This window comes from Vibrio tubiashii (genome assembly GCF_028551255.1).
Taxonomy (GTDB): Bacteria; Pseudomonadota; Gammaproteobacteria; order Enterobacterales; family Vibrionaceae; genus Vibrio; species Vibrio tubiashii_B.
The window spans coordinates 1378261-1493603 of record NZ_CP117030.1; the positions used below are offsets into that span (position 1 = coordinate 1378261).

At 45.1% G+C, this 115343-nt stretch carries 109 protein-coding genes and 1 pseudogene (2 of these 110 only partly in view); 48 read left to right on the top strand and 62 right to left on the bottom strand.

Going from position 1 to position 115343, the window contains the following annotated elements; all coding sequences use genetic code 11:
* The 4 genes from LYZ37_RS21705 to LYZ37_RS21720 form a co-directional block, all read right to left on the bottom strand.
* Positions 1 to 911, bottom strand: the 5' portion of a protein-coding gene (locus LYZ37_RS21705) for a porin (RefSeq protein WP_272787571.1). 139 nt of this gene lie to the left of the window's left edge; only the first 911 of its 1050 coding nucleotides appear in the window; the start codon lies at positions 909 to 911; its stop codon lies beyond the left edge, outside the window.
* Positions 912 to 1267: 356 nt separating this feature from the next.
* A complete protein-coding gene (locus tag LYZ37_RS21710) occupies positions 1268 to 3418 on the bottom strand; it encodes a TonB-dependent siderophore receptor (protein ID WP_272787572.1) in 2151 nt (716 codons plus the stop codon).
* A 139-nt stretch (positions 3419 to 3557) separates the two neighbouring features.
* The gene (locus LYZ37_RS21715; protein WP_272787573.1) at positions 3558 to 4481 is read right to left on the bottom strand and encodes an AraC family transcriptional regulator; all 924 of its coding nucleotides are present in this window, start codon (positions 4479 to 4481) and stop codon (positions 3558 to 3560) included.
* A gap of 140 nt (positions 4482 to 4621) precedes the next feature.
* Positions 4622 to 6640 carry an alkyl/aryl-sulfatase gene (locus tag LYZ37_RS21720; protein ID WP_272787574.1) on the bottom strand — a complete coding sequence of 673 codons (2019 nt, stop codon included), beginning with the start codon at positions 6638 to 6640 and terminating at the stop codon, positions 4622 to 4624.
* Between the two features lie 120 nt (positions 6641 to 6760).
* Between LYZ37_RS21720 and LYZ37_RS21725 the strand changes: the two genes are divergently transcribed.
* Positions 6761 to 7660, top strand: coding sequence for a LysR family transcriptional regulator (locus LYZ37_RS21725; protein ID WP_272787575.1), 900 nt, complete (start codon positions 6761 to 6763; stop codon positions 7658 to 7660).
* A 62-nt stretch (positions 7661 to 7722) separates the two neighbouring features.
* Here the strand turns inward: LYZ37_RS21725 and LYZ37_RS21730 are convergent, their stop codons facing one another.
* The 3 genes from LYZ37_RS21730 to LYZ37_RS21740 are packed head-to-tail and all read right to left on the bottom strand — an operon-like array spanning position 7723 to position 10061.
* Positions 7723 to 8847: a M20 family metallopeptidase gene (locus tag LYZ37_RS21730; RefSeq protein WP_272787576.1), complete on the bottom strand. Its 1125-nt coding sequence runs from the start codon at positions 8845 to 8847 to the stop codon at positions 7723 to 7725.
* Positions 8848 to 8856: 9 nt separating this feature from the next.
* Positions 8857 to 9324 carry a YjiG family protein gene (locus LYZ37_RS21735; RefSeq protein WP_069668508.1) on the bottom strand — a complete coding sequence of 156 codons (468 nt, stop codon included), beginning with the start codon at positions 9322 to 9324 and terminating at the stop codon, positions 8857 to 8859.
* Positions 9321 to 10061 (bottom strand): nucleoside recognition domain-containing protein, encoded by a 741-nt coding sequence (locus tag LYZ37_RS21740; protein WP_004745718.1) that lies wholly within the window; start codon positions 10059 to 10061, stop codon positions 9321 to 9323. Before LYZ37_RS21740 ends, LYZ37_RS21735 begins: the two co-directional genes overlap by 4 nt.
* A 322-nt stretch (positions 10062 to 10383) precedes the next feature.
* Here LYZ37_RS21740 and nhaD point away from each other — a divergent pair, with 322 nt between their 5' ends.
* On the top strand, positions 10384 to 11820 hold the full coding sequence (gene nhaD, locus LYZ37_RS21745) for a sodium:proton antiporter NhaD (RefSeq protein WP_272787577.1): 1437 nt from the start codon (positions 10384 to 10386) through the stop codon (positions 11818 to 11820).
* A gap of 1 nt (position 11821) precedes the next feature.
* On the opposite strand, the gene LYZ37_RS21750 is transcribed toward nhaD, so the two are convergent.
* The 3 genes from LYZ37_RS21750 to LYZ37_RS21760 are packed head-to-tail and all read right to left on the bottom strand — an operon-like array spanning position 11822 to position 14059.
* Positions 11822 to 12217, bottom strand: coding sequence for a hypothetical protein (locus LYZ37_RS21750; protein WP_272787578.1), 396 nt, complete (start codon positions 12215 to 12217; stop codon positions 11822 to 11824).
* A gap of 4 nt (positions 12218 to 12221) precedes the next feature.
* Positions 12222 to 12698, bottom strand: coding sequence for a methylated-DNA--[protein]-cysteine S-methyltransferase (locus tag LYZ37_RS21755; protein WP_272787579.1), 477 nt, complete (start codon positions 12696 to 12698; stop codon positions 12222 to 12224).
* Positions 12695 to 14059: a DNA-3-methyladenine glycosylase 2 family protein gene (locus tag LYZ37_RS21760; RefSeq protein ID WP_272787580.1), complete on the bottom strand. Its 1365-nt coding sequence runs from the start codon at positions 14057 to 14059 to the stop codon at positions 12695 to 12697. Before LYZ37_RS21760 ends, LYZ37_RS21755 begins: the two co-directional genes overlap by 4 nt.
* Positions 14060 to 14210: 151 nt before the next feature.
* Here LYZ37_RS21760 and LYZ37_RS21765 point away from each other — a divergent pair, with 151 nt between their 5' ends.
* Positions 14211 to 14414, top strand: coding sequence for a hypothetical protein (locus LYZ37_RS21765; RefSeq protein ID WP_171320148.1), 204 nt, complete (start codon positions 14211 to 14213; stop codon positions 14412 to 14414).
* Positions 14415 to 14647: 233 nt separating this feature from the next.
* On the top strand, positions 14648 to 15226 hold the full coding sequence (locus LYZ37_RS21770; protein ID WP_272787581.1) for an FMN-dependent NADH-azoreductase: 579 nt from the start codon (positions 14648 to 14650) through the stop codon (positions 15224 to 15226).
* A gap of 89 nt (positions 15227 to 15315) precedes the next feature.
* On the opposite strand, the gene LYZ37_RS21775 is transcribed toward LYZ37_RS21770, so the two are convergent.
* Positions 15316 to 16212 carry a LysR family transcriptional regulator gene (locus LYZ37_RS21775; protein WP_272787582.1) on the bottom strand — a complete coding sequence of 299 codons (897 nt, stop codon included), beginning with the start codon at positions 16210 to 16212 and terminating at the stop codon, positions 15316 to 15318.
* Between the two features lie 197 nt (positions 16213 to 16409).
* Here LYZ37_RS21775 and LYZ37_RS21780 point away from each other — a divergent pair, with 197 nt between their 5' ends.
* A complete protein-coding gene (locus tag LYZ37_RS21780) occupies positions 16410 to 16772 on the top strand; it encodes a DUF413 domain-containing protein (RefSeq protein ID WP_272787583.1) in 363 nt (120 codons plus the stop codon).
* Positions 16773 to 16859: 87 nt separating this feature from the next.
* Here the strand turns inward: LYZ37_RS21780 and LYZ37_RS21785 are convergent, their stop codons facing one another.
* Positions 16860 to 17693 (bottom strand): MalM family protein, encoded by an 834-nt coding sequence (locus LYZ37_RS21785; RefSeq protein WP_272787584.1) that lies wholly within the window; start codon positions 17691 to 17693, stop codon positions 16860 to 16862.
* 140 nt (positions 17694 to 17833) lie between these two features.
* Positions 17834 to 19054: a maltoporin LamB gene (lamB, locus tag LYZ37_RS21790; RefSeq protein WP_272787585.1), complete on the bottom strand. Its 1221-nt coding sequence runs from the start codon at positions 19052 to 19054 to the stop codon at positions 17834 to 17836.
* Between the two features lie 444 nt (positions 19055 to 19498).
* Between lamB and glgX the strand changes: the two genes are divergently transcribed.
* Together glgX and LYZ37_RS21800 are read left to right on the top strand one after the other, a co-directional pair.
* Positions 19499 to 21448: a glycogen debranching protein GlgX gene (glgX, locus tag LYZ37_RS21795; RefSeq protein ID WP_272787586.1), complete on the top strand. Its 1950-nt coding sequence runs from the start codon at positions 19499 to 19501 to the stop codon at positions 21446 to 21448.
* 155 nt (positions 21449 to 21603) lie between these two features.
* A complete protein-coding gene (locus tag LYZ37_RS21800; protein ID WP_272787587.1) occupies positions 21604 to 23367 on the top strand; it encodes a diguanylate cyclase domain-containing protein in 1764 nt (587 codons plus the stop codon).
* An 83-nt stretch (positions 23368 to 23450) separates the two neighbouring features.
* Here the strand turns inward: LYZ37_RS21800 and LYZ37_RS21805 are convergent, their stop codons facing one another.
* From LYZ37_RS21805 to LYZ37_RS21835, 7 genes are all read right to left on the bottom strand, one after another.
* Positions 23451 to 24521 (bottom strand): YjhT family mutarotase, encoded by a 1071-nt coding sequence (locus LYZ37_RS21805; protein WP_272787588.1) that lies wholly within the window; start codon positions 24519 to 24521, stop codon positions 23451 to 23453.
* A gap of 11 nt (positions 24522 to 24532) precedes the next feature.
* Entirely contained in the window at positions 24533 to 25687 is a 1155-nt protein-coding gene (locus tag LYZ37_RS21810; RefSeq protein ID WP_272788403.1) for an N-acetylneuraminate epimerase, read from the bottom strand.
* Positions 25688 to 25914: 227 nt separating this feature from the next.
* Positions 25915 to 26748 carry a MurR/RpiR family transcriptional regulator gene (locus tag LYZ37_RS21815; protein WP_272787589.1) on the bottom strand — a complete coding sequence of 278 codons (834 nt, stop codon included), beginning with the start codon at positions 26746 to 26748 and terminating at the stop codon, positions 25915 to 25917.
* A gap of 126 nt (positions 26749 to 26874) precedes the next feature.
* The gene (locus LYZ37_RS21820) at positions 26875 to 27771 is read right to left on the bottom strand and encodes a dihydrodipicolinate synthase family protein (RefSeq protein WP_272787590.1); all 897 of its coding nucleotides are present in this window, start codon (positions 27769 to 27771) and stop codon (positions 26875 to 26877) included.
* A gap of 27 nt (positions 27772 to 27798) precedes the next feature.
* Positions 27799 to 29082, bottom strand: coding sequence for a sialic acid TRAP transporter large permease SiaM (siaM, locus tag LYZ37_RS21825; protein ID WP_171320162.1), 1284 nt, complete (start codon positions 29080 to 29082; stop codon positions 27799 to 27801).
* 2 nt (positions 29083 to 29084) lie between these two features.
* Positions 29085 to 29594, bottom strand: a complete 510-nt coding sequence (locus LYZ37_RS21830) for a TRAP transporter small permease (RefSeq protein WP_272787591.1) — start codon at positions 29592 to 29594, stop codon at positions 29085 to 29087.
* Positions 29595 to 29661: 67 nt separating this feature from the next.
* On the bottom strand, positions 29662 to 30627 hold the full coding sequence (locus LYZ37_RS21835; RefSeq protein WP_272787592.1) for a sialic acid TRAP transporter substrate-binding protein SiaP: 966 nt from the start codon (positions 30625 to 30627) through the stop codon (positions 29662 to 29664).
* A gap of 237 nt (positions 30628 to 30864) precedes the next feature.
* Between LYZ37_RS21835 and LYZ37_RS21840 the strand changes: the two genes are divergently transcribed.
* From LYZ37_RS21840 to nagA, 3 genes are read left to right on the top strand one after another with little or no spacing between them, the layout of a single operon-like run.
* Positions 30865 to 31587 carry a putative N-acetylmannosamine-6-phosphate 2-epimerase gene (locus tag LYZ37_RS21840; protein ID WP_272787593.1) on the top strand — a complete coding sequence of 241 codons (723 nt, stop codon included), beginning with the start codon at positions 30865 to 30867 and terminating at the stop codon, positions 31585 to 31587.
* Positions 31575 to 32438 (top strand): N-acetylmannosamine kinase, encoded by an 864-nt coding sequence (locus LYZ37_RS21845; protein WP_272787594.1) that lies wholly within the window; start codon positions 31575 to 31577, stop codon positions 32436 to 32438. The genes LYZ37_RS21840 and LYZ37_RS21845 overlap by 13 nt, the downstream gene beginning before the upstream one ends.
* Positions 32439 to 32441: 3 nt before the next feature.
* Complete coding sequence (gene nagA / locus LYZ37_RS21850) at positions 32442 to 33575, top strand: N-acetylglucosamine-6-phosphate deacetylase (RefSeq protein WP_272787595.1); 1134 nt, start codon at positions 32442 to 32444, stop codon at positions 33573 to 33575.
* A 21-nt stretch (positions 33576 to 33596) separates the two neighbouring features.
* Here nagA and LYZ37_RS21855 read toward each other — a convergent pair whose 3' ends face one another.
* On the bottom strand, positions 33597 to 34721 hold the full coding sequence (locus LYZ37_RS21855) for a multidrug effflux MFS transporter (protein ID WP_272787596.1): 1125 nt from the start codon (positions 34719 to 34721) through the stop codon (positions 33597 to 33599).
* A gap of 96 nt (positions 34722 to 34817) precedes the next feature.
* Here LYZ37_RS21855 and LYZ37_RS21860 point away from each other — a divergent pair, with 96 nt between their 5' ends.
* Together LYZ37_RS21860 and LYZ37_RS21865 are read left to right on the top strand one after the other, a co-directional pair.
* A complete protein-coding gene (locus tag LYZ37_RS21860; RefSeq protein WP_272787597.1) occupies positions 34818 to 35591 on the top strand; it encodes an AraC family transcriptional regulator in 774 nt (257 codons plus the stop codon).
* 48 nt (positions 35592 to 35639) lie between these two features.
* Complete coding sequence (locus LYZ37_RS21865; protein WP_272787598.1) at positions 35640 to 36506, top strand: glycerol kinase; 867 nt, start codon at positions 35640 to 35642, stop codon at positions 36504 to 36506.
* A 21-nt stretch (positions 36507 to 36527) separates the two neighbouring features.
* Here LYZ37_RS21865 and LYZ37_RS21870 read toward each other — a convergent pair whose 3' ends face one another.
* The gene (locus LYZ37_RS21870) at positions 36528 to 37406 is read right to left on the bottom strand and encodes a LysR substrate-binding domain-containing protein (RefSeq protein WP_272787599.1); all 879 of its coding nucleotides are present in this window, start codon (positions 37404 to 37406) and stop codon (positions 36528 to 36530) included.
* A gap of 148 nt (positions 37407 to 37554) precedes the next feature.
* Here LYZ37_RS21870 and hisC point away from each other — a divergent pair, with 148 nt between their 5' ends.
* Together hisC and LYZ37_RS21880 are read left to right on the top strand one after the other, a co-directional pair.
* Positions 37555 to 38673, top strand: a complete 1119-nt coding sequence (gene hisC, locus LYZ37_RS21875) for a histidinol-phosphate transaminase (protein WP_272787600.1) — start codon at positions 37555 to 37557, stop codon at positions 38671 to 38673.
* On the top strand, positions 38657 to 39430 hold the full coding sequence (locus LYZ37_RS21880; protein WP_272787601.1) for an ABC transporter substrate-binding protein: 774 nt from the start codon (positions 38657 to 38659) through the stop codon (positions 39428 to 39430). Before hisC ends, LYZ37_RS21880 begins: the two co-directional genes overlap by 17 nt.
* 39 nt (positions 39431 to 39469) lie before the next feature.
* Here LYZ37_RS21880 and LYZ37_RS21885 read toward each other — a convergent pair whose 3' ends face one another.
* The 10 genes from LYZ37_RS21885 to LYZ37_RS21930 all read right to left on the bottom strand — a co-directional run bounded on the left by LYZ37_RS21885 (position 39470) and on the right by LYZ37_RS21930 (position 47486).
* Complete coding sequence (locus LYZ37_RS21885) at positions 39470 to 40279, bottom strand: substrate-binding periplasmic protein (protein WP_272787602.1); 810 nt, start codon at positions 40277 to 40279, stop codon at positions 39470 to 39472.
* Positions 40280 to 40440: 161 nt separating this feature from the next.
* Complete coding sequence (locus tag LYZ37_RS21890) at positions 40441 to 40869, bottom strand: YccF domain-containing protein (protein ID WP_171320175.1); 429 nt, start codon at positions 40867 to 40869, stop codon at positions 40441 to 40443.
* Between the two features lie 22 nt (positions 40870 to 40891).
* Positions 40892 to 41185 carry an antibiotic biosynthesis monooxygenase family protein gene (locus tag LYZ37_RS21895; RefSeq protein WP_171320176.1) on the bottom strand — a complete coding sequence of 98 codons (294 nt, stop codon included), beginning with the start codon at positions 41183 to 41185 and terminating at the stop codon, positions 40892 to 40894.
* A 35-nt stretch (positions 41186 to 41220) separates the two neighbouring features.
* Complete coding sequence (locus tag LYZ37_RS21900) at positions 41221 to 41949, bottom strand: sulfite exporter TauE/SafE family protein (protein ID WP_272787603.1); 729 nt, start codon at positions 41947 to 41949, stop codon at positions 41221 to 41223.
* 98 nt (positions 41950 to 42047) lie between these two features.
* Entirely contained in the window at positions 42048 to 43592 is a 1545-nt protein-coding gene (locus LYZ37_RS21905) for a cryptochrome/photolyase family protein (RefSeq protein WP_272787604.1), read from the bottom strand.
* Positions 43582 to 44853 (bottom strand): DASH family cryptochrome, encoded by a 1272-nt coding sequence (locus LYZ37_RS21910; RefSeq protein ID WP_272787605.1) that lies wholly within the window; start codon positions 44851 to 44853, stop codon positions 43582 to 43584. The genes LYZ37_RS21905 and LYZ37_RS21910 overlap by 11 nt, the downstream gene beginning before the upstream one ends.
* A 94-nt stretch (positions 44854 to 44947) precedes the next feature.
* Positions 44948 to 46159 (bottom strand): MFS transporter, encoded by a 1212-nt coding sequence (locus tag LYZ37_RS21915; protein ID WP_272787606.1) that lies wholly within the window; start codon positions 46157 to 46159, stop codon positions 44948 to 44950.
* Between the two features lie 9 nt (positions 46160 to 46168).
* Complete coding sequence (locus tag LYZ37_RS21920) at positions 46169 to 46348, bottom strand: hypothetical protein (RefSeq protein WP_272787607.1); 180 nt, start codon at positions 46346 to 46348, stop codon at positions 46169 to 46171.
* A gap of 128 nt (positions 46349 to 46476) precedes the next feature.
* The gene (locus LYZ37_RS21925; RefSeq protein ID WP_272787608.1) at positions 46477 to 47082 is read right to left on the bottom strand and encodes a glutathione S-transferase N-terminal domain-containing protein; all 606 of its coding nucleotides are present in this window, start codon (positions 47080 to 47082) and stop codon (positions 46477 to 46479) included.
* The gene (locus LYZ37_RS21930) at positions 47073 to 47486 is read right to left on the bottom strand and encodes a rhodanese-like domain-containing protein (protein ID WP_272787609.1); all 414 of its coding nucleotides are present in this window, start codon (positions 47484 to 47486) and stop codon (positions 47073 to 47075) included. Before LYZ37_RS21930 ends, LYZ37_RS21925 begins: the two co-directional genes overlap by 10 nt.
* A 133-nt stretch (positions 47487 to 47619) precedes the next feature.
* Here LYZ37_RS21930 and LYZ37_RS21935 point away from each other — a divergent pair, with 133 nt between their 5' ends.
* The 6 genes from LYZ37_RS21935 (at position 47620) to LYZ37_RS21960 (ending at position 56545) form a co-directional block, all read left to right on the top strand.
* Positions 47620 to 48561 (top strand): helix-turn-helix domain-containing protein, encoded by a 942-nt coding sequence (locus tag LYZ37_RS21935; protein WP_272787610.1) that lies wholly within the window; start codon positions 47620 to 47622, stop codon positions 48559 to 48561.
* Positions 48562 to 48677: 116 nt separating this feature from the next.
* The gene (gene norR, locus LYZ37_RS21940) at positions 48678 to 50207 is read left to right on the top strand and encodes a nitric oxide reductase transcriptional regulator NorR (protein ID WP_272787611.1); all 1530 of its coding nucleotides are present in this window, start codon (positions 48678 to 48680) and stop codon (positions 50205 to 50207) included.
* A gap of 594 nt (positions 50208 to 50801) precedes the next feature.
* A complete protein-coding gene (locus LYZ37_RS21945) occupies positions 50802 to 52091 on the top strand; it encodes a phosphatase PAP2 family protein (protein WP_272787612.1) in 1290 nt (429 codons plus the stop codon).
* Between the two features lie 20 nt (positions 52092 to 52111).
* Positions 52112 to 53413 carry a phosphatase PAP2 family protein gene (locus tag LYZ37_RS21950; protein ID WP_272787613.1) on the top strand — a complete coding sequence of 434 codons (1302 nt, stop codon included), beginning with the start codon at positions 52112 to 52114 and terminating at the stop codon, positions 53411 to 53413.
* 382 nt (positions 53414 to 53795) lie between these two features.
* Entirely contained in the window at positions 53796 to 55457 is a 1662-nt protein-coding gene (gene hcp / locus LYZ37_RS21955; protein ID WP_272787614.1) for a hydroxylamine reductase, read from the top strand.
* 56 nt (positions 55458 to 55513) lie between these two features.
* Complete coding sequence (locus LYZ37_RS21960; RefSeq protein WP_272787615.1) at positions 55514 to 56545, top strand: hybrid-cluster NAD(P)-dependent oxidoreductase; 1032 nt, start codon at positions 55514 to 55516, stop codon at positions 56543 to 56545.
* Positions 56546 to 56588: 43 nt separating this feature from the next.
* Here the strand turns inward: LYZ37_RS21960 and LYZ37_RS21965 are convergent, their stop codons facing one another.
* Entirely contained in the window at positions 56589 to 57485 is an 897-nt protein-coding gene (locus LYZ37_RS21965; protein ID WP_272787616.1) for an EamA family transporter, read from the bottom strand.
* 97 nt (positions 57486 to 57582) lie between these two features.
* Between LYZ37_RS21965 and LYZ37_RS21970 the strand changes: the two genes are divergently transcribed.
* Complete coding sequence (locus LYZ37_RS21970) at positions 57583 to 58965, top strand: aminotransferase-like domain-containing protein (RefSeq protein ID WP_272787617.1); 1383 nt, start codon at positions 57583 to 57585, stop codon at positions 58963 to 58965.
* Between the two features lie 66 nt (positions 58966 to 59031).
* Here the strand turns inward: LYZ37_RS21970 and LYZ37_RS21975 are convergent, their stop codons facing one another.
* Entirely contained in the window at positions 59032 to 60405 is a 1374-nt protein-coding gene (locus tag LYZ37_RS21975; RefSeq protein WP_004743877.1) for a YjiH family protein, read from the bottom strand.
* Between the two features lie 185 nt (positions 60406 to 60590).
* The gene (locus LYZ37_RS21980) at positions 60591 to 61493 is read right to left on the bottom strand and encodes a LysR family transcriptional regulator (RefSeq protein WP_272787618.1); all 903 of its coding nucleotides are present in this window, start codon (positions 61491 to 61493) and stop codon (positions 60591 to 60593) included.
* A 95-nt stretch (positions 61494 to 61588) separates the two neighbouring features.
* On the opposite strand from LYZ37_RS21980, the gene LYZ37_RS21985 reads away from it, so the two are divergent.
* The gene (locus tag LYZ37_RS21985) at positions 61589 to 62548 is read left to right on the top strand and encodes a nitrilase family protein (RefSeq protein WP_272787619.1); all 960 of its coding nucleotides are present in this window, start codon (positions 61589 to 61591) and stop codon (positions 62546 to 62548) included.
* Between the two features lie 36 nt (positions 62549 to 62584).
* On the opposite strand, the gene LYZ37_RS21990 is transcribed toward LYZ37_RS21985, so the two are convergent.
* Genes LYZ37_RS21990 through LYZ37_RS22005 form a run of 4 tightly spaced genes read right to left on the bottom strand, consistent with a single transcriptional unit; the run spans position 62585 to position 68673 of the window.
* Positions 62585 to 63556: a helix-turn-helix domain-containing protein gene (locus LYZ37_RS21990; protein WP_272787620.1), complete on the bottom strand. Its 972-nt coding sequence runs from the start codon at positions 63554 to 63556 to the stop codon at positions 62585 to 62587.
* The gene (locus LYZ37_RS21995; protein WP_272787621.1) at positions 63553 to 66645 is read right to left on the bottom strand and encodes an efflux RND transporter permease subunit; all 3093 of its coding nucleotides are present in this window, start codon (positions 66643 to 66645) and stop codon (positions 63553 to 63555) included. The genes LYZ37_RS21990 and LYZ37_RS21995 overlap by 4 nt, the downstream gene beginning before the upstream one ends.
* On the bottom strand, positions 66645 to 67784 hold the full coding sequence (locus LYZ37_RS22000; protein ID WP_272787622.1) for an efflux RND transporter periplasmic adaptor subunit: 1140 nt from the start codon (positions 67782 to 67784) through the stop codon (positions 66645 to 66647). Before LYZ37_RS22000 ends, LYZ37_RS21995 begins: the two co-directional genes overlap by 1 nt.
* Positions 67774 to 68673, bottom strand: a complete 900-nt coding sequence (locus tag LYZ37_RS22005; RefSeq protein WP_272787623.1) for an ABC transporter six-transmembrane domain-containing protein — start codon at positions 68671 to 68673, stop codon at positions 67774 to 67776. The genes LYZ37_RS22000 and LYZ37_RS22005 overlap by 11 nt, the downstream gene beginning before the upstream one ends.
* 182 nt (positions 68674 to 68855) lie before the next feature.
* On the opposite strand from LYZ37_RS22005, the gene LYZ37_RS22010 reads away from it, so the two are divergent.
* The 5 genes from LYZ37_RS22010 (at position 68856) to LYZ37_RS22030 (ending at position 72496) form a co-directional block, all read left to right on the top strand.
* Positions 68856 to 69395, top strand: coding sequence for a hypothetical protein (locus tag LYZ37_RS22010; protein ID WP_272787624.1), 540 nt, complete (start codon positions 68856 to 68858; stop codon positions 69393 to 69395).
* A gap of 16 nt (positions 69396 to 69411) precedes the next feature.
* Positions 69412 to 70302, top strand: a complete 891-nt coding sequence (locus tag LYZ37_RS22015) for a sterol desaturase family protein (RefSeq protein WP_272787625.1) — start codon at positions 69412 to 69414, stop codon at positions 70300 to 70302.
* Positions 70303 to 70309: 7 nt separating this feature from the next.
* The gene (locus LYZ37_RS22020) at positions 70310 to 70984 is read left to right on the top strand and encodes a response regulator transcription factor (RefSeq protein WP_272787626.1); all 675 of its coding nucleotides are present in this window, start codon (positions 70310 to 70312) and stop codon (positions 70982 to 70984) included.
* Entirely contained in the window at positions 70985 to 72280 is a 1296-nt protein-coding gene (locus LYZ37_RS22025; RefSeq protein ID WP_272787627.1) for a sensor histidine kinase, read from the top strand. It begins immediately after the preceding gene.
* Between the two features lie 63 nt (positions 72281 to 72343).
* Positions 72344 to 72496 (top strand): hypothetical protein, encoded by a 153-nt coding sequence (locus LYZ37_RS22030; RefSeq protein ID WP_004743893.1) that lies wholly within the window; start codon positions 72344 to 72346, stop codon positions 72494 to 72496.
* A gap of 121 nt (positions 72497 to 72617) precedes the next feature.
* On the opposite strand, the gene LYZ37_RS22035 is transcribed toward LYZ37_RS22030, so the two are convergent.
* From LYZ37_RS22035 to LYZ37_RS22045, 3 genes are read right to left on the bottom strand one after another with little or no spacing between them, the layout of a single operon-like run.
* Positions 72618 to 73616, bottom strand: a complete 999-nt coding sequence (locus LYZ37_RS22035; protein WP_272787628.1) for a succinylglutamate desuccinylase/aspartoacylase family protein — start codon at positions 73614 to 73616, stop codon at positions 72618 to 72620.
* 33 nt (positions 73617 to 73649) lie between these two features.
* Positions 73650 to 74078 (bottom strand): MarR family winged helix-turn-helix transcriptional regulator, encoded by a 429-nt coding sequence (locus LYZ37_RS22040; RefSeq protein WP_272787629.1) that lies wholly within the window; start codon positions 74076 to 74078, stop codon positions 73650 to 73652.
* A 14-nt stretch (positions 74079 to 74092) separates the two neighbouring features.
* Positions 74093 to 74716, bottom strand: coding sequence for a cytochrome b/b6 domain-containing protein (locus tag LYZ37_RS22045; protein ID WP_272787630.1), 624 nt, complete (start codon positions 74714 to 74716; stop codon positions 74093 to 74095).
* Between the two features lie 145 nt (positions 74717 to 74861).
* Between LYZ37_RS22045 and LYZ37_RS22050 the strand changes: the two genes are divergently transcribed.
* Positions 74862 to 75293: a c-type cytochrome gene (locus LYZ37_RS22050; RefSeq protein ID WP_272787631.1), complete on the top strand. Its 432-nt coding sequence runs from the start codon at positions 74862 to 74864 to the stop codon at positions 75291 to 75293.
* A gap of 46 nt (positions 75294 to 75339) precedes the next feature.
* Positions 75340 to 76002, top strand: a complete 663-nt coding sequence (locus tag LYZ37_RS22055) for a hypothetical protein (RefSeq protein WP_272787632.1) — start codon at positions 75340 to 75342, stop codon at positions 76000 to 76002.
* Between the two features lie 37 nt (positions 76003 to 76039).
* Here LYZ37_RS22055 and LYZ37_RS22060 read toward each other — a convergent pair whose 3' ends face one another.
* From LYZ37_RS22060 to LYZ37_RS22070, 3 genes are read right to left on the bottom strand one after another with little or no spacing between them, the layout of a single operon-like run.
* Positions 76040 to 76945, bottom strand: a complete 906-nt coding sequence (locus tag LYZ37_RS22060) for a DMT family transporter (RefSeq protein WP_004749152.1) — start codon at positions 76943 to 76945, stop codon at positions 76040 to 76042.
* A 1-nt stretch (position 76946) separates the two neighbouring features.
* A complete protein-coding gene (locus LYZ37_RS22065; RefSeq protein WP_272787633.1) occupies positions 76947 to 77690 on the bottom strand; it encodes a 2OG-Fe dioxygenase family protein in 744 nt (247 codons plus the stop codon).
* A 16-nt stretch (positions 77691 to 77706) separates the two neighbouring features.
* On the bottom strand, positions 77707 to 78918 hold the full coding sequence (locus LYZ37_RS22070) for an argininosuccinate synthase-related protein (protein WP_272787634.1): 1212 nt from the start codon (positions 78916 to 78918) through the stop codon (positions 77707 to 77709).
* A gap of 99 nt (positions 78919 to 79017) precedes the next feature.
* Here LYZ37_RS22070 and LYZ37_RS22075 point away from each other — a divergent pair, with 99 nt between their 5' ends.
* Complete coding sequence (locus LYZ37_RS22075) at positions 79018 to 79932, top strand: LysR family transcriptional regulator (protein WP_272787635.1); 915 nt, start codon at positions 79018 to 79020, stop codon at positions 79930 to 79932.
* 45 nt (positions 79933 to 79977) lie between these two features.
* On the opposite strand, the gene LYZ37_RS22080 is transcribed toward LYZ37_RS22075, so the two are convergent.
* Entirely contained in the window at positions 79978 to 80907 is a 930-nt protein-coding gene (locus tag LYZ37_RS22080) for a Gfo/Idh/MocA family protein (RefSeq protein WP_272787636.1), read from the bottom strand.
* Between the two features lie 7 nt (positions 80908 to 80914).
* Entirely contained in the window at positions 80915 to 82093 is a 1179-nt protein-coding gene (locus LYZ37_RS22085) for an MFS transporter (RefSeq protein WP_272787637.1), read from the bottom strand.
* A gap of 213 nt (positions 82094 to 82306) precedes the next feature.
* Here LYZ37_RS22085 and LYZ37_RS22090 point away from each other — a divergent pair, with 213 nt between their 5' ends.
* Positions 82307 to 82798 (top strand): GNAT family N-acetyltransferase, encoded by a 492-nt coding sequence (locus LYZ37_RS22090; protein WP_239824950.1) that lies wholly within the window; start codon positions 82307 to 82309, stop codon positions 82796 to 82798.
* A gap of 16 nt (positions 82799 to 82814) precedes the next feature.
* On the opposite strand, the gene LYZ37_RS22095 is transcribed toward LYZ37_RS22090, so the two are convergent.
* Together LYZ37_RS22095 and LYZ37_RS22100 are read right to left on the bottom strand one after the other, a co-directional pair.
* A complete protein-coding gene (locus LYZ37_RS22095; protein ID WP_272787638.1) occupies positions 82815 to 83780 on the bottom strand; it encodes an aminoglycoside phosphotransferase family protein in 966 nt (321 codons plus the stop codon).
* A gap of 2 nt (positions 83781 to 83782) precedes the next feature.
* Positions 83783 to 84064 (bottom strand): GNAT family N-acetyltransferase, encoded by a 282-nt coding sequence (locus LYZ37_RS22100; RefSeq protein WP_272787639.1) that lies wholly within the window; start codon positions 84062 to 84064, stop codon positions 83783 to 83785.
* 171 nt (positions 84065 to 84235) lie between these two features.
* On the opposite strand from LYZ37_RS22100, the gene LYZ37_RS22105 reads away from it, so the two are divergent.
* Positions 84236 to 84970, top strand: a complete 735-nt coding sequence (locus LYZ37_RS22105; protein WP_272787640.1) for a flagellar brake protein — start codon at positions 84236 to 84238, stop codon at positions 84968 to 84970.
* Between the two features lie 59 nt (positions 84971 to 85029).
* Here the strand turns inward: LYZ37_RS22105 and gltS are convergent, their stop codons facing one another.
* Complete coding sequence (gltS, locus tag LYZ37_RS22110; RefSeq protein WP_272787641.1) at positions 85030 to 86256, bottom strand: sodium/glutamate symporter; 1227 nt, start codon at positions 86254 to 86256, stop codon at positions 85030 to 85032.
* Between the two features lie 654 nt (positions 86257 to 86910).
* Here gltS and LYZ37_RS22115 point away from each other — a divergent pair.
* Positions 86911 to 87831 (top strand): DUF368 domain-containing protein, encoded by a 921-nt coding sequence (locus LYZ37_RS22115; RefSeq protein ID WP_272787642.1) that lies wholly within the window; start codon positions 86911 to 86913, stop codon positions 87829 to 87831.
* 138 nt (positions 87832 to 87969) lie between these two features.
* A complete protein-coding gene (locus LYZ37_RS22120) occupies positions 87970 to 88701 on the top strand; it encodes a siderophore ferric iron reductase (RefSeq protein ID WP_272787643.1) in 732 nt (243 codons plus the stop codon).
* Here the strand turns inward: LYZ37_RS22120 and LYZ37_RS22125 are convergent.
* Positions 88698 to 89906: an MFS transporter gene (locus tag LYZ37_RS22125; RefSeq protein ID WP_272787644.1), complete on the bottom strand. Its 1209-nt coding sequence runs from the start codon at positions 89904 to 89906 to the stop codon at positions 88698 to 88700. The genes LYZ37_RS22120 and LYZ37_RS22125 overlap by 4 nt on opposite strands.
* A 153-nt stretch (positions 89907 to 90059) precedes the next feature.
* On the opposite strand from LYZ37_RS22125, the gene LYZ37_RS22130 reads away from it, so the two are divergent.
* The 5 genes from LYZ37_RS22130 (at position 90060) to LYZ37_RS22150 (ending at position 97355) form a co-directional block, all read left to right on the top strand.
* Positions 90060 to 90827, top strand: coding sequence for an ABC transporter ATP-binding protein (locus tag LYZ37_RS22130; protein WP_272787645.1), 768 nt, complete (start codon positions 90060 to 90062; stop codon positions 90825 to 90827).
* A gap of 17 nt (positions 90828 to 90844) precedes the next feature.
* The gene (locus tag LYZ37_RS22135; RefSeq protein ID WP_272787646.1) at positions 90845 to 91738 is read left to right on the top strand and encodes an iron-siderophore ABC transporter substrate-binding protein; all 894 of its coding nucleotides are present in this window, start codon (positions 90845 to 90847) and stop codon (positions 91736 to 91738) included.
* Positions 91738 to 93735: a Fe(3+)-hydroxamate ABC transporter permease FhuB gene (fhuB, locus tag LYZ37_RS22140; RefSeq protein ID WP_272787647.1), complete on the top strand. Its 1998-nt coding sequence runs from the start codon at positions 91738 to 91740 to the stop codon at positions 93733 to 93735. Before LYZ37_RS22135 ends, fhuB begins: the two co-directional genes overlap by 1 nt.
* A 198-nt stretch (positions 93736 to 93933) precedes the next feature.
* On the top strand, positions 93934 to 94890 hold the full coding sequence (locus LYZ37_RS22145; RefSeq protein WP_272787648.1) for a GntR family transcriptional regulator: 957 nt from the start codon (positions 93934 to 93936) through the stop codon (positions 94888 to 94890).
* Positions 94891 to 95198: 308 nt separating this feature from the next.
* Positions 95199 to 97355 carry a TonB-dependent receptor gene (locus LYZ37_RS22150; protein ID WP_272787649.1) on the top strand — a complete coding sequence of 719 codons (2157 nt, stop codon included), beginning with the start codon at positions 95199 to 95201 and terminating at the stop codon, positions 97353 to 97355.
* Between the two features lie 76 nt (positions 97356 to 97431).
* Here the strand turns inward: LYZ37_RS22150 and add are convergent, their stop codons facing one another.
* The gene (gene add, locus LYZ37_RS22155; RefSeq protein WP_272787650.1) at positions 97432 to 98424 is read right to left on the bottom strand and encodes an adenosine deaminase; all 993 of its coding nucleotides are present in this window, start codon (positions 98422 to 98424) and stop codon (positions 97432 to 97434) included.
* 193 nt (positions 98425 to 98617) lie between these two features.
* Between add and LYZ37_RS22160 the strand changes: the two genes are divergently transcribed.
* Positions 98618 to 99283 carry a Crp/Fnr family transcriptional regulator gene (locus LYZ37_RS22160; protein ID WP_272787651.1) on the top strand — a complete coding sequence of 222 codons (666 nt, stop codon included), beginning with the start codon at positions 98618 to 98620 and terminating at the stop codon, positions 99281 to 99283.
* Between the two features lie 60 nt (positions 99284 to 99343).
* Here LYZ37_RS22160 and LYZ37_RS22165 read toward each other — a convergent pair whose 3' ends face one another.
* The gene (locus LYZ37_RS22165) at positions 99344 to 100321 is read right to left on the bottom strand and encodes an arginine deiminase-related protein (protein WP_272787652.1); all 978 of its coding nucleotides are present in this window, start codon (positions 100319 to 100321) and stop codon (positions 99344 to 99346) included.
* A gap of 361 nt (positions 100322 to 100682) precedes the next feature.
* Here LYZ37_RS22165 and LYZ37_RS22170 point away from each other — a divergent pair, with 361 nt between their 5' ends.
* Positions 100683 to 102512, top strand: a complete 1830-nt coding sequence (locus LYZ37_RS22170) for an ABC transporter ATP-binding protein (RefSeq protein WP_272787653.1) — start codon at positions 100683 to 100685, stop codon at positions 102510 to 102512.
* Positions 102513 to 103094: 582 nt separating this feature from the next.
* Here LYZ37_RS22170 and LYZ37_RS24365 read toward each other — a convergent pair.
* A complete protein-coding gene (locus tag LYZ37_RS24365; protein ID WP_420794634.1) occupies positions 103095 to 103358 on the bottom strand; it encodes a phage integrase in 264 nt (87 codons plus the stop codon).
* Positions 103359 to 103820: 462 nt separating this feature from the next.
* Here LYZ37_RS24365 and LYZ37_RS22175 point away from each other — a divergent pair, with 462 nt between their 5' ends.
* From LYZ37_RS22175 to LYZ37_RS22185, 3 genes and pseudogenes are all read left to right on the top strand, one after another.
* On the top strand, positions 103821 to 104009 hold the full coding sequence (locus tag LYZ37_RS22175; RefSeq protein WP_336314495.1) for an ogr/Delta-like zinc finger family protein: 189 nt from the start codon (positions 103821 to 103823) through the stop codon (positions 104007 to 104009).
* Between the two features lie 132 nt (positions 104010 to 104141).
* Entirely contained in the window at positions 104142 to 104828 is a 687-nt protein-coding gene (locus LYZ37_RS22180; protein WP_272787654.1) for a hypothetical protein, read from the top strand.
* 604 nt (positions 104829 to 105432) lie between these two features.
* A pseudogene (locus LYZ37_RS22185) lies at positions 105433 to 106719 on the top strand (IS4 family transposase).
* Positions 106720 to 106744: 25 nt separating this feature from the next.
* Here the strand turns inward: LYZ37_RS22185 and LYZ37_RS22190 are convergent.
* From LYZ37_RS22190 to catB, 5 genes are all read right to left on the bottom strand, one after another.
* Positions 106745 to 107569, bottom strand: coding sequence for an AraC family transcriptional regulator (locus LYZ37_RS22190; RefSeq protein WP_272787655.1), 825 nt, complete (start codon positions 107567 to 107569; stop codon positions 106745 to 106747).
* Between the two features lie 33 nt (positions 107570 to 107602).
* Positions 107603 to 108196 carry a LysE family translocator gene (locus LYZ37_RS22195; RefSeq protein WP_272787656.1) on the bottom strand — a complete coding sequence of 198 codons (594 nt, stop codon included), beginning with the start codon at positions 108194 to 108196 and terminating at the stop codon, positions 107603 to 107605.
* A gap of 178 nt (positions 108197 to 108374) precedes the next feature.
* A complete protein-coding gene (locus LYZ37_RS22200) occupies positions 108375 to 109223 on the bottom strand; it encodes a pirin family protein (RefSeq protein ID WP_272787657.1) in 849 nt (282 codons plus the stop codon).
* A gap of 117 nt (positions 109224 to 109340) precedes the next feature.
* Positions 109341 to 109838, bottom strand: coding sequence for a DUF2867 domain-containing protein (locus LYZ37_RS22205; protein WP_272787658.1), 498 nt, complete (start codon positions 109836 to 109838; stop codon positions 109341 to 109343).
* A 103-nt stretch (positions 109839 to 109941) separates the two neighbouring features.
* On the bottom strand, positions 109942 to 110571 hold the full coding sequence (gene catB, locus LYZ37_RS22210; protein ID WP_272787659.1) for a type B chloramphenicol O-acetyltransferase: 630 nt from the start codon (positions 110569 to 110571) through the stop codon (positions 109942 to 109944).
* A gap of 177 nt (positions 110572 to 110748) precedes the next feature.
* Here catB and LYZ37_RS22215 point away from each other — a divergent pair, with 177 nt between their 5' ends.
* The gene (locus tag LYZ37_RS22215; protein ID WP_272787660.1) at positions 110749 to 112050 is read left to right on the top strand and encodes an alpha/beta fold hydrolase; all 1302 of its coding nucleotides are present in this window, start codon (positions 110749 to 110751) and stop codon (positions 112048 to 112050) included.
* A 56-nt stretch (positions 112051 to 112106) separates the two neighbouring features.
* On the opposite strand, the gene LYZ37_RS22220 is transcribed toward LYZ37_RS22215, so the two are convergent.
* Together LYZ37_RS22220 and LYZ37_RS22225 are read right to left on the bottom strand one after the other, a co-directional pair.
* Positions 112107 to 112487 (bottom strand): VOC family protein, encoded by a 381-nt coding sequence (locus LYZ37_RS22220; protein ID WP_272787661.1) that lies wholly within the window; start codon positions 112485 to 112487, stop codon positions 112107 to 112109.
* A gap of 172 nt (positions 112488 to 112659) precedes the next feature.
* Positions 112660 to 113193 carry a dihydrofolate reductase family protein gene (locus LYZ37_RS22225; protein ID WP_272787662.1) on the bottom strand — a complete coding sequence of 178 codons (534 nt, stop codon included), beginning with the start codon at positions 113191 to 113193 and terminating at the stop codon, positions 112660 to 112662.
* Positions 113194 to 113291: 98 nt separating this feature from the next.
* Here LYZ37_RS22225 and LYZ37_RS22230 point away from each other — a divergent pair, with 98 nt between their 5' ends.
* The 3 genes from LYZ37_RS22230 to LYZ37_RS22240 all read left to right on the top strand — a co-directional run bounded on the left by LYZ37_RS22230 (position 113292) and on the right by LYZ37_RS22240 (position 115073).
* Positions 113292 to 113858 carry a TetR/AcrR family transcriptional regulator gene (locus LYZ37_RS22230; RefSeq protein ID WP_272787663.1) on the top strand — a complete coding sequence of 189 codons (567 nt, stop codon included), beginning with the start codon at positions 113292 to 113294 and terminating at the stop codon, positions 113856 to 113858.
* Positions 113859 to 113966: 108 nt separating this feature from the next.
* Entirely contained in the window at positions 113967 to 114380 is a 414-nt protein-coding gene (arfB, locus tag LYZ37_RS22235) for an alternative ribosome rescue aminoacyl-tRNA hydrolase ArfB (protein WP_272787664.1), read from the top strand.
* A 51-nt stretch (positions 114381 to 114431) separates the two neighbouring features.
* The gene (locus LYZ37_RS22240) at positions 114432 to 115073 is read left to right on the top strand and encodes an START domain-containing protein (RefSeq protein WP_272787665.1); all 642 of its coding nucleotides are present in this window, start codon (positions 114432 to 114434) and stop codon (positions 115071 to 115073) included.
* Positions 115074 to 115089: 16 nt separating this feature from the next.
* On the opposite strand, the gene LYZ37_RS22245 is transcribed toward LYZ37_RS22240, so the two are convergent.
* Positions 115090 to 115343 carry the final stretch of a hypothetical protein gene (locus LYZ37_RS22245; RefSeq protein WP_272787666.1) on the bottom strand. 403 nt of this gene lie beyond the right edge of the window, so 254 of the gene's 657 nt are visible here — the last part of the coding sequence; its start codon lies beyond the right edge, outside the window; it ends in the stop codon at positions 115090 to 115092.

Sequence of the window (115343 nt, forward strand, 5' to 3'; positions counted from 1 at the left end):
CTAAACTCTTTAGCTTTAGCCGCAGTCGATGAAGTTTTACCTTCCACTTTTTCGTAGTTTGCGCTCAAATTAAGGCCATTGCCTAACCCATATGCGAGCAAGGCTTCATACTGATTAGACTCATAGTAGCTTTTGTAGAAGTTTTTATTGTCGGCATAAACAAGCGCACCATAGATGCCATCACCGTAACTACCATATTTAAGCGATACGGCATGGGACTTCGCTTTGGTGTTATCTACATCACCGCTGTTATATACGTAACCTAATGAAGCGCCCATAGCAGAAAAAGAAACCGCCACTTGACCTCGGGCATCATACTCAGCGGTAGTTCGAGTTGTAGTCACCAATGAACCAACTAGAGCTTCCGTATCCGTAGTATCTGTATGTTTACCTTGCCACCCTAAACCAAGGCTCAAAGACATGTCTTCTGCCAATGATAGGCTATTGCGGTACGTGACCATCTTGTCACCACGCGCTGTAGCAAGATTGCCGTGATTTGAGTACAAAAAGTCATTAGCGAACGCAATTGGCATGTCCGCTACACCAGCGACATCATAGTACGGTGCCCACTGAGTACCAAACGCAATTCGCCCTGCTTGCTCGTGGCTCGCACCGATGTAACCGAGACGAGTAGTAAATGAAGTATCACCACCACCTAGGTAATTCAGTGCCCATTCACCTTTAGCATCGACTGTAATTCCGTTGCCTAGATCTTGCGTTCCCCCGACGTTTAGACGAGGCGATACCTGGTGAACTTCGACTTCTTTACTAGAGCCATATTCACCGATGCCTACATCAACATAACCACCGAGAGAAAGAGTTGAACCTTCGCTGTTGTAAATTTCTGCTGCGAAAGCGTTAGTACCACATGCTGCTGCCGCGATAGAGACGGCTAATAATTTAATGTTCATAACGTATGTCCGTATTGGGTTTAACCACGTTCGAATTAGTGCTCTAAGACTAAAAACTGCACGAACACCTAAAACGTAGTAGGTAAAACTCAAAAATGAAGTGCAACTAAGCACTTATGAACAGATAAAACTTGTCACAACGTAACTCTGAAAATTATCAATGAGCCGTAAGCATTTGTAATATTTATCATTTAAGTGAACATATAAGGCAAAAATCATTTATACGATCAAGTTCACACTTTTATAAATTCGTACGGAACTTTTCCCAAAAAATTAAAGTCCCCCAATAATTGGTTATCCAACTATTGAGGGAATTTCAATGTTTGCTGAGCAATACAGCTGAGTTATGAGTGCAATTAGAAGTCGTATTTAACGTTCAACTCTAAACTTTGCTCTGCGCCAAACCAACAGTTCGTCTTATCGAAACAGGAGTAGTACTCTTTATCAAATACGTTATTCACAACTAGGTTTGCTTGTGCGCCAGAAAGAGCCTCGCTCATGTTGCCAAGTTCATAGCCCAATGACAGATCAACCACGGTGTAAGATGGCACTTTACCTTGCGTGTTTGATGCATCCATCTGCATTTCACCCATGTAGCGAGCACCACCACCAAATCTCATTCCAGACAATACGCCTGAATAGACGTAGTAGTTCGTCCACAGAGTCGCACTGTGCTCAGGAACATAAATCGGCGTTGTTCCGACTAAGCTCTGGTCAAGCGCCTCTTTCACTTTCATATCTATGTAAGTGTATGACGCCTGAACATCCCAGTTTTCAGTTATGTCTGCACGTCCTTCTAGTTCTAAACCTTGCGAACGAACTTTACCAACTTGGATTTTATCTCTATATGTTGGGTCGGCTGGATCGGCAACGATGCTGTCATTCTTCGTAATATTGAAGTAAGAAGCAGTGAGGCTTTTCGACATGTCTGGTGACATGTACTTAATACCCACTTCAAACTGTTCGCCCGTTTGCGGTTTAAATGAATTGCCTTTGGAATCTGTGCCTGCAGCCGGCTCAAAGCTAGTCGCAAAGCTTGCAAACGGTGATACGCCGTTAGCTAACTCATACAGGGCACCAACTCGGTAAGAGAACTGATTGTGGTCAGATTGATCTTTACCGTCATAAGCTGGAAGGCTACTAACCTTATTGTCACTTGACTTAAACAAGTCATAGCGCCCCCCAGCAAGCAGTACTAGATTGTCATAGCGCATCTGATCTTGGAAGTAGAAACCCATCTGCGTATACGAGATATCATGGTTCTCTTTATATGTTTCACGAACTTGGCCACGATCAAGCAGATTGTTGTTCGGCTTGTACGCATTAAATCCGTCAAAACTTGTATTTCCAGCATAGGTTTTATAGAGAGAATCCCCTGTCAAATCTTGGTAATCGAATCCAATCAATAAGTTATGTTCCCAGTCACCGAGGTTAACAAGCCCAGACAGTTGGTTATCAATCACATAGCTTTTTGAACTTTCTTTTGTGCTGTAGAGAGTTCGCTTTAGATTCCCTGTCGAGGCATTAAAACCCGTTCCTACGTGATAAGTATTCTCTTGGTAAAGAGAGGCATCCATATAACGTGCATTCTGTAAGAATGACCATCCATTGCTAAACTCATGGTTAATTTTGTAGCCAAGCATAAACACGTCACGCTCAAACTTGCTCCAGTTCTCATCGCCCATTGACACTGATGGAGAGTGCATCTTTAACACTTCCAGTGGCATGGATGAGTTAATACCCATGGCAGGATCTTTCTGGTAGTACATGTTGAAATTAATCAATGTACGATCAGTGACTTGCCAATCTAGTGATGGCGCAAAGACATAACGCTCCTCTTCAGCGCCATCAACTTGGCTATCTTGCTTACGCGCTAGAGCAACCAATCGGTATGAAAAGTCGCTATCAGCAATCTGACCTGCTGAATCGATAGAAGCTTCGACTAGATTACGCGATCCTGTCGCTATGCCTACTGAAGTGCGATCTTCCACTTGTGGATTTTTCGCAATGATGTTCACCATCCCACCTGGTGGCATTGAACCGTAAAGCACAGATGTCGGCCCTTTAAACACTTCGATTTGCTGAATGGCAATTGGATCAATCTGAGGCTGTAGGTTCCAACCAGGTAAATAAGGTAATACCAGACCGTCGTAGTAACTCAGGTTGTTTGTATTGAAACCTCGGATAGAGAAGTTGTCATACATGGTGACTGCCGCACCTTTTTGTTCAGTGACCACACCCGGTGCGTAACGCAATGCTTGAGAGACCGATTTAACACCACGTTGTTCGAGCAACTCCCCTTCAATGACCGTTATACCTTGCGGGGTTTCTTCAGGCTCTAAAGCTGTTTTGGTTGCGGTATTACGATAAGCTTTGCCCATTACCGTAATGGTTTCGAGTTGGGTTGTGTCTTGATTTGTCTCGTCCGCTGCTAAAACTGGAAGTGAAAAGGCGGCTAGCAGCGCTAATGAAAGAGTTGAGCGCTTAAAATAGGTTGGAGTTGTCATGATTCCCTCAAATACCAATGCTTTTCTAATTAAGAATAAATATCATTTGCATTGTACAAATCTAATAAGAAGAAAGTTAACAATTTGGTGCATCTTACTCAGATTTACTCATTTAACTATCCAAGATAAGCAGACTAGCCTAAAGAGAATCAGCAATAGGAACCCAATACTCCATTTCTGCCTCGTCAGATAAATGGTCATATTGCGCAGGGTAACATTCCAGTTCAAAGCCATCGACGCCCCTGTAACCAGAGTTGGGCAACCAATGAATAACAAACCACTCTAAGGTTTTAGGCAGGTTAGCCACAGGCCCCTTATGTTTAATAACGGCATAGGTTTGGCTAGGGACAGAGAGGGTATCAAGTTGGTCTGATATCAATGAAGGTAACTGAGGATAAAGCGGCATTTCACCCAGTTCAACGCCTGCCCAGTAGTGGATATTACTGCCATCAAAGTGGCTATGGGTCACATCAATCACTCCCATAGCAGGTAAACGCTCTGAGGTGCTGCTAGCGACGGTCTCTTCTAACTTGCGCCAAAGCTGTGGGACTTTTTGTTGAAAGTCAGGGGTAATCGAAAACAAGCCATGAATTTCATCATGAATACCTTTGAGTAAAAAGCCACTCTTAGACTCAACTCTTACCTCAACAAAGCTCGCGACTAGCGCACAGTTTCTCTCGGCTGGGTTTTCTATCGGCTTACGTAGTCCTGTTCTGAGTCCTAACTTACGATAGGCCCTTGGACTCATACCGAATTTCTGTTTAAACGAGCGGCTAAAACTGATCTCTGAACTAAAACCAAGCGATAAACTAATATCAATCACACGCTCTGAGGTATCTAATAATTGCTCTGCAGCGCTACTCAACTTTAACTCTCGCACATAGCTAGCAACAGAAAGCCCTGTTTCAGCTTGAAAAACGCGTTGCAGCTGCCAGCGAGACCAACAGCTTTGTTGAGCAAGCTCATCCAAACCTAGCGGCAAGTGTAAGTGAGAATGGATGTAAGACAGCAGTTTACTGACTCGATTGAACCCATTTGAAAATCGCTCGATACTATTATCCATTGGATTCCCACCCCTTGCCTCTAGAAGAATCACGGATAGTATCAGAAATGTAAATGAGAATTAATATCCTCGAAGTATCATAACCCTATACAACAGCGCCTCGGCTGTAATGACCAAGGCGCTTTTGTTGATGTTAATCGTTACTTATTCGGCATTGGCAAAATTTCAAACATACCGTCAAAGTCATCCAAGCTGCTGGTTAGCTTTTCAACTAAAACAGTATCTCCTTTAAGCTTCGCTTTACCCGATTGAGTAAGCTCTTTTAGAGTTACCTTTCCAAGCACCATATCCGTCATATCTGTTTTGCTGATGTCTAGCATTACGTCCGTTTCTGGCAAGGTTTCAACTTGGATATTTGCCATGTTCGAGTTTGACACTTCGCCAAAATAGTATTCATTCAAATCAGGATGATGAATACCAAAGTTGAAGTCCAACTCAGCTTGTTCAGCTTTCTCTGCATTGAGCCTTACAGCAAGGAAATCTAGGAACATACCTGTTGGTGTATTAGCAATTACGTCAGGTGAAGCCAGTTTGATAGAAGGCTTGATTTCCCCTGTTCTCAGCTCTACCGCACCTTGCAAGTACGAGTTGCGCCACGCCATGGTTTCAGACTGGTAGCCTTGCTGTTCAAAACTGTCTGCCAGAGCAAAACGATACTCGATATTGCTTGGGTCACATTGGACTAAATCATTAAATAGCTGAGAGGCTTGCTGATATTGCCCTTGTTGGAAATGTTTCTGTCCTGCACTAAACAGGACATCCGCCCCCGCCGCTTCAACATAAACGCAAGATTTTTCTGTCGTTTGTAGTGGGTTGGTATTTACTGGGTTCATATCATGATAGCCAAGGTAAAGATTGACCACTGCACGCGCATTATGACTGTATGAACCGTGATAGCCGTTGGTATGCCAAGTATCAATTTGCGACTGCGGAATAATCTTTTCAATTTCACGACCTACATCGTTAATCGTCACACCATGGTTTGCTAAGCGCATGGCTTGGTTATGGATGAAACCGTAGTTGTCACGCTGTAGCGTCATGTAGTCTGAAATTTCGTTGTTCTCAGTCTCTGGGTCATTCCACACAGGTGCAGAGTGAGCGGCATGAATATTATCGACCAAGCCACTATCGACATAACGCAGCTTGAGTTCAGTGAGATATTTTGTCCAAATTAGCGCATCACGCACTTTAGCTCCGCGGAAGGTATAGATATTGTGCATCCCATCGTAAGTAAGCTCTGCAGTATTTAGTGAACGATACTCCGGAACATAGAGTACAATTTCGGCTGGCGCTTCCGCACCCGGCATGTTTATCGCGTGGAAGTCTAGACCATCAATGGTGATGACCTTTTCTCGCTCTTCTATTTCTACTGTCGGTGCAACCAAAGTGACTTCGCCACGTGAGGTGCCTAAACCTAACGCGTTGTCAACTATGCCCTGAGTATTGTTATCCAAGGTTGTGCCATATTGGTAGTTAGCGCGACGGCTCATGGCAGTACCCGCTATCACATTTTCATCAGCTAACTCTTTGATGAAGTCGTTAGGCGCATAGATTGGCGCATCTTTCACAAAATCGCCCGACTCAATAATGCCTCGTGAACCGCCAAAATGGTCCGCGTGCATGTGTGAGTAAATCATACCGGTAATCCTATGCTCTCCATTTATCTTCGGCAGATGCATTTTGGCAAATTCCCAAGAGGCCGCAGCAGCTTGCTTGGATAACAGAGGATCATGAATCACGTAACCATTGTCAGTACGATAGATCGTCATGTTAGAGAGATCGGCACCGCGAATTTGGTACACGCCATCAGTCACTTGATACAAGCCGCCCGCGGCGTAATTGAGCATACCTTGACGCCATATCGAAGGATTCACCGAAGCAGGCAACTGATCAACACTCATATCAGACATATACTCAAAACGATTCTTTAATTCACCCGCTTCGTGGGTGCCAAATTCTGCAATCAGGCCCTTTTGAGTACGTTCAAATGCGGTCACGTCTTGCCAAGGTAACTGCTTTGCTAATGCTTCATTAGCTTGCTTTGTGTGCTCTGAAGCAGGCTTTCCTTGATACGTATCTAAGCTGGCGTAATCCGCGGCCGCTGAAAATGAAACGATAAGCGCTAGTGAAATAGCAGATGGTGCAAAACGGGTAGTCATAGTGAGCCTCGTTAGGTCTTATTGTGGGTACGTGGCTACTTTATTCGGTTGACACATCACAATATATACATCAATGTTTATTTAAAACATCACAATTCACGATGTATTGGAGCACCTTAGATGCAAGAAAGCAGTATCGATCTGAATTTGTTGAAAGTGTTTATCTCTGTCTACGAGCATCGCTCAATTACCATCGCGGCAGAGGTGATGGGCTTGACTCAACCCGGTGTGAGCGGCGTGCTTAAGCGTTTGCAACAACAATTAGGCGTTCAGCTTTTTATACGTTCAGGTCGAGGTATCGCACCAACCCATCAAGCCCATGAACTCGCCCGCCAGATAGAGCCTGCACTGAATCAGATTACTAACGCAATAGAAGGGATGGAGTCATTCAGCACTGATAATTCGCGTCGCTTTGTCGTTTATACATCCGAGCCCATGATGTTAATGCTGCTGCCAAAAATCGAAGAAGACCCAACACTGGGTAAAGTGCAAATTGAACTTCACCCAACGCAATCGAATGAAGAGAAACTACTTCACAACCTAAGTCAGCAAAAGGCAGATTTGGCCATTGATTTTGCCAACTATTCGGCGCCCTCCTTTTTTTCCGAATATTTTTATACCGATGAACTGTGTGTGATTGCTCGCAAGGAGCATCCTCGAATAAAAGGGGGAGTGAGTTTAGAGCAGTTTTATAGCGAAAAGCATGTGACGCTAAAGCTGAGGCGAGAAGATGCCTACCTGGCCGATTACTTTACTGAAGAAGTAATCGCAGAGCGAAATGTCGCAGCTGAGTGTGACTCACTCGTGTCACAGATGACCATGATTTCCAACAGCAACTGCCTAGCCGCAATGGTAAGAAGCATTGCGGATCAATTTGCCGACAAATTAGATTTGCAGGTGCTTGATGCTCCATTTACTAACCTTCCGGTTAAATACCGAATGATGACGCATAACCGGATGAAGCATAGCCCCGCCAATCAATGGTTAAGAGAGAAACTTAAGTCGTACTTTGAAAGCTGAAAATAGAAAGCCCCGATATTGATATATCGGGGCTTGTTTTTATTAACTATGTAGGTAACAGATTAGTGCGCTAGCTTTTCAATCACACGCATTAAAAGCTTGATACGTAGCTCGATGGACTCTAGTAACAAGTACTCTTGGTCACTGTGGAAGCCCGCACCGATTGGGCCAAGACCATCTAGTGTTGGCACACCTAAAATCGCCGTGTTGTTCGCATCAGAACCACCACCGACTTCCTTCCAGTTGATATCAATCGATAGCTCATGCGCAGATTGTTCAACCAAAGCCATCAAAGATTCCGTTGCTGCGCTTGGTACCATGGAAGGTTTGTAGGCTTCACGCTCAAGCTCAATCTTCACACCATCAACAAATGGCGTAGTTGCCATTCCGTTGAGTCTTGTATCGACCTCATCGTATTCCGCGTTGTTCCAGAAACGGATATCAACAATCGCCTCAGCCTGCTCAGGTACAATGTTAGCGCCAGCGCCACCTGAAACAATCCCAACATTGAGTGTCGTGCCCGACTCAAAGTTAGTCATACCATTAATGGCTAAGATCCAGTTTGCCATTTCAGTGATAGCACTACGCCCCTTCTCTGGTTCATTCCCAGCGTGCGCAGCAACGCCATTAAAGCTCAGCTTGTAACGTGCCATCCCCTTACGAGCTTTGACTAAACCACCATCAGCGCGAGCCGCTTCAGCAACCAGAACATTTTTTGCTTGCTTAGCGACGGATTGAATCCACTCGACAGAATCTAATGATCCTGTCTCTTCATCTGGGTTCATACAAATACAGATAGAAAGCTTATCTAACACCGCTTGGTCAAGGTTGCGCATTGCATAAACAATATTGAGTAAGCCAGACTTCATATCTGACACGCCCGGACCATAGGCTTTGTCTTGGTCAAGGGACATCGGCCTTAGTTCTGCTGTCCCTACCGGGAACACAGTATCCATGTGGCCTACTAGCATCACGTCAATCTGCTCAGCTTGAGGCTTATTGCGAATCTCTAGACCAACGCCTGCTTTACCGCAATCAATACGCTCAACACTCCATCCCGATAGCGCTTGGAACTTAGCTTCAAACTGAGAAGCGATAAATTCAATGCCATCAAGTGTGTAAGTGCCACAGTCCACGTCGATTAAAGGACGCAGCTCTTCTAAATAGTCGTTTAAAGAGAAATTCATTGTTTACCTCTACACAAACAAGTTCATGACAAGCATTGCACCGAATGCGTTAAGTACTGAGATAGCGATCATCACAGGAATGTAGCGACCTTCAGTGCCGATAGGGCCCATGATGCGTCCCATGTATTGAACCTGAGAGCCCATCAGATAGATGGCAGGGGCAAGAATTGCAATGTGTGCGCCGTTAAGAATGCCTTGGTCAAACAGAGTGATAACCACACCTACCGCTCCCCCCATCGACATCCAAGCACCAATCAGTACTGCTGCAGCCTCTCCCGGTAGACCAAATACCGCCATAATTGGAGAGAAAATCGTACCCATCAAATCCAATGCACCAGTAATTTGTAGTGCTTTGATAATCACAAATGCCATCAATACATTAGGGACAGTCGAGGTTGTCGCAATTACCCAGCCTTTCTTAGCACCTTCAACGAAGATGTCGGTTACCATTGGCTTTTTCGCTTGTACTTCACTCATTGAGCTGTCTCCTCTTTTAGATTTTGTGCATTATCTTTGTCTTGTTTGCCTTCTTTACCTTCCGTGATGTTGAGATAAATGCGGAATAGGTTCGCGCCGATAAACTTGAAGATGAACATAATCGCTACGGCGAGACCGATAGACGAAGTCACTGCTAGAGAGCCATCAGCCATAGTTAAAGTGAAGAGTACCGCTCCCGATGAGAAGAAGTTAACGATGGTTGCACCCGCAGTAAACTGGAACATGGTGAAGACGTCCGTTTCACGCTTGGTGAGTCGCCCTTCGTCTTTAAGCTGACGGGTCATCGCTGCACCCGCGTCAGTACTTTGTAGTGAAGCGATTAACGCAAGGCCGGAGCTGCCCGGGATGCCCATTAAAGGACGTAGTAGAGGAGATAGAAGTTTACGCGCCGCATCCAGTGCGCCGTAATGCTCAAGTACGTTGATCACACCAAGTGCGAACATAACCGTTGGGATTAGCGTTAGAGCAAAGATAAAGCCATCACGCGCGCCACTACCGCCTTTACCGCGTAAAGAAGTGGTCGCGGCTTCAACGCCTTCGGCAGTCTCTTTGACATCATAAGCAACAGAACCAAACGAGCCGTTCAAGGTAGTAAAATCAAGCACCCCATACCATTCGTTAGACTTCATCAAGCCAGAGAAAAACACCACTGCGAAAGCCAAGGCAGCATAACAGCCCCATGTTACCTTTCGCTCTTTTTGAGTTGGATTAGACATAATTCACCTATGTATTCATATGTGGAACAGAACACATAGGATCATGAAGTAAAGCCCCTCGCAGTATGATGATCCGTATCAAGTAGTAATACGACTTATGTTTCCCCTTTCAATCGCGATCATATTTTGTGATTACTCGCATAAATAGCACATCAAACTACACCAATAAATCAACATTGCACATCATAAAGATTCATAATTTGTTAATTAATCGCTGACAATTCAAGCAGATCAAACCTACTTCACATACGTAAAACGCATTCGTCTTTAAAATGGATTCACAAAACATAAAACAACAATCCGCTTTCAAAGGAGTGAAAGTATGAAATTGCAGTGGTCCATTTTTGTCGCCCTTTTTTTTCTGCCCTTTTCAACATTCGCCGCATCTTCTTCTGATCAAATACTCCCTCTTACCCAGTCAACCATAGGTTATGCAGCGCTGATCATTTTCGGCATCGCTTATACCCTGGTAATGCTTGAAGAGTATCTGCAGCTTAGAAAGTCAAAACCGGTTCTACTTGCAGCAGGTATCATTTGGGCAATGATTGGGTATGTGTATTCTCAGCACGATCAAATCGAGGTTGCTAAAGCGGCGTTAGAGCATAATTTGCTTGAGTATGCAGAGCTGCTCCTGTTCTTGCTCGTCGCCATGACCTACATCAGTGCGATGGAAGAAAGACGGCTATTTGATGCCTTACAAGCTTGGATGGTGGGTAAAGGCTTTAACTTTAAAACCCTGTTTTGGCTGACCGGTATATTGGCATTTTTCATTTCACCGATTGCCGATAACCTAACCACCGCGCTACTCATGTGTGCGGTGGTGATGAAAGTGGCAGGAGACAACACCAAATTTATTAACCTTGCGTGTATCAATATTGTCATTGCAGCAAATGCCGGCGGCGCGTTTAGTCCGTTCGGTGATATTACGACTTTAATGGTTTGGCAAGCAGGCCACGTCTCGTTTGCTGAGTTTATGCCGCTGTTTGTTCCGTCAGTCGTTAACTATGTTTTGCCCGCGATTATCATGTCGATGTTTGTGCCGAACGCGAGCCCAAATGTTGTCCATCAGCATGTCGAACTCAAACGTGGTGCAAGACGGATCGTTGCCCTGTTTATCCTCACTATCGCAACCGCGGTGGCATTCCATGCTGCGCTGCACTTCCCGCCCGTAATTGGCATGATGATGGGCTTAGCCTACTTACAGTTCTTTGGTTTCTTCCTGCGCAGAACGCTCAAAGCCTCTCTACATAAGAAATCCTTGATTGCAATTGAGAATCGAGATGATATCGCACTCAAACGTTTAGGCTCTGTGGTGCCGTTCGATGTATTTCGACGCGTCTCCCATGCCGAGTGGGATACGCTACTCTTCTTCTACGGCGTCGTTATGTGTGTCGGCGGCTTAAGTTTACTTGGTTATCTAGGAATGATTTCAGAAGTGATGTACACCCAGTGGGATCCTATTTGGGCTAACGTTATGGTCGGGATTCTTTCAGCCATCGTCGATAACATTCCGGTGATGTTTGCTGTACTCACCATGGAACCTGCAATGGATATGGGTAACTGGCTACTGGTCACTTTAACCGCTGGCGTGGGTGGTAGTTTGCTGTCGATTGGCTCAGCGGCAGGTGTGGCTTTGATGGGAGCGGCGCACGGTAAGTACACCTTCTTTGGTCACTTAAAATGGATGCCGGTAATTGCGATTGGTTATGCCGCGAGTATTGCCGTTCATATGATGTTAAACGGTAGCTTATTCACCTAAATTAGTTACTTTGTGAAGGGATGAAGTCTCGTTTGCGCCAAGTAGCTGATAATTGGTACTTGGCGCAGATGCTACAAGTCAAAAGCTCCTGTTGACCATGAATGCGCATCACAATGTCTTCACGCTTTTCTTTTGAGCTATTGCGCATCTGAATCGTTAAATAGTTATCTTCCACTTCGAAAGGCTTAGTATAATCTAGCCCTTGCTCTTTGATTATGGTCACTTTAGCGTCTTTGAACTCTAGCAAGTCACCATTAAACTGATTCTCAAATACGCCAGTAAAAGAGTAGGTCTCTTGGTTGAGCATACGCTCGGTTTTTTCCTCAGAGCAACCCAACAACGCACCAAGCAACAGACCACTCACAATCAGTATCTTTGGATGCCGCTGATTATTCATCTAACTACTCCACTCTCTCCAACTTAAGAAGTTTCGCTTTGCGCTCGACTCCCCCTGCATAACCCGTTAGCTTACCGTTTTTTCCTATCACTCGATGGCATGGCACAATCACCGAAACTGGATTCTTGCCGTTGGCTAAACCCACCGCTCTGACCGCTTTGGGGTTACCGATGGCGTTAGCTAGGTCTTGATAACTCCAAGTTTCACCGTATGGAATGGTCGTCAGCGCCTTCCAGACTTGCTGCTGAAACTCGGTTCCAACTGCCGAAATAGGTAAATCAAACTCCCTTCTATCGCCAGAAAAATATTCTTCTAACTGTTTGATTGCTTTAATAAGTATAGGATCATTTTCCGACAATTGACCTAACTCTTCAGGTTGTGTCGTCTGAATTTCAAACCAAACGCCAAGCAAACCTTTCTCATTGGCTTGCAGTGTAATTGTACCTAATGGTGAAACATAGGTGGTGTAACGATTATTCATGCATGACTCCAGCAATGGAATGTTGCGTAGCTTCCCCATGGAGAAGCCGTTGCAGCCGATAACTTAGGGAACTGATTAAGGGCTTTTTTCACCACCAAATCCCCATCCAGAAAACAGTTTGGTTCAGAAGCTCCGCGTAAACGCGCGTAGTTGACCGTCCAAGGCCCGATACCTTTCAGTTCTAGCCAACGATCTAATGGTGCCTCAAATCCTTCAATCATAAAGTGTGCAAAGCGTGACAGTGTTTCTTTGCGACTTTGCGGCATGCGTAAGAAACTCAAATCAGCCGCAGCGACTTCTGAAGGCGTAGGAAAATGTGTCACACACTCAGGTTGTAAAGTATTCACTAATAAGTTCAACTGACCAATCGCGGCTTTAATCGAAACTTGCTGACCAAGAATCGCGCGAACACCTGCTTCCCAAGTACTCCAAACACCAGGAATGCGAATACCGGAGCATTTGACGAGTTGTGGTTCAATATCAGATAAGTGCTGCTCGATCTGCAATACATCACTATCGAGATCGAACATACGCCTTAATTGATTGACCAAGCTTCTCAGTAGCGACATATCATCAAGCTTAAACTCGACACGCATAATACCGGGCTTGGGGTTAGAGATCGCAAACCAGCCTGCTTGTCCTTCCAACTCAAAGTGCCTTTGATAGCCAGTATCCGTCACTGTTTCTAACCCTGATATCGCTCTCAAACGATAGAAGTCCAACATATGTTGCCAATCCAATGGACCGCGAAAAGCGAGGTCAACATGATTGGATTCTGTTTGTATCGAGCTACTTTTTCTTACTTGAGAGGGAGGCAGCTTCATGACTTGTTTAAACGCATCATTAAAACGTCGCACACTATTAAAACCACTCGCCAGAGCAACATCAGTGATCGACAAATGACTGGTATGAAGCAATTGCTTAGCAAACATGAGTTGATAATAAAGCGCATACTGCTTCGGTGACATACCAAGATACTGATTGAAAAGCTTGCGCAGATAGCGATCACTAATTCCCAATCGCTCAGACAGCTCAACCAAAGAGGCATGATGCAGCGCGCCCTGCTCTATCAGCTTAACCGCTCGTTGAAAGGTCACTTCCACCCCCTTCCACGCCCAAGAGCTTGGCGCGCTATCTGGCCTGCAACGCAAACAAGGACGATAACCAGCTTGCAATGCTTGCGCTTTATCAAAGTAATACTCTACGTTCTCTTCTTTAGGTAGATTTGCAGGACAAATAGGTCGGCAGAAGATGCCTGTCGTTTTAACTGCCACATAAAAGCGCCCATCAAACCTGCTATCGCGGGCTATTCTAGCGTTATGACAATCTTTTTGTGTCAGGGTGACAAGGCCACTTTCCATGTGCTTTTCCGATATTGTTCAAACTGTTATCTAAAGTCTAAATCTTCACACAATAATTACTAGCCATTTTCGGAACTGTATCGAATTTGCCAACTGTTTTTCTTCTTCTAAAGTTATTAATGCAGACTAAAAAATAATAAGGAAGTTGGCTATGAACCTGCACTCTTGCACTATTGTGCTCAATGACGAGCTCACTATGACGTGTGACAATGTTGAACAAACTCTCGGCATCATTGATCAACACGGACCAACCAATATTCATCGAATACTGATTGATACCTTTGATGGGAACGCGATCCAAAGCTTTCACGAGCTGAGTATTGAAGAATCAATCGAAAGTCTCATGAGTATGTGAGCTTTTATTGGCTAGGTGGATTCGCGGTTGGTTTCCACCTAATCCAAAAAATGCTGTGCAGGGAAGCGGCCAGAGATTTACTCTACTTTCCTCTACTCACTCTTATTCAAAAATTTTGAACATTACGCTCAAACTCAAGTAGTTCTTAGTAGGCCTACGTCTCCCTATACTCTTTTCATAAAGAGACAACAAGGTTTGAATGATTCGAACCTCTATAGATAAGAGACATGATTATGACCAATACACTTGTACTAAAATCCAGCATTTTGGGCTCTCACTCTCAATCAAACCAACTGATTGATTACGCACTTGAAGGTAAAACTGGCATTATTGAGCGTGACTTGGCTGCAAACCCAGTACCTGTACTGGATATGAGTGTTGCTACAGCGCTGCGTGGCGGAGACGATCTTTCGGACGAGCAACAAGCGGCACTTGCACTTTCAGATCAGTTGATTGAAGAGTTGAAAGCTGCAGACCAACTGGTTATCGCAGCTCCGATGTACAACTTTATGGTCCCGACACAGCTAAAAAACTGGTTCGATATTATCGCCCGTGCAGGTGTGACTTTCACTTATACCGAAAATGGCCCTGTGGGTTTAATCGAAAACAAGAAAGCGATTGTTGTTACCACTCGTGGTGGTCTACACAAAGACTCTCCTCGTAACTCAATCGAAAGCTACGTCACCACTATGCTTGGCTTTATTGGCATTACACAGGTTGAATTTGTCTATGCTGAGGCACTTAATATGGGCGAAGAAACTGCTCAGGCTGCTCGCGAAGACGCACTAAAACAACTTGTCAGCTTGGTTTAAGAGACTCTTTCTTTAAAAGACTTAACTCAATCCGATACTAAACGCCTCGCTAAAAGCGAGGCGTTTTTACATCTTGTTAAAGCCAAATACTATTCGTCATCTATTGGCAAATCTGCCATTTGTTGAAGGCTGTACGCCGTTACCGGATCGATAGTTTTGACTAGTTCTTCCACTTGTTTAATCGCATCAATCGATGTGCTCGCTTTACGATAGCTCAAGTAAATTGGTCGATACCAATCTTCCATGCCTTCAACCTTATGCAACTGACCAGAAGCAAGGAAAGGTTCAACTAACGAAGCAGGTAAGTAGGCACTGCCACCCTTTTCAAGAATAAAGTCCAGTGCGATACGAGCAGTTGATGTGCGTAAGTACGGTGCTGGGATCTTCGGATGACGTTCAGCGTGCTCTGAAGCGAATTTGGTTCCCCAATCTACATAGACATATTTGTCTTCAAACACCGATTCAAGGGAATCTGGTTGAGTGGACACTAAGATCAGCACCACATCGGCAACTTTTTTGCAGTTGAGTTCGTCCGCTTTGATCTGGTCAAAGGCAAACGCCATATCTAGGGTACGCTCTTGCAAACAGCGAGAAAGCACCTCGCGTCCCATAATCTCTGCCATAAAGCCATAGCCTTCGAACTCATCAGTAACCAAGCTCAAACAGTTTTGTAGATACGCATCCCAAACGCTGGGTGTGCCACCTAAAGTTAATTGCAGCGCCTTGCCACTTTCCAACGACAACTCTAATTTCGCTTGCTGTAAGGTGCTGACCATGACCTCAGCGTAACCGATCAGTCTTTCGCCCGCCGAGGTGAGTTTGATGTTGTTACGATCACGAATAAACAGCTGAGTATCAAAGTAACTCTCTAGCTGCTTAATTCGCGCGCTCACAGCCGCTTGGGTGATGTACAGGTTTTCTGCAGCCTTACCAAAGTGCCTTACTTGCGCCAGTTCTAAAAACGTTCTAAAGACTTTTACGTCCATGGGATTTCCTCTACCGACAATCTTGAAAGGTTAGCAAGAACGGTAATTTTTTATAATCTTCAAGTCACTAAAGTGTTATCTAAATTTAATAAAACTATTCGATAGTTAAGATAAAAATGTTTTGTTTTTCTTTTATGAATTTTACGCCTACTTTTCGCTCTAGTTCACCCATGTAGGTTTTTATAGAGGCTACCAAAATGTCAGACACTCAATTTCGTCATGGCAAAAAACGTTTTTACGACAACACTAAGTTTCCGCGCGGTTTCGCTAAGTCTGGCGATTTTACGCTCGCAGAAGAAGAAATCCTAACGCTTTATGGCGATACCATGCTTGGTCTTGAATCTGGAGATCTGCAACCAGAAAATGCCGAAGAGAAACACTTCGTTAAAGTATTGGTGCATCCAGGCAAAGCAAAGTCAAAGTTAGAGCGAGTATGGTTAAAGTATGTTCAGTTAGCTCGTGGTCGTAAGCGCTTCCACACACTGAACGGACGCACTAAACCAGATGCAAGTAGCGTTGAAGATTATGCTGATGACGTGAGTTTAGTCGAAGAAGATTAACGCTAAATATAAAATGCCCCCAGTAATGGTTTAACCAATTAATGGGGGCATTTCAGTATCTAGGGATTTAGTCTAAAAGCAGAGAGGTTATTTAGCGTTTACCGCCTTAATAAAGACCTCTTGCGCCCCTTCAACATTTAGTGCTTTCGCTTCATCAAGTAGGCTAAGTGCTTTGTCTAAATTATCCGACTTGACTGCACTCCTAATAGCGTTGTGATAGTAAGTTTGAGTTTCGGGTTGTACGATCTCAACCTTTGGAGCTTGTGAAGGCTTAAGAGGTGCGTTTTCAGCTGTTGAAGTACCAATAGAGAAGAGACTCACTCTATCGATTGATACCTCAATACGACCCGTTTCTGCATTTGGTATCTTAATATCTTTCACTTCTGGTAAATAATTACCGCGACCTTCTGCATCTAAGCGAGCTGGGTGGATAACATCGGTAAAGCCACCGAGTTCTGATTTATCCGTGTATACGATCAGATAAACTGACTCTAAGCCAAGAGGCGGGAAGAAATCTTTGTCAGCAACTAAGCGGTTACCTAAATTTAATCTTGGTTTAGTGTAAACAAACTCATCTCGTTCATAACTTTCTAGCACTTTACCTGTTTTATCGACAATCATCGCGCGTGGTACAAACGCTGTATCTGAGATAAAGCTAGTAATTTCAATAGAAAACTCGCCACGGTTAGCAGGAAGCTCAAACACCGCAACATGACTATCAATTTCCTTGAAATCTAAATATTGGGAATTCGCATTGATATCAACTACAGCTGAGCTAGGAAGTTTCATTACAGCAGACTGCAAATCCGCCAACGAACTGACTTTGTCAGCCTGCGCCGATTGAACATATTCTGGAGTCGGGGCAGTCTGGCAGCCTGCAAGAGCGACACAGCCGCTTAAGATGAGGGCACGTAAATACATAGTGTATCCTTTTTGTTATTTTTCTAAGAGCTTACTACACGTACTGATACAATAGCGAACTCATACTCAAAGCGCTTAGAAAAATAGCCGACATAAGTCGGCTATATAGGTACTAAACTATACGGACAGTAGTTAGTCTATTACCACCAAGCTTCAACTTGAACACCTACTACGTATTCAGAGTCTTCACCTGTACCAAATGCATCGTCATTCTCTTTATCTGTAATGTAAGAGCCGTATACACGTAGTTCAGGGCGAGCCCAGAAGCTGTCACCCATAGCCCAACCTTGAGCAATAGTCAGTTTAGTGTTACCGAAATCTTCTACAGCAAGACCGTCTTTGTTGATCTTCTCCCCAGCATTGTAACCCGCTTCAAAGATTGTGCGCATTGTTTCGTTCCACTTATACATTGGACGAACTACTAATGAATACTGCTCGGTATCGAATTTTTTACCAGTAACATTGCCTTTACTGTCTTTACCGCCGATATCAGAACCATTCATATATGCTAGCTGATGACCCATTTCCCAATTTTCGCCTAGGTTCATTACACCCCAGTTGATTAAACGGAAACCAGTCGCGTCATTGTGTGCACCAGAACGGTCATAGTAGCCACCTGAACCGAAGCCAGCCATTTGATCACCGTAGCTGTTTGTACCTAGCTGGAATACAGTTTGGTTAAAGCCGTTACTCATGCCTTGGTGAAGAATAGCAGAAACTAATACACCGTCATCCGCTTCTTCAGTCTTGTCTTTCTTCTCATTAGCAAAGTTGTAAGCCAAAGCAAGTTCTAGAGACGCGTCTTCCCAAAGACCAATGTTCGCTAGACGTACATCAGCAGTGAAGTTTGCAGCATCATCATTTTCAGTATCTTGAAGTAACGCAACAGAAAGTTTCTGATTACCTACAGAAATATTCTCAATACCACCACCAGTACCAGAAGTGTTTAGGAAGTAGAAGTCCGTGATGTGAATATCTTTACGTTGGTAGTACGTTTTACCAGCCCACATTGTTGCTTCTTTGTCTGAAGCAATCAAACCTTTTGCTTTTACAGCAAACTGAGCAATGTTTACATCACCGTCTTCCCAACCTTGCTTGCCATCACGACCAGCTGCAATCATTGACTCTATACGCCAAGTTTGCTCACCCGTTTTTAAGTCTTCTGCAAAACCAAACTCTGAGTAGTTATCGTTTTCGTTACCTAGACGACCGACACCGTTTTTATTTACTGATACATCGCTACCTGAGTTACCACTGATACCAGTACCAGCACGCATATAACCATTAAAGTCCACTGCGAAAGCAGAACCAGCTGCTAGAGTAGTTGCGACTGCGGCAGCCAATACACTTACTTTTTTCATTTTTAACTCCATTTAGGGTTTATTATTCTTGTTCCGCTCTGATTAACTTTTTCCGTAAAGGCAGAAACAGAAGTCATTAAAAAGAGAGGTAAGATGGGCAAGCCCCCCGAGACTTAACCCCATTTGCTTCAACTGCAGCAAGATTACCTAGGGAGGAGAAAAACCAACTCATCCAGATGAGAAATAGTTAGGGGGGATGAGAAAGGATGAGAATTCATACCGCACAATATTTATTTGGCTGCAATCACAGAAATTGGGTGGAGATTTAATGTTCTTAGAAAATTAATGAGAACAAAATACAACCTAGCTCACTATTTAACGCTTAATCATCATAAATCTGAAATAAAATTACATTTATAATTTTTGGGGAAGGCGCTTGACCAATCTCCTTCAAAACTATTTACTTAAGATTCAACAATAAATAATTACAGTAAAGTAGTGATCATGACGTGCTCCCGTCCATACCCTTTAGGCGCAACACCAGATAATAAAGGGTGTAACTTTTCTATATATTCTCCTAATGCTGACGAAATCCAGTTGGCGTTGTTTAATGACAATGGTGAGTTTGAAACCTACCCATTAACCAACGAATACGCCGGAATTAAGTTTACCTATATTGAAAATATCTCGGTTGGGCAACAGTACGGCTACATAGTGAATCAAGGTGATAAACCACATTTGATTTCTGATCCTTACGCCAAAGCGATAGAAAAACCGCTCCATTACTGCACGCCGTTTAATTCCGAAAAGAGTTTTCAACTGGCTAAATGTGTTGTGGTCGAAGACACATTTGACTGGCAAGGCATCGCTAAACCGAACCGCCCTCGTGAAGAGATGGTGCTTTTTGAAACTCATGTAAAAGGCGTAAGTAAGCTTAATTCTGCGGTTCCAGTTGAACAGCGTGGTGGCTATCTTGGATTAGTCAGTGACGCTATGCTTAGCTTCTACAAACAGCAGAATATCAATACGCTGCAACTGCTACCTGTCGCCGCCTGTATGCACGAACCTCATCTTCTCAAGATGGATAAGGTTAACTACTGGGGCTACAACCCATACCTGTTTATGGTTCCTGATCCGCGCTACGCCGCCAAAGATGCTGTAGTGGAATTGAAAACTGCGATTAGAGAACTGCACCGCAATGGCATCGAAGTCATCCTCGACGTGGTATACAACCATACTGCCGAAGGCGGAGCAGACGGCCCTGTCTTTAACCTCAAAGCTCTCGACAACCGCTACTATTTCAAACAAGGCGATCACTACGCTAACTTTACCGGTTGTGGTAACACGGTTGACCTTTCCTATCAGCCTGCCATGAATTTAGTCATGGACACACTAAGATACTGGGCAAATGAGTTTCAAGTTGATGGATTCCGCTTTGACTTAGCCGCGACACTTGGTCGTCATGGCGAACATTTCAGCCCAGATTCAGCAATTTTTAAAGCGGTAGCCCAAGATCCAATCCTTCGTGAAGTCAAACTGATCGCAGAACCATGGGACATTGGCCCGAATGGCTACCAAGTTGGAAACTTCCCGTTTGGATGGAATGAATGTAATGATCGACTGCGTGATATTACCCGCAGCTTCTGGCGTGGTGACCAAGGTTTCTTAAAAGAGTTTGCCACACGCATTATGGGCTCACGTGACCTCTATAGTGCAGCCAATTGGCCTTACAAGCTCACCGTTAACTACATTACCTATCACGATGGTTTTTGTATGCAGGATCTTGTGTCATACAAGCATAAGCATAATGAAGCGAACGGCGAGCAGAACCGAGATGGGCATGGTGACAACCGCTCAGACAACTACGGCGTAGAAGGCGAAACAGAAAATCCAGCCATCATTGAGCTACGAGAAAAGCAAAAACGTAACTTTATGGCGAGTTTATTGTTTGCGTTTGGTATTCCTCATATTCTTACCGCAGATGTGCTCTCTCACACCCAAAAAGGCAACAACAATGCGTATTGCCAAGACAATGAAACAAGCTGGCTAAACTGGCAGCCTTCGGAAAGCAAAACACAATTTAAGTCTTGGCTAGCAGATATGGTCGCGGCAAGACAAAAATATATGGTGCCATTTATTCGCGCATTCAGTGGCGAAAAGCGCAATGACAACCGTATATACTGGCGACGACTCGACGGTAGCTTTATGGAGCACGATGATTGGAATCGCCTTAGCTCAGTGGCATTACATTTAGGCATCGGCAAAAACGGCGAAGAGCTGTTCTATTGCATTAACCAAACTAACGCTCCTGCTCGCTTTACCATGCCTGAAAATGACAAAGCTGAGTGGACCATGATCTGTAATACAGACTCCCACGAACTACATCAAACCATTGATCACAAACAAGTCTTAGTTGCGCCCCGATCAATTGCGATCTTTTTTGCCCACAGCTAACTTCACAATAATGAGCAGTATAGTGACATACTGCTCATTTTTAACTCAGCATTTAGATATAACCTAGACTTATATTCATTGATGCGCTTGTGAAATCCATTTAATATACGCCGCAAAATAATTATAGCTTCCCCGTTATTATCAGTTGGCACATCATGGCGTTACCAAAATTTCTCCTTCGAACGCTCAGACCGTACGTAATTCTCTTAGTTATAGGGATCATCTATGCGGCTTATCATCAGTTTCAGAAATCTGAAAAAAATGCGTATTCTCAATCATTTGCAAACGTCAAAACGGCTTCGAGTCTGATTTCTTCTCAAGTTGAGGCTGCCGTCAGTAAACTCTATATATTGGATGATGCCACCTCCGTCAGTGAATTCGATACCACGGCAAAACGCATTCTGGAGCATACTCCTTCATACATAGACATCATTTCCGTCAACAGTGAAACCGGTCAGTATCGATCAAGTATACTCGCAGCCACACCTTCAGAACGAACGACACACCTCGTTTGGCACCCACTAGACCAAGTTTCCCCGCATGTTTATGTCTCCTCTATCTACGAGAAACAGCCAAGAAAGTGGGTCTTTGCGGTTAAGTTCATCCAACAAAATAGCAATGAGATTTGGATAGAATTTGACCTCAAATCTACAACCCAAAGCTTGTTAGGTCTTCGCACGCTAGACAGCGGCTATCTGTTTGTAGTTGACAACACCAATGGACGTTTAGTGTTTCATCCCACCCCACACCGTATCGGCACAAAATCAATCAGCTATCGAGCTGGGATTGATGAGAAGATTCATATTGGATCACTCTTTGGCAAGCACGAGTACTTTTACAAAGGTCATCTAAAGCTATCTGTCTTTGACGGCAACAATCCTTACAACTGGGTGTTCATTGCGGGAACAAATCGCTCAGATGTCCTTGCTGCGACGCACCAGTTCGCTTTAACCGCCATCGTGATTATTTCACTTCTGCTCCTTGCGGTTATCGTTAATTACCTAATTTATCAGCTTAATAGCCACCTTGCTGAGCTCAATACTAAGATTGAGCTGGCAGATTTCAAACACTGCTTGCGTGATATTTTAAATCGCTTTTGCCATCACAAAGGCATTCAGATTTGTTTCTATGATGCAGATTACGGGCATTTTACGACGATTGATTATCATGGAAATAGCCATATTGTTTTACACGATAGTAAACTCGCCAAGCGGTTTACCCCAAGTTCGATGAGCTATAAAGGTCGCCGTTACGCTGATCCATTAGCCAAACGCTTACAAATCAACTCGCGCCACTACACACTGCCACTCTTTGATAGAGAGAACTTAATCAGTGTCATCTATATCAAAGCGACCTTTCCTGGTTTTCATAGTGTCTTGAGAATGATCCGAGACTACTCTGAAGTCGCGTTATCTAACCTTCTGATTCATAAAAGACTTCGCAGTAAAGATGTCATGACGCACCTCGACAACAAACTCACGCTTCGCGAGCAAATGGAATCACACATCGATGGTGAGCATATTTATATGGCGATGCTGGACATAGATCATTTTAGGCGTATTAATGACCAACACGGTCACTTGTGTGGCGATCAGGTCATCATTCATACGGCAGAACTCATGAAGAAGTGCTTTCCTAAACCTAAGGCGCTCAGCCTTGCTCGTTACAGTGGCGAAGAGTTCTCGCTCCTATTTAGAGCCAACGATGAGAACGATGCCTATGAACAATGTGAGCTATTACGTTACATGGTAGAACAATCTAAAGTCGTGTTTGACGATGTTCCGGTCAAGTACTCAATCAGTATCGGGATCACCTCAATGAAAGGAAATCAGAACATGACCATAGGCCGCGCAGACAAAGCGCTCTATCAAGCCAAAGGGCTCGGTAGAAACCAGGTGGTGTTAAACACCTTTGACTAATTGAGAAAGGGAAGTGGCTGAAGTCACTTCCCTTTTTTACAGTTAATGCCTTTACCACTTTGTTGGTGGCGAACTTGGAAAAGTCACGATTGACTGCTAATCGTATAACATCGAGCTTGCGCCTCTCCTTTACTATCTTCACCTCCTAACAGATACATTGTATTGTTGTGAGAAATCGACACGCCATACGCAGCTCCATGAGGAAGCTGCATAACTTGGTGCCATGTTGTGCCATCGAATTGCCAAACTTTATTATCGTAATGCTTGGTCAACCCTTGATGGCTATACCACTGCCCTTTCTGAAAATTGTTTTGACTACCAATAAAGTAAGCGCCGCCAGCCACAATGATTTGTTTTTTGACTTGTCCTATAAAATGACCTGCCAATCCCTCATGGCTAGTATCAACATTACAAATCGAAGGGAGTAAGCGGCTTTTGGTCATATCGCCGTTGTCGAACTTAAAAACCTTGCTTTCCAAGCTACGTAAGCCCGGCTTAATCTCTCCTTCAATTAAGGTAACCGTATTGTTTTGCTGGATAATGCCAGCGCCACAATTGGCAAGATAAGGATTCTGTCCAACCTCAGACCATGTTTCATCAGCGCAATCAAATAGCCAAATAGCTTGATTCCAACCGTAATCCTGCGCCGGGCGAGACATAAACTTGGTTAAGGTTGCCTGATGTTTTTCTGGTTGCTGAACTGGGTCAATTTGTGAAATTTCAGCCACAAAACGATCAAAGGTCTCTTTACTGTAGCCGCCAAAGCAGATCAGTTTACCCATCTCGATCTGGCACATTGACGCTCCCAGTAAACCCACAGGAATATGAGTCTCGATGGATTGCCAACAGTTACGCTCAGCGTCAAAGACGTAGCTATCCTCTAAAACAATTGGCGTAGTACTGTTTTCAGGTTGGCCTGCTCCAGAAAATACATAGAGCTTGTCATCACACACTGAGAATGCCGCATCATTACGCGTAGTACCCGGAAACTCAGACGCCCTCTGCCACCCTTTTATTGGCGCATCCAAATCATAGAAAAATAGGCGCGTCCCTGCGCTCCCTAAACCGACGTAGAGTTTGTTACCAATCACTCCCCCTACGCCGTTTTTCACCCCAATTGGCAAAGGTGGAAAAGATTCAATCGCTAATGACATGCTCTGAGCCCTTAGTCCGTGACATCAACGGTTGTGCCATTCCACGCTAGCATGTAGACCTTTTTGCTAGCACTGCGATCACTTTTCTCACCCCCAGCAATGAGTACTCCTTGAGCGGTGGAATAAGAGGTCCCATAAGCCAAACCTTGTGGAAGACCATTAACTTGCTTCCACAATCCCTGTTGCTGAACATACATTTCTGGATTAAATGCTTTGCTATAGCCGTCGTGTGCAAACATTTTCCCACTCTCGAAAGCGGATTTCGCACCATGGAAGTTCGCTCCACCTGCGACAATGACCACGCCATTGCTTTCACCGGCAAAAGCACCCGCGACACCTTCTTGAACACTCCCCTCTGTAGGCGCTGGTAATGCATGCTGGCTTTGCCAAGGTTGTGCTTGACCAAATTGGTACGTTTTCACTTCAGACGTTCTGAGCCCTGGCTTTATCTCACCGCTAATCAATACAGCCTTGTCACCTTCCGCCACTAATGCGCTGCCACAATTGGGTAAATATGGCGATAAACCAAGATCGCTCCAAGTTCCCGTCTCTGGCTTATAGCTCAACACATGTCGATTCCATTTATAATCCTCTGGCTTCATCCCCATGTAATCATCAACAATCTTTTGCCATGCTTTCGGCTCAGCTTGTTTGTCAGTGGTAAGCACATCATGGAGATATTGATCAAAGTATTGTTTGTTGTACCCGCCAAAGAAAACAACTTGCTTGCCATCTGGCGAGTAAGAAGCCGCGCCGAGCAAACCAACCGGTGAGGTGGTATTGGCTTGTGCCCAAGTATTGGTTTCGAGGTTATAGCGATAGACAGTATCAAATAGAATCGGCGCAGCATCGGTCGACTTCACCTTTCCTGAACCGCCAAAGACATATATTTCATTACCGATGACCGATGCGGTTGCTCCGCTTCGCGATGGAGCGATAAATTCAGCTCTCTTTTGCCAACCTTTGTCGAGATTGCTTAGGTCAAGCATATAGAAATCTTGACCGGCTGAACCTAGGCCAACAAACACTTTATCGCCGACTTGAGCGCCGATTCCGCTTTTAATTCCTACCGGTAAATCTGGCCATTGATTCGCGCCAAACGCATTGAGACTTAACACCAGAGAAGCAGCAAGCAAAGGTGTATGAAGTCGTTTAGTTTTGTTCATCATTATTGTTATTTCCTTATTGGATGGCCGTGAACAATCACGGATTCCTATTGGCTCAGGTGGTTCTTTATCCACCTTTATTGTTTAAATTTCATACTAATTATTGATTAATGAAAAAATATTTCTTTGATCAACTTAACAATAAAAAATATTCTCACCAATAGATTAAAGAAAAGCTCACCAACTAGGCGAGCTTTAAATAAAGAATTAAATCAATGTGATAAGAACTACTTCATTAATGGAAGCACGACTTCCGCCGTTTCCATTACTGACTCAGAATACTCCGGGTAGGTATCTAGCAAGGTGTTGATTAATGCATCGACCAGCAGTAGTGCGCCAACTTTAGAAGCAAATGCACCGCCTGTTAAAGGCCCTTCTGGTCGCGCTGCAACCAAAAGCTCATCTGAAATAGCCGACAACGGACTATGACTTATGTTGGTCAAAGATACCACGGGCACACCTCGGCGATGTGCCTGTGATGCCGCGTGAATAACCTCTTTAGTGGAACCTGAACTCGACACCGAAAACCACAGATCGCCCGCATCGCTTCGGCCCGCACTCATCGCAGCCAAATGGGTATCTTCATACATAATCGCTTTTTTGCCGATTCGTACTAAACGATACGCTAAATAACGTCCGACAATACTGGATGCTCCTACCCCAACACAGCCAATAAATTGTGCCTGATGGACTAACTCGCAAATTCGCGTAAGAGACTTTCTGTCTATCAGCTTGGCAGTATCTTGGAGACTATCAACCGCGCTCTGCGCAGATATATCACAGATATCACCTGCTAACTTAGGCTGATTTTGGCTAGCCGTTTGGCTCAAATCTACCGCCAACGCCATTCGAAAGTCAGAGTAGCCTTTGTAACCCATATCACGACACAGGCGCACAACAGTCGCCTCGCTGGTTTGGGTATTACGAGCAAGATCCGTAATAGTCTGGAACTGGACGTCATGTGCATTCTCAAGCACATAATCCGCTACCAAGCGTAACTTTTTACTTAAGGGTTCGATATTAGAACGTAAACGAACCATTAGATTTTTAGGCGTACTCACTAGGGCCTCATTAGATTGGTTTGGCTAAGCTAAAAGTATCAAAGACCTACGAATATTGACACTACCTCAACACGATTTCATCGCAAAATCCTAAAAGAGGGGAGGAAGCCTCCCCTCTCTTTGGCATTATAAAGACATAAAGCCCGCGTCACGCAGTTTAGCGAGCACATCCGCTTTCTGCTTGTCACTCAGTGAGCGAATCGGTTGACGAGGATTACCCGCATCAATGCCATGCAACTGCATGGCGACTTTGCCTGCCGCTACGCCGCCATATTCAACTAAGACGCGAATAATGGCGATCACTTTATCCATTAGCGACGCAACCTCATCGTGCTTACCTTGGTTAAATGCTTCAATGATCTTCAAATACAAAGGCGCAGCATAGTTGTAAGTACTGCCAACGGCACCAATCGCTCCTACCGCCAAGCCAGCTGGGAGAAACTCATCGACACCAAAAGGAACATCGAATTTGCCTCCCGCCACTCGCACACAGCGCTGATATTCGTAGAGGTCAGCGTTATTAAATTTCGCGCCCGATAAGTTAGGAATGCGCGCTTCACCTTGAATCAGGAACTGTTCGAGATCGAGGTTTACTCCAGACATGCCAGAATGGTAGTAGTAAAAGCCCTTGGATGGAGCAGCCGCAGCCACTTGCGCGCAGTACTCAACCAGATCTTCAACACTACCCGGCTTAAAAAAGCATGGGCCAATTGCTGAGGTCGCTAAAATATCCAACGTCTCCGCGTGTTCAGTAAGGTTAATGGTATCAACAATACTCAATGCGCCTGTATGGAGAATCAAATCCAACTTACCATCGGCGGCTTTAACCCAACGTTCTGCGATCGCTTTACGCTCCTCAACACTACAGTGGATCCCTTCCCCTGTCGTCCCACATACGTAAGCGCCTTTTACGCCTTGATCAATTAACAGCTCAGCAATTTGATCAATAGCAGCAAAATTTACCTTATTGTCCGCAGTAAAAGGGGTATGAGGCGCTGCAATAAGTCCTGTCAGTTTTTTCATCTTAAATACCTTAAATATTGTTCGTTATTACTGCCCGTAACCAAGGAAAATTTCCGGTAACAGCAGCGTAAATTGAGGGAAGACAGCAACAAGTGCCAATACGATGAATAACGGTACCAAAAGTGGAATCACACCACGAGTCAACGTGTGGAATGGAATATCCCCAACACGTGAGACAACGTACAGAGCCATTCCCATTGGCGGGGTTAAAATACCGATCATCAGGTTCAGGATTGCCATGACACCGAAGTGAACAGGATCAATTCCCACCGCGCCGGCAACGGGCACCAAAAATGGAACCAACAGCAGTAGCAGAGCAAGCGACTCAATAAACGTCCCTAGGAAAAGAAGCAGTAAGTTGATAAGTAGCAACAACACGAGTGGGTTATCACTAATGGTCAAGAAGTAATCCGCTAGCATTTGTGGCAGTTGCTCACGAGCAACAATCCATCCAAATACGGTGACGCCCATTACCATTAGCGCAACCACAGCAGTGGTGTTCACTGTCTCTTTCAAAATTTCAACAAAGCCGCCGAAAGTCAGCTGTTTGTAGACCACAGTTCCTAAGAACAACGCGTACAAAGAAGAAACAACCGCCGCTTCTGTTGGAGTGAACTTACCGGAAAAGATCCCACCGATAATGATCACAGGAGTCAGCAGAGATAAAAACGCTTCTTTAAAGGATTTGAACTGATCACGACGCGATGCACGAGGCAGCGTCATGTAACCACGTTTCTTACAAATGAAGTAGCTCATTGTCATCAACGCCACACAACACAAAATGCCCGGAATTGCCCCAGCAAGGAAAAGGGCGCCGATGGATGTATTTGACACTACTCCGTAGATGACAAGAGGAACCGAAGGGGGAACTAAGGGACCAATGATACAAGAAGCAGCCGTCAAACCACCGGCAAAATCATCGTGATACTTTGCATCACGCATAGACTTAATTTCAAGTTGCCCAAGACCACCAGCATCCGCCAACGCAGAACCCGACATACCTGAGAACAGTAAGCTCGCCATAATGTTCACGTGACCTAGGCTGCCGGTAATATGGCCAACCATAGATTTTGCGAAATTAAAGATACGTTCGGTAATACCTGCGCTATTCATTAAATGCCCAGTTAAAACAAAGAACGGCACCGCAAGTAATGTAAAGTTATCAATGCCGCCCAGCATCTGCTGAGCTGCGAAGTTAATGCCTGTGCTGTTGGTTAGAACCAAAAAGACTAAAGCAACAAAAATCAGTGAAAAGCCGACTGGCATACCTGCAAACAGCAGCGCTAACCAGCCAAAAATTGAACCTGCCATAACTACCTCTCAGCCACCTGTGAATCCATCGAAGATGCCGACTTATTGCCATTGTGAAGCTGCTTCGCAATGCCCCACATTTTCTCTGCCTGTCTAAACACCATAAATACCCCACCAAGAGGCAAGCTGTAGTTCATCCAACTACTTGAGACACCTAAGGTAATCAGCTCAAAGAAAGCGGTACGCTGCACGTGTTGATAACCTAAATAGATAATTGCCATGATCGAAACTAAAACGGCCAACTCAAGCGAAAGTACCAAACATAGGCGTATCTTTTCAGGCAGTTTGTCCGAGAAAAAGGTGATATTGACGTGTGTGCTGCGCTTAATCGCAATGGCACACCCGATTAACGACATATACATAAACAGAACTCGGGCGAGTTCTTCACTCCAAAGGGAAGGATCATTCAGTAGCCAGCGGGTACCAATTTGCCAAGTCAGCACCACTAGCAGCGCCGCCATTAACGGCACAGTAATGATCTCTTCAATATTATTTATAATCTTACGTAACATCTTGAGCTCCATGGCTGGTCAAAAATGACCAGCCTGAATAGTAGAAATTAGCGTCAGCTAACTCCCCTTACATTGCTGCCAGCTTTTTAACGATAGGCTCGCCAATCTTGTCTTCAAACTCAGCGTATAGTGGCTGCATCGCTTCACGGAATGGCGCTAAGTCTGGATAAGTCACATTCACTCCCTCTTTTTCAAAGAAAGAGATCAGCTCAGCTTCTTGTTTTTTCACTGATGCGGTATGAGCTGCGCCTGCCTTCGCTACGGCTTTTTGCACAATCTCTTTGTCCGCATCCGACAGCTTTTGCCACGTTGACTCAGAAATGATCACCATCTGATCGTTAACAATGTGATTAGTCATTGCGAGGTTGCCTTGAACCTCATAGAACTTCATTGTTTTAATCGTTGGTAATGGGTTTTCTTGACCATCAACCGCATTGGTTTGCAGTGCTAGATACACTTCAGAGAAAGCCATCGGTGTTGGCGATGCGCCTGAAAGTTTTGCGTAGTTTAGGTTTGGTTTAGCGTTTGGAACTCGAAGCTTAAGACCTTTAAAGTCTGAGATGTTATTAAGAGGGCGGTTAGAGGTCGTTTCACGAGTACCGTTGTACCAAGTATCAAGTGCTCGCCAGTTAAACTTAGTCAGCATCTCTTGACGGATACCTTGACCAAATTCTGAATCAAACATACGACGCAAGTGTTCATAGTCACGTGCCACATACGGCAGAGTGACCGCTTCAGCGCGCGGAATCCAAAGTCCCATGCGGCCAAACTCAGCATAAGTGATATCGAGATCGCCCATGCTTAACTGTTGCAGCATCGCGCGGTCATCGCCTAGCTGAGCACTAGGGTAAAGCGAGAGTTTTATTTCTCCATTACTCATCTCTTCTAGTGTATCAGCCAATAGTTTGGCAGATGTGTACTCTACAGAACCCACGGATGCCTGCATCCCCATTTTTAGTGTCATTGCTGCGTGAACAGACGCAGCACACCCGAGAGTCAGCATAGCGAGAGTAATAGTGTTGATGGCTTTCATATTGTTCCCTTTTATTCGATTTATATCTTGTTTCACCGATTTCAAAAAAAACTTTTATTTTGTTTGAAAAAAATCTTCGTTATGGATTATTATTGCCGTGAAGATTATTTTCAAACCAACTTTTTACAAAATGTGATCGCGGACAAAAATTCGCCACCGGTTATTAATAGGCAGACGGATTAGACGAATTGTGATGGTTGTTCATTCACCGTCACTCCGCAATACAATGCTTAAGTTATGAGGCCCGTCGTGAGAACAAAAAATCAGAATATCAATGAGTTAAAGCAGTCTTTACAAGGTCAAACCGTCGTTTCTATCCAACCTGTAGTTGGTAGCCCGCTCGAAAAAACCGAGTTTATTGTTGCAATGGCTTTAGCTGCTGAACAAGCCGGAGCTAAAGCGCTTCGCATTGAAGGAGTTGAAAATGTTGCTGCTGTTTCAGGCGCTGTCAGCATACCAATTATCGGTATCGTGAAACGTGACTTGCAGGGCAGTCCTGTCCGGATCACACCTTTCGCTTCTGATGTTGATGATCTTGCCAATGCCGGAGCGACCGTAATCGCCTTTGATGCAACAAACAGAACGCGTCCAGAAAGCCGAGAGCATATTGCGTTAGCGATTAAAAACTCTGGATGTTTCGCTATGGCGGACAGCTCTTGCTTTGAAGATGGGGCTTGGGCACACAGCCAAGGCGTTGAAATTATTGGTTCAACCTTGTCAGGTTACGTGGGCGAGCAAGAACCTGTAGAGCCAGATTTGCAACTGGTTAAACAGTTTTCACAAGCGGGTTTCTTTACAATGGCGGAAGGACGCTACAACACACCAGAATTAGCCGCAAAAGCGATCGAATCTGGCGCTGTCGCGGTGACCGTTGGTAGCGCAATTACTCGCCTAGAGGTTGTCACTAACTGGTTCAACTCAGCGACACAAACCGCAGGAGCACAACAATGCGTACGCTAGCCATTGACATTGGTGGAACAAAAATCGCGTTAGGGTTCATTGAAAACAATAAATTGATTCAGCGCTGCCAAATTGCAACGCCTATTGCACACAGTGCTGAGCAGTTTGTCGAAACGATTCTCGGCAGTGCATCGCAGTGGCTCGAACATGTCGACAATATAGGTATTTCCACCACTGGGCTTGTTACACAACAAGGCATTTCGGCGATTAACCCCGAGACTTTGGCTTTCCCTACTCCTTTTCCACTCGCCCAAGTATTGCAATCCATCGTTGGCAAGCCGGTCTTAATGCTCAATGATGCGCAAGCGGCGGCTTGGTTTGAGTACACTATGCTAGAGACACCGGTTAAGAATATGGCCTTTATCACCGTGTCTACTGGTGTCGGTGGTGGCATCATTATTGACGGTCAACTTCATCAAGGACAAGGGGGGTTGGCTGGTCACGTCGGTCATATGGTTATTGATCCCAATGGCCCACAATGTGGCTGCGGACAAACAGGTTGCGTGGAATCGATAGCGTCTGGCACCGCAATTAAAAAAGCGAGTGACGCTGCCTTCTCCAATCCAATCAGCAATATTGAGCTATTTGAACAGGCGTCATCCAATCCAGAAGCCGAAACAATTATCAGTCAAAGTGCTAACGCTATTGCCACATTATGTTGTAACTTGAAAGCAAGCCTTGACCTCGACTTGATTGTGTTAGGAGGCGGAGTGGGACTTGCACGCAACTACATACAGCGCGTCGAGCAAGCTATTCAACGTCGTCCTAAAGCTTTTCAAATTCCTGTGCAGGCAGCCAAAGGAAATTACGACGCTTGCCTATTAGGCGCTGCGTTTCAGTTTAAGGAGTAATCCATGGCACTCAAAGCCATTTCTGCACCACGTATTTTCGACGGTGAGCAATACCACAATGATGCCGCGTTAGTCTGGAAGGATGAACAGATCGAATCCATTGTGGCTATCGACAATCTACCGCAAGGTATCGACCACCAGCATTTCGAAGGGGCGCTGATAGCACCTGGATTTATCGATATTCAGGTCAATGGTGGCGGCGATGTCATGTTCAACAACGACATTACGCCACAAGGCATTGAGACAATTTGCCACGCCCATCGAACTCATGGCACAGCCTATTTATTGCCGACCTTGATCAGCGCAACACCTGACAATATACAACAAGCGCTATCTGCCACCGAGAGAGGGCTCAAAGCCAAGATCTCCGGACTGCTTGGGGTACATTTGGAAGGACCTTGGCTCAACAAAGAGAAGAGAGGCGCGCACAATGCCAATCTTTTTTACGCGCCAACCGTCAACCAATTGGATCAATTTGAGTGGCCAACGCAGGGTAAAGTACTGGTTACCGCTGCGGTAGAAAACATCGAGCCATCTGCTCTACAGTGGATAAAAGATAAGGGTATTACCCTATCCTGTGGTCATAGTAATGCCAAAGCGGAGCAATTGACTGAAGATAAACTCTCGTTAGTGGATGGCTTTACTCATCTGTTTAATGCGATGTCACCTTTTGAAGGTCGCGAGCCTGGCGTGGTGGGAACTGCTTTAAACAGTGACCACGCGTGGTGCTCGATCATCACTGACGGTATTCATGTCCACCCGCAAAGCTTCCTTCTTGCGCAAAAGGCGAAACCTCAAGGCAAGCTACTGATTGTTACCGACGCCATGGCGACTCTAGGAAGCAAAACCAATCAGTTTGAGCTTGATGGCGAAACAATTCGAGTTATCGACAACAAACTGGTCAACAGTCGAGGAAGTTTAGCTGGTGCGCACATCGGCATGGATGAATCCGTTGCCAATGTGATTCAGTGGGGAATTACAGAGGAAGAAGCGCTGAAAATGGCGTCTACCTATCCTGCCAACGCCCTATCATGCGATAATCTAGGAAAGCTCAAACCTAATTTCCGCGCAGCGGCGACAGTGTTAGATGACAACTATCGCAGCCAAGCGGTACTCGTCGATGGTCAGCTTTATTAACAATTAGGAGGTCCCCACCTCCTAATTCTTACGAAGCAAACTTGCTATCACTAGCAGCAAACCGCTCATAAGAAGGGCTGCACCTAAGTTCTGCATAAAACCAACAGCGGATAAACCAAAACCGATCAGCAAATAATAGAGCAAGCCAAACAGTGCACCAGCACTACCAGTCTGTGATTTATACCCTGCTAAGGCTTGGCTCAATATATTTGGAATCCCTACACCAAATGAAGCAACTACCAATAGCATTGGAGCTAGCAGGGCAACTCCGTCTTGAAGCAACCACACCATAATCGACCCGAATATAGCACCCCATGCCGACAGTTGAACCAAGAGTTTTGACTCATAACTTCGGGCAAGAAGCCCCTTGTTTAGCCAACTACCTGCGAAAGTTCCTACTGCTAAGATAATCCCGCTGTATCCAAATTGTTTGCTGGTATACCCCATAGCATCAAAGATAAATGGACCAAGCAAATAGTAGCTGAACAATAAAACATTAAAACAAGCCACCATTATCCCATCTATCCAGATGTTTCTGTTTGCTAGCATTTGCTTGGCAAGTGAAACTATGTGGATGTCGCCTTTCATAGCAAGCTTGGTTTCCGGTAAACTCACTAAGCAAAGTAGGAACAAAGCTATCGCCATAATTGATAAAGAGAGAAACACGGCTTTGTGACCTCCAGTATCAGCGAGTACTCCTCCAAACATTAACCCAATAACCGGACTCAGTGATATACCGATCCCCATCAAACTAAATACTTTGGCTAACCGTGCACCATCATAGCTATCACGTAGCATAGTCTGGGTAACTACTGAACCAACCGCTGCCCCAAAGGCACTCAGTGCACGCATGAGTAGAAGTGTTTCAAACTGCGAGCACTGCATAGCACCAACAGCTGCTACGCCGTAAACCACTAGCCCTAATAACATTGAATATCTTCGCCCTAAATAATCAGCAGCCACTCCCCAAAACACGACACCTAGTGCGAAGGCACTAAAGTAAATCGATAGAGTTTGTGCAGCAGTATTACTCGCAACATTAAAAGCGAGGGCAATGTGGGGTAAGGCGGGGCTGTATATAGTCTCAACAATTTGCGGAAACATCATCAGAGCTAGCATTACCCCAACGGAAGGAGTCTTATTCATTACAATATCCCAACTAGAAAAAGTGGGCGTAGTTTAGACAAGAGTGCTAAAGTCCCAATAACGACATTGGAACAATAAACTTCAATATAAGAACAAATGGCGCTAATCAATGACAAGTCCGAATTTGACGTCGATACACTAGATAACACAGTGATCGGAATCGCGGCTCGAATCGGCAAGCATGATTCAGGGATGCATATCCACAGTAAATCCCAACTTCTCTATGCTCCTGAAGGGTGTATCAGCATACAGTTGGACGATAAAAAAAGTGTCTTGCCCCCCACCCGTGCTGCTTGGATACCTGCGGGCGTGCGCCACTGTGCAACCATGAACAACGTCGTTGAATATCGTTCACTCTATTTCGAAGAAAACATAGTCGCGTCGTTCAACGAAGTGAAAGTCATCTCTGTAAACTCACTGCTTAAGGCTCTGATCGAGCGAATGTCTTTTTGGCAATGGGACAAGCCTAAGCGAGAAATGCACGCGACACTCCAACTGTTTCTGGAAGAGCTTCAATCTGCGTCCGAATATCAACTGACGCTACCTTTTCCTAACGATCCTAGACTCAATCAATGGCTTGATTCACTTCAAAAACCGGACTCTAACGTGCCAAATTTGAACAACTTAGCCAAACAGATTGGCGCTAGCAGCAAAACAATAAGTCGCATATTCTCCAACCAAGCGGGGATGCCGTACCAGTCATGGCGACAGCAATGGAGACTATTGAAATCAATAGAGCTTCTTTCTCAAGGAAAACAGGTCAACGATGTCGCTTACCAATTAGACTTTTCAAATGATAGCGCTTTCATCACATTCTTTAAGCAACAAACAGGGACTACGCCGCTCCAATATATGCGCACAACAACTTGATTCATTTGCAGATTACTCTAACAATGACCTATCAATGAGGGAAAGCCTATGTCCGACAAAATCTCAACAACTGCATTAGCCAAATTACGTGAACTGGAACCTAAGCAATTGTTCAATGAACTGAAATCTGCGGGTTACATTAATCGTGCTGAGGACAGCTGGGTTTTGACCGAGATCGGAGCCAAGTTCGGTGGCGAATACGTTGAGCACCCGAAGTTTGGTAAGTTCATTGTCTGGCCAGAAAACCTACTCATAGACAGTGTAGCGACCAGTGGTAAAACGATGAGTGCGACTCAAATTGGAGAACGCTTATCTCTCCATGCCAAAAAAGTGAATCAACTTTTGCAAGAGCTAGGTTGGATTGAAAAGACAGAGAAAGGTTGGACGGTAATGGAATCAGGGCTAACGGTTGGCGGTTATCAACGCGAAGATAAGGAAAGCGGTTATGGGTTTGTCGTTTGGCACGACTCTATCGTTCGTAACAAGCGCTTAAAGCAGTCTGTGATTGAGTTTTCTGGGCAAGATGCCGAAGCACATGCAACAGACAAATCCCTTTCTAGCTTTAGACAAAAATTTGAGGCGAAGCATCGAACTCTAGACGGTCACTATGTACGTTCTAAAGGTGAACTCATTATCGACAACTGGCTCTATATGAATGGAGTAGTTCACGCCTACGATCGTCAATTACCGATAGAACAAGACGTCTTGAGCGATTTCTATTTACCTACTGGAAAGGTCTATTTGCAGTATTGGGGAACTGACGCTGGCAACACACCAGACAAAGAACAGCAATCTATCCGAGAGTTGTATCAGCAGCATAACTTTGCGCTCATAGAGGTATTCCCCGCAGATATCGACAAACTCGATGACGTTTTACCAGCCAAACTCAAAGCCTTCGGCATCAAGGCTTACTAATAGGCTGCCAAAAATAGATAGCTATTGATTGCGCTCTGTCAGCCACTCAATCAATTTAGCGACCATCGCATTGTCTTGCTCTCGAAGGTGTAACAGATGATAGCCATTCCCAGTGGTCACACTAAGGTCAAAGGGTTGAATTAATCTTTTGAGTTTTAAATCTTGCGCAGCCAAAGTCAGATCACCAATCGCCACCCCGAAACCTTGCTGAGCAGCATTCATCGCTTGATCTAAGGTTGCAAAGGTTTGGTTTCCCTTGCCTTTTAATCGCGTATTGCCATGACTTTCCAGCCATAGTTTCCAGTCTGATTGCTCTTGATTGGCATGCAGCCAAGTAAACTGATTGAGTACGTCCTTATCACCATTTTCCACGATTTGCTGCCATAGCTCTGGAGCGCAGACTGGCGCCAAAAACTCTTCAAACAGCAGTGTTTGATTGACCACTTTGCTTCGAGTCGGCTTGCCGTAGGTAATGATCAGATCGAAGCTATCAAAATTCGGCACAGCTTCGTGTTTGGTTGTCGAAGTTAGCTCAACGTTCACGTCAGGGTATGCCTGCTGAAAATTGGCGATACGAGACAACAGCCATGAGGTAATACAACTCGGGGCGTTGAGTTTGATTCGATTCGCGCTGTCCGCAACCTCTCGAATCGACATCTGAAGCCGCTTAATAATATCTTCCGCCAACGGAACAAACTTATCGCCTTCCGGTGTTAAAGACAGCCCCCTCGCCTGACGGTAAAAAAGCTGAACTCCCATGATCTCTTCGAGGGTTTGAATCTGCCGACTAATGGCACCTTGGGTCATATTCAAGGCTTCAGCTGCATGGGTAAAGTTAAGGTAATACGCCGTAGAAAGAAAAGCTTGGAGGTTTTTCGTCGAAGGCAATCTTGTGTTCATTATTATCATCCATGATTTTTTTGCATAGCTAGTATGCCTTTATTTCGATTCTACACAAAGAGCATATTGACTAAATTATTACTCATTAGGAGAAAGTACCTAATTAAAACCCTTTTGATTGACTAAATATTCAGTAAAGGTATATGAGATGACGTCACTCGCGGAAAAACTTGCGCCAGAGAACATAAAAAAATTAATACCATATCAATCTGCAAGACGAATCGGCGGTTCTGGTAGGCTGTGGTTGAATGCCAATGAGCTAGAACAACCTCTTTTCTTTACTGAGCATCAACCCGCACTTCATCGTTATCCTGACTTTTTGCCACACGATATCGCTGCAGCATACCAAGCGTATTGCAAAACCACGCAACCAACCATCGCAGTGCGCGGGGCCGATGAGGCGATCGATCTGTTAGTAAGAACGTTCTGCCAGCCTATCCAAGATAGCATTGCGATTTGTACCCCTACCTACGCAATGTACGAATTTTGTGCGGAGTCATTTTCAGTCAATGTCATCGACTGCCCTTTGTTAGCTCCAGACTTCTCACTGGATGTTGAAAACGTGATTAAGGCAGCAGATAGCGCTAACCTACTGTTTCTTTGTTCGCCGAACAACCCAACTGGCCAACTGCTAAACAGAAGTGACATTGTCGCAATACTTGAAAGCACCCAAGACAAATCGCTTGTCGTCGTAGATGAGGCCTATATTGAATTTGAACTCGCTGGGAGTGTTGTCGACCTGATCGAACAATACCCGAATCTGATTGTCATTCGTACTCTATCCAAAGCTTTTGGACTTGCGGCGGTACGATGTGGGTTCATCATTGCTTCTTCAAGCGTTATGGCGTTTATTTCTAAACTGGTTCCGCCTTATCCAATGCCAGATAGCTCTGCTGAGATTGTGCTCAAAGCGCTGAGTCCTAAAGGGCTTACTCATGTGCATGACAATACACAAGCATTGATTCGCATACGCGATAACTTTGTTCAGCAAATACAGAACCTTACTTGGATAGAGACCATCTACCCATCTTCAACCAATTTTGTCCTGATTCGAACTCAACCTGGTATTGAGCTGTTTGATTACCTGCTTAAGCAAGGCGTCGTTACTCGCAATCAAAGTCATGAGCCTAGTCTTAAGCACTGCGTACGAATCACCATCGGCTCAGAAACCAGTATGCAGGAAGTCAGTGAAATCATTTGCAACTTTTCTGGCACCCTGACACCATCCAATAAAAATAGGGATATTACTCATGAACAAAATGCTTAGTGCCTTTGCTTGCGCCGCAGCTCTGCTATCTGCCCCTCTCATGGCTAAAGAAGTCCGTTTAGCCTCTGACTTTACCTATCCACCATTCAATTACATGGATGCCAGTGGAAAGCCAGTCGGCTTTGATATAGAGATTGCCGACGCCTTGTGCTCTGAAGCTAAACTCAAATGTACTTGGGTATCTCAAGGGTGGGACTCGCTGATTCCAAGCCTGCTGGCAAGAAAATCGGATGTCATTATGGCTTCCATGCGTATCACTGAAGAGCGCAAAAAGCGTATCCTCTTCACGGATAAGTACTACCAAACTCCAGCGCGATTTGTTGCAAGTGAAAAGAGCCAAATTGAGCTAACTCTTCAAGGCTTAAAAGGTGCGGTCATCGGTGTCCAGAGTGGCACTATTCACGACCGATATGTCACCGACAAGTTTGGTGATGTTGCAGAAATTAAACGCTACTCAGGTCAAGATGAAGTCTACATCGATTTGCAAAATGGCCGCTTAGACCTGACGTTTGGCAACTCAGACCAATTAGCGCTGGCATTCTTGGACAAAGAAATCGGTCAAGGTTTCCAGTTCATCGGTAAGCCAGTAACAGACAAAGCCTATATAGGTGAAGGCACCGCTTTGGCACTACGTCAAAATGACAAAGCATTAGCCGAAAAGTTTAATCAGGCGATTAAGACGATTCGCGACAATGGCACTTATGACAAAATTGCGGCCAAATACTTCTCCTTTGATATCTACGGCGAAGAACTTTAACGCAATTAAAAAGAGGCTCAAATGAGCCTCTTTTCCTTTCTATTTCATCGCATTACGATACCGAACCATAATCTCGCTATCCGGTTGATACTGTTGCATTAGATCGGCAAGCTTGCCCTGATTTTTAAGCTCATCAAAACTATCGCGCAACGCTTCAACTACTTGCTGTGATGTCTTATTCCCTGTCACTAACCAAAGCTCTTTGCATAGCTTATCTACTTTGACCACTTCAACAAACTCTTTAGGATCATACCCATACTGCTCCATGCGATAGTGGTAGCTCGACGTGACCAAAGGGGCAAAATCAACTCGGTGAGCACGCAGCAACTTGATAGCCACTTTGCCATAGTTGACTGGGATGATATTGGTAAACCCTTCTTCTCGCGCCATCTCTTCAAAATTGCTCGCGGTTTGGGCGGCAAAACTGAAATTCTTTAAATCTTGAAAAGAGTTAGGAGAAACGTTAGGGCCATCAAAGTGACGATAGATCGCAACCTCGTAGGGTGATACGGGCCCTATCCACTGATATTCAAGTTCGCGGCTAGGCGTACGCGAAAGAGAGAAAAACAGCGTGTTTTCATTTTCTTGAGTATTGCGAATCGCACGTTTCCATGGCGCAAAGTGGACATTCGCCACTTCCATGGGAAGCGATTGTGAAGCGTGTTCGACAACTGCTTCTACGAACTTCACCACGTAACCTTCCGCTTGTTGATCAACTTGGACCTGTAACGGTGGAAACTCTTGGGTATACAGATCCAACTGTATCGGCTCAGCAAGGCTAGCACTCCCCCAAAGAAGCGCTATCCATCCAATCGCATTATTGCCAAACTTACCAGACTGACGAGTCATATTATTGTTCTTTATGTTTATAAAAATAGGCAGCAATTGGCTACCTACTATAAACCTCTTATTGATAGGATCAATTGGCGATTGGTCTAACCTGTTGCATAGACACTTTATAACTAAGTCTTTGATAGTAAAAAGCCCCTTTCGGGGCTCAGTGAGTAGCTTTACTTCGAATATCTTGCCATTGCGGCCTGCTCTTTAGGCACGACAGTCTTACCTATAGGAGCGAGTGATATATAGGCCAACTTAAGGTGCTGAAGCGCAAATGGAATGCCAATAATGGTTACAAAGCAGGCCACTGCAGACATAATATGACCAATCGCTAACCAAATACCCGCTAGCAAAAACCAAATGACATTGCCGACCGTACCTAATGGACTGGTACCTATATCCATTTCATTGGTGAGCTCATCACGAGCGATAGCTTCGTGACCAAACGGGAAGAAAGAAAAGTTACCCATGACGAAACAAGCTCGTCCCCATGGAATCCCCACAATACTAATAAACGCAAGCAGTCCGAAGAACCACCATAGTAGTCCCATGATAACGCCACCACACAGGAACCAGATGATATTACCAAGAATTCTAAGCACTTTGTCTCTCCTTATAGAAAACCTATCCGTAGACTGATTCGTAATGTTCTACGGTTGGGAATGGGTCATAAAAATGGTGTAAAAGAGCCTTCCATTCCTGATATTCAGCAGACTGCCTAAAGCCCTGCTCATGGTCTTCTAATGTTTGCCAATTCACTAACAAGATATAGCGATTTGGTTTTTCTATACAACGTTGCAACTGATGCGAAACGTAACCCTTCATAGACGAAATTATAGCCTGTGCTTTACCAAAGTTTTGTTCAAACTCTTTCTCTAAGCTTGGCTTAACATCTAAGACAGCGACTTCCAGTATCATGGTTTTTCCTTAACGTAAGATGAACAAAAGGGTTTCTAGCTCAAACCTTGCCAAACGGCCGTTGCGCCGCTGATCGAGCAAAGCAAAAGAGCGCCAGTACGAATTTTCTCTTTCGGTAATGATTGAGTGGTCATCATGGCGAGTTTATACCCTACCCACGCGGCTGGAATAAGCGGAACACTTATCCAAAGATGATGTAAGGTTAAAAATCCTGCTGGCATTTGAATCACCAGCGAAATAATAGAGCTAAAGACAAAGAAGGCAGATAAGTTACCACGCAGTTGATTAGCTTCTTGGTGCTGAAGTAGCAGTGCCATGGGAGGCCCGCCTATCGCAGAGCTGGTGCCAAAAAAGCCCGAAAAGAAACCCGCGACGCCCATTCGCATTGGCGTTGGTTCAATTCGAAAAGGGAGTAAGCTCACCACAACCGCGAACAGCACTAGGGCACCTAACCATAATGCCAGCAGGTCGGTCGAAACCATAACCAGTAACACGCCACCCGCTATCGAACCCGGGACACGACCAATCAGTGCCATTTTAAGGCCACCAATTTCGACACTGTCTCTATGCTTTAGCGCATTGAGGATTGAAATGAACAGAGCGACTAAGCAGATTGGAGCAGGCACGTAATCAGGAGAAACAAGAAACAATAAAGGCGCGGCAACAATCGCCAAACCAAAACCGATCGCTGTTTGAACAAACGAACCAAGAAATATTAAAAACGCGGCAATTAATGCCTCAGGCGTCATCCATTCAGCGAACATATTATCCAGACAATTGACTAAAAAAGTACCTCACATACTACTCTTAATCCAATGATTTACCATTGAATTTTATGCCTTCTAAGGCCCTGAAAAAACGGTTAAAGCCGATCTAATTGCTCAAGATATTGCGCTGCGGTTTCAAGTACCTCTTGTTGCTGACTTTGTTCAAGGTTATCCCAAGAACGATAAATGACTCCAACTCTAGGATTCTTGGTCAGCAATTCACGATTTTTAACCATAAAGCGCCAATACAAGCTGTTCACGGGGCAAGCCTTCTCTCCACTTTTTATTTTCACGTTGTAGTGACACTCTTTACAGTAATCGCTCATCCTATTGATGTACGCACCGCTAGCAGCATAAGGCTTAGTACCCACGATTCCACCATCAGCAAACAGCGCCATACCTCTGGTATTAGGCATCTCAACCCATTCGATCGCGTCAACATAAATACCTAGGTACCAATCATCAACTTGGCTTGGGTGTACTTCACTAATCAAGCAAAAGTTACCTGTCACCATTAACCGTTGGATGTGATGTGCATAAGCGTAATCAAGAGACTGTTCAATCGCATTTTTCATGCACGTCATTTTCGTTTTACCTGTCCAAAAGAACTCCGGCAACGCATTCTCTGCATTGAGATAATTCAGTTGTGAATAGGCCGGCATATTGACCCAATAGACCGCACGAATGTATTCACGCCACCCTAAAACTTGACGGATAAAGCCTTCAACCTGTGAGATATCGATCGCTGGATTTGCAGAATATGCAGACAAAGCGGCATTGATAACCTCCATAGGCTGGAGCATTTTTGCGTTTATAGAGAATGACAGGCGGCTGTGGTACAAGCTCCATTTCGAGCTATGCTGAGAAGTCATTGCATCTTGAAATCGACCAAAGTTAGGTAAACAGACTTGGCAGAAATAGGCTAACAGGGACAAACTTTGATTGCGGTTAATTGGCCATAACAAGCATTCAACAGTATGCCCTATCGTTTTGATACGATGTCGCTTCAACCGCTCCAGAATAGGATTAATCTGATTTTCGAACATCAAAGGCAATGGCAATTGCTCGATATCTATCGGTTTGAGCTTATTGCGGTTATTCGCGTCGTAATTCCACTTTCCTCCGACCGGTTTCCCACCTTCCATTAGAATGTTGAATCGCTTCCTCATTTTGCGATAAAAGTGTTCCATCATTACGTGCTTACCAACGGCAAAGTAATGGCTAAACTCATCGAAAGGCAGCAAGAAATGTTCACTTTCAACCATCTCGACTTCACATTCTTTGATCACTAAGCTCTCCAGCATCAGAGCCAACCGATACTCATCAGGTCGTTGGTATTGAAAACACTTAGCTTGAGTATCCTCTACATAACTATTGAGTAAATGGCAGAGGTCATCAAAATGAGCTGTATCATCCAAAGTTAAGTGCAATACCTGATGCCCTTCTTCTTTCAACTCATGGGCAAACGTCTCCATCGCAGCGAAGAAAGCACATACCTTTTGAGTGTGGTGTCGCGTGTACTCTGCTTCTTGGTGCAACTCAGCTACGATATAGAGAACTGAATCGTCAACATGTTGGAACCAAGAGTGTTGACTGTTTAACTGATCGCCTAAGATAAGTCTCACGGTATCAAACTTCACTGTTGCCTCCTTTGCGACTACGTCCAATCCACTTGGCGATAAAGTTACCGTTCGGATCGTACATCTGTGTTTGATAATCAAGATCAAATTGTCTGATGGTATTTGGAGCCGCACCTATGCCCGCAATATATTGCCAGTTACCCCAGTTAGAGCTCACATCATAGTCAATCAGTTGGGTTTCAAAATAGGCCGCCCCCATACGCCAATCCAAACCTAGCTCGTAAATCAAGCAACTTGCAACTAGCTGCCTCCCTCGATTTGACATGTACCCCGACAGGCTAAGTTGATTCATACAAGCATCCACAATCGGGTAACCTGTCGTCCCCTGCTTCCATGACTCAAAAGCTTCTATATCTCCACTCGACATTCGAGTATCACCCGCTTTCTTGCCATCGAAAAACAACTGCTTGCCCTGCTTTCTTCCATGCCAATAGAAGTATTCTCTCCACAGCAGTTCAAAATAAATCCAATACGTCGAGTCGTTTGCGCCATGCCTTCGCTCATAATCACGTAGCTTGCTCACTATCAGTCGAGGCGAAATGCACCCCAGTGCAAGCCAAGGTGAGAATTTGGTTGAGAACAGCATTCCATCCAAACCATTACGTGTCTTCTTGTATTCACTAGCCAATGAAGTTGCGAAGTAATGCTCAATATGTTCTTGCCCACAGCTTTCTCCTCCACAAAAAACCAGTTCATCTTCGCCAGCCACTCGCGGAAATGGGCAATTATCGTGTTCGCTGTTAATACCAACGACAGGTTCGATAGATAAAGATTCAACCTGCTTTCTAAACTTGGTAAAAGTGACTGGAATCTCTGATACATCGAAAGGCAGTTGTTGTAGATTGAACAAAGTATTGACGGGCTGCTGAACAATCTGGATAGCCGGAAATTTCTGTCTCAATTGAACGAGTGTCTTCTGCTCGTCACTTCCCGCACTCTGATTACAAAAAAGGTGAGTAATTTCCAACTTTTCAATAAGGTCAGTTAGAAAAACTAGCGCAGGTTTTGATTCGCTTTGAAGGGTCAGATTATGCTGCTTGAGAGCACTGGAAAGCGCATCTACAGACTGTTCGAGAAAGACTTGTTTTGCACAACCGAAGTGCTCTTCTCGCGAATAGTGTTTCAAAAAGGAAGTAAGGGAAGGATTACAGAATACACAATGCAAAGTATCGACTTGGTCAACAGCTCTAGCAAGCAGACAGTTGTCTGCCACTCTTAAATCATTGGTATACCAGTATAGTCCAGCGGTTTTAGACAACATCAGCTCCCCTTTTACTTTATGCAGTTTCGAACGCAATTAAATCGTCAAACCCGTATACGAAAAAGAAGAGCTGAAGAATCAATCCATTACAGAGTTACGCGGTCGCCAAACGTCTAACTGGTTGATCATTGATTGGTAGATGAATCAATGCAGCCGCAAATGCGAGAACCACAGTTGACCACCAAATTGGGTCATAAGATCCGTAGTAATCGTAGATTCGTCCACCAGCCCAAGCTCCTAGAAAACTACCCACTTGGTGGGTAAAGAAAACCAGACCATAAAGCGTAGACAGATACTTGGCTCCGAATATTTGGCGAACCAAGCCAGATGTCAGTGGCACGGTACCAAGCCAGCAAAAGCCGATCGCTCCACCAAAGATTGCCGCAGTGTGCTCTGTAACAGGCAGAGTCACAAAGCCACCAATCACAACAGTTCTCACTAGATACAGTGCGGACATCACATGACGCTTGTTGAATCTGTCACCCATTACGCCCCAGAAATAGGAACCAAAGATGTTAAAGATACCCACATAAGCCAGAGCCATCGCGGCAGTTGAAGCCGGTAAATGCTTATCGGCCAGATAACTTGGCAAGTGCGTCGCAATAAACATCACGTGAAAACCACACACAAAGAACCCAAGGTGAATTAACCAATACCCTTTGTGTGCGAAAGCTTCTTTTAACGCCTGCTTAAGCGTTTGGTCGTCATCTTCCTGATTGGCTGACGATTGATTTGTTGTTGCACGGCCATTTTTCATAAACAGAGCAAACGCAATCATTAAGCTGGACAAGATTGCGAAGCCTTGGAGCGCGCCTTGCCAACCAAAGTCACTGAGTAAAGTTTGAGCGCCAGGGATCATTGCAAACATGCCAAATGAACCGGCTGCTGTTGTTAGGCCAAAAGCTTTCGCTGCGTGCTGCGCGGGCACAACTTTAGCCACTGCGCCAAGTACAATCACATAGCTTGTCGCACTCAGACCTAAACCAACCAACACACCTAAAGAGAGGTAAAGTAAGCTCGGCTCCACAGCGATTGAAGTTAAGTACAAACCCGCGCCATAAGCAATCGCGCCCATGATGATCATTCTTTTCGCGCCAAAGCGATCCGCTGCCATGCCGACAAATGGCTGGAAAACGCCGAACAACAAGTTTTGCAGTGCAATAGCAAAACTGAAAAACTCTCGTCCTGTCTGAAAATGATCCGAGATAGGCATCATAAAGATACCGAAAGATTGCCTAATCCCTAGACAGATAATCAGAATGGCTATCCCAAGCCAAACTATTGGTGGAAATCGGAAAATGCTCATCGCAAAGCCTTAATGATGATGGTGGTGAGAATGGTCGTGGCCGTCGCCTGTTGTCTGATGACAACCACTATTGATCGCCTGCTGCGCCAGTAGCGCCAACAACTTTGGTGAGTTGTGGACCGCCACCAAAGACAGGGCTAACAGCAGGATCATTCGCACTAGCTGAGCAAAAAGTGATTGAGAAAACATGATTCATTATCTCAGCATGGGTTAAAAAAGAGCGCGAAGTTTAGAGCCCCTCACGCAATGACTCAAATGACATTTAAACAAAGATACTATGCATAATATGCATAGTCTTAGTGGCTATGCCTCGACCTTCAATCAGCGTCCCTCTCCCACTGTCTCATTTGCTCTATCCCTGATTGCATTAACGCCCAATCCAATAGACTAGCCTGATATTGCCTAGCCTTACCTTCTAAACGAATACCATAACTGTTGAGGCGGTAAGCAAGCACAGCATAAAAAGCATCAACGGCACCTGGTCGAGCAAACATAAAGGGAAGTTCGGCCTGCGAGAAAATAGCGGTAACTCGTTCAATCTCAAGTCGTAGTGCTTGGTTTGACATATCCGCTGGCGGCACAGAATCTAAGGTGAAACTGCATTGAGAACGCAGGGTAAAAAAGCCTGAGTGCATTTCATTACAGAGCGAACGCGCTATCGCCCTTTGGCTTTGATCTTGCGGGTACAGCGCCCCTCCAGATTGCTCATTGAGGTACTCAACGATGGCCAACGAATCATGTACTACTAAGTTGCCATCCCTTAGCACAGGCACCAAAGCAGAAGGCGACAATTGAGCCAGCTGCTGTTTTGACTCTGGATTCGAGAGATCTATGACTTGAACATCCAACTCTAAGTTCGCCATTGTTGCGCATAACCAAACACGCAGTGACCATGTTGAGCCCGTTCCAACGATTAGCTGCATTGTGCTTCCTCCTCTGTTATCAATTCAAATCCTTCATCTAACCAACCTGTAATACCACCAATCATCTTTTTCACTGGTCGGCCGAGCTTTGCTAAACGAATCGCCGCTTTCTCTGTGCCATTACAATGTGGCCCGGCGCAATACACCACAAACAAGGTATCAAGCGGAAACTCAGCTAAGCGCTTTTCATTGAGTCTTGGGTGGGGAATGTTGATTGCACCGTCAATGTGTCCTTGTTCAAACAAGCTTTCACCTCTGACGTCAACCAAAATGAAATCTTGCAGACCATTGCTAAGAGCATGATGCACATCCCAGCAATCGGTTTCGAATCTAAGTAGTTGTTCAAAGTGCGCTAGAGCTTGTTCACTTGATGCGGCTTTCACACGAGATACTGCGCTGGTCATAACTTGTCCTTGTTTTGTTATTGCTTGTGTACATAGTGCAACCAACTCTCGGTGTATTAAACTGGCTTAAAAGCCAATCATCGTTAATAATAAGCCAACCTCAGAAAATGAACTTAGCCTTCAAGGAAGAGAAATGAAACGCGTCGCGATACTCGCCCACAGCCATGCCGCGCTGTTTGAAATGTCTTGTGCTATTGAACTATTCGCCCTGCCTAGACCGGAGTTTGAATCTTGGTACGAGACCGATGTGGTGACGTTAGAGAGCGCTGACATCCATACCACAGGAAACATCACTCTTAGCGCGCAAAAGGTCGACAGCCTTGAAGATTACGACACTCTGATTATTCCTGGATGGCCGACTTGGGACTATGTAATTCCTGAGAAAATAGAAGCGGAAGTTAGTCAATTTTCCAAACAAGGTAAGCGAGTGCTCACTTTGTGTTCGGGCGCATTTTTATTAGCTAAGCTAGGACTACTCGATGGCAAAACGGCGACTACTCATTGGATGTACGAGCAAAGCTTTCGCTCTCAATTTCCAAACGTAAATTATCAATCTGATGTCCTCTACGTTTTCGATGGCAATATCGGCTGCTCTGCTGGCAGCGCAGCAGCACTCGACCTTGGCTTAGCCGTTATTCGTCATGATTTTGGTTATAGCTTTGCCAATCAAGTCGCGAAAAGATTGGTGATTTCCGCCCATCGACTTGGCGGTCAAGCACAATTTGTTGAGACGCCGATGCTAGAGGTTCCCAATAATTTTGCATCAGCACTCGACTGGGCCAACAGTCATTTAGACAAGAGCATTAGCGTTGATCTTCTTGCCGAAAAAGCCAGTATGTCACGTCGAACATTTGACCGAAAATTTCGCGCTAGTTTCAACTTATCTCCTAAAGAGTGGCTAATTCAGCAACGTATTGAGCGCGCAAAAGGTCTGCTCGAAATCGAGTCCCACTCAATCGAACGCTTAGCCAGTATGGCAGGCTTCGAGAGTGCCACGACTTTACGTCATCACTTCCGGCGTTTGGTCGGTGTTTCCCCGCAGCAATATCGTAAACAATTTGGGGATTTAGCCTAGCTCAACTTGTCGTTTTTGACTCACATCAACCGTACGGCGTTTATACCCATAATGGCGATGTGAAAAACACATCACCTTGTTAGCATGGCGACTCTCAAAAAAGGGATCGCCAAATCATGAAAGCTAACTTGAATAAAGTCCTGTTGGATATCGCGCTCAATTTAAGTTCCAACCAAAACAGTGAAACCCAATATCAGCATCTTATTGATGGTATTGATCAGGTGTTTCCTTGTGATGCGAGCGCGTTATTTATCCTCGACCAAGATGGCTTTCTTACTCCCGTTGCGGTTAAAGGCATATCAAGCAGCATCCTAGCGCGGCGATTCTTCCCTAAAGCTCACCCTCGCCTACAAGCCATCATGGAGAGCAAACAACCAGTCCGTTTTGGTGCCGACTGTGAATTGCCCGACCCATTTAGTGGCATCCTGTTAAGTGAAGAAGCGGAGCTTGATGTCCATGACTGCATGGGTTGCAGCTTGTATGTCGGGGGGCAGTTGGTCGGAGTGCTGACGCTAGATTCTTTAACAGTGGGGGCATTTGACAGCATTGATCCGGTGACAATCGAAACCTTCGCCGCACTTGCTGCTGCCACTCTGCGTAACATTGCCCAAGTGAAAGCCCTTAAGGCGCAAAACAAAAAGCAAAAACACGTCACGGAAACCTTGATTCAGCAAGCTCGCTCAAAGCAAGGAGAGATGGTTGGCGTTAGTCCGCAGATAGAAAAACTACGCACCAACATAGCAACGGTTGCTCAGTCTGACTATGCCGTGTTGATCACAGGGGAAACAGGGGTGGGAAAAGAGCTCGTTGCACACAGTGTGCACGCTCAAAGTCACCGCGCCAACAAGCCAATGATCTACGTAAACTGCGCCGCCCTACCTGAAGGACTTGCTGAGAGTGAGTTATTTGGTCATGTTAGAGGAGCATTTACAGGAGCGAATAGTTCCAGAGCCGGTAAGTTTGAACTTGCCGATGGCGGCACTATTTTCCTAGACGAATTGGGCGAGTTGCCACTTGTGCTGCAGGCAAAATTGCTGCGTGTGATTCAACAAGGAGAGCTGCAAAGAGTCGGTAGCGACCAACACTTGTTGGTTAATGTGCGCATTATCGCCGCTACTAACCGTTCTCTAGATCAAGAAGTCGAAAATGGGCAGTTCAGAGCCGACTTATATCACCGCCTAAATGTCTTTCCTATTTCAGTGCCACCGCTAAGAAAACGTGAAGGTGACCTACCCGTACTCGCGGGATACTTGCTAGAAAAAGTCCGCAGTCAGTTCAACATCCCTAACCTACATTTGCACCCTAAAAGCCTCAGCCTACTTGAGCGTCAAACATGGCCGGGCAATGTCCGAGAGCTTGAACATACCCTCACTAGAGCCGCGCTGCGCGCGATCCAAGATCAGCAACAGATCATTACAACCCAACACTTTGATGGTGGTATTGAAACCGCAGCAAAGCTGACAAATAACAATTACTTACCCAAACAGAGTCAAGCTATGCGTGGATTGGTTGAAGACTATCAAAAAGATCTGATCCTACATGCACTTGAGAAATCGAATGGCACGTGGGCGAAAGCTGCTGAGTTTCTACAAATGGATCGAGGCAACCTATACAGGATGGGTAAAAAGCTTGGGGTAGAGGTGTAATACAGTGAATATAAGAATGAAGGCGGGAATCCCCGCCTAAAAACAGCTAATTCTAAGTGTAGTGAACATGAAGACCATCGATGACCGCGTATAACCAAAAAATCATATTACAACCAAGGTTTCACTATAAAACTAAGACCACCTTAACAATTCATTCTCCCACACCGATCCAAAGAAACCCTCCTAGAGCAACTGCTAACATTAAAATTAGACACTCAAACAAAACAGCTACAAGAAGATAACCACCGCTCAAATCACAATCAGGCAAACACAAATCAACAATTTAAGTTTTACATCAAACCATTATTCAATTATAATCTCTGCCAATGATTTAAATGAAGTTAATTTTTGCTACAGGATGCAAAGATATTGGCGCAATACATTTTGAACTTGGTTACCGAGTAGCATTTCTCAAAATAGAAACTGGTCGTAAATCAATCAAACTTAATGCGTCTGACCAATGAGTTACGGTTATGATAGGCACAGTGAATATAAAGGCAGGGAGCATTTCGCGCACTATCGGGAACGCTTCTGTCGTGCCATTTCTCGCTTCATCTCTATAACAACTAAGACCAAGGTTGATGGTACAACTCTATGAAAAAACTTTTTTTGTCAGCGGCAGTTAGTTGTGTTCTTGCTCAAGGAACTGCATTTGCGAATCCAACAACTAACGCAATCACTAGCAATACAGACGATGATTACGTCGTCGCTGGCGACTATATTCAAGTTGCTCTTCCTCTTACTGGTCTCTTTGCCGCTTGGTTGCATGATGATGCCGAGGGTGCAAAACAGTTAACCTACTCACTTGCCACGACTATCGGTATCGTACAAGCGGGAAAATATGTCGTTGGGCGCGTAAGACCAAACTCTTCAAACACAGCGTCCTTCCCATCAGGGCACACAGCTGCGGCTTTCTCTGGTGCCGCATTCCTACAAAGCCGCTATGGTGCTAAGTGGGGTCTTCCTGCGTACGCCGCTGCAAGTTTTGTTGGTGCAAGTCGTGTACACGGCAACCGCCACTATGCGGACGATGTTGTCGCTGGTGCAGGTATTGCCTTTTTAACTAATCAGTTTTTTGTCTCAGAGTACACACCTGAAGGGGTGAACCTAAGTGCTGCGCCACTTAAAGATGGCATGATGCTCAACGTCAGCTTAACCAATGACGCCTTTGAGTATGACTCAAATAGAAAGCGTGCTAACCCGGTTTACGCTAAGAAAAAAGTCCATTCATTTACGTTAGACATCGGTTTCAACACTTACGATACAATGGGTGATTTGGGTGCAAACCAAACCATCGAAAACTCAGCACCAGTTGATGAATACCAACCGTTCTCACGCGCAACCTATGCGTATCAGCTTAGCGATGACAGTGCAATAGAGTTTCAAATCGCGCCTAACGAGACGCGTCGTACTGGCAAAGTAAGCGGTAGTTTTGAAATCGACAACAACACTTATACGCAAGGAGAAGACATTTTTATCGCTTTGCGTCAGTGGAGCGCAGGTGGCCTTTACCAGAAACAATACCAAGTTAGTGATGCTGTCTCCCTTACTGCCGGAGCAGGTTTATATGCCTACTTGCTAGATATAGAAACTGACTTACTCAATGGTGGCAGGCATTCTAAGCTCAGCTCTACACCAGTACTTCCTGCTGTCTCTGGGGAAGTTGAATACGCGTTCAATGATAAGTGGTCAGTTATGGGCCGTGTAGACTATCAAATCTTCGATAGAGATCGTGTGTTTGCCTCTGAAACTGGCGTTAACTACAAGGTCAATCCAGACTGGACGGTCGCGTTGAAATACGCTTATACCAACAACAATTGGGAAATGTACCAAACAAGATATCGCTCTGAGTCAGTCTTACTGTCGGTAACTAACCGATTCTAAATCTGGAGAGACGATAGGCGATGAAAAGAACATTATTTGCGATAAGCTTAACTATGCTTGTTGGCAGTCCATTGGCCTGCGCGCAAGACTACAATGCCATCAACGAGTCAGTGAATGACGATATCGTTGAAGCGGGTGATGTCCTTGCCATCGCCCTACCTGCAACCGGTCTATTTGCTTCCCTAATTCATCAAGACCTTGAAGGGGCAGCTCAACTGACCATCTCGGTTCTCGCCGCTCAAGGCATTACCGAGGTTACTAAAAATACGGTCGGACGTTACCGACCAAATTCAGACCTGACAGGCGCAAGTTATAAGTCGTTCCCTTCGGGTCATGCTGCTGGCGCGTTTTCCGGTGCTGCATTCTTACAAACTCGCTACGGCGCTGCGTGGGGCATACCTGCATACGCAGCGGCGACGTTTGTTGCGGCAAGCCGCGTTCACGGTAACCGTCACTACCCTGATGACGTACTTGGAGGAGCAAGCATTGGTTTCCTTGTGAACCAATTGGTCGTTTCACCATACGTTAAAGAGGGCGTTAGCCTCACTGCTGGCCCAAGTTCTGACGGCGGCGTCATGCTAGGGGTGTCTGTAACGGATAAAGCGCTGCAATACGATCAAGGTCGCAAGCGCGGAACAGGTGAGTTGCCTAAGCAGAAGCGTCATCGCTTTCAGTTTGATGTCGGCTTTAATATGACAGATTCCGTCGATCAAATGGATGATCACGATCTCTTGCCTGGCTCTAAGCTGGTTGATGACCACCAACCCTTCTCTTCAGTCATTTATGAGTACACGATAGACAGTGAAACCTCCGTTGAGTTTTCTTTAACGCCGTCTGAAACTCGTCGCTATGGGACTGCAAATGGGGAGTTTTCCGTAGACAATACCACTTATAGTCCAGGTTCAGACATTTACCTCGCTTTTAAGCAGTGGAATGCCGGCGGCACTTACTATCAACACTACCAAATCAACGATAAATTCAACCTTTCTGCAGGTGTCGGTTTATACGGATTTTTGGTTGAGTTAGAAGCTGACCATCTGCGCGGCGGCAATTACGCCAGCGAAGGAGGCTATCAATTTATGCCTTCCGTCACAGGTAAGGCTCAATACAAGCTGATCGGTGACTTGTATTTGCAAGGACTTGCCAACTACCAGACGTGGAGTAATGACCAAGTCGGGTATGTAGAAGCTGGTTTCAACTACGCAGTGAACAAAGATTGGGAGCTCGGATTGAAATACACTATGTCACGAAATGAGTGGCGTGATGTCGGCGTTAAATATCGCGCCAACGCGGTAGTACTCTCTTTCGCCAACCGTTTTTAACCCGTTTTAGGCTCATCAACATTGGTGAGCCTTTTTCCCCTCTAACGCTCCGCGTTGTAAAAATCACATCACCCTTTTAAACATCCACTAAGCCGGTGAATCTTCGCCTGTTTTCTTGTTTGAAGTGGCGTCATTATCTCGTTTTAGCTCAAAGTGTGAACTCAACGATTTACGGCAGATTACACCCCATCTTACCTACCCTTATTTTACGATGTCATTTGCACATCAGTCACGATGTTAAATTAACATCACTATGGTCTAAGATAAAGGGATAAACTCTTATATAACAATAACTTAATTATTGGCACGCTACCTGCTCTATCAGTATCAAAATAAAACGGCGGACAGTTCCGCTAACAATTATCACGACTGGAGACGCGCAATGTTCTGTATTCAATGTGAACAGACGATTCAAACCCCTACTGTAAAGGGCTGCTCATTTGCACAAGGTATGTGTGGCAAAACTTCTGAAGTTTCTGATTTACAAGACGTATTGGTCTACACCCTACAAGGGGTTTCTTACTGGGCTGAGCAAGCGCGCAAATTCGATATCATCGATACTGAAATCGACCAGTGGGCACCAAAAGCTTTCTTTTCTACGCTGACCAACGTTAACTTCGATCCTGAGCGTATTCTTGAACTTGCTTCACTGGCAGCGCAATACAAAGCTCGCTTAAAAGAACAAACGCTCGCGGCAGCTAAATTGGGTGATATTGAGTTGGATGAAGCACCATCTGTCGCTCACTTTGAGCTTCCAGCAACTGCAGAAGAGATTTTAGCTCATGCTCCTCTTGTGGCAGTTAACCGTGGCTACCAACATCTGAGTGAAGATGTGATTGGTCTGCGCCTACTTTGCTTATACGGCCTAAAAGGTGCAGCAGCCTACATGGAGCACGCACGTGTACTAGAGCAAACCAACACGGATATTTATGCCGAGTACCACCAAATCATGGCATGGCTTGGTACTGACCCAGAAGATTTAAACGCTCTGTTAGAGTGTTCGATGCAGATCGGCCTAATGAACTACAAAGTGATGGAGATGCTAGACGCGGGTGAAACGGCTACGTTCGGCCACCCTACTCCTACTGCCGTTAACGTTAAGACAGTCAAAGGCAAAGCGATTCTAGTGTCTGGTCATGACCTACATGATCTAGAAAAGATCCTGCAACAAACTGAAGGCAAAGGCATTAATGTCTACACCAATGGTGAAATGCTACCTGCACACGGCTACCCAGAACTAAACAAGTATTCTCATTTAGTGGGTAACTACGGCAGCGCATGGCAAAACCAGCAAAAAGAGTTTGCCAACTTCCCTGGCGCAATTGTCATGACATCGAACTGTTTGTTGAATCCAAATGTTGGCCAATACGCCGATCGCCTATTTACTCGTAGCATTGTTGGCTGGCCGGGTGTTGCACATATCGAAGGTGATGATTTCAGCCAAGTGATCGAGTGCGCTCTAGCTCAAGACGGCTTCCAACATGACGAAATCGAACAGATGATCACGGTTGGCTTCGGTCGTAATGCACTAATGGAAGCAGCGCCAGCGGTGGTTGAACAAGTAAAGGAAGGCAACATCAAGCACTTCTTCTTAGTGGGTGGTTGTGATGGTGATAAATCTGAGCGTAGTTACTACACAGACTTCACCGCAGCAGCACCTGAAGACAGCGTAATCCTGACGCTGGCTTGTGGTAAATTCCGCTTCAACAAGAATCAGTTTGGTGACATCAACGGTATCCCACGCCTACTCGATGTTGGTCAATGTAATGATGCTTACTCAGCAATCCAACTTGCGCTAGCGCTATCTAAAGAGTTCGACTGTGATATCAATGAGCTTCCGCTAACCCTCGTTCTATCTTGGTTTGAACAAAAAGCGATTGTTATCTTACTGACCCTATTCGCTTTAGGTGTGAAAGGTATCTACACAGGTCCAACCGCACCTGCGTTCTTGACCGACAACCTACTGGCAATCATCCAAGAGAAATTCGACATGCGCAGTATCGGTAATGTTGAAGACGATCTAAAAACCATCTTAGCTGCTTAATCCTCGCCAATTTGCCTAGCTCTAATTGGAGCTAGGCACTTTTTTAAGAGAAAACTATGACAAGTGAATGGCAAAACAACCTGCCAACAACTTTACGCTGCGTAGAGAAGTGGCAAGAAACCCCAGATACCGTGAGCATTACGCTGGCCCCTATAGGCGATGAAGATATCGCTTTCGAATTTAAGCCCGGACAGTTTGTCTCACTGGGTTTTGAGATGGAGGGTAAAGTTGAATATAGAGCCTATTCTATTAGCTCTGTGCCTAACGAACCTCTGTTAAAGCTGACTATCAAGCGCGTTGAGGGAGGCTTAATCTCAAACCACATTGTCGATACCTTCGCCCCGGGTGATACTGTGTTAGCCCTTGCGCCTACGGGTCCATTTAACAGTGTCGATTGCACGCCAAAAGATAAAGTCGTTATGCTTAGCGCAGGTTGCGGTATTACTCCTGTAATGTCGATGACAAAGACCTGGTTAGCTGATGAAAAAGATATCGACATCGTCTTTATTCATATGGCTAAAAGCGCTCAGCAAACCATCTATTTTGATGAGCTAGAGTCAATGGACAGCATTCACAGCCACTTCCACTTTAAGTTGCTGCTAAAAGACAACACTGGGACACGTCATCCGCAAGGTCGACTAGATAAGGCATGGCTACAAACCCTATGTCCTGATATCGCGGAACGCACCGTTTATCTATGCGGGCCAACTCAGTTTATGCAGGATATGGAGTCTCACTCGCTCGCACTCGGCGTTGAACCTCAAGCGTTTCATCAGGAAAGCTTCACTCCAATTGAAACCCATCAAGAACCATCTGCTGGCGGTGTGGTTCAATTTGAAGTGCCCGCTTTTGGTGTCAGTGCTGAAGTTGAGCAAGGTGCGACACTTGCCGATGTCCTAGAGGACAATGGTGTACCCATCATCATCGCTTGTCGCAGCGGTATGTGTGGTTCTTGCAAATGCAAAGTGACTAAAGGGGAAGTGTCTCGTACTAGCACCGAGACTCTGACTGAACAAGACTTAGCGGAAGGTTATACGCTCGCTTGCTCTAGCCAGATTCAGAGCGACGTTGAAGTCGAATTGATGTAATTGTACACATTCCGAGTAAGTCTTCGCTTACTCGGAATCCTTTCTATCGTGCTAGCTTACCAAACGCTTTAGTCGGGCTCTTTTGCATCGATGCAGGCTTAACGATTAACCCAATCCCAACCAAAAACAGTCCAGAGGCAATGATCTGTGCCATCGACAGCACCTCATCATACATAAAGTATCCACTCACTAAAGCAAACACTGGAACTAGTAACGTCAGTGGCGCAGTAGTACTTAACGGGTACTTAATCAGCATCAGATTCCACACCCAGTAACCAAACAGAGTGGTTGGATACGCCTGAAACACCACGGCTATCGTCGTGTTCCAATCCCACTGTTCAAACGCCTGCCAGATGATCGCTTCACCATGCAGAGACACGGCAAATAGAACAAGTGGCAGCGGCGAAAACAGCATTCCCCACACATTGAACGCGAATGCCTGTGTCGTCTTCGACGCTTTAACAATGACGCCCATCAAGGTCCAAGAGCACGCCGCGATCATAATCAATGCAACGCCCTTCAAGGTGACATTCCCTGTCGTCGCTGAAACCAGTACCGCCAAGGCACACATCGCTAATGCCGCCCCAACAATTTTGCGCAGCGGTGCCTGCTCTTTGAATATCCAAATCCCGACGGCCATGCCGATAAGTACATTGGTTGACAGTAAAACGGAAGACATTCCAGACGAAAGCCCTGCAGTGATAGACCAAGAGGCCATTCCCCACACACCGACCCCAAACACAATGCCGTAGCCAACTAGATAACGCCACGCGACATTTGGCCTAGCAATAAAGAAGATCGCAGGAATCACCGCGAGCGCAAAACGTGCTGCTGTTGCCAATAAGGGGTGAACATTGGTTACCCCCATTTTGATCATCGAGAAGTTAAATCCCCATATAGCCATGACAAGCACGGCGAGCAATAAGTCATTTCTTTTCATATTCGTCCCTCTTATGTTTTGCCACAGTATCCCTTGAGCGACAAATCATATACAGATACAATTTTCCAAATAAAAACCAGTACAGTTCAGAGACAGAATGAGCATCTACCAACAGCTAGCGAATCAATTTATTGAAGAGATAGAAAACGGCAAAAGAGTCGAAGGGGGTAGAATGCCTTCGCTTAGGCAGCTAGCCAAACAGCAATCCGTCAGTATGTCTACAGTGGTCAGCTGTTATCAAGAGCTCGAATCACAGGGCTGGATTCACTCTAGACCACAAGCGGGTTACTTTGTTTCACCTCGTAAGCCAGTGCACGCGACACCAAATTGGGCTCAATTTAAAAGTAAGGTCTCTCACGTCATCAGGAGTTCACCAACCCACAGTGCGAAAAGTGGTCCATTGGGCGTATCGAGCACCTCGGCAGATGAACAGTCTGTGATTGAACTGGAACGCAGCTTTCGCCGCGCACTGAAACGGATGGGGGACAGGCTCAATCACTATCCCGATATTCAAGGTGAGCCTTTACTGCGCAGCGCTTTATCCACCCACTTTGCCAAGCTCGACTTACATTTTAATCCTGACCAGATCGTCGTTACCGCGGGGTGTATGTCTTCAATCAAAGCAGCATTGGAAGCCTGCACCAAACAAGGCGACACCATAGCGATAAGCTCTCCATGCTTCAATGGCATCTTGGAGCTGCTAGGAAAAATGTCGCGCAAGATCATTGAGATCCCTTCTTTAGATGATGGTGTAGACCTTGAACAACTAGAAGCGCACCTCAAGCACAGACGTGTCGATGCAGCGATATTTTGTACCTCGCATATGAATCCGCAAGGCATCAATATGTCAGCCAACCAAAAGCAAAAACTGGCCCAGCTCGCCAACGATTACCGCATTCCGGTAATCGAAGACGATGTCTATATGGAGCTCTCCTACTCTTCCCACACGCCCTTACCGGCTAAATATTATGACAAGTGCGGGTATGTTTTATGGTGTGGCTCTGTCTCAAAAAGCCTTTCACCCAGTTACCGTTTGGGCTGGTGCCTTCCGGGAAGATACCTAGATACGTACAAGATCCAATTTGCATCGGCAAGTTATGGCGTTGCCCTTCCAACCCAACTCGCTGTAGCGGATTTTATCGAATCAGGTCAGTACGCCAAGCATGTAAAAAGAAGGCGCACCCAGTTACTTAGCCTGAGGCAACAATACCTTGACTACCTTACGCAGCATTTACCGGGTGACGTGAAATTCAGTCACCCACAAGGTGGCATGGTACTGTGGCTTCAAATACCCAACTTGGACCAAAATGCCCTCGCGCAAAGTGTCGATCAGCATCAACTCGATGTCCGGCTTGGTCACTTATTTACCACGCTCGATCTGTATAGTGAGTGCATTCGAATCAATATGGGCTATCCACTTCAAGGGCAAGCGAAACAGGATCTAGACTTGCTCATCAGACTAATAAAGCAAGCGTGTTAACAGACAAATAAAAAGCCCGACAAACAGCTATTTGTCGGGCTTTTAGGACTGAACAGTTCAGTTCGATTAGAAGATCGCGTGTGCCACGAGGACAATAATAGGCAGCGTTACTAATGTACGAAGTAGGAAAATTGCCACCAATTCTAGGAAGTTAATTGGCACCTTACTGCTTAAGATCACCGAACCTGTTTCTGACATGAAAATCAGCTGAGTAACAGACAGTGCTGCCACGACAAACTTGGTTAAATCCGCATTCACAGATGATGCCGCGATGATTGATGGAACATACATATCAGTGAAGCCCACCAGCATAGTTTCTGCCGCCGCTGCTGCCTCTGGCACATTAAGTAGCTCTAGTAGAGGTACAAACGGAGCACCTAGCATTGAGAACAATGGCGTCGCTTCTGCAACCACTAGACCTAGTGTACCAATAGCCATAACAACAGGAAGAACACCAAACACCATATCCAGCGCGTTATGCACACCTTCTTTAGCCACTGAGCCTAAGCTTTTTACTTTGTCGGCACGTTTCAGTGCTAGCTCCATACCAAAACCTAGAGTCGATTTACCAGCCGGAACCAGTTCATCATCTCGATTCGGCGCACTACCATCAATGTAGAGATCTTTCTTGTAAGATAGCGGTGGCAGGAATTGAATCACCATCGCCGCAGCAACGCCAGACAAACAGATCGCAAAGTAAAACGGTACAAAGTAGTTCGCTAATCCAACTTGAGTCAGTACCACAAGCGAGAATGAAATACCCACAGGTGAGAACATAGTTGCAACCACTGCGGCTTCACGCGCTGTGTATTTTTTATCTTCATACTGCTTGCTAGTTAAGATAACACCGACCGTACCATCGCCTAACCATGAAGACATACAGTCAATCGCCGCTCTACCCGGTAGACGGAAAACAGGGCGCATAAACTTACTCAGTAACGTACCCAACAGCTCAAGCAAACCAAAGTTAAGCAGTAGCGGAAGCAATAATCCCGCAAGGAAGAAAGTTACCAATAGCGATGGAAGCAAGTCATTTAAAACTAGACCACCCGTGTTACCGTTCCAGATGATCTCTGGCCCGATTTGATGCAACGCCAGTAGCGTGAATAACGCACCTAACGAACGAATCACCAGCCAAGTTGGAGTCAGAATGAAAAGTCTTGTAAGCAGATAAGATTGCGTAACAAAAGTTGGCTTTAAAAGACTTGCGGCAAGTGATGCAAACGCTGAAAAACAGATCACGCCCGTGACCGTCGGTAAAATCGCATCCCCTAGCAGCGCTTTAACCCCTTTCGCCATTAAAGCTAGCGGGAAGGTAAAGTTACCGTCGTATGTTAGCGGAGCAAGGAAAAAGAATAATCCTAGTAATGATGGAATCGCAAACATCAGCAGATTCCGGTTAGTTTTGTGGTTCTCTTCAACGAGAAGTGTATCGCTCATCTGACTACTCCCTAGATGACTACAATTTCACTTAAAGTGAATAAATCTTCAATGTGAGCGATTATATATCCTAAAAAATCCAACACAAGCTAAAATTGCAATTTTATTCACCATTGATAAATAAAAAATCAAATCTAACATCTATAACAATAACTAAACAACAAAACATAGCACTAGAGAATACTTCACGACTTACTGAGAGTATCTGGTGTCCCTCCTCGCGAGTTTAGCTCTGTCACTAACTCAACAAAATTATCTAGCAGTGCATTAGGCGAGTTCGGTAACCACACCAAACCGATTGGCCAATTGGCATAGTCCCCCTTTAATGGAATAAAACGCACATGTGGATTGCTTATCGCTTGAGCGCTTTGAGGAACGATGGTGAATCCCAGTCGAGCAGAGACTAATGCGAGTAGCGTTAAGATGTCGTCCGCTTCTTGGGCAATGGTTAACTCCAATTGATTGGCTGCGAGGTAGCCCTCTATTTGTCGGCTGAGCCCTGGGCCTCGATTAGTCGCCAATTTTAAATAGTTATGCCGAGCTAACGAATGCCAAAGCAATTGCTCGTCAATGTCTTCATCTCGATGAATGGCGACCACCAATTGATCATCAAACAGAGGTAAAGTTTGAAACTGACTATCGCTCGGAATGCGATTGAAGCTTACATCAAGCTCGCCACTTTGCAGTTGGTCTAGTTGGGTTTGGGAAGGAATGTCATTCAGCACAATATTGACGTCAGGGTAGCGCTGCTTGAATGCGGCCACAAAACGAGGCGCCTCATGGTAGGTCGAAACTCCAAAGCCGATTTTCAAACTTCCGTACAACCCAGATGATACTCGCTGAGATAGGGTGTCGAACTGCTCAAATTGACGCATTAGGCGCTGAGCCTCGGGTAACAGCGACTGACCTGCAGCGGTCAAACGCGCACCATGGCGACCACGCTCAAACAATGGAGCACTCACTTTGCTTTCTAAACGTTGAATTTTCTTGGTAATGGCAGGTTGCGTGAGAAACAGCCTCTCCGATGCCAACCGGTAGTTTTGGCTCTCAGCCAAAACACAGAACGCTTTAAGTAACTCAATTTCCATTCCAAACCCTTATTGAATAGAGAATTTATTTCATTATATGGAATGAAATAATTTTCTTAAACTCACAACCAGTTTTTACCAAGTAAGGAATCTCCGTGGAAAAGTTACGTGTCGCATCCGTTCAATTTAATCATCACCCTGGGGATAAAGCGTACAACCTTGCTGTGATTGAGCACTATGTAAAAAGCGCTCAAACGCAAGGGGTTGAGCTTATCTGCTTCCCAGAAATGTGTATTTCAGGCTACTGGCATGTTTCTAAACTGAACAAAGAGCAAATCGTTCAACTTGCTGAACCGATTCCGGCAGGCAGTTCTAGCCAGCAGATTTTGTCACTTTCCAAGCAAACGGGGATCAAGATTGGTGTCGGGTTGATTGAAATTGATGAACAAGGCTGTCTCTACAATACCTTTATCCTAGCGATGCCGAACGGCAACATCACCAAGCACAGAAAACTGCATACCTTTGTCAGCCCGCACATGAGTAGCGGCGACCAATACACCGTGGTCGAAACCCCGCAAGGTTGGCGAGTGGGCATATTGATCTGTTGGGATAACAACTTAGTTGAGAACGTAAGGATGACAGCACTCAAGGGGGCAGACGTACTGCTTGCCCCTCACCAGACAGGAGGTTGCCACTCACGTAGTCCGAACGCGATGGGAAGGATCGACCCTCAGCTTTGGCTCAACCGACATAAAGACCCGGAAGCCATTCGAACTGAAATGCAAGGGCGAAAAGGGCGCGCTTGGCTAATGCGTTGGCTGCCTGCACGAGCGCACGACAATGGACTGTTTCTGATATTTAGTAATGGTGTTGGCGTTGATATGGATGAAGTGAGAACAGGCAATGCGATGATCCTAAACCCTTACGGTGAGACCATGGTTGAAACTGACGCGATAGACAATGCGATGATCATTGCCGACCTTGATCCAAAAGAGCTTGATATGTGTACAGGTAGGCGCTGGATAAGAGGGCGCAGGCCAGAGCTCTATCGTGAGCTTGCCCAGCGACAAGGCTATGAGCTTGACCCTTATCATGCCCGGTTTAACGAAAAATAGTTCACCATTATCTGACCTTAGAGCTAGCCTCTAAGGTCACTTAACAATGGGGATCTGAAAAGAGAATGTTACACCGCCCACTTCTGTCAGCTCTATATAACGTATCATTTCGACAAAAAAGCCGTCTTCATCAATCTCAAGATTCTTTTTCAGAGCGATATCAAACAAAGCTTCAAGCGCGGCACTGTAGCCAGCGTCAGAGACGAGGTAAACATCACTGCATAAGTAGTAACCTTCAGGCAGAGTAAAATCATACTTTTGTTCTTCAACTTGCCAGTCGCCAATATAGGTATCGATTTGATCCCAACTTTGCTCTAGTTGATTAACCGGGGTTGCCCCCATCAAACGAACCGATTTCTCACCATAGATTTCCATCACGCTGTCCCAGTCTGGGTCAACCATAGACAGCTTTTTCATCCCCCGTTTCGGATACCAGATCAGCTCTGTCGGCATAGACTGAGCCAATTCGTTTTCTAGAGGGATATCTTTCCCCGGATGGCCGAGTTGACGGATAAATGCAGCAGATTCTCGCGGCGTTAATTCACAACCCATTTTACGTACTTGCTTAGCCGTCACACCGAGCTCTCGTTTAAGCGCTTTACCCAGAGCTTGAGAAGAAGAAAACCCACAATATTGAGCAATCTCTGTCACGCTCCAAGGATCATTGTTCATCAGTAAGCTAACCGACACCTGCAACCTTAAACGACTTAAGTATTGCCCGGGTGTTTCGTTAAACAGCTCGGTAAATTGGCGGTGAAAGTGATAGGGAGAAATCGCACTGGCCGTCGCGATTTGCTCCCAAGTTCTGTGCTCATCAAGTTCTTTATGCATTAAATACAAGGCGTGTGAAAATCGCTTACGCAGATGCTCAGGCAGCGGCTCGAGCAAGGCTATCTCGGGAACCAGCAAGAAGGGCTGCTTTTCATTTTCTACCATTGCACTCGGTCCTTTTAGATCAATAAAATCACTATCGCCCGCTTGATCGATTAAATCAAATACCTTGCTCATTGCACTGTGTCCATCACCAGTTGTTCTTCCATCGGTTTCGCCTGCTTACGACTGGTCAGTCCGAGTAGAATCGGAATCAATAATAAAGTAACCGCTGTAGCAAATAGCTCGCCAAACACCAATGATACCGCGGCAGGTTTAAGGTACTGGGCTTGCTCTGCCGTCTCACTCAACAATGGCAGCAAGCCGCAAACCGTCGTAATCGTGGTCAAGAAAATAGCTCTCAGGCGACTCGTACCTGCTGTCACCAATGCTTGCTTAAGAGGCATGCCATTACGGTATTCATGATTGAAACGAGTAATCAAAACCAATGAATCATTAATAACGATGCCAGTCATCGCCATCATGCCGAACATAGATAACAGACTGATGGGCAAATCCATAATGTAGTGGCCAAATATCGCCCCAGCAAAACCAAAAGGAATCACTGCCATAATGATAAACGGTTGCCAATAAGACTTAAGAGGAACCGCTAACAAGATGTAAATCAATAAGATAGTCAGAATCATTGCCGATTTAAATCCATCGGAGACTTCACTGATCTCCTCAAACTCGCCACCCGCTTTTATTTTCACGCCAGGGTATTGAAGTTCAAGTTGTTCAATCCGTTTTGTCAGTTGAGTCATAGTCTGCTCGGGAGCCTGTATGTCGCGATTTTGCTTCCAGTAGAGATTCACCACCTGCTCTCGATTTCTGCGATACAAGATCTGAGGTTGCTGCTCATGCTGAAACTCAGCGATATCGCCTAACAGAACGGTTTTTCCGCCTGCTAACATCACCTGTGATTGCTCTAACTGCGCCAAGGTCTTACGCGCATCCCTTGGGTATTTAAGCAATACTTTCGTTTCTTGGCCTTGTTCTAAAAGACGGTGAATTTCACGCTCGCCATAGGCTTCACCCGCCAGTTTGGCCAACTTGTCCTGCGTTAAACCAAGCTGATGACCAAACTCATTAAGCACCAAGCGAACCTGTGGCTGACCGCCTTTACCATCATCGAATACATCGGCAACACCCGGTAGCACTGACAAGGCATCACCCAGTTCAATCGCCACACGTTTCGCTAACTCTCTATCGCGGGATGATATAGAAATTAAGGTGCCACCAGCAGGCGCTTCTGCAGCACTAAACTCTACAGAGTAAGCCCCTTCAATCGCGCCGACTTGTTGTCGCCAACTGTCAGTCAATAGGTTGCCAGGGAGTATGCTAAGAGACTCACTAGTTAACTCTGCCGTGACCTCAATCTCGCCATATCCATCAGACCATGCTAACAGGTTAACGATCGGTGGGTTACTAAGAGGGTAATCGGCTTGAAGCTGTTGCTCGACGGTGAGCATCGACTGCTCGATCTTATCCAATGCTTGCTTTTGCAAAGGTAGCGGAGCACCATCTTCCAACGCCACTTTAGCGGTAATGTAACGCCCCGGAATTTCAGGAAAAATTGCACTGCGAATCGTTCCGGTTGACCACATTCCGTAGGCCAATACGATCATGGCGACAAAGCCCATCAAACTAGCGAGTTTATAATCTAGCGCTACCTCTAGCGCAGGTTTATACACGCGTCGATTAAACCAAGTCAGCCCGCCTTGTGCAGTGGATTGAATCTTAGCGATTATCCCCTTTCCTTGCTTTTGCGTAGAGAGCTGCGCCAAATGCGATGGCAGAATAAACTTACTTTCAATCAAAGAGAAAATCAGAGCGAAAATCACCACTGCCGAAAAACCAGCCAGTATTTTGGCAAAATCATTATTGATCCACAGCATAGGAGAAAACGCCGCTATGGTGGTCAAGACGCCGAAAACAGTCGCCACAGACACAGAGTGGACGCCGTGCCACGCCGCTTCTTTACCACTCTTGTATTGAGAGCGCTTTTCATGAATGGCTTCACCGACAACAACGGCATCATCGACCAAAATACCCAGCACTAAGATAAAGCCAAATAGCGTGATATCGTTGATGCTGTAATTGGCAATTTGCATTGCACCTAACGTACCAGCTAGCGCAACTGGGATCCCTACCGCGACCCAAAATGCCAGTTTAAGCTCTAAAAATATTCCCAGTAAAACAACGACAATCAATAGACCTTGCCATGCATTATCCCCGAGTCGAAATAGCTGTTCCTCAATATAAGGCGCCATATCAGCCATCACATTGAGCTCGATATCGTTAGGTAGAATTCGCTGTTGCTCAGCTAGCGTCTCTTCAATCGCTGAGCTCACTTTAAGTAGATTATCGGTTTGGCTAGTGCTGACCAACAAAGCAATGGCATTAGAACCATTGTTTCTTACGATTGCACCGCTTGATTCGTAATCTCTAGTAAGTGTGGCTATATCGCCCAGATAAACCGTACCTGATGGCCTAGACACCACCACCAGTTGCTTAAGTTTCTGCAAGTCATCAGCGTAACCGTCACCACGAATCACCATTCTTCCTTTATCACTGACTAACTCACCCGTTCGTGACTCCAGTGACATTTGGTTAATCGTGTTGGCGAGATCATCTAAGGTAATGCCGAGCTTTTTTAACTCATCAGGACGAGGCTCAATAATCAGCTGAGGAGCACGTGAGCCCCAGTTACTGACTTTTGAGATCCGTGGATTGCTCTTTAATGCTTGCTCGACTTGACGCGCAATTGGCTGAAGCTGCTCATCACTGCGCTCACCCGACACCACGACGAAAGCCGCTAAATTGGTAAACTCATTGCGCACCACTTGTGGTCTTTCTGCTTGTGCAGGAAAACCATTAATGGCATTGACGCGATTACGTACGTCATCCAAGAGTTTGTTCAAATCCGTGCTACTGGTTTTGCGCACCACAACACTCGACTGACCCGCGCTAGATTGACTGGTTATCTGCTTTATTCCTGCAATACCGCTGATGGACTCTTCGATACGCTGGGTGATGCTTTCGTCTATTTGCTTAGCGCTTCCACCGGGGTAAGCCACTGTAATAGAGATAGAAGATGGAGCAATCTGCGGAAATGACTCAACCCGCAACTGTCCAAATGCCATCACGCCACTTGCGATGATGGCAAGCATCAGCAAGTTGGCGCCGACAGAGTTGTTAATAAACCACTTGGTTAACCAGCTCATTATTCACTCCTCAATTTGGCCGTCATTTCAGTCATGCTGTGAGGTGCCACTTGCTTACCAACCAACATCGAAATCAAAGGATAAACCACTACTCGACGAGACTGTTCACTCTGCTCGTCAAAACGAACGAACACTTGATCTTGCTGTTGACCGACCAGCGTTACCCACTCTTTCTGTAATCTATCTTGGTTATCTAAAGTCCAAACAAAGCCATCACGTGTTAAGGCGCTAAGCGGCAAGGTTGCTATGCTCTGCTGATTACCTAAACTCACTACAACTTTAACCTGCTGATTAGGCAACAATTTTTCCTTGTCTGCATAAGGCTCGCTGACTGCTAGCACAACCTGACGTTGACGAGTGTTGGCATCGGCTTGAGGGGCAACATAGCGAACCTTTGCAGGCCAATGCTGCCCTGCTCTGTTTGATACCGAAATTTCTGGTTTGCTCAGCGCACCTTGTACTTTCTGCCAGTGGAGATCTGAGACGGGCAGCGCCACATCAACTGAATCGCTCGCCGCTAACTCAAACAGCACTTGTCCTGACTCTAACCACTCACCTGGGCTAATCATGCGTCGTAATATAATCGCGTCAAATGGCGCTACGATATTGGCTTCACTCAGCAGTTTGTTGGCGCTCTGCAGCGCTTGCTGTGCTCTGTCTAACTCCGCTTTCGCTGCCGCCACTTGCGGCTCTCGTCGAGCAAAAGGTGAGCTGGTTTTAGCTGATAGCATTTTCAGAGCCACTGTCTGTTCGTGTTTCGCTTGCTTGAGATTAAGCTCAGCTTGCGTTACTTGGCTTTTCGCTTGCGCCAAATTAGACGCTAATGCACTGGTCTCTAGCTTGGCTAATACATCACCTTTCGCCACCGTCATCCCCGGCTCTAATTGAGAATCTAACCAAGCGAGTTGAGCGGTGCTCGATGCTTTAAGTTGAATCGGCCACCTCGCTGCTGTGGTGGCGAGTAAAGTCAAAGACGATTTATGCGCTTGCGGCGTCACCTCAATAATTGAAACAGGCGCTTTCAGCTCCGCCTTCTCTTTAATCGGAGCCGGCTGTGGTTCTAAGTAGTCAACCATAACCAAGGCAGCGAAAATTGCGCTTACGCCTAACGCGACAGCTAAGATAGATTTAACCTTCATAAGAAATCTCCTGTGGGTTAGGGGTTTGGGCCTCAGCCTTTGATGAAACATTGAGACGTTGAGTGATCTCAGCCAAACGCGACAATGTCTGTAACGTCACTGGTAACACAACTGCGACTTCAACGAACTCAAGCGAATAAGTCACGATCGAGAAAATCTGCCCCACACTAGGTTCGACCAAGGCACTCACCATCCACAGGTTGGCTAAAACCGCGCTCAGTAAGACGATAAAAATCAATCCATAAGCGATGGCTTCGGTATCTGACAGTTTAATTTCGCAGTTTTTAAGCCGTTTGAAATGCCCGCGAATGTTGGCAAACTTACCGCTATTAAGCGCCGTTACTTGCTGTTCTAGCTGATCGTTTAACGCACCATTTAAGCGAGTGAAAGTGCCATGAAACAGGCCGTAGATAATCAAGATGCCGATACCCGAGGCCAAGACACTCAGAGCAAGATAGAAGTGGAAAGCAGCGAGGATAACAACGGTAGCAACAAGCTGTACCACTGCCGTCATTAACGCCGGTAAATCATCTTCTAAGAAGTCCACCAGCTCACGAGACATGGTTAAGCGAGCACTACGCACTGATACTGGCGCGTGTTTTAGGTTTCGCTCAACCAATCTGGCTAGCTTAAATCGAATCTGACCATAAACGCGCGTATCATAAAAACGGCGCAATACGCTGACGACCACAACGGCTAGCAGTAGCAGGGCGAAGTGAATCAAGGGTTGCATGTCATGATTTAATACACCATCAATCGCGTAGCCTATCGCGAGTGGCAGTAATATCAGCATCACGTTTTCCACCAGCACCATGAACCAAGTAAGCGCTACTTTGAAGGGCTCTAAGCCAATGGTGGATTTAAGTGTTACTTGGAAGCGGTCAGACATCATTGTTCCTGTGAATGAATTTGGCGTTAGTATTGCCAATTCATCTCAAGAAAAAGTGTCCCAGATTGCTGTTTTGATCATTTGAGTGTCGATAACCTTTTGTTAACGCCTACCCACTTACACTCCTACCATAATCAATAAATCACGCTTAGGTATATGTTTAACCTAGGTATGGAGTCAGCATGAAATTATTCGCATCCATCGCCACCACCGCCTTAATTACTGGCTCAATCTGGGGGCTTGTCTTAGCTCAACCTGCCGTTGCCGAAGATGCCAGTGGCGCAAAATCGTCAGCAGCACCCATTGTCGATAAGAGGCCCAGCAACTACTTGCGCGGCGTCACTCAGACCATCGCATTACAAGGCGTTCCAAACTTATGGGATAAGTTCTACGCCAGGATCGATGAGGCTAACCCTCTACCTCAGAAGGTTGATCGCATCGTCGTGTTGTACCAAGCATTTAATGCAGATTTCTCTGAAGCAGAGGTGACAATTGGTTACCCGACCACAGCGGGCGCAATAGCAAGTGACCTGACCAAACTACCAGACATAGCCGATGCAAAACTTCTGCTCAAGGAAGGAAAGCACAATGAAGCTGAGCTCACAGAGGCATGGCAGAAAATCGACTTTGCTAAACAGCCTTATGCGGTGGTGGAAACTCACCATCTCAATCAAAGCGGTTTACCTGTATCAAGCCAAATGTCCGTCTACTATAAGCAATAGGGTAAAGGAGATATCTATGTTTGAGTCTATGTCTCAAGTGTTCTCGGAAAGCACCATCATATTTACCGAAAGCTGGGTGGATGATAATTTCCTGCTTATTGCGGTCGTAATCTTCTTAATCGAAGTTATCCGCTATGCGTTTAAAAAGAAGCTTAGTTGGAACATGATAGGAGATAGTGCGACTAACTTTGTCACGCTATTTTTCCTACTGATTACACTGTTTGTTGTCGGTCTAGCTTATGTGGGCGCGTTTGTTTTTGCCTACGAAAACTTTAGCCTTACTCAGTTACCTATCACGGGTTGGACAATTCTTGGCTGTTTGATTCTTGCAGACTTAGCTTACTACTGGGAGCACCGATTTTTACACAGCAATGGAATCGCTTGGGGAACGCACTCCGTTCACCATAGCTCGCCCTATTTCAATATATCGGTGGCGTACAGATTTGGACCTTTGGACTGGTTTTTCCCGTTCTTTTTCCACTTACCTTTGATTTTACTCGGCTTCAATCCGTTTGTTGTCTTGATGTGTGAAACCTTCGTTCAGTTGTTTCAAACCCTTCTGCATACTGAAACGGTGCGAAAGTTTCCTCGCCCGATTGAAGCGATATTCAACACGCCCTCGCATCATAGGGTTCACCATGCAACCAATAAACAGTACCTCGATAAAAACTATGCCGGAATACTGATTATTTGGGACCGCATGTTTGGTACCTTTGCCCGCGAAGAGGAAGAAGTAAAATATGGCGTTTACCCACGGATTAACTCCGTCAATCCATTTAAAGTATACTTCAATGGATATATGAAGCTTTTCAGCCAGATATGGCATGCACCAGAATGGAGCATCAAGTTCAAACTACTGGTTAAACCGCCTATCTGGGCTTGGCAGCAAGAACAAAAAAGGAAGTAAACGCTCAATGACGATTAGTGCCCTGTTAATTGAAGACGATAAAGATCTCGCCGAAGCAATCAGCGATTATATGGAGCTAGATGGAGTCGAATTTGACTTTGCCTACAACGGATTATCAGGGCTTAACCTCGCGTTAAGTAACAGCTACGATATCATTCTCACCGATCTCAACATGCCTAAGATGGATGGCATTGATGTCTGCCAATCCTTGCGAGAGAAAGGAATCAGTACACCAATCTTGATGCTCACTGCCCGAGATACCTTGGACGATAAGCTGACTGGCTTTGCCGCGGGTTCTGATGATTATCTGGTCAAGCCGTTTGCCATGGAAGAACTCAAGGTTCGCGTACTCGCACTGGTACGCAGAGCTAAAGGGGCAGTGACCTCACTTTCGGTTGGCGATCTCAAAGTCGACCTCGATCAGCACCAAGTGAGTCGCGCAGGTCAAGCGATTAAACTTCCACCTGTGTGTTGGAAGATGTTGGTATGTCTAATTCGAAATAGCCCTAACGTTGTCAGTAAATCCAAGCTAGAAGAAGAAGTATGGGGCGATGAGCTACCCAATGCTGACAGTTTGAAAGTGCATTTGTTTAAGCTAAGACAAGCGATTGATGCGCCGTTCGACAACAAGCTGATTCACACCCTCCACGGTGTAGGTATTGCGATCAGAGAGGAAGAGTAAGTGAAGCGCGTTAGTATTAAGCGAGATATCTACCTTTACTTGTTTGGCTTGGTGATCAGTTTAACGGCTATCTATGGCTTGATGATCAGCCAAAGTTACCAGATTGGCCTCAATGAATCGGCCAAATATGGCTTCCTCTATGAGCTGAAACTCGCTGAGACTGAGTTTCTCGCTACTGGCAAAATCCCTCAATCTCAAAGTAGTACCCTGCAGGTTTACTCAGACTTCAATCAAATCCCAGCAAAGTTTCTCCAACAGTTCGATTGGGAGACGTTTGAAAACGATGTGATTTACGAAGACTATATCGCCAATGCCAGTGGCGGTTATGGTGAGTACCTTTATGCCGCCCTTCACTATGTCGAAGCAAAAAACAGCTATTTGTACGTCGTTTCCCAATATGAAGAGGCCGTCTATACGGAGCTCCTTAGCCAGAGCCCGCCGGAATCCGTCAGCAAATTTAACTCCGCTTTCTTGATCGTCGGCGCATTGCTGCTGTTCGTCTTTCTTCTGATTCGTTTACTGATTCATAGACTCACCAAACCGATTATTACCTTGTCTCAATGGTCACAGACTCTCAATTTACAAGAGACCAACAAGCTAGAGAAGTTTCGCTATACCGAGGTCGATCTTTTAGCAAAGCAGCTTATCGAGAGCGTTAAACAACAGCGTGAGGCAATTGAAAGAGAGGAGTTCTTTCTTCGCGCCGCTAGTCACGAGTTAAGAACGCCCGTTTCCATTATTTCCGCCAGTGGTGAGATGTTAACCCGCCTTTCAGATTCTATGACCAAAGGCGGTCAACGCGCGGTCGCTAGGATCAATCGCTCCGTGGTAACGATGCAAAACCTTATCTCCACCCTACTTTGGATGAGCAGAAACCAACTTGATGATCTCGAAATTGAAGAGGTCGATTTAGAGCAATTGGTACACTCTATCTTAGCCAACCATCAATACCTGCAAGATGGAAAACAGGTAGCAATCAAAGTGAATGCAAGCCCGCAAAATTTTCCGGTAAAACTGCCAAGTATCTTGGTTGAAATTGTCCTGACAAATCTTATCCGCAACGCTTTACAGCATACCAAGCAAGGGGCAATAAATATCGAACTCTCCGGCTCTGATGTTCAAGTTACAAATTCACTCGAAGACTCGGAATCAAGCAGCTCTGAGGTTTCATTTGGTATCGGCCTCATTCTAATCGAGCGATTATGTCGCCACCAAGAGTGGAAGTTTGAGTATCATCAAGAGACAGAGTTTATCGCCAGTGTAAGTTTTCAATCCCATCACTCGCAATCAGAGTGATAACCAAATCTTAACCCTCGTTCACCTAAACTTACTCGTATAGTGAATTTTAGGAGTCTATCAATGGGTACTTGGATTTTAGAAACTCTACTTTGGGCAATTGTCACCGTTGCTGTCTGTGTAGCAATTTGGGGCTTCAACCTACCCAATATTCTCATCGCATTGGGTATTTCCGTCGGGGTTTCTCTACTGCTGGGGAACAGCTGGCGAAGCTAGGTGTTGTACCTTCCCCTGCTTCAACATTTCTTTTTGTATATTGGTAGTTTGCTCTACTAAGCCATTTACGCTCCTCCAGTAAATGGCTCTTTTTGTTTGATTCTAAAAACTAGAAAGCGAGTTATTCGATCAATCGAACCACTAGCGAACCCGGTGCACGAACCGATTCGACGTTATGGCTGATCACGGTTCCGCTTGTAGGTGAATAGTAGGTTTGAATCTCATCACCGAAGCTATTGTATTGAGTAGCAAGCTTTTGCCCTTGTTCGACACTTTGCAACAACTCAACATGACAAATTACAAAGCCACCTTGCTCAGCCCTCACGCTAGTGATGGTATTTCCCTCAACGCATTGCTCTTGTGTTGCCTGTACCTCTCCTTCAAGCATCTCGTAAGAGCGCAGTACATTCAAAACGCCCAACGTTGCTCTATCAACCATCTCTAAATCGGTATAACGACCCACACCCACTTCAATAGTGATGGAAGGAATATCGGCGCGATTATAAACCGTTTCAAGAATGCCAGGGTCACCGGGGTCATTAAGAATCACATCAGGGTTGATCAGCCTCGCCATCCGAATCGCATCATCAATTCGGTAATCGGCAAACGCATAAAGTGGATACGCACTACCACTGGTTTGAGAGTGGAGATCAATCGCGAGATCGGCATTGGGCTTGAGTAAATTTTCCCATAGGCTATAGGCATAGCGACTGGCATCATCGCCACTTGGGTTGCCAGGAAAAATTCGGTTGAGGTTCGCAGAAGAACTGTCTGGCGCAGCAGAGTGAAAATCACGACTATGGCGGGCAATGCCCGATAAGTTAACCGCTGGAACGATAGTAACGCAGCCAGCAATCGCTTTGCCCTCTAACTCTCGGGCAAGCTTTTGCGCGGTTAAAATCCCATTTTGCTCATCGCCATGCACGCCTGCCGTAATCACAATACGCTTTCCGGGCTTCGCCCCTTTGAACACTCTCACGGGCAATGTTTGCGGATGACCAATCGCGTCCGTTGCTACCGCAAACCAGAATTTATGCTCTCCCGCCTCAAGCGCGTTGACGTCTAGCGCTTGAATGGTTGGGTACATAGGCACAATACATTCATTGAGTGGCTTGGTCATTTTACTCTCCATCTTGATACAGCCTCTGACGAATTACACTTGAGCGACCAGTTTTTGCATTAGACGAATCAACTCATCACGCTCTTCTGATTCTAGCGAACTAAGAATATCTTGATTGATGCCTACTGGAATGGGTAGGAGCTTCTCTCTCAATGCACGCCCTTCATCAGTCAGGTAGATACGAAAAGAGCGACGACTATTGGGATCAACTTGTCTTTCAACAAGCCCGAGGTTTTCGAGCTTGTCGAGCGTTCTTGTAGTAGTCGAGTTTTCTACCTTAGACTTCTGCGCAATCTCGCGCTGGGTCACGCCCTCTGCTTCCCATAAGCACATCAACGGAGGCCACAATGCTATCGTCAGGCCATGTTTCTTTAGTTCAGTATCTAGCTTTTTGGCAGCATCATTGGCGACCACATTAATCAACCAACCAAAACTACGTTGTCTATCGAACTTTTCACTCATTTACAACTTACTCACTATGAGAATGCAACTATTGCCATGGTAACTGATGTTGCTACAACTAGCACTAATAAAGCGCGCCATTGAGAAACCAACAATACACTCCCTGATTCATTTAGAAAGGTTTGTTTACCGGTGACCATCGCCCAAGTCAGTGGTTTGGAGCGCAACTTGTAGAACACAATCGCACCAACATGTAGAGCCACTAACGCAGGTAAAAGATTTGCCAACAGTAAGTGCGCACTTTCCAATAGAGAGAATACTGAATCCGTTAGCCAGACTTCAGCATACGGCAAATTATCAAGCAATCCCGCCAAGGCCATTCCTGAAATACATTGAACAAGTAAAGCGCAAAGCAAGGTGAGCACCATCCATCCACCCGCTGGGTTATGACCTGGTCGCGATGGCTCCCTGCCCAATAAGTAGTTGAATACACGCTTTGGTGAGCGCAGAAACTGCCTAAAGCGACTCGTTTCACTGCCAACAAACCCCCAAACTATCCGCCATACGATCAAGGTCATCATAGCTAAACCTAACTGGACGTGCGGTCCATTACCGGAAAAACCACTCGCCATAAGCGCAACAAAAAGTCCTGCTTGAGCCCAATGATATAGGCGTGTTGATAGATCCCATACTTTCATTTGATACCTCTTCAATTACTGTTTAATTATTTCATTCGCATTAATTTACACAGCAATAGTTGCAATTGCAACTATTGCTGTGTAAATTAAACCCAACAACACGCAATGATCGAAAATGATCAAACGATAAGAAGAGACGACCAATATGAACAAAGTCATGATCAGCCTATTGTGCTCAACCCCATTACTGGTGAACGCGCAAGACTACTCGCAACAAATTGAACAAAGGCAACACGCTTTTGAACAAGTAGAAACATTAGTTAAGAGTGCGAATCGCACCTTAGATGAGTCACAAACCGATTGGGATAAGCTTCAAGCCACAAGCTTAGAGTTAAGCAATCACAGCCAAGCCCTATTAACCCTTTTTCCTGCTGGCAGCCAACAAGGCAGTAAGGCTAAAGACAGCGTGTGGAGCAAACCCGAGAAATTTAATCAACTGTTGCTGCAAATGGATCAAGGTTTTGCAGAGCTTTATCAGGCTAGTCAGCAGCAAAGTCCTTCCCTCGCAGAGTCTGGCTTAGACGCCGCGCAAAAAACCTGTAAAAGCTGCCACCGAAGCTACCGCTCGCGCTGGTAATCCCCCACATACGATAACTTATCCAAATTACATAGAGGAACATGACATGAAAGCACTAACTACCGTAGCACTCATCACATCACTTTTTGCTTCAACTTTTACAATCGCGGCAGACTTCGGTGTCTCGCTCGAATGGAACACCGATAACGCAGAGGAAGTTCTTAACACCATGCCAGAGCAAAAAGCAGCCTTTGGCAAACTCGTGGAACAAGGTGAAATCAAAGATATGTTCGTGTCTCGTAGCCAGATTGATGACCGCTCAGTACAGATGCTGCGCTTTGTTATCGAAGCCGAAAGCCCAGAGCAAGTAGAACAAAAACTGAAGGATTTACCGCTGTATAAAAAAGAGTTGGTCAAAATAGCAAATATTCAGCCAATGGGCTCAAAATGGTTAGATAACACACCAGTTTACAACAACTATGGAGTAACAATTACATGGAAAAAAGGGATAGAAGCACTAGAGATGGATCGTGTACTAGGCATCGACTTGCAACGTGTCATCAGTCTAAATCAGGCGGGGCTCGTCACGTCATCTTACCTAGATACACAAGAGCTTAACGACGGAATTGTCCGCCCAATTTACTCCGTTGCCTTTCTTGCTAAAGACGCACAACATGCTCAAGAGTTGAGTAAACAGTTTGAAGCCGTGATGCTTGGCTACGCGACGATTCAAGTTCAACACTTGGGTCACAAAATAAAGATTCAGTAAAACCAAAATGGGTCACATTGCAGTGACCCATTTTTCTTTAACTCTCTTTCGTTGAGGTGACAATAACACTAAACAGAATCAGTGCCCCACCAACCACCTGTAACAAGCTCAATGACTCCTGCAACCACACCATAGCGAATATCGCACCAAACAAAGGCTCACTGCCCATCAGCAAAGAAACACGTGTCGGTGACGTTCTGCGCACCGCATAGTTTTGAACATAGAAGGCAAACAAAGTACAAAACAACACTAGGTAAGCCACTGTAATCCAAAACTCGGTACTGGTTGGGATAACAAATTCAGATGCAGGTAAGTACGCCATAGCAGCGAATATCGCAACACCAGCGACCACCAGCGATTGGAGTGACGTAAGCGTGCTGGTGGTAATTTCTTTTCCTTCGGTAAAGCGCTTAGTGAGTGTCACCATTAAAGCTCTAAGCAATGCTGCTCCAAGGATAAAATAGTCACCGGTATTGAGGGACAATTCGATACCTTGGTTACTGGTTAGCAACAAGACGCCTACCACACTGCACAAGGTTAAACCCCATAAGGTATTGCTGACTCGTTTCTTATTGATTATCAACTCGGCGAAGGCCGTCAGTATCACCGATAAGCTAATCAAAAACGCCGCATTTGATGCTGAGGTTTGAGAAACCCCGAACACTTCGCAGAAAAAAATCGCCGATAGGATAAAGCCGGTCGGTATGGCAATCTTCCAGTCTTTATTGAGCCCGCGGCGAAAGTCTCGAATCACTACAGGTAGCATACATAGAAAAGTGATCGAGAAACGAATCGAAATGAAAACTAAAACGCTGGTGTAAACAAGAGCACTCTTAGTCAGTCCATAACTTGTGCCCCAAAAAACTGCGACGAGCAGCAGCAATGATTCGGTTAACGGAAACTTAAAACTTCCTTTTTTTAATTGACCCGTAGCCGTTGTCATCTTATTCCTCCATTTTTGTAAAAGCGATAACGAGCACATCCCTGTACGCGCATTTATCTATACTGTTTGGCGTGATGGCGGTCACTTCATGCATGGTCTTCTCATCATCAGCAAGCACCACATCAAATGTTTTATCCAGCGTCAGGGATTCCAGAGTGTTACCCTTTTCGTCTGTGATCGTGGTTTCACCGCCAGACACATTGATCTTATTGATCATCAGTGACGCTATGTAGGTCACGCCATCACGATGTAACCCTTCTGGGGTTGGCTCACCTTGTTCAATTTCATCAGCGATGATTCGATAAGGGTGTAAGCGAATATTCCAATCTGTTGCTTGTCCTTCAGCCAAGTCATACACGTCACTTAATAACAGCAATAATCTCTCTAGAATTGGCGATGTAACAAAGCGATCCGTTAAAGGCTCAAAGTGGCGCTCAATGTCACCATTCAATGAGTTGATATAAGAAGGCTGCACATAAGGCTCATGGGGCAACATTGAAATCTGCTTACCACCTTTTGCTTTTAGGAACTGACCATATCGACGGTAACGATACGCCCCGCCATCTGCCATATAGCGATCACGCTCTAGGTGATTCCAACAGTTTTTAAATCGAATCACCTCGTCTACATTGGTTGTCAGCAGATTGGTCATCTGCTTGCCACTGACAAAAACATAACTATTTTGACTGAGTATCTGAGCAATAACCGAAGCATGACGCTCGATAGGCTTTTTCACCGTTTCCATATAGGCCACCTCGCAACTACACCGTTTGTTGTTGTTTTTTTAATGATGAGGGAGAGAGTGTACGCAAACTTCTTTTATGAGCGGTTTGCACCTCCCATGCATCTCTATCACGTAGATACTTAGGCTCATCTGCAACTATGCTTGTCGCAAGAACATGTCCTCGTGATAGTGAGAATAAAACACTGCCAGAGACACGCTCGGCAGTGTGAGCGATGAACGCATAGCTTGAGCTCTGCAACATGCTTCCCCAACGGCCTTCAACCGCTTCTTGAGTCCACATTTCATTGTGCATTGCTTTCGCTTTGAGAACATCGGTAGGTAAAGTTGCTGTTTCCAACAACTTATATGCTTTCATAAGGATGTGTGCAGCGGGTGCTTCGCGCACCTCTAAGACTTTTTCATCCTCATCTAGGTGGTCGAAACCTACATATCGACCGATTTCATACGCGCCAACGTGGTTGTTAATGAAAGCAATTAGTTCTTTAAGGTTTATCGGTAAATCGTTGATGGTTACCGGATACCCCTTACGAAAACCTATTTTGATTTGATGGTTATCAAGCTGCTTAGCTGGATTCCATTTTGACCAGCTAAACAGAGACTCTGAGACAGTAAAGGATTCTGGGTCATCCAAAACGCCCGACTCAAATTCACGGCACCAAAGATTGGCATCACCGCTGACATTGCGGGATTTAAATCCAACTAAACCAGAATGAAATAGCTCTGCCGTTTTCTCTTCACGAGTCAGTGCGGAGTATTCATAGGGAGAGCCGTAATATCCCTGATAGCCACTCGCTTCAATCGCGCCATTGAGGCGTCTGAGACTATTTTGAGATTGATTAGCAGTGTGGAGGATAGCTTCACACTTCAGCTTTTGCGCCACTTGCACCGCTTTTTTAACGATGATTGGACGTGATAATGAAGAACTAACAGGGTAATCGCCAAGATAAAGAGCCTGTGCTTGTATTGCAGAAACCAAACTGTGTTCAACGAACTCCTGTTTAGCGTCTAGGATCATCAGATCCACACCATAGTGATCAGCAATCAGGTTTAAATTAGACTCATCAATACCTTCGCCAAGATCAACCACCAATGCGGTCACCTTCACTTTTTGTTCTTTAAGTATCTCAAGGAGGTATGTGCTATCCAAACCGCCACTAAACAGAGTTAAAACATGCTTAACCGTACTAGAGATGGTACGAATATCTTCAATACTTCTTAACTTCTTCACGATGTCCTTCCTGCCTTCCCTGCTGTCAATTGACTTAATTAGTATCCATAAGTAACTTAAACGAAACAATACAGCGAATATGCAAAGGATTTTTGCACCATGGACACAAGTAGGCTTATTCCACTGTTATCTGAAATGGCAATCTTCGTTAACGTTGTCGACTCTGGCAGCTTTTCCAATACGGCCAAAAAGCTCGGGGTTTCACCTTCATCAGTTAGCCGTTCAATCACTCGCTTAGAAAATGCGTTAGAAGAAAAGCTGCTTGAGAGAACTACAAGGCAAATGCGCCTTAGCTCCACTGGTCAGGAAGTCTATAGCCTGTGCAGCGATATGATTAACTCAGCAAAGATGGCAGTCTCAGCGGCTCAGGCGGACAAAACCGAAGTTTCAGGTGTACTACGCGTCGCAGCACCTAAAGCCCTCTCTAGACAAGTTCTGATGCCGATGGTGCTAGATTTTATTGATGCCTTCCCTAACGTGGCGCTGCAACTCAAAGTCGCCGATCACTATATCGATCCTATTGGTGATGAAGTCGATGTCATTATTCATATCACTGACAAACCTACGGAAGGGCTAATCGCCAAAACGTTAACCCAGTGCCGCCTAGTCATGTGCGCCAGTCCTGATTATCTTGAGCAACATGGCATCCCAATCCATCCAGAAGATATTTCATCCCACAACTGCCTTTGTCTTGGTGAAAACCCTCGCGATCGGGTGTGGGACTTTACCAATAATCACAAGAAAGTATCGATTAACGTTAATGGCTCATTTGCCGTCAACCACAGTGAGATCCGTCGCGAGGCAGTATTGCGAGGAGTGGGAATTTCAGTATTCCCTGAGTTTGCAATTCAAGACTATGTGGAGTCAGGCGAGGTAATTGAAATTCTGCGCGACTGGCATGTAGGTGGCAATTACCAAGGCAAGGTCATCGCTCAATATGCTCAGTCTAAATTTATCCCAGGACAGATAAAGACTTTTGTCGACTACATTCAAGACAGGTTTAGTCAGTTATAAAAAAGCGGAGGTTCCCCTCCGCTTGTTCTATTTGATCAGTGTTTGCTATTTCATCTGCGCTTCTAAATAGCTCACCAAGTGTTCTGCCAGTTGATGGCTAGCAATATTTCGACTTATCGTTTCAGTAGCAAGCTTGCCAACTTTGACTATATCAAGCCAATCTTGAATCATGCAATCAAACCCTTTGCTGGCAAGCATTGGTGTCCAATCTTTCAGCACGAGTTTTGATTCTTGGCTTTGTTGCCAAACTCGCCCCTCGACAAAAGAGTCAAACTCTAACGCTTTGTTTGCATAGGTCGCTGACACTCTTTCTTTGGTAACGCCAAATTGTCTATCCATCGACGCATGCAGCAGCGTTAAATCCGATTGCCATTGAACATCGACCCGAGCAAGCTGACGTTGATCAAACTGCGCAGTCACATAGACATCATCCAGTTTTGCTTGCGCGTTTAAGTTAACGCTATCGAGAGGATGGATGAAATCATCAAACACAAAGGTGCGAATATCACCCGGTTGATTGTATCTGTGTTTCTCCCACCTTAGGGAAGTAAGATCCCCAACCTCTCCTTGACCAAGTTCCTTGATATGCTGGTTATACAAAGGAATATGGCGACGATTAAAACCGACATACAGTGGCTGGTTGTGCTTTTCAGCCAGTTCATACAGAAACTCAACATCCTGTGCACTGTCAGCTAGTGGTTTATCGACAAAAGTGGGAATCCCTTGCTTGATAAAATAGGCGGCAATCTCACGATGAGCGGAGGTAGCAGCATGAATCATCACCGCGTCAGGAGCAAAAGCTAAAAGCTGTTGGTAATCTTGACACTGCTTTTCAACTCGATACTGTTGACCGAGGCCAGCTAAAATTTCAGGATTGCGCGTACAGAAAATTGGCTCAACATCAACGCGTTGACAAATCACTGGCAAATACGCTTTTTGCGCAATATCACCTAATCCAATAATGGCTACTTTCATCTACTCACTAGCTCCATTTTAAAACTCGAACTTCATTACCCTCTTCAGGTAATCTCGGAATATTGAGAGACAATAACAAAGAAACCAACGCCATTCCTGCACCAATGTAGAAGACTGCTGCTGGCGAGACCAACCAGATAAAGCCGAACGTCACTGGAATAAACACGGCTGCAATATGGTTGATGGTGAAAGAGACACCAGCGGTAGAGGCCATATCAGCAGGGTCGGCGATTTTTTGGAAATAGGTTTTGATCGCCAGCGCTAAAGCAAAAAACAGGTGATCGATAACATAGAGTGCCGCAGCCCATTCTGCTGTCTCTACCAAAGCGTAACCGACAAAGACCCCAATCAAGCCAACGTATTCAAACATTAACGCTTTACGCTCGCCCACTTGGCCAATGAAGCGGCCGATACGTTTGGCGAATAAGAAGTTAAACACGTAGTTGATGATAAACAGTAGAGTGACATCTGCAGCAGAGTAACCAAAGCGCTCCACCATTAAGAAGCCTGCAAACACGGTAAAGATCTGTCGGCGTGCGCCACTCATAAAGGTCAGGGCGTAGTAAAGCCAGTAACGTTTTCTCAAGACCAGCTTCTTGTTTTGCTGCACCTTGGTTTCAAACTGAGGAAAGGCGAACGCCATCCACACCACGAGCAAGAATCCAACACCGCCAAAGGTTAAGTAAACCCATTGGAAATCCATCTTGAAGACTTCTAGACAAATCCAAAGCGAACCATAGGTCACCAGCGAGGCGAGTGCACCAACAGAGATAAACTTGCCCAGCATTTCAGGTGCTTCGTCTTTAGAGAGCCATTGTAGTGATAAAGACTGTTTCAGCGTTTCAAAATAATGAAAACCAGTGGACATAAGAAGAGTCGTAAACAGCAATCCAAAAAGTGAAGGAAAAAAGCCAGTGATTGCGGTTCCTAATGTCAAAGCAGCGAGGGAAAGTATCATAAAACGCTGCTCTCGAATAAACAGCAACACAAACACTGCGGTAAAAGCAAGAAAGCCCGGTATTTCACGTACGCTCTGCAACAAACCTATATCTGAGCCATCAAAGTTTGCTCGCTCAATAACGAAGTTGTTAAGCAGCGCCATCCAACTTGAGAAAGCAATAGGGACGACGATTGAAATAAGCATGAGGAAGTTTTGCGGAGTTTTCCAACTCGCGGAATGATTCATGAGTAATTCCTTATGTGAACAAGCTGTTACATTAGATCGCCTTCGCTATAGAAACAAACGAATTTACAATTTATACCAATCTAATGCCTTCGATCATTGATACACTGCACCAACAACAATACTGCCGAAAAATATTTTTAAAACAATACTTTAACAATCCAATTTTTCTAGTTATGGTGGAGCAATGTTTAACCAGTCGAAAAGGCAAATAAGATGGAAATAATAATACGTCCGACTCAAGTCAGCGATGCCGCCGCATTGTGTGAAGTTTACTCACAACCTAAAGCGCAGCGTGAGACACTCCAACTCCCAAAACCTTCGGTGAGTATGTGGACGACCCGACTGGAAAACATGCCTGCTGGTATTTATAGCTTTGTGGCAGAAGTTGACGGTAAAGTGGTCGGTAATATTGGCTTTGAACATTCGCAACGTCCACGTACCGCTCACTGTGCAAGCTTTGGTATCGGTGTACACGATGATTACCACGGGCTAGGCATAGGCAGTAAGTTGATAGAGACTGTGCTTGATTTAGCCGACAACTGGCTGCAAGTAAAAAGAGTGCAAATCGAAGTCAACGCCGACAATGACCAAGCGATTGCCTGTTATAAGAAGTTTGGTTTTGAGATAGAAGGTGAGTCCAAGTTTGGATCTTACCGAGATGGCGAGTACATCAATACCTACTACATGGCGCGTATTAAATTGTAGAGGGAATAAGGCTTACTTAAGGGTAAGCCTTTAACATTTCTAGCGCGCGATCTTTCAAACTCTCAGTGTAGTCATTGATTTTCCAATGTTCTGGACTCCAACCTTTCACAAATCGCTGAAAATCCGCCCAAGCAATCGCAAACAGTGGGCGCCAAGCCGCTTCAACCTCTTCGGCAGACAAATGGGGTTGATGTTCCTGCAAGGCCAACCGTAGAGCTACGAAATACTCATCCAGAATCCAAGTTTCCATTTCAGCACACTGCTGTGGCTCTACCGCACTGCTCATAAACAGCGCGACATCTTTCATCGCGCACCCTTTACCTATGTACTGAAAATCAACCGCAGCTGCGTTTTTACCATCAGGCGTAAAGCAGAAGTTAGCCAATTTCGCATCACCGTGCACCAGCGTTGTAAAAGGGGCATTTTGAAGCACACTATCTATCTGCTCAGCTTTCGCCTTTAACCTCTCATCACTCAATGCTTGTAATTCATCAGCTCGGGTAGCCAAATGCCAATAGGTGCCAAAATCCCACAGCCCTTCGCAATGATGACCGATATGCTGAGCATGAAAGTCAGCCAGCCAACTAAGGCAGGCACTTAAGTGGTGCTGGCTTGGCGCTGTAACGACTTCGGTAAAACCCACTTGCTGAAGATCTTCCATCACCAATAACAGCTCTTGCTCATGCTGCTTAACCATTATCGTTGCTGGGACTTTGGCGTGACATCGCTTCGCCGCAAACTGATACCAGTTCAGTTCGACTTGGTACGAGCGAAGTTTACGTTGGTGCGAGACATCAGTGTTCCAGCCTTTTGGATGATGCTTGGGTTTGGGCAACAGAACATGTTTAACGATAACGCTCGTATTATCGACATAAAGGCGAACAAGTTCGCCATAGCCGCCCCATAAGGTTTGCAGAACATCTAATGAATGCAGCGTGGAGTAGCCAAGCTCTGAAACAAGCGGTTGATAATTATACTTCATTGTTAGTCTGCTTTGAGATGAGACCACTGAGCATTACGATTCAAGTAATGCACAACATAGCTGCAAATCGGCTCAATCTTTACACCAAGTTGTTCGATTTGCGGTAAAACCGCTTCCATCATCACTTTGCCGTAGCCTTTACCTTGAAGCTTCTCTGGTACCTTGGTCGAGGTGATCGCGTACACATCACCTTTGTCTTCAAACTTCACGATTGCGTAGTGATCTCCCTCAAGATGAACACGAAACTGTGAGTTTACTTCATCAAGAATTACCTTATGAGACATGTTGACTCCTAAAAATGATACTTAGCTCAACTTTATTGAGTGATTTGATGTTTGAACATACCGCCAAGCAAACATAGAATTGAGACTATCCACTTGTCACATAATGTCATGTGGATGTCATATATTCACCTACCTCAAAAACAATAACATGGTGGGGACAACGGAGGCTAGATGAATACCCAAGCGGCAGCAATTAAAGAACAACCGGCTCGCTCTGCAAATGATAGAAATATTTCTACTTTAAATAGTACCGATGCACTTGCCATGATTGAACATGGTGGAGAGCTGACTATTGGTATAACAACCCCCGTAGGGACAACCTTTCGCTGTAAGACCTCTTTTATTGGTACGCACTCTGGCAATGTTATTTTAGCCGAACTACCGAAGCTTTCAGAAGACGACTTGAACTTTTTCTTCCAAGAAGGATTTTGGGCAACCATTCGAGCTATTTCACCAAGAGGTGAAGGCGCTATTGTTCACTTTCGAGGGCAGCTACAGCATGTGTTAAAAGCGCCAGTACCTATTTTCACGCTCTCCGTTCCTCAAACGATGCAAGTTACCCAACTGCGTAAAGAGCCTCGTTTCGACGTGAATCTAGCCGCTAGAGTGATTGCAGAGACTCATAAGCTCGATTGTGAAATTCGTGACCTGTCGAAAAGTGGTTGTCGCTTTATCACTGCACCATTGAGCCGCCCATTTCAAATTGGTGATGAAATCGCTTTAAATGTTCAACTAAGCTCGCAAAAAGGGGCTGAGTTTGCTCCTCTGTATGGCAAAGTGTGTAACTTACAGCGCTCATTACATTATGCTCGCTATGGTGTTGCGTTTACTGACGACGGAAAAGAGAATGCCAAAGTGCTACTCGGTCATTTAAAATTTGATGGCACTAAGCTTACGCTAAGATAACCAGACGAATACAAAAACGCCCTGCAAATTTGCAGGGCGTTTTCATATCTAGCCATTCATTAACCAATAAATGAAATGTAGCCTTGTAGGATAATCAAGTTAACAATGTCGATGAAAAATGCACCGACAATTGGCACGACCATAAATGCTTGTGGTGACGGACCAAACTTATTCACCAATGACCCCATATTCATTACTGCTGTCGGAGTAGCACCAAGGCCAAAGCCACAGTGACCACCAGCAATAACCGCCGCGTCGTAGTTTGAACCCATCACTTTGAACGTGACAAAGTACGAGAAAACACCTAACACAACAGATTGCACAGCCAGAATGACTAAGAACGGAATTGCTAAGTCAAAGATGTTCCAAAGCTTCAAGCTCATCAGAGCCATTGCCAAGAACAAGGACAAAGAAACCGTACCTAATATATCAACCGTCTCTGCATCCACTTTATGTGTCTTAGTCACTTCCAATAGGTTGGTAATGAACACTCCAATGAACAACGCATAAACGAAGTCAGGGATCATCAGCCAACTGATTTCAAAACTGCTGACCCACTGCTCTAGGTATTTAGCACCCGTCACACAGATGAGAAGAATAAACAAAATCTCGATAACCTTTTTTGCGGTTACTTTGTCTTCTTCATATTCATTGTAAGTCACGAGTTCTGGAAAACGTTCATGGGTTTGTGTACCCGTGCCGTACTCAGATTCAAAGCCATTCTTGTTGATCAGCTTTTGCGCGACTGGACTACCAATAATACCGCCGATGATCAGACCAAATGTGGCCGATGCCATTGCAATTTCAAGCGTGTTAGATAAGCCGTAACTATCAGCAAATGTCTGCGACCAAGCCGCGCCAGTACCATGCCCACCAGAAAGCGTAATAGAGCCTGCAATCAAGCCCATTAAAGGATCAAGCCCCAAAGCGGTCGCCATAGAGACACCGACACCGTTTTGGATAATGATATAAAAAGACGCAACGGCTAAGAAGATAAAGACTTTAGCACCCCCTTTCATCAACTGGGTGTAGTTAGCCGCAAGGCCAACAGTACTAAAGAACATCAACATAAACACTTCTTGCAGCGGTAGAGAGAACTCTAAGTCTATGCCTTTGAAATGCATTAGTGTGATGATGACAGCTACGATAAGACCACCGACAATCGGCTCAGGGATATTGAACTTCTTTAAGACAGGAAGTTTAGAGTTGACGAAGTGCCCTAAGAATAAAACGCTGATAGCGATTAAGAAAGATTCTAGTGGTCCAACTGAAATTATCTGATTCATATAACCTCTTTTTTTGATTCACTCATCTTCCCTAACGAGTCCAGAGTCCTCATTGACCCTGTGGAGCAATGCTCATTGATTCAATTTTTCTATTGAAATTTGTCCTTATACAAACAGCCTCAAGATGCTCGTTTCAACAGTTAACCCTACAAATATTAGTCTGGGTTGCGAAAAGAAAGCGGGCATTATTAATAAACTTGCGCCCATTTGTCGAGTATTGACTTTAAAAACACTACTTAAGAGGGTGTAAACGTGCGCTAGATATTAGCTTTACACACTCAGACGAGATAAAGATTGACAAGGTTTTAGGCAAAAAAATAGCCAACCGCAATGTTGCGATTGGCTTATATATAGTGTGAACAAATTACATTCACTAACAACGTCAGTTGGCTAGGTGACCCTCGGCTTAATAAGGGTCACTTTTAGTAATGCAGTTAGCGTGCCAACTTTAAAACCACGTTATTTTTGTCTTACACCGCATTTTTTGGGCGGTTTTACTTCCCAAAATGCAATATGAAAATTGCATTTTGCAATTATTTGCAAAAGCATATTAAACCATGTTCCTATGAACACATTTATCAACGTTGATTTTTCATACTTTTTCTACATAAGAGTCGGTATACTCTTGGCACCTAAATTTAGTTATCACGAAGAATGAACTACTTAACTACTTTTCTTAAAGGCATGGCCATGGGCGCAGCAGACGTTGTACCTGGGGTGTCAGGCGGGACCATCGCATTTATTACTGGTATTTACGACACCTTGCTTGAAAGTATTCGTCGTATTAACCCGAGTGTTATTGGCATCTGGAAGCGCGAAGGTTTCAAAGCGGCATTTGCGCATATCAATGGCTTATTTCTCATTGCCCTGTTTGGTGGTGTGCTTACCAGTATCGCGACCCTTGCTAAACTGATCTCATGGCTACTGGTAACTCATCCGATTCCGCTGTGGTCGTTTTTCTTCGGACTGATTCTGGTGTCTGTGTTCCATATGCTTAAGCAAATTGAACAAAGAAGCTTAAGTCGACTCGTCTTCTTACTACTCGGGGTAGCGTTCGCTTACAGCATTACGGTGCTTAATCCACTCCAACTTGAGCCAACCAGCATCAATGTGCTGCTCGCGGGCGGCATCGCAATTTGTGCGATGATCCTACCAGGCATCTCCGGCAGCTTCATTTTGTTATTGATTGGTATGTACACCCCAGTATTAGGAGCGGTAAAATCCTTTGACCTTCCTATCCTTGCTTTATTCCTAACAGGCTGCGTTTTGAGCTTACTGAGCTTTTCTCACGTTCTTTCTTGGCTTCTAAAGCGCTTCAGAGATCTTACTCTCGTCTTTCTAACTGGTTTAATGCTTGGTACTTTACCTAAAATCTGGCCGTGGAAAGAGACCATCAGTTGGCGTACAAATTCAAGCGGTGAGCAAGTTCCTCTGATTCAGCACAACTTATCGCCTTCAGCCTTTGAAGCATTGAATTCTCAACCGTCTCAACTCGGCATTGCTATTGTCTTAATGCTTTGTGCAATCGGCTTAGTCTTAGGCTTAGAGAAGTTCGCTGAAAATCGAGATCTATAATCATTCACTTTGAAAAAACGGCTTCTATTGAAGCCGTTTTTTATTACCACTAGAAACTTTCGTAATGATAATCAATTGTAATAAAGGTTGGATTTATTTATTCTTGGCTCACTGATTTAACGGAATAAGTACAACAATATGAGTGGCCATTCGTTCTTTGAGCACCTTTTCGAACACTCACAGCAAGTCACCCCTCATCTAAACGGCGCAATAAAACCTCTAGCTGAGGTGAATGCCGAGCATCCGCTCATTCATATCGATCGCTCCAGTTCAGAACATATTCGTCAACTATACGAAAGGCTACAACTAGAGCACCCCGAAGCCGGGGCACCGTACTGGCTGACTCGTACTTGGACACTGCTTTGTTGGCAGCCTATTTATGTCGCTTTTATTGCTATCTACTCTTGCCAGGGTTTACCTAAGCTGTCAGCGATTGGTCAGCAAGTTCAGCTTAACTTTATCAGCGGTTATCAATTTGATAGTGAAGACTACTTTCAGGGGACTGAACAAGAACTGATTGAACATGCGGGCAAAGAACTCAATGCTCTATTTGATTATTTCCGCCAAGAGATGAGTCTTTGGACCCGCATCCGACCTGGTTTTACCAATCACTTGTTTGCTGATGGGGTACTCGGTTGTTTAGTTAAGTTAAGTCAATTTGCTCCCGACCTTCCCGGAGAGTATTTGATTGGTCAAGCTCGACAATGGTTAGCCGCCTGCAATCTTCCTGAAAAACTCATGGCCTCACTTAGCTATGACGAAGCATCAAAGCAACTCGTGTTTGTGCGAACCTCTTGCTGCTTAGTCTATAAGTGCCAAGGGCGAGAACTGTGCACTGACTGCCCTCGGCACCCGGATAATAAGCGTTAAGACGGATTTGCGACTTCGTTTGAGGGGCGCTTTGTAACTAAATAAGCGGTTGCTACTATCAAGCCAGAAAACGTGAGACACAAATATATGGGATACAAAGGGTTTATGGTTGCGGTGAACGCCAGCAACGAGGCTAATCCATAGCCTATGGTATGCGACATCGCAATGTAACCCGCCACAGAGCCAGGGGCATCGCTTTGTTTCTCGGTCGCCTCATACGTATAGGCAGGGACAAGTAATGCAGCTCCGCTCGCCGCAATCACCATCGCGAAAGCAAACAGCCAAATATTAGGTAATAGGAAAAGCACTAAGCCACACAACAAGCCCACCGACCCAAATCGATACATTTTCATTGGCGTGATTTTTTTGTTTTTAACAACAATAAGTTGAACAGCAAACGTACATGCCGCGCTGATCGTCAACAGCACACCAATTCCATCACTGATTTGAGCCGTCGACCAACTTGTTACCGATTGCATAAGCGGAGTAAAACTGTACTGCAACAGCGCAATCGCCGCACACAACAGCAAACCACTCAATAGATAAGGCATAAAGGATTTATTCGGTAACCAAGGTAAAGCCTCAGCGGGTTTCTCGCTCTCTAAACCATGTTGAGGCGTTGGCTGAAAAAGCACCGTGAGGAGGGCGATAAGAGGAAGCACGATCATTAGCGTCAATGGTGCATAGGGAGAAAACTTTAAAGCGACTATCGCAATCAATGGCCCAACAAGCCTGCCCACGCTCAACCCAATACTGATGCTCGTGATGGCTTGTAATCGGTTCTTTGTACCACACAAAAGGATTGCCCAATGTTGGCAAGCAGGAACCATTCCCGATACAGTGCAACCGTATATAATCCGAGCGAGTATCAATCCGACTAACCAGAGCATTACCATATGGGGCTGATGCTCACTTAAGATGGCAAATAGAAACAAGAGCACGAAACTGATCGCCATGCCAAACAAGGCTTGGACAACCACATTTCTCGGACCACGTTTGTCGCTATACCTCCCCCAGTAAGGTGCCGAGGGCAAAAACAGAAAGCTGCCAATCGCGATAAGAATCGACCAAGTAGGTAAACTGAATGCAGAGCGTTCAACTAAGAAAGGCAATGAAACCAGCAAGCCATTTTGACCAATACCCATGAGTGCTGCTGCTGAACTGATTGCCCACAGTTGAGCCTTTTTTCCGTGTAAAACTGACATATTTGTAATTCATTGTAATTGTTATAAAAATCAGCAATGAACAATTCATATCGTTAATGATAGAGTTATTGATTGTGAAAATAATTCTCATTGCTTTTTTGGCGTGATAAAGTTAGCGGCTTAAAGCCAATAACTCAACTTCATATTTTACTTATGTATCAACTTGTCGATGCGTCGTTCGAAATCGACGGTAAAGTTATCTTATCTCCCACAACGCTCGATTTTGCTCCGGGGAAGGTGACAACACTTCTTGGTCACAATGGTTGTGGTAAATCGACCTTAGTTAAACTTCTTAGTCGTCAAAATGCGCCAACCCATGGACAAGTTCTGTTTAATCAACAACTCGTCTCTTCGTTTTCAAGCTTAGAGTTCGCTCATCAAGTGGCTTATTTACCTCAGCATCCGCCGATCACTGACGGTGTCACCGTTCGCGAATTGGTCTGTTTTGGACGCTACCCGTGGAAAGGGGCATTTGGTCGTTACGGAAAAGAAGATTACGCCATTGTCGACCAAGCGATTGAGAAAGTTGGCTTAACACCATTTGCAGAGCGATTTGTCGCTACCTTATCAGGTGGTGAAAGACAAAGAGCTTGGGTCGCTATGCTGCTCGCTCAACAAAGCCAATGTATTTTACTTGATGAACCGACTTCGGCTTTGGATGTCGCCCATCAACATGAACTATTAGCCTTAATTCGAGAGCTCAACCAATCGATGGGTTTAACGGTGATCATGGTACTACATGATGTCAACATGGCTGCTAAGTTTAGCGATCATCTGATTGCCCTCCACTCTGGAAAAGTCATTGCCGCTGGCTCTCCTCAAGAGCTAATGACGCCAGAGACGTTAATGAAAATATACGGTATGGAGCTCGCGTTGTTCGAACACCCTAAGACGGGCAAACCGATCAGCTACATACCTTAAACAAGAAGGAACCTGTTGTGAAAAAACTCATAGTAATGCTCTCTGCAGCATTGGCATTCAATAGCTACGCGCTCGATATTACCCACGAAATGGGAACAGCTTCCTTTGAAACGACACCGAAGAAAGTCGTGGCACTAGATTGGGTATTGACCGAAACGGTACTCAGCCTTGGCGTCGACCTCGAAGGTGTCGCCGATACCAACGGCTATCAGCAATGGGTTGTTGAGCCAAGCCTAGATTCTGATGTGATCGATGTTGGCTCGCGACGCGAACCTAATTTAGAGTTACTCACGGATATCAAACCCGATGTCATCTTAATCAGCAAACATATGGCCGCTGCCTATGATCAGTTGAATAAGATTGCGCCAGTTCTCGTTTACAGTGTTTATAGTGAAGAAAAGCAACCATTAGCGTCAGCAAAATCTATTACGACCTCTTTGGGTAAACTGTTCGACAAAGAACAACGTGCCAAGCAAGTGATCGAGCAAACGGACCAACGCCTTACGAACAACGGAGAAAAAGTTGTTTCAGCCGGAAAGTCAGACAAACCGCTACTGTTTGCGCGATTCATTAACGATAAAACACTGCGTATTCACAGCCAAGGTTCTCTGGCGCAAGACACTATCAGCGCGATGGGGCTAAAGAATGATTGGCAAGAGCAAACCAATCTTTGGGGCTTCACCACAACGGGAACAGAAAAGCTGGCCGAGCATCAAAAAGCCAACGTAATGATTTTTGGTCCTTTGAAACAAGAAGAACGTCAGCAACTTACGAAGTCTCCTCTTTGGCAAGCGATGGAGTTCACTCGTACAGATTCTGTTTACGAGCTTCCAGCAATTTGGACTTTTGGTGGACTGATCGCAGCACAAAGATTTAGTGACCACATTACCGAGCAACTCATCCAACAATAATGAATACCTTAAAGATCGCAAACCAAGCTAACGGTCGATTAAGTTTTAAAACAGCAGCGTTATTCAGCGCTGCTGTTTTGATCATTGGCTCTCTGCTGCAAATAACCGCTCCCTATTCACAAGGTATTGGCCTCATTTGGGACACCATTTTTCATTTTGACTCTGCCAATTATCAGCATCTCATCACCCATTTAACCTATTTGCCGAGACTGGCTGTCGCGATCATTTGTGGGTTTGCGCTCGCCGTTGCTGGTTGTGTGATGCAGTTTGTCTTGCGCAATCCGATCGCTTCTCCAACAACATTAGGCGTCGCAGCAGGTGCTGAACTGGGCATGGTGCTGGGTATTTTGTTAATCCCTGCCAACCTTGTCATTCCTGGTTTTGTTCCGGCCTTTATTGGTGGCTGCCTCGCAACCGGACTGGTGTTTGTTTTAAGTTCCGCTAGAGGCTTTTCACCACTACATATGGTGCTCGCAGGTATGGTGGTGAGCCTGTTTTTAGGTTCACTCAACACCATGTTGTTAATGCTCCATGAACAGCGACTTACCAGTATCTTTGTCTGGGGAGCGGGTGTACTTAATCAAAATGACTGGTCGAGTACTCAAATGCTATTGCCTTTGGTTCTCTTACCTACCAGCTTACTCTTAGTCTTACAGCGTCCATTATCCGCACTCCAGTTTGGTGACAATGTCGCGACATCGTTGGGCGTGAATATCAAACAGATCAAACTGCTCTGCTTATCGTTAGCCATTTTCATTACTGCTGCAGTGGTCAGTGAAGTGGGCTTAATTGGCTTTATCGGTATTGTTGCACCTGCGATTGCCAGAATGCTTGGTGTTAGAGCCCTTGCCAAGCAAATTTTAGCCAGTGGTGTTATCGGTAGTGGTATCTTGCTTATCGTTGACTTAGTAATCCAACCTTTTTCTGGCGTCGGTGGAGAGCTGTTACCGACAGGTGCGATGACAGCCTTAATTGGCGCGCCTTTTTTGTTATGGCTACTGCAACGAACTAAACTGCAATCCGACCTTAAAGCACGCTCTGAACATGTCGAGCATTACAAATTGGTCAGCACTCGCAATATTTTGGCTGCACTGACCGTTGCACTCATCACTGTTTCTCTGTTCGCGATTATGGTCGGTAAGAATCAGTTTGGTTGGAGTCTTGGTTTCAACCAAGCAATGTTCGAACTGCGCGCGCCACGCGTACTTGTCGCGCTGATTGCGGGGATAGGTTTAGCATTCGCAGGAACGATTATCCAGCGTATCTCCAACAACCCAATGGCTAGTCCAGAGGTGTTAGGAATTAGTTCGGGTGCGGCGCTCGCGCTGGTACTTGGCACCTTGTTTGGTATCGCAGTAGGCAGAGAACAACAAATGTTGCTCGGTACGCTTGGCGCGGTTTCGGTAACCGCAGTGGTATGGTTAATGGGCAGAAAACACAATTTTGCCCCGACGCAAACCCTACTGACAGGTATTGCTTTGAGTGCAGGTTTAGATGCCTTACTCAGAATCGCAATGAGCTCAGGCCATGATAACGCGTCTGCACTGCTCACTTGGCTATCTGGCTCGACTTACTTAGTAGCACACAATGACGTTGTACTGCTCGCGATTGGTGTCACCTTCGTTGGTGCGATTGCCCTATCTCTTAATCGTTGGATTGAGTTGATTGGCTTAGGTGAAGTCACGGCGAATAGTATTGGTATGAACGCCACTGTGGTTAGGTTGGTGCTACTGTTACTGGTTGCTGCCTTAACGACACTGTGCACCATAGTGATTGGCCCACTCAGCTTTATTGGCCTACTGGCTCCGCATATGGCGCGTTCACTTCACCAATATCGAGCAACTCCGCAGATGCTCACCGCGGCCTTACTCGGGGCAACCATCATGGTGTTAGCGGATTGGATAGGACGAACACTTTGGTTCCCTTGGCAATTCCCTGCTGGATTGCTTGCGTCCTTGATTGGTGGCGGCTACTTCCTCTACCTAATGAGACGTTAACCTCTAGAACCACAACTCGCCACAGGAGACTAACGTATTGCTCTTCTGTGGCAACAATTCCTCTCTATTGAAGTGCCCTATCTATTTGTTACTTATTCCAAATTCATTCAATTGTATTTTGGCCGCAAAAATACAATGAATGGTAATGAGATGAATTTATGATTACTATGGGGGCAAGAACACTACAAATTGTCACTCATGGAAAAGACAGCAATTACTAAACTTCAGCAAGATTTATTCAATAAAGTCGTCAGCAAGCTCAAAGCGGAGCATGCTAAGGTTGGCGACAGCCTGAACGAATCTTCGTTAGCCCAACAGTTTGAAGTCTCAAGAACGCCGATGCGCGCTGTGCTCACTTATATGACTGCTTTAGGTATCGCGAAAGCGGTTCCCTATAAAGGCTTTGTCTTACAGCTTGATGCGCAAGCCATCAAATCTGATGACGCCTCCGATAAAGAAGAATCTCGTCAGGAGAAGCTTTACCTGAGACTACTCATGGATCTGTTCTTCGGTGATATCGACGCTGCATTTTCTGAGAAAGAGCTTCAAGAGCGCTATAACGCCAACCGAGGTGAAGTACAAAGTGTGCTCCGCCTACTAGAAAGAGATGGCATCTTACGCCGCAGTCCCGGCTATAAATGGCATCTAGATGGCGTACTAAACACGCTTGAAAGACACACCGAGAGCTACCGATGTCGACTTATCTTCGAACCTGCCGGTCTTCTTGAACCGAGTTGGTCACTCGACCGCCACGCGTTAGAGGAGTGTCGCGATCATCACCTTAAAGCGATTCAAGATCCTGATGCAGTGAGCGCCAGTGATTTGTTTAGCTTAAGTGCAGAGTTCCATGAGTTGCTTGCGGCTTGTTCTGGTAATCGCTTCCTGCTTGGCAATATGCAGCAACATAATCGAATGCGTAAAGCGACCGATCTCGTCTCTATGCATATTCAATCTTCTGTCACCAAATCTTGTCAACGCCGTCTGGATATCATCGATCTTGTATTGGCAGGCGACAACCAAGGCGCATCAGCTAAACTCACTCAACTACTCGAAAATGATATTCGCGTCATGCAGCGCACCTATAGCAATGTGGTCAATCTTTCGTTGTCTGAACGCGAAAAGCTCGTGGCCAGTATTGCTGACATCGACATCTAGTTAATTTTCGTCGAGATTAATAGGTAGCTAAAGCACAGCTGCCTTGTTTTTCTATCCCACCCCAAATTTGTTGTTACTCATAAACTCGCGCTGAGGTCACCATACAGCTCAGCGCTACCGACTCTTTTGTCCTCCTCAAGCTGCCATTCTTATCCCGCTATTGAGCTAAAAGAAAATAATTCGCATTAACATATTGCACTTTCGCTGCAGAAATACAATAATAATGATTCTTATTTAGAATAAATAAAACAGTCTTGCCGCCAAATACTAATTTGCGCAGCTTTGTATTGATAAACATAGAGAAAATAATGAAAGCGAGTAAAGGGAAGTTCCCTCTATCCACTGTTGCGCTGGCGATCGCCGCTGCAAGCACAGTGTTTACAGCCCAAGCACAAGAGTTCACACCTGAAGAGAAAATGGTGGTGGTTTCAAGCCGTACACCAAAAGCGATCAGTGATATTCCTGGTACGGTTTGGTATATCGATTCAGAGAAAATTGAACAAGAATACCGCGGTGGTAAGACTCTTGGTGATATTCTAGCTTCGGCAATTCCATCTTTGGATGTCAGCAGCGGTGCCCGTACTAATTTAGGTCAAAACCTTCGCGGACGTAAGATGCTCGTGATGATCGACGGAGTTTCTCTGCAATCTTCGCGCTCAATTAGCCGCCACCTAGATTCAATCGACCCGTTCAATATCGATCGTATCGAAGTGCTTTCCGGTTCTACACCAATATATGGTGCTGGCGCTTCAGGCGGTGTGATTAACATCATCACCAAAAAAGCGCAAAGCGAAGAGTTAGAGTTTGAATCCTATGTAGGTGGTGCATCTGGTCTTAACTCAAGTGAAGACTTTGACTACAAACTTGCACAGTCTATTTCGGGCGGCAATGAAAAAGTTCAAGCACGTACTTCTATCGTATACACAGAAACCCAAGGTTTCTTCGATGCCAATGGCACTATTGTTACTCCAGATATCTCACAGGGCTCGTTACAGTTTAATCAGACAGTAGATTTTCTAACAACTGTAGGTGTTAATGTTTCAGACACCAAAAAGCTGAATCTTCTGGCGCAGTACTATGATAGCCAACAAGACTCGCCATATGGTCTGTACATTGTTGGTAGAGACTTTGTAGATGTACGTAAAGGTTTTGATTCTGATCGTGAACACGGTACGGAGCGCATTATGCTTAGCGCCTCTTACGTGGATGAGCAATTCCTTGGTCATCAGTTCATCGCAGAAGCGTCATACCGCAAAGAAGACCAGACTTACACTCCTTATTTCCAGTCTTCTGGTCAACAGATTACAGATGTCATTTCACTTAAAGCAGCGCTCGCGAAAAACTTCGATAAATTTAACATTGTTTATGGTGTCGATGCTTATCAAGACAAGTTGGAAAGTAACCAAGCACTTTATGAGCCAACCATTGCCAATAATTCTGGCAACCTAATCAACAAGACTTATGCCCAAGTTGGTCGTTACCCGGGAGTTGAAGTCAGCTCAGTTGCCGCTTTTGCTCAAGCAGACTACTCAATCACTGAAGATTGGACAGTCGAAGGTGGTGTACGCTACCAATACATGTCAAACAAGATTGATGATGTTGTTGGTTATACTCAACAGAAAAAAATTGCCGCAGGTAGTGGTACTTCAGCAGATGCAGTTCCTGGTGGTAAAACAGATTACGGCGTCGCGCTATTTAACTTGGGAACAATTTATCACCTAAACAGTGACTCTCAAGTATGGGCAAACTTCTCACAAGGCTTTGATCTTGCTGATCCTGCTAAGTACTACGGACAAGGTAACTACACACTGGTTGGCGATCATTGGCAACTCAAGGACAGCATTAACGTCAACGAATCAAAAATGTCAGGGATTAAGACCAACAGTTTTGAGTTAGGTTACCGCTTAGATACAGGCGATCTTAACTTACAAACTGCGGCTTACTATTCTCAATCAGACAAGAATGTTAAATACAATAAGACAACACTGCTTATCGAAGAAATCGAAGATAAGAAACGTGTCTACGGTTTAGAAGCAATGGCGTCTTACTGGGTTCATGACAATATTCAGTTGGGTGCTTCCGGTCACTACGTAGTATCTGAAGTGAAAGGCGATAATGGCTGGGAAGACTATGATGCTGGCTATGCAAGTACTTCTAAGGCCAATGCTTGGGCAGGTTGGTACGACGCAGATCTTGCGGTAAAACTGCAAAGCCAAACCATGTTTGACTATGAAGATGCTTCAAACAACAAGCTAGATGGCTACACCTTATTTGATCTGGTCGGTAGCTACCAGCTTCCAGTAGGTAGCCTAGGTTTTGGTATTCAAAACCTATTTGATAAGGACTACACCACAGCTTGGGGTCAACGTGCGCAAATCATCTACTCTACGCACTATGAATCAGCAGCTTATGATTACAAAGGTCGTGGACGTACCTACACTCTTAACTACCAAGTTAAGTTCTAAACAAAGCCGCCAATACAACAAAACCGCCCTATTCGGCGGTTTTGATTTATCTACTAGGTCCTGTTGACCTAGTGATTTATGCGTACTGCATTAAGTGTTTTTTCACTTCATCAGAAGCAAAAGACTGTTCAACACTCGCTGTATAGATCTGTTTGTAATCTTCAGCGGTAAGTTCAAACTGCTCGATCACCTTTTGCACTTCATCGGTCATCGTCGTATTTGATACAGTACGGTTGTCTGTGTTAATCGTGACTGCTAGACCGTCGTTGTGGAACTCTTTCAGTGGGTGCTGCTTAAGCTCTGGAATCGCTTTGGTTTGAACATTACTACTTGGACAAGCTTCAAGACCAACCACATCTTCTTTAACGCGTTTGTAAGCCTCTGCATGATCTTTGATTGCTACACCGTGACCAATACGCTCTGCACCTAGCAGCTCGATGGCGTCATAAACATTTTGACCACAGCCTTGCTCACCCGCGTGAATGGTGATTCGGTAGCCTTTATCACGAGCATACTGAGTGTACTCAACATATTCATGAGCAAAGTTGTCTAGCTCAGCACCCGCTAAATCAAACGCAGCAACGCCATTACCTAGCAAAGGAGCACCGGCATCAATAATGTCATTAACTGAATCGATTGGTAGCAGTTTCACCAGTGACAGAATGTAGTTACCTTTAATATCGTACTGCGCTTCAGCACGTTTCATACCTTTGACAGCACTCTCGATGATTTCTGCGTAAGTCAGCCCTTGCTGTGTATGCAGCTGAGGGCCAAAACGTACTTCAAGGTACTTCACGTTCTCTTTTGCAGCATCTTCGAACAACTCGAAAGAAATACGCTCAATGCTGTCTGCGGTTTGCATCACTTTAATTGGCAGTGCAAAACGGTCTAAGTATTCTTGCAGGTTAGGACAAGTTTCCGGCGCAATCATCAATGTTTTGATCTCTTCGGCATTCTGGCTAGGCAGCTCAATGTTATTTTCAGCGGCTAAATCAAGCACAGTTTGCGGGCGAAGGCTGCCATCTAGGTGACAATGAAGATCGATTTTAGGGAGATCAAAGTAGTTCATCTGTTTTTGTCCTAACTTTCCTGCTTATTGAGTAAGCGTAGCTCAACACACCAAAATGGCGGTAATGACACTTAATCATTTGTTTTGATAACGATAAAACTCATGGTATATGATTAACGATGATATATAACACGACAATTGTCCGGTCGCACGCCAAAATAGCCAAATCAATGTTAAGCAAAGCAAATTCACGATGGATAAGAATAAAATTTTAAGTGACGGGTTGAATAAGCTCCGCCAACTAGTGAAACGTGAACAGTACAAAACCTTGCTCGTCAGTAAAGGCGATTTCATCATTCGCCAACATAGCGAAGTCAACGAAGTGTATTGGACAAAAGCGGCGCAGTTTTCAGTGCTGCACACCGCAGAGAATGGGAAAACCCTCAGCTTAGGGGACTACTATCTGGAGGATAACTTCTTTGGCGAGATGGAGTTTTTCTCTGATAAACCTAGCCCTTTTAGTGTCATTGCGACACAAGATGCTCAGCTAACCGTGATCCCAAAAGAGCGCTTTGCTGAGTTCCTGCTTGAAGATGCTCAGGTGGCCTTTTGGATGAGCCACCGTATGTCGAACATCTACCTAAATACCATGCATATTGCGATGGAACGTTCTCTCTATCCGCTCAAGTTCAATATCATCAAAGATATGCTCACTCGATATACCTCTGGTACTCACTCTAGGGGCCACAGTTATATGTACCAAGAAGCACAAAGATTCGGCTGCACCGAAAGAGCCTATACACGCATTATCCACGAACTGATTAAAGAAGGCTTAGTCAAGAAAGGCGTAGATAGCTCTGAGATAGTGCCCGTTGATATCGACAAGCTAAGCGACTATCTAGAACAGTACTATCAATAGCATTAAACCTAAAATGGGCACCGATGAGGTGCCCATTTGGTTTTTAAATTCGCTTGAAGCTTATAGGTTGTTGGTACGTGTTGGTAAGAACACTTCACCTAACATACAACGAACGCTACCACCGCCGATGTTTTCAATCGTTTTAACGTTAAATGGCAGCAGCTTACCATGGCTCGATAGTTGAGCTCGTTGAGCTGGAGAAAACGCATCAAATGCTGATTGAGACATCGCAATCACTTTTTCACCGTTAACCGTTTCAAGCTGTAAAATGTTGCCACAGAACTGATTCATCTGTTCTAGTGAAATCGAAATCACCTGCTTGTCCTTCGCTAATGACTTGATGACAAAGCGACGCTCAAACTCAGGGATGACCTCATCACAAATAACGCAGAAGCTTTCACCAATCGCCATCATCACATTAGTGTGATAAATCGGCTTACCTGATGGCAATGCAGTCTGGAACGAAACCACTCGATCGTAACCAATACGTTCAGCGTAATCTTCCAATACTTCACGATCACAACGCTGAGAAAGCGCTGCGTAGACGGTTCTATTGACATGATCTTTTACCATCACGCCTGTACTCTCAAGATGCGCATCTTGCTCTAGATATGACAGAAGACTATCTTGAGATTGTACTGGGCGACCTGCACTTTCAAGCGTTGCAACTAATGCATCGACTTTAACTTCTTGCTGACGGTTTTTGCACGCCATCGGGAAGGTATATAGCTCGCCACTCGCTGTCGTACTAAACCAGTTATTTGGGAACACTGCATCAGGTGTTTCTACCTCACCCAACGGGTAATCGTAGACCACCACTTGGACACCCACTTGACGCAACTCCGCCACCATGGCGTTAAACTCTTGCATCGCACTGTGGCGTACTTCGCTGGTAGACAGTGAAACTTGGTGTTGGAATTCATTGTCCTGCGCCGTTTCGGCATTAAACGCAAACTCTTTTGGTGGCACCATCACCACACAATTAGCGTTTTGTACTGTTGATTGATTTTTCTGTAGTAGGGTTTTCTGTTTCAACATTGTGACAGACTCAATTAATCTCACTCATTACTGCCAATTGTAGGCATAATGTTAAATGAAATATTACTGAATTAACCTGATAATTGACTACAACCACAGTAATAATTACCGCCATTAAACTTACGGCCAGTTATTTTTATTGTCACCATGACTTTTTATTATCTTTGATTGAATATTATGCAAAGGAAAGAATAATAAACTGGTTACATTTCCCCCACTAACGGTATACCATTGCTATACCAAGCTAGATAGGTGACTAGATTGGTGTTTCACCCTTCCTTTTAGGGTCTGTTGACCCTATTGGACGTACGCATCTGCCACACAGGCAACTTTCTATCTTTGCGTGTTTAGGAATTTATTTATGTTTAAAAAGTTTGAAGGCTTTACTAAGCCTTTCCCCGAGCAGGAGCCGACACAGCCTCCTTCGGGTATTTTTGCGTTTTGTCGCCACTACACCCGCGGGTTCGAAATCCCGTTGATCATCATGTCTGTAATGGCAACCATTGTCGCAATTGTTGAAGTTTCTCTATTTGGAGCAATGGGTAACTTGGTCGATTGGCTGTCGAACAGTAACCCAGAAACGTTTTGGCAAGATAACCAGAGTGATCTGATTTTCTACGGCGCCCTTTTGCTGGTTGTAATGCCTGTTCTTGTGGTTGGTTACTCACTACTCGTTCATCAGACGTTACTTGGTAACTACCCGATGTCGATTCGTTGGTTAGCTCACCGCTACTTACTTAAGCAAAGCCTGAACTTTTATCAGGATGACTTTGCTGGCCGTGTCGCGACTAAAGTGATGCAAACCTCGCTAGCGGTACGTGAAACCGTGATGAAGACGATGGACGTGTTTGTTTACGTTTCTGTCTACTTCACCTCGATAGTCGTGCTGTTAGCTCAGGCCGACTGGCGCCTGATGATCCCAATGATCATTTGGCTATTCTGTTACATCGGTATTCAGCTCTACTTTGTACCTAAGCTGAAACAGGTTGCTTCTGAGCAAGCGGACGCTCGTTCAACCATGACGGGACGTATCGTCGATAGCTACACTAACATTGCAACCGTGAAGCTGTTCTCGCATAGCCGACGTGAAACAGAGTACGCCGAAGAAGGCATGAATGGCTTCTTAGGCACGGTTTACCGTCAAATGCGTTTAGTAACAGGGTTTGATGTCGCGGTCGAGATTACTAACTACGTTTTGGTTTTCTCAATCAGCGCGCTTTCTATCTACCTGTGGATGGATAACTCGATCAGTATCGGTGCGATTGCGATTGCGATTGCCCTAGCACTGCGTATCAACGGTATGTCGATGTGGATCATGTGGGAAGTCGGTGCTCTGTTCGAGAACATGGGTACCGTAGTTGATGGCATGAAAACCATGTCTAAACCCATTGATATTCAAGACAAACCAGACGCGAAACCTCTAGTAGTCAATCAAGGCGGCATCGAGTTTGATGATGTCAGCTTCCACTATGGTGACAAAACTAAAGGCGTGATCAGTAACCTTAACCTGAACATCAAGCCAGGTGAAAAAGTGGGGTTAGTCGGTCGCTCTGGTGCGGGTAAATCTACTTTGGTTAACCTGCTTCTACGTTTCCATGATGTTGAAAGCGGTAAGATCAAGATCGATGGTCAGATTATCTCTGATGTCACTCAAGACTCACTGCGCAGTAACATCGGTATGGTGACTCAAGATACCTCACTGCTGCACCGCTCTATCCGCGACAACATCTTGTATGGCAATCCTGATGCGAGCGAAGAAGAGTTACACCGTGCAACGAAACAGGCGCACGCACATGAGTTCATCGAAACACTGAACGACCCATTTGGCAACGTAGGCTACGATGCTCAGGTTGGTGAACGTGGTGTGAAGCTTTCTGGTGGTCAGCGTCAGCGTATTGCGATTTCACGTGTGCTACTGAAAGACGCTCCGCTTCTGATTCTTGATGAAGCAACCTCAGCCCTAGATTCAGAAGTTGAGGCAGCCATTCAAGAGAGCCTAAATGAGTTGATGCAAGGTAAAACGGTTATTGCCATTGCGCACCGACTTTCAACCATAGCCGCAATGGATCGATTGATCGTTCTCGATAAAGGCGAAGTCGTTGAGCAAGGCACTCACCAAGAGTTAGTTCAAAGTGGCGGAATCTACGCCCAGCTTTGGGCACACCAAACAGGTGGCTTTATCGCCGAGTAATCCACAACACTCTATTTCATTGATATATAAGAAATTATTTTCTTAAGCCCCTAAAGGTGGAGATAAAACCCGAGATGTATTGAGCGCTGTCGTTATTTCATCTACACTTATTGAGATCTAACTTTCTAAAGGATTGAGCTCTTCAGGCTGGATAAAACGTTCTGGTTCGAAGTGTGCCTAAGCCATCGCTTGTTCAGTTTTTACTATGGCCAAGAATACAATAAAGTACCAGAATGTAGCCACCATTCATCATATAATAACTAGCGAATGTATGACGTAAAGTATGAGCCACCTGTCCCGAAAGTAGTGCCCGTTTTACGTATTGCTAGGCGGTATTGTATCGAACATCAATTACACGATGCTAAAATACCGACAACATTAAATATTTTATCATTCAGTACTTTGGTTATCGGAAAGTTCCTGTTCCTCTAGCCTTTGGTATCAGTGAAAGTCAGTTTTCTCGCTGTAATATGGCATCGTTTAAACCTTAAAACCTCCCCCCCCCCCCCCCCCTTGAACCTGTCTCTAAACATATTTTACAGACAACTAAGATCTGGTCAGCCATCGGGCTGTTGTCTGCTGCTACCATCTCCAAAAAGGGTTGGATATTCTGTTTGGTGAGATTAACCAACTACCGCTCTGAGTCCTTGCAACAGGGAGCAGCCGCCTCCACTCGCCATATGTGATAAGGGTATTAAACATAGCCCGGAAGGTTTTCAGTTCGATGTTATGCGTGGCAGGAGAGATAACAATATCTCTTCTGAGAGGATGATGACTAATCCAGTTAGCACGGTAATTTAGATAGTCCTGAGTAGTAAACCAATAAACAATCGGGTTCCCTAACATCTCGACAGTCTTCCGAGAGCAATAGAGTTATTGCTAGCAGTCTTTCACCATTCGAGTTCTGTCAATAACTGTACAGAGCCACTTGCGCAACAGGTTACCAATAAGGTGAATAGAGAATTAGACCAACTTGTTAAACATGAGATTCGAAGATTAATTCCGGAGTATGACAACCCTGATGAGTTCAAACAGCAACTGATAGAAGGCTCATGGTTGATAGTTGAACAGACAAACGAGAATTCCCGGAGTGCGAGAGTGCTGTTTGGGGGCGAACTGTGTAGACCAGACCAAATAGTTTACCGAAATTAAGAGATTACTGAACTCAGTTGGCTTGGTTTAGACGAAGTAGCTGCCCTTGCAGCTAATGAAAATGAATGTGTGCAACCTGACTTAAGTCTGTTTTAAGGAGTATAAGGATGTCGATTACCTGCCCTAAATACGAAAGTAAAGCCGGATAGCGATATCTTGACCCGTGAAGCATATTGTCAGTGCTTTAACTCAAATTGTGGTATTGTATCCATAACTCTGACCACCGTGAACAAAATTATCGAACCTACTGGTAATAAGCCGAACCCGGAGCTTCGGTCAGAACTATGTAAAGGGGGCTTGATTCAGATGGATGTTTTTGAAAAACCTTCTGCCATTGAAATCTAGAATGTTATTTAGTCTGTCTTTTTACTATTTATGATTATCTACTCATATCATGGCACATTAATATCATGATTAAGATTTCCAAATATGTAAATTTCAGTATTTTGAACACTCGAACAGTTAGTTAGGAAAAAAATGAATATGATTAGAAAGCTTGCTCCTCGTTCACTAGTATGCGGTATTCGAACAGCATGGATCTTGTTAAGTAAAAGAGGGCAGGTACAAAGAGACGAAGATGGTAATTGCGTAGACGCTGACGGTAATCACTTGCCGTGGATGACATATCCTGCAATTGATTACCTTAATAGCCTAGATTTAAGTCATGCTAATGTTTTTGAGTTTGGTAGTGGCGCGTCTACCCTTTTCTGGAAAAAACGTTGCAACTCAGTCTGCGCTATTGAACATTACATACCTTGGTTTGAACGAATGGACAAATACAATAATGATAAAGTTAATATCATAAAGCAGCCTGACGGAGGGTTATATCCAAACGAAATAGAATCGTTTGGATTATTCGATGTTATATCAATTGATGGAGCAGAAAGGTCGAGATGCGCCAAACATGCAGTAAATCATCTAAAGTCAGGCGGGCTACTAATTTTGGATAACTCTGAATGGTATCCAGAAACAGCAACATTTTTGCGTGATAATGGATTTACACAGCTTGATTTCTGTGGTTTTGCTCCATTAAATTCTTTTACATCCATGACGTCCATCTTTTTCAAAAATGAGATTAAGTTTCCTTACTTAAACAAAAAACATGGCTGGATCCCGATTGGAGGTAAAGCATTAGACTCTATACCTGCAGATGACCTCAATTAAAATGTCAAAAACGATCTTTACAGTTATCTACAGTCCAAATCTAAAACAGCCCTTGATTCAGTTCCCACAAGGGCAGTGCTCCAATAAACCTACCGAAATGAAATACGCTTTTAGGATCGCAAAATTGCCGTGCTGAATTTTGGTGCAGAGGGGTGGTTGAGCCCGAACGAGGTCTGAACGCCAGATCCCAATTTTAATTGTCTCTATGCCCAGTTTATTGGCATTTTTCTGGTGTTTGGTGGGTTATCTGATGTGGTAGCGACAATACGAGACCGCTCGATGGAGTGGACAAGAACTGAATCTGTTATCTTTGGTGGTAAGCGCCTACAGACCAGCGAAATATCATACGTCGACCTGCCCGACATCACTGTAATGGAAAAACTGTCGCCACTTGAGTAAAGCAAGCTTAAAAGTAAAACCAAATACATATAAGAAGGGTTCACCGGTGATGAAGCAGCAGAACAACAAAGTGCTTAAGTCACTCATTAAATAGACAAAAGGAAGCCTCGGCTTAATGCCGATCAGTTAAGCCTAAAATGATCGGTTGAACTATCCTCCACAGACGTTATAAAGGTCCTAATTTTGATAGTTAGAACCTTTTCTTTTGCAACTCACAACCGCTCTTGCGATGGCGAACGGCTACGCACCTAATACCGATGAACTCGGGCAGCTTTCAGATATTCTCTGTCCCGACTTTATTAATCAATACCTAGAAGCGACCTGTGTGACAACGGTTAGAAAGCGCCGCATTCCTTTAGATATGATCGTATGGACAGTCATCGCAATGTCCCTCTATCGACAAGAACCCGTTTGGAGCATTGTGAGTACGGCGCAGTTAATGCTGCCAGGCAAGAAGCCTTTAGTTGCCCCGAGCGCTGTGGTTCAGGCTCGCCAACGATTGGGGGCTGACGCGGTTAAAGAAATTTTTCATCGTAGTCAGCAGATGTGGCACCAACAAGCCGAACATCCTACATGGTCTGGACTAAGACTCCTTGGTGTTGACGGTGTCGTTTGGCGTACGCCAGATACCCCAGGTATAAAACGCCTTCTAATCAAAAGGGCGGCGGTCCATTCCCCTAAGTGCGCATGGTCTGTCAGATGGAACTGAGCAGCCATGTGATGATAGCCAGTGCGTTTGATAGTTATAAGACGAATGAGATGGTTTTGGCAGAGCGTCTTATTGAAACAACTCCAGATAATAGCCTGACCATGTTTGACCGGGGTTTCTACTCTCTGGGATTACTTAATCGTTGGCACCAAACAGGTAAAGAACGCCACTGGCTAATGCCAATGAGAAAAGACACACAGTATACCATCATTAAGAAGTTAGGGTGTAATGACAAGGTGATTTCTCTGAACACTAGTCCACAAGCAATGCGGAAGTTCCCTGACCTGCCAGAAACAGTTGAAGTTAGGTGATTAACCAAAAAGATTAAGGGAAAAGAGGTGAATATCCTCTCCTCAATGAAGGATGTAATGCGCTTCCCATCAGAGGATGATAGTCGACTTGTATAGTCACCGTTGGGAAATAGAAGTCGGTTATCGGGAAATTAAATCTTCTTTGCTAAACAATGAGTTCACGTTAAGGAGTAAGCTTCCAGAGATGATAGAGCAAGAGCTGTGGGGAGTACTGCTTGGCTACAACATCGTCCGGTATCAAATGGTTAATATGGCTAAGACGATACCGGGTATCCATCCAATTCAGCTGAGCTTCACCACAAGCGCAACCGCGATAATCCATCTAATATATGGGTTCTGGCTGGAAGCAGGCACTATACCGAAACGCATTACACACCATGTCTTGCCAATAAAAAGAGAAGATCGAGTATACCCAAGAGCAAAAAATACCCTAACAAGAAAAAAGCCAGTCAGCTTAACTGAATGGCATTAGCCAACAGGCTCCTTTTTATTGCTGCTCAATCAACAAAGTGGGATTGATAAAACTTAGGGGTAACGGCAATTTTCTTTTTAAACTGACGCTGAAAATGCGCTTGGTCAGAAAAGCCTAGCTCTTGAGCCACCTCGGCGATCTCCTGACCGGATTTAAGCATCACCTTAGCACGTTTGATTTTCTCATCCATCAAATAGGCATGAGGCGGAAGACCATAGTAGTGCTTGAACGCTCTAAGGAGCTGGTAACGGCTCATCTGGGCTTCTTGTGCTAAATGATCCAATTGATGAGGTTGACTAACGTCATCGAGCAGTTTTTCTCGCACCCTTTTCAATGATGAAGAGGGGGATGGTTTAACCTCCATAGAGCTCTGCACGTGAACAGCTTCAATAAAGTCATACAGACGAGTTTGTACCTGTAATTGGCTCGATTCTGACTGGAGATCGTTAAACAGAGCCAAATAGTGGTTTTTGATTGGCTCACTGCGCTCAAATGCGTGACGAAATGGTGTGTAGTCTGCACTATACCCAGCCTGAGATTGGCCGAGAATTTCTCGCTGAATCGCCCCCATCTGTTTAGTATCAACAAACAGCATGCTATAAGACCAAGTTCCCGCTTCTGGGTTACAAGAGTGAACATCGGCGGGGTTAATCGTCACTATATCACCGCGACCAATATGATGCGTCGAGCTGTGATTACGATAGTCAGCTTTGCCTTGTTGAATAATCCCAAATGAAAACTCATCGTGAGAATGCGCTGCATAACAAGCGGTGCTTTGGCTTGCGATTCTCATCTCAATCCAAGGCAGTACCGTACTTTGCTTAAAGTTCGCGCTGTTATCTTTTTTCATGCGCAGCTCCTTGCGCTGTATAGGTTTGCAAAACTATAACCAAATCATGCTAACAGAAGCAGCCAAGGTTATCGCCATCATTCGGTTAAAAATGCGCTGCTTATGGGGCTGACATAAATAACTAGATAAAGCGCTTCCACTCGCCGCCCATAAGCCGACACCCACTAAGCAACAAACTAACGACACCAGAGTAAACACCCAAAGCCAGTAATCTGTGTTGCCCTGCCCTACCACATACAAACTGACTCCAGACATCGCCACCAACCAAGCTTTGGGATTAAGCAATTGGGTAAGCGATCCTATCCACCAGCCTGAGGTCAGCGTCGTTTGCCCTTGTAACTCAGCCACAGGTGCAGTAAATATCTGGTATGCGAGGTAGAGTAAAAATGCGCTGCCTACCCACTTCAATGTGGCTTCCAACAAGGGTAAAAACTCAACCAACTCATGCATTACACTGCCAGAGATGAGCACTACTAAAGCGTAAGCAATTGACGCCCCTAGCACCAGTTTACTGGCTTCTCGACTACCTCGTTGGGCGGCTGTGGCCGTCGCCAATAGATTCACCGGCCCGGGTGTGGCGGCGCCCACAAACGCAAACGCCAACATCGCAATAATTAGACTATTCATTTCGTTCTCCTTCACTAGCCATCTAGCCTAGCCAAAGAGAAGTAAGAGTTATTGAACGATTTTGCAGGCGTGTAAAAACGAAAAAAGCCACACGCTAAGGTGTGGCAAAACAAAAAGAACTGGCAGTGAATAGTTCGCTTTGCGTTAATTGAAGCTCAAGACGAACTCCTAAAGTTGTTTAATAAGTTTCAAACACACCAGAATTGTAATCCTGTATGGTTTGATTTATCTCATCCATTGTATTCATGACAAATGGGCCGTAATGAACGACCGGCTCATCAATGGGTTCGCCAGCAAAAATTAACACGCCACTTTGCTCAAGCGCTTTCAAGTCGACTCGCTCACCTTTACTCAATAGCGCTAGTTCACCCTGCTTGAGTGTGTAATCGCCAACTTGAACCTTGCCTTGATAGTTTAAGATCATCATGTTGAATTGATCAGGTACTGACACACTCACTTGCTGGTCACTTTCGGCGCGCCAATCAGACACGCTAAGCTCAACACCCGTCTTACTTAACGGACCTTTAAGCTGCATTTCATTGGCATTGATCGTTCCGGCCAGTACGCGAATCAAACCAAGTTGCTCGTCACTATGTTCAGTGATCGTCTCTGGCTGAAAATCGACATATTGAGCTGGCTTCATTTTGTCGCGCGCAGGTTGATTTATCCAAATTTGGAAACCATGTAAATCACCCTCTTCCATGATAGGCATCTCACTATGGATAACTCCTCGGCCAGCAGCCATCCACTGAGCGCCGCCACTTCTTAGCTCGCCAACATTGCCCATATGATCTTTGTGTTGAAAATGACCTTTGAGCATATAAGTTAGCGTTTCGATTCCACGGTGCGGATGAGGTGGAAAGCCGCCAACGTAATCTGAACGTTGGTCCGACTTAAGCTCATCAACCATTAGAAATGGAGAAAACTGCGCATTATTAAACCCAGCCACGCGCTGTATCTTAACCCCATCACCATCTGAGGTCGGATGAACTTGGATTACTTGATTAACTTGTCTGGTTACACTCATGCTGTCTCCCCTTAGTTTGGCTCCATGAAGGAATGAAGACAGTTTACTGACCTTGAAGAGTAATTTGAGCGGGGAGATTAGAGCCTGTCGTTCGAATATTTCGAACGACAATGAGATTTAAGCGGGTACGAGTGTTTTTAAAGAGGTGGGTACTATCAGCTTGTGTACTGGGGCCACAAAAAACATATACACTTTGCCGAACGCGTTCTTAACATCGACAACCGTTGTTGCATGCAAGGTCATTGTGTCGCCATCAGGAACAATAAGAAAAGAGAGCCGAACGTTGAGGTGCTTATCGCAGTCTTCTACTAGCAGTTCGTTGTCACTTAAACTCACTATAGAAAAGATACCCACTTGGTCGCCAACTCGATACTCGCCAATCGGTTTGTTTTCATCCAAATCTGCCATACGCCCTAGGTGTTTCAACCCTAGTTTTGAAACAATGCGATTGCGTAAATCCATTAGCGCATTAACCCAGCGGGGCGTCTTATTCACCATCGCAAAGTAGACTTCTAGTGCGGATTCACCGTTGTAAGGCAACTCGATATTGTGTGTATCAGCGAAGTAGGCCCCTTGCAAATAGGGGTGAATGTTAGAGTGACTGGGCAGATCCATAGCAAAGCCTTGTTGGGTGAATAATCCTTTTACTTTATGACCTTAAAGGTGATCACAAATAAAACAAAGACACGGAAGTGAATATCTGTGCCTAGTCTCAATTTTAATCAGTGATGTGTTGCTGCCAGTAGCGATACAACCCATCAACATCACCCGAGCAGAGTAATGACATAGCGCCTTTAAGCTGCTCGTCACGCCACTGCCACCACTGCATTTCATTTAGCTTCTCTCGCTCACTTTCTGAAAAGCGATACTTAATATGCTTTGCAGGATTTGATCCTACGACTTCATAGGGTGCGACATCCTTAGTCACAACAGCGCGACTGGCAATAATAGCGCCATCTCCTATGGTCACTCCTGCCATGATCATCGCCTCAGATCCTATCCACACATCATTCCCGACCACTGTATTTCCTGAGCGAGCGAATCCATCTTGTGCATCAGCGAAGTTCTCATCCTCTTGATAGAAAAAAGGAAAGGTCGAGATCCAGTCGCTGCGGTGCCCTTGATTCCCTGCCATCATAAACACAGCGCCCGAGCCTATCGAGCAAAAACTACCGATGATCAGTTTATCGACATCGTCTCTATCCGGATTTAAGTAACGCGCGCAATCATCAAAGCCATGACCATGGTAATAGCCGGAGTAATAGCTATAACGACCAACAATAATATTGGGGTTGGTTACCTGCTCAGTCAGCGGTTTACCTGCAAATGGAGAGTCAAAAACATTCATAATTTCATTCTTTTGGTTATCTATGATTTAGTCCAAGGTTAGGATAAGGGTAAAGATGACTCAGGTCACTGAGATTTATCATTGTCGTCGCTCAGTCCACACTAAGTGATTCTGGCATTGGTATCCGCATGGCAACACGATAAGATACCGCATCTCAACGTCACGGATGTACTAACAATGATCAATACCGCTCAGCAATTTATTGATGCAGGAGTAAAATACACTCCGCATTACTTTCAAGTCCCTTTAAATTACTCAGACAATACGCAAGGCGAAATTACCGTTTTTGCTCGCGAGCTATCCTTGGTTTCAGATGGCGACAGCGCAAAGCCTTGGTTGGTCTACTTTCAAGGCGGCCCAGGCTTTCCCTCACCTCGTCAAAATGGCCATAGCGGATGGGTAAAGCGCGCCCTGCAAGATTACCGCGTTTTATTGTTAGACCAACGTGGAACGGGCAATAGTTCAGTGATCTCTCACCAAACTCTGGCGCATCTGACACCTGAAGAGCAAGCGGAGTATTTAAGCTACTTTCGTGCTGACAACATCGTTCGCGATGCCGAGTTTATTCGCAAGCAATTTGGGGTTGAGCAGTGGTCCATTCTCGGTCAAAGCTTCGGTGGTTTCTGCTCACTCACCTATCTCTCGCTTTTTCCTCAGAGTTTGTCTCGCAGCTTCATTACTGGCGGTGTCCCGTCGATTTCTCGCCACCCAGACGATGTGTATCAGGCGACGTTTAAACGAACGATGGAGAAGAACCAAGCTTTCTTCCAGCAGTTCCCTAAAGCTCAAGAGCTGTGTAAACAGATTGCCGATCACTTGATCGATAACGAAGAATACCTACCCAACGGTCAACGATTTACCGTTGAGCAATTCCAGCAGATTGGAATTAACTTTGGTATGAGTGATACTTTCTTGCCAACCTACTACGCGCTAGAAAACGCCCTTATCGAGGTTAATGGAAAAACCGAACTGCGCTATGAATTTTTAAGCAGCATGCTGATGGAGCAAGGTTTCCAGACGAATCCGATCTATGCCATTTTGCATGAATCAATCTACTGCCAAGGCTTTGCTTCAAACTGGAGCGCTCATAGAGTTCGTCAGCAAAACCCAGCGTTTAACTACGACAAAGATAAACCTTTCTACTTTACTGGCGAGATGGTCTTCCCTTGGATGTTTGATCAATACAAGAACTTGCAACCACTTAAACCTGCCGCTGAGTTACTCGCAGCGAAGCAAGATTGGCAACCGTTATACGATGCGAAGCAGTTGGCGAGCAATAAAGTACCAGTAAGCTGCGCTGTCTATGCCGATGACATGTTTGTTGAGATGGATATCAGCCGAGAAACGCTGGCAGAAATGCCAAATGCAAAAGCTTGGATTACCAATGAATATGAGCACAACGGTTTACGTGCTGATGGCGAGAAGATCCTAGATACTCTGATTGCAATGGGTGACCAAACCGCAGCGACACTTATCTAACCAATGATCCCCCCGCATACAGCTTGGGGGGCTCAAGTTAAAAAGTGTCATTGGCGTTATTCCATCGAGTGAAGACCAATCATATTGCCTTCAGTGTCGGAGACCATAGAGATAAAACCGTGTGGGCCAATAGCAAATTTAGGGTGAACCACCTTACCACCAGCACCTTCTACTCTTGACTGCTCATTAGCGCAATCTTGGCAAGAAAAGTAAACCAGCGTGCTATTACCGCCTGGAGAAGCCCCTGCCATTTTTGCTAACGCACCCGCTGCACCATACTGTTCCATAGAGGATGGAAAAAGCCACATTTCTATTTCCATCTTAGCGTCACCATCAAGTTTCTCTAACGACGTTTCAAACACCGCTTCATAGAACGCTTTCGCACGCGACATATCGTCAACATAGATTTCAAACCAACCAACTGGATTCATTTGCATGTTCCTCCTAGACCTGAGCGAATGACTCTTTAAAACTAGCTCAGATGTCGGTGATTGCTAGCTCATCCGATTATGCATACCGAGGCGTCTCATTCTCGATACAATGAAAGTAAGCTTGAATCTAAACTTAACTCGCTGTTTAGCGCTTGCCTAACCCGTATTCAACTAAGAACTATCGCTGACGCAGGTAGCGACTTTGTACAATCGCATCAAGATAGACCTTGCTTTCAACCAAATTGTAGTTTTGCAAACCATCCAGTTCACCGAACAGTTTTGCGCCACCACCGAGAACGACAGGAATAGTGGTGATAGCAAGTTCATCAATCAGATCTAGCTTTAAGAAGTTTTGAATTGTCACCCCACCGTCGATATACAGGTCCTGATAGCCTTGAGCATTAAGATCCTTAACGATGTCAGGCAAATCTCCGCTGACTAAAAACACCTTGTCTTGATAGCCACTTGGAACTTCTTTAAGGGTATTACTCAGCACAAAAACAGGCTTGCTGTAAGGCCAATCGACATCAAAGCTCAATACAGCTTCAAGGGTATTTCTGCCCATCACCAACGCATCGACACGCTCAAGCAAAGGCACAAATCCCATATCAATATTGTCTGGATTGGGTATCGAATGCAGCCAATCGAGTCCTCCATCCTTGTCTGCGATATAACCGTCAAGACTGGTTGCAATAAATACGATATTTGCCATGGTCAGGTTCTCCGATAAGCGAGTTTGGACAAAACACAAAACTGAGTTACAATTAATTCTACACTGTAGAATTAATATTAGATTAATGAGATCCTAAGATGTCTGTCAAGCAAAAACGCAGAGGGCGCCCCCAAGCCCAAACAAGCCAATTGGATGCTGAACGTATTCTTAGCAAAGCAAAAGAGTTAATGCTTAGAGACAATAAAATGCCTAGTGTCAGAGGGTTAGCCACCGAGTTGTCCGTTGACGCTATGGCGATATATCACTACTTCCGTAACAAGAATGCATTACAGGAATCGATCGTCATTTCCCTGATTGAAGATATCTACCAGCCGGATTCAAGTGAAGATTGGCGAGCGCAATTATCACAGCTCTGCATCAGCTACGTATCACTTTTGCATCGCTACCCTGGATTACTTGAAACGCTACTCAAAATGGACTCTGTCAGCCCTGCCAATGTATTTATCGAACGCTTTGAAACGATAGTGCACCCTCTCGCTCTCTCCCCTGAAACCACTAAGCACGCTATCGACCTCCTTGGCGATTACTTGCACGGTTTCGCTTTAGCACTCAACTGCCAGCCTAGTAGTGAGCTCACATTAGATATGCTTTCTGGACCATTAAACCTTGTTTATCAATGCTTAGATCCTCATTTTGACCGATAGAGCACTGTGTGATTTACCAACAATATGGCTTCAAAAAACCTAAAAACCATGGCGAAGCGTTTCAGTCAGGCTACAATGAGCCTTCATAAGCTAAATCACCGATACTGAATGCTAAAGATATCCAACAACGTCACCCTAAAAGCATGGGAGATCCAACTCACAGCAATACGAGCTCAAGGGGCGGGCGGGCAAAACGTCAACAAAGTCTCTAGTGCTATTCATCTCCAATTTGATGTTAAGCACTCTAGCTTGCCTAGCATTTATAAAGAGCGAATTCTTGCTCTGCGTGATTCTCGTATTTCTAAAGACGGCGTAATCACAATAAAGGCTCAGCAATTTCGAACTCAAGAGCAGAACAAAGAAGATGCGCTCAACAGACTTGCTGAACTGATCAGATCGGCGATGGTGATGCAAAAGAAACGTCGAGAGACAAAACCAACCCGCGCATCTAAAGAAAGACGGCTGAAAAGTAAAAACATCAAATCGCAGACCAAGTCTCTTAGAGGGCGAATTAAGCATTAAGCTCAGTGTCATGTAGACTAAAACAAGGACGGTTAGGAATCAGGTAAGATAATGACAAACTTAGGGAAAAGTATTTGTATCTTCAGTTTAATCGCCTCAAGCGCTGTATGGGCAAAGCCTGTTGCTAACTGGAAGTTTGAGAGCGATGGTAACGGCATTACCATTTACTCTCGCGAACACAGTGATGGACTGGTCGAAATTAGAGCAAGAATGTTCGCCCCCACCAGCTACGGCGCGTTTTTGTTGCTACTGGAAGATACGGCCAATGTGCCGAACTGGATTGATAATGTCAGTCACAGTCGCGTTGTAAAGCAAATCTCATCCAACGAAAACATTGTCTACACACAATTTGCCGCACCTTGGCCTGCGAAAGACCGTGATATGGTCACTTACTCAAAATATTCCGTCGATGAGATAGGTTTTACTCTCAACATCAAAGACGCCCCTCCTGCCAGTTTGCCTGAGCAAGAGGGTTACATCCGTATTACCTCAGTAAAAGCTACTTGGACTCTGCAAAAACTCACCAATGGTAGTGCCCTAATCGAGTACGTTGCTTTTGCTGATCCTGGTGGTGCTCTACCCGATTGGCTAGCCAACAAACTCGCTAAAGAAAGCGCTCGCAATACCTTTATAGGACTGCGAGCACAACTTCCTAATTACCAAGGCAGTGCTCACCCCAATATCAAAGAGTGATAGAGAACCCGCTAATCTAGAATGCAAAACTTGGGGTGTTAAAGCCGAAATGTTCAAGCTGCTGCGGTGACATGTAATAGATTCCCTCCGCAGACGCCGCATGCATAGTAAACCAATAAAATTCTTCAGGTTTGCTTAGCCCAATATCTTGGTAGTACTCAATATACGGCTGATGCTCCGGGCTGCTTTTGGGTAGGTTTACTCCACCCACTACTTTTCCATCATCATCTTCGAAAGCCCAAGAATGAACGCCAACTTTCGCGCCTTTTT

Coding starts and splice junctions, on each gene's coding strand:
- LYZ37_RS21710 (WP_272787572.1), bottom strand. CDS start 3,418: ATGACAACTCCAACCTATTTTAAGCGCTCAACTCTTTCATTAGCGCTG.
- LYZ37_RS21715 (WP_272787573.1), bottom strand. CDS start 4,481: ATGGATAATAGTATCGAGCGATTTTCAAATGGGTTCAATCGAGTCAGT.
- LYZ37_RS21720 (WP_272787574.1), bottom strand. CDS start 6,640: ATGACTACCCGTTTTGCACCATCTGCTATTTCACTAGCGCTTATCGTT.
- LYZ37_RS21725 (WP_272787575.1), top strand. CDS start 6,761: ATGCAAGAAAGCAGTATCGATCTGAATTTGTTGAAAGTGTTTATCTCT.
- LYZ37_RS21730 (WP_272787576.1), bottom strand. CDS start 8,847: ATGAATTTCTCTTTAAACGACTATTTAGAAGAGCTGCGTCCTTTAATC.
- LYZ37_RS21735 (WP_069668508.1), bottom strand. CDS start 9,324: ATGAGTGAAGTACAAGCGAAAAAGCCAATGGTAACCGACATCTTCGTT.
- LYZ37_RS21740 (WP_004745718.1), bottom strand. CDS start 10,061: ATGTCTAATCCAACTCAAAAAGAGCGAAAGGTAACATGGGGCTGTTAT.
- nhaD (WP_272787577.1), top strand. CDS start 10,384: ATGAAATTGCAGTGGTCCATTTTTGTCGCCCTTTTTTTTCTGCCCTTT.
- LYZ37_RS21750 (WP_272787578.1), bottom strand. CDS start 12,217: ATGAATAATCAGCGGCATCCAAAGATACTGATTGTGAGTGGTCTGTTG.
- LYZ37_RS21755 (WP_272787579.1), bottom strand. CDS start 12,698: ATGAATAATCGTTACACCACCTATGTTTCACCATTAGGTACAATTACA.
- LYZ37_RS21760 (WP_272787580.1), bottom strand. CDS start 14,059: ATGGAAAGTGGCCTTGTCACCCTGACACAAAAAGATTGTCATAACGCT.
- LYZ37_RS21765 (WP_171320148.1), top strand. CDS start 14,211: ATGAACCTGCACTCTTGCACTATTGTGCTCAATGACGAGCTCACTATG.
- LYZ37_RS21770 (WP_272787581.1), top strand. CDS start 14,648: ATGACCAATACACTTGTACTAAAATCCAGCATTTTGGGCTCTCACTCT.
- LYZ37_RS21775 (WP_272787582.1), bottom strand. CDS start 16,212: ATGGACGTAAAAGTCTTTAGAACGTTTTTAGAACTGGCGCAAGTAAGG.
- LYZ37_RS21780 (WP_272787583.1), top strand. CDS start 16,410: ATGTCAGACACTCAATTTCGTCATGGCAAAAAACGTTTTTACGACAAC.
- LYZ37_RS21785 (WP_272787584.1), bottom strand. CDS start 17,693: ATGTATTTACGTGCCCTCATCTTAAGCGGCTGTGTCGCTCTTGCAGGC.
- lamB (WP_272787585.1), bottom strand. CDS start 19,054: ATGAAAAAAGTAAGTGTATTGGCTGCCGCAGTCGCAACTACTCTAGCA.
- glgX (WP_272787586.1), top strand. CDS start 19,499: ATGACGTGCTCCCGTCCATACCCTTTAGGCGCAACACCAGATAATAAA.
- LYZ37_RS21800 (WP_272787587.1), top strand. CDS start 21,604: ATGGCGTTACCAAAATTTCTCCTTCGAACGCTCAGACCGTACGTAATT.
- LYZ37_RS21805 (WP_272787588.1), bottom strand. CDS start 24,521: ATGTCATTAGCGATTGAATCTTTTCCACCTTTGCCAATTGGGGTGAAA.
- LYZ37_RS21810 (WP_272788403.1), bottom strand. CDS start 25,687: ATGAACAAAACTAAACGACTTCATACACCTTTGCTTGCTGCTTCTCTG.
- LYZ37_RS21820 (WP_272787590.1), bottom strand. CDS start 27,771: ATGAAAAAACTGACAGGACTTATTGCAGCGCCTCATACCCCTTTTACT.
- siaM (WP_171320162.1), bottom strand. CDS start 29,082: ATGGCAGGTTCAATTTTTGGCTGGTTAGCGCTGCTGTTTGCAGGTATG.
- LYZ37_RS21830 (WP_272787591.1), bottom strand. CDS start 29,594: ATGTTACGTAAGATTATAAATAATATTGAAGAGATCATTACTGTGCCG.
- LYZ37_RS21835 (WP_272787592.1), bottom strand. CDS start 30,627: ATGAAAGCCATCAACACTATTACTCTCGCTATGCTGACTCTCGGGTGT.
- LYZ37_RS21840 (WP_272787593.1), top strand. CDS start 30,865: ATGAGGCCCGTCGTGAGAACAAAAAATCAGAATATCAATGAGTTAAAG.
- LYZ37_RS21845 (WP_272787594.1), top strand. CDS start 31,575: ATGCGTACGCTAGCCATTGACATTGGTGGAACAAAAATCGCGTTAGGG.
- nagA (WP_272787595.1), top strand. CDS start 32,442: ATGGCACTCAAAGCCATTTCTGCACCACGTATTTTCGACGGTGAGCAA.
- LYZ37_RS21855 (WP_272787596.1), bottom strand. CDS start 34,721: ATGAATAAGACTCCTTCCGTTGGGGTAATGCTAGCTCTGATGATGTTT.
- LYZ37_RS21860 (WP_272787597.1), top strand. CDS start 34,818: ATGGCGCTAATCAATGACAAGTCCGAATTTGACGTCGATACACTAGAT.
- LYZ37_RS21865 (WP_272787598.1), top strand. CDS start 35,640: ATGTCCGACAAAATCTCAACAACTGCATTAGCCAAATTACGTGAACTG.
- LYZ37_RS21870 (WP_272787599.1), bottom strand. CDS start 37,406: ATGAACACAAGATTGCCTTCGACGAAAAACCTCCAAGCTTTTCTTTCT.
- hisC (WP_272787600.1), top strand. CDS start 37,555: ATGACGTCACTCGCGGAAAAACTTGCGCCAGAGAACATAAAAAAATTA.
- LYZ37_RS21880 (WP_272787601.1), top strand. CDS start 38,657: ATGAACAAAATGCTTAGTGCCTTTGCTTGCGCCGCAGCTCTGCTATCT.
- LYZ37_RS21885 (WP_272787602.1), bottom strand. CDS start 40,279: ATGACTCGTCAGTCTGGTAAGTTTGGCAATAATGCGATTGGATGGATA.
- LYZ37_RS21895 (WP_171320176.1), bottom strand. CDS start 41,185: ATGATACTGGAAGTCGCTGTCTTAGATGTTAAGCCAAGCTTAGAGAAA.
- LYZ37_RS21900 (WP_272787603.1), bottom strand. CDS start 41,949: ATGTTCGCTGAATGGATGACGCCTGAGGCATTAATTGCCGCGTTTTTA.
- LYZ37_RS21910 (WP_272787605.1), bottom strand. CDS start 44,853: ATGTTGTCTAAAACCGCTGGACTATACTGGTATACCAATGATTTAAGA.
- LYZ37_RS21915 (WP_272787606.1), bottom strand. CDS start 46,159: ATGAGCATTTTCCGATTTCCACCAATAGTTTGGCTTGGGATAGCCATT.
- LYZ37_RS21920 (WP_272787607.1), bottom strand. CDS start 46,348: ATGTTTTCTCAATCACTTTTTGCTCAGCTAGTGCGAATGATCCTGCTG.
- LYZ37_RS21925 (WP_272787608.1), bottom strand. CDS start 47,082: ATGCAGCTAATCGTTGGAACGGGCTCAACATGGTCACTGCGTGTTTGG.
- LYZ37_RS21930 (WP_272787609.1), bottom strand. CDS start 47,486: ATGACCAGCGCAGTATCTCGTGTGAAAGCCGCATCAAGTGAACAAGCT.
- LYZ37_RS21935 (WP_272787610.1), top strand. CDS start 47,620: ATGAAACGCGTCGCGATACTCGCCCACAGCCATGCCGCGCTGTTTGAA.
- norR (WP_272787611.1), top strand. CDS start 48,678: ATGAAAGCTAACTTGAATAAAGTCCTGTTGGATATCGCGCTCAATTTA.
- LYZ37_RS21945 (WP_272787612.1), top strand. CDS start 50,802: ATGAAAAAACTTTTTTTGTCAGCGGCAGTTAGTTGTGTTCTTGCTCAA.
- LYZ37_RS21950 (WP_272787613.1), top strand. CDS start 52,112: ATGAAAAGAACATTATTTGCGATAAGCTTAACTATGCTTGTTGGCAGT.
- hcp (WP_272787614.1), top strand. CDS start 53,796: ATGTTCTGTATTCAATGTGAACAGACGATTCAAACCCCTACTGTAAAG.
- LYZ37_RS21960 (WP_272787615.1), top strand. CDS start 55,514: ATGACAAGTGAATGGCAAAACAACCTGCCAACAACTTTACGCTGCGTA.
- LYZ37_RS21965 (WP_272787616.1), bottom strand. CDS start 57,485: ATGAAAAGAAATGACTTATTGCTCGCCGTGCTTGTCATGGCTATATGG.
- LYZ37_RS21970 (WP_272787617.1), top strand. CDS start 57,583: ATGAGCATCTACCAACAGCTAGCGAATCAATTTATTGAAGAGATAGAA.
- LYZ37_RS21975 (WP_004743877.1), bottom strand. CDS start 60,405: ATGAGCGATACACTTCTCGTTGAAGAGAACCACAAAACTAACCGGAAT.
- LYZ37_RS21980 (WP_272787618.1), bottom strand. CDS start 61,493: ATGGAAATTGAGTTACTTAAAGCGTTCTGTGTTTTGGCTGAGAGCCAA.
- LYZ37_RS21990 (WP_272787620.1), bottom strand. CDS start 63,556: ATGAGCAAGGTATTTGATTTAATCGATCAAGCGGGCGATAGTGATTTT.
- LYZ37_RS21995 (WP_272787621.1), bottom strand. CDS start 66,645: ATGAGCTGGTTAACCAAGTGGTTTATTAACAACTCTGTCGGCGCCAAC.
- LYZ37_RS22000 (WP_272787622.1), bottom strand. CDS start 67,784: ATGAAGGTTAAATCTATCTTAGCTGTCGCGTTAGGCGTAAGCGCAATT.
- LYZ37_RS22005 (WP_272787623.1), bottom strand. CDS start 68,673: ATGTCTGACCGCTTCCAAGTAACACTTAAATCCACCATTGGCTTAGAG.
- LYZ37_RS22010 (WP_272787624.1), top strand. CDS start 68,856: ATGAAATTATTCGCATCCATCGCCACCACCGCCTTAATTACTGGCTCA.
- LYZ37_RS22015 (WP_272787625.1), top strand. CDS start 69,412: ATGTTTGAGTCTATGTCTCAAGTGTTCTCGGAAAGCACCATCATATTT.
- LYZ37_RS22020 (WP_272787626.1), top strand. CDS start 70,310: ATGACGATTAGTGCCCTGTTAATTGAAGACGATAAAGATCTCGCCGAA.
- LYZ37_RS22030 (WP_004743893.1), top strand. CDS start 72,344: ATGGGTACTTGGATTTTAGAAACTCTACTTTGGGCAATTGTCACCGTT.
- LYZ37_RS22035 (WP_272787628.1), bottom strand. CDS start 73,616: ATGACCAAGCCACTCAATGAATGTATTGTGCCTATGTACCCAACCATT.
- LYZ37_RS22040 (WP_272787629.1), bottom strand. CDS start 74,078: ATGAGTGAAAAGTTCGATAGACAACGTAGTTTTGGTTGGTTGATTAAT.
- LYZ37_RS22045 (WP_272787630.1), bottom strand. CDS start 74,716: ATGAAAGTATGGGATCTATCAACACGCCTATATCATTGGGCTCAAGCA.
- LYZ37_RS22050 (WP_272787631.1), top strand. CDS start 74,862: ATGAACAAAGTCATGATCAGCCTATTGTGCTCAACCCCATTACTGGTG.
- LYZ37_RS22055 (WP_272787632.1), top strand. CDS start 75,340: ATGAAAGCACTAACTACCGTAGCACTCATCACATCACTTTTTGCTTCA.
- LYZ37_RS22060 (WP_004749152.1), bottom strand. CDS start 76,945: ATGACAACGGCTACGGGTCAATTAAAAAAAGGAAGTTTTAAGTTTCCG.
- LYZ37_RS22065 (WP_272787633.1), bottom strand. CDS start 77,690: ATGGAAACGGTGAAAAAGCCTATCGAGCGTCATGCTTCGGTTATTGCT.
- LYZ37_RS22075 (WP_272787635.1), top strand. CDS start 79,018: ATGGACACAAGTAGGCTTATTCCACTGTTATCTGAAATGGCAATCTTC.
- LYZ37_RS22080 (WP_272787636.1), bottom strand. CDS start 80,907: ATGAAAGTAGCCATTATTGGATTAGGTGATATTGCGCAAAAAGCGTAT.
- LYZ37_RS22085 (WP_272787637.1), bottom strand. CDS start 82,093: ATGAATCATTCCGCGAGTTGGAAAACTCCGCAAAACTTCCTCATGCTT.
- LYZ37_RS22090 (WP_239824950.1), top strand. CDS start 82,307: ATGGAAATAATAATACGTCCGACTCAAGTCAGCGATGCCGCCGCATTG.
- LYZ37_RS22095 (WP_272787638.1), bottom strand. CDS start 83,780: ATGAAGTATAATTATCAACCGCTTGTTTCAGAGCTTGGCTACTCCACG.
- LYZ37_RS22100 (WP_272787639.1), bottom strand. CDS start 84,064: ATGTCTCATAAGGTAATTCTTGATGAAGTAAACTCACAGTTTCGTGTT.
- LYZ37_RS22105 (WP_272787640.1), top strand. CDS start 84,236: ATGAATACCCAAGCGGCAGCAATTAAAGAACAACCGGCTCGCTCTGCA.
- gltS (WP_272787641.1), bottom strand. CDS start 86,256: ATGAATCAGATAATTTCAGTTGGACCACTAGAATCTTTCTTAATCGCT.
- LYZ37_RS22115 (WP_272787642.1), top strand. CDS start 86,911: ATGAACTACTTAACTACTTTTCTTAAAGGCATGGCCATGGGCGCAGCA.
- LYZ37_RS22120 (WP_272787643.1), top strand. CDS start 87,970: ATGAGTGGCCATTCGTTCTTTGAGCACCTTTTCGAACACTCACAGCAA.
- LYZ37_RS22125 (WP_272787644.1), bottom strand. CDS start 89,906: ATGTCAGTTTTACACGGAAAAAAGGCTCAACTGTGGGCAATCAGTTCA.
- LYZ37_RS22130 (WP_272787645.1), top strand. CDS start 90,060: ATGTATCAACTTGTCGATGCGTCGTTCGAAATCGACGGTAAAGTTATC.
- fhuB (WP_272787647.1), top strand. CDS start 91,738: ATGAATACCTTAAAGATCGCAAACCAAGCTAACGGTCGATTAAGTTTT.
- LYZ37_RS22145 (WP_272787648.1), top strand. CDS start 93,934: ATGGAAAAGACAGCAATTACTAAACTTCAGCAAGATTTATTCAATAAA.
- LYZ37_RS22150 (WP_272787649.1), top strand. CDS start 95,199: ATGAAAGCGAGTAAAGGGAAGTTCCCTCTATCCACTGTTGCGCTGGCG.
- add (WP_272787650.1), bottom strand. CDS start 98,424: ATGAACTACTTTGATCTCCCTAAAATCGATCTTCATTGTCACCTAGAT.
- LYZ37_RS22160 (WP_272787651.1), top strand. CDS start 98,618: ATGGATAAGAATAAAATTTTAAGTGACGGGTTGAATAAGCTCCGCCAA.
- LYZ37_RS22165 (WP_272787652.1), bottom strand. CDS start 100,321: ATGTTGAAACAGAAAACCCTACTACAGAAAAATCAATCAACAGTACAA.
- LYZ37_RS22170 (WP_272787653.1), top strand. CDS start 100,683: ATGTTTAAAAAGTTTGAAGGCTTTACTAAGCCTTTCCCCGAGCAGGAG.
- LYZ37_RS24365 (WP_420794634.1), bottom strand. CDS start 103,358: ATGTTAGGGAACCCGATTGTTTATTGGTTTACTACTCAGGACTATCTA.
- LYZ37_RS22180 (WP_272787654.1), top strand. CDS start 104,142: ATGAATATGATTAGAAAGCTTGCTCCTCGTTCACTAGTATGCGGTATT.
- LYZ37_RS22190 (WP_272787655.1), bottom strand. CDS start 107,569: ATGAAAAAAGATAACAGCGCGAACTTTAAGCAAAGTACGGTACTGCCT.
- LYZ37_RS22195 (WP_272787656.1), bottom strand. CDS start 108,196: ATGAATAGTCTAATTATTGCGATGTTGGCGTTTGCGTTTGTGGGCGCC.
- LYZ37_RS22200 (WP_272787657.1), bottom strand. CDS start 109,223: ATGAGTGTAACCAGACAAGTTAATCAAGTAATCCAAGTTCATCCGACC.
- LYZ37_RS22205 (WP_272787658.1), bottom strand. CDS start 109,838: ATGGATCTGCCCAGTCACTCTAACATTCACCCCTATTTGCAAGGGGCC.
- catB (WP_272787659.1), bottom strand. CDS start 110,571: ATGAATGTTTTTGACTCTCCATTTGCAGGTAAACCGCTGACTGAGCAG.
- LYZ37_RS22215 (WP_272787660.1), top strand. CDS start 110,749: ATGATCAATACCGCTCAGCAATTTATTGATGCAGGAGTAAAATACACT.
- LYZ37_RS22220 (WP_272787661.1), bottom strand. CDS start 112,487: ATGCAAATGAATCCAGTTGGTTGGTTTGAAATCTATGTTGACGATATG.
- LYZ37_RS22225 (WP_272787662.1), bottom strand. CDS start 113,193: ATGGCAAATATCGTATTTATTGCAACCAGTCTTGACGGTTATATCGCA.
- LYZ37_RS22230 (WP_272787663.1), top strand. CDS start 113,292: ATGTCTGTCAAGCAAAAACGCAGAGGGCGCCCCCAAGCCCAAACAAGC.
- arfB (WP_272787664.1), top strand. CDS start 113,967: ATGCTAAAGATATCCAACAACGTCACCCTAAAAGCATGGGAGATCCAA.
- LYZ37_RS22240 (WP_272787665.1), top strand. CDS start 114,432: ATGACAAACTTAGGGAAAAGTATTTGTATCTTCAGTTTAATCGCCTCA.